At 71.6% G+C, this 113,465-nt stretch carries 109 protein-coding genes (2 of these 109 cut by a window edge); 65 read left to right on the forward strand and 44 right to left on the reverse strand.

Annotated features, from left to right (window positions below; all coding sequences use genetic code 11):
• A protein-coding gene (locus tag ACIBO8_RS08135; protein WP_396114397.1) for a class I SAM-dependent methyltransferase crosses the window boundary here: on the reverse strand, window positions 1-450 show its 5' portion. It extends 366 nt beyond the left edge of the window; 450 of the gene's 816 nt are visible here — the first part of the coding sequence; the start codon lies at window positions 448-450; its stop codon lies off the left edge, out of view.
• A 399-nt stretch (window positions 451-849) separates the two neighbouring features.
• Between ACIBO8_RS08135 and rpsA the strand changes: the two genes are divergently transcribed.
• From rpsA to ACIBO8_RS08160, 5 genes are all read left to right on the forward strand, one after another.
• Window positions 850-2,367 (forward strand): 30S ribosomal protein S1, encoded by a 1,518-nt coding sequence (gene rpsA / locus ACIBO8_RS08140; protein WP_396114398.1) that lies wholly within the window; start codon window positions 850-852, stop codon window positions 2,365-2,367.
• A gap of 771 nt (window positions 2,368-3,138) precedes the next feature.
• Entirely contained in the window at window positions 3,139-4,347 is a 1,209-nt protein-coding gene (gene coaE / locus ACIBO8_RS08145; RefSeq protein ID WP_396114399.1) for a dephospho-CoA kinase, read from the forward strand.
• A gap of 413 nt (window positions 4,348-4,760) precedes the next feature.
• Complete coding sequence (gene uvrB / locus ACIBO8_RS08150; RefSeq protein WP_396114400.1) at window positions 4,761-6,893, forward strand: excinuclease ABC subunit UvrB; 2,133 nt, start codon at window positions 4,761-4,763, stop codon at window positions 6,891-6,893.
• A 52-nt stretch (window positions 6,894-6,945) separates the two neighbouring features.
• On the forward strand, window positions 6,946-7,920 hold the full coding sequence (locus ACIBO8_RS08155; protein ID WP_396114401.1) for a GNAT family N-acetyltransferase: 975 nt from the start codon (window positions 6,946-6,948) through the stop codon (window positions 7,918-7,920).
• A gap of 507 nt (window positions 7,921-8,427) precedes the next feature.
• Window positions 8,428-9,423, forward strand: coding sequence for a TerC family protein (locus ACIBO8_RS08160; protein WP_396114402.1), 996 nt, complete (start codon window positions 8,428-8,430; stop codon window positions 9,421-9,423).
• Here the strand turns inward: ACIBO8_RS08160 and ACIBO8_RS08165 are convergent.
• The 4 genes from ACIBO8_RS08165 to typA form a co-directional block, all read right to left on the reverse strand.
• Window positions 9,409-9,882: an SRPBCC domain-containing protein gene (locus ACIBO8_RS08165; RefSeq protein ID WP_396114403.1), complete on the reverse strand. Its 474-nt coding sequence runs from the start codon at window positions 9,880-9,882 to the stop codon at window positions 9,409-9,411. The two genes, ACIBO8_RS08160 and ACIBO8_RS08165, sit on opposite strands and share 15 nt — an antisense overlap.
• 10 nt (window positions 9,883-9,892) lie before the next feature.
• Entirely contained in the window at window positions 9,893-10,537 is a 645-nt protein-coding gene (locus ACIBO8_RS08170; RefSeq protein WP_396114404.1) for a dihydrofolate reductase family protein, read from the reverse strand.
• The gene (locus ACIBO8_RS08175) at window positions 10,534-10,878 is read right to left on the reverse strand and encodes an ArsR/SmtB family transcription factor (RefSeq protein WP_396114405.1); all 345 of its coding nucleotides are present in this window, start codon (window positions 10,876-10,878) and stop codon (window positions 10,534-10,536) included. Before ACIBO8_RS08175 ends, ACIBO8_RS08170 begins: the two co-directional genes overlap by 4 nt.
• Window positions 10,879-10,964: 86 nt before the next feature.
• Window positions 10,965-12,830, reverse strand: a complete 1,866-nt coding sequence (gene typA / locus ACIBO8_RS08180) for a translational GTPase TypA (protein WP_396114406.1) — start codon at window positions 12,828-12,830, stop codon at window positions 10,965-10,967.
• A gap of 161 nt (window positions 12,831-12,991) precedes the next feature.
• Here typA and ACIBO8_RS08185 point away from each other — a divergent pair, with 161 nt between their 5' ends.
• Window positions 12,992-13,771: a transglycosylase SLT domain-containing protein gene (locus tag ACIBO8_RS08185; RefSeq protein WP_396114407.1), complete on the forward strand. Its 780-nt coding sequence runs from the start codon at window positions 12,992-12,994 to the stop codon at window positions 13,769-13,771.
• 200 nt (window positions 13,772-13,971) lie between these two features.
• Window positions 13,972-14,397 carry a 50S ribosomal protein L11 gene (locus ACIBO8_RS08190; RefSeq protein ID WP_364701391.1) on the forward strand — a complete coding sequence of 142 codons (426 nt, stop codon included), beginning with the start codon at window positions 13,972-13,974 and terminating at the stop codon, window positions 14,395-14,397.
• Between the two features lie 62 nt (window positions 14,398-14,459).
• On the opposite strand, the gene ACIBO8_RS08195 is transcribed toward ACIBO8_RS08190, so the two are convergent.
• Window positions 14,460-15,071, reverse strand: a complete 612-nt coding sequence (locus ACIBO8_RS08195) for an ATP-dependent Clp protease proteolytic subunit (RefSeq protein ID WP_396114408.1) — start codon at window positions 15,069-15,071, stop codon at window positions 14,460-14,462.
• Between the two features lie 129 nt (window positions 15,072-15,200).
• Here ACIBO8_RS08195 and ACIBO8_RS08200 point away from each other — a divergent pair, with 129 nt between their 5' ends.
• Entirely contained in the window at window positions 15,201-15,821 is a 621-nt protein-coding gene (locus tag ACIBO8_RS08200) for a cysteine hydrolase (protein ID WP_396114409.1), read from the forward strand.
• A gap of 6 nt (window positions 15,822-15,827) precedes the next feature.
• Here ACIBO8_RS08200 and ACIBO8_RS08205 read toward each other — a convergent pair whose 3' ends face one another.
• Both ACIBO8_RS08205 and ACIBO8_RS08210 read right to left on the reverse strand, forming a co-directional pair.
• Window positions 15,828-16,478 (reverse strand): MBL fold metallo-hydrolase, encoded by a 651-nt coding sequence (locus ACIBO8_RS08205; protein WP_396114410.1) that lies wholly within the window; start codon window positions 16,476-16,478, stop codon window positions 15,828-15,830.
• Window positions 16,479-16,480: 2 nt separating this feature from the next.
• Window positions 16,481-17,188, reverse strand: coding sequence for a maleylpyruvate isomerase family mycothiol-dependent enzyme (locus ACIBO8_RS08210; protein ID WP_396114411.1), 708 nt, complete (start codon window positions 17,186-17,188; stop codon window positions 16,481-16,483).
• 208 nt (window positions 17,189-17,396) lie between these two features.
• On the opposite strand from ACIBO8_RS08210, the gene rsgA reads away from it, so the two are divergent.
• The 8 genes from rsgA (at window position 17,397) to whiA (ending at window position 30,790) form a co-directional block, all read left to right on the forward strand.
• The gene (gene rsgA, locus ACIBO8_RS08215; protein WP_396114412.1) at window positions 17,397-18,437 is read left to right on the forward strand and encodes a ribosome small subunit-dependent GTPase A; all 1,041 of its coding nucleotides are present in this window, start codon (window positions 17,397-17,399) and stop codon (window positions 18,435-18,437) included.
• A 25-nt stretch (window positions 18,438-18,462) separates the two neighbouring features.
• Window positions 18,463-20,259 (forward strand): hypothetical protein, encoded by a 1,797-nt coding sequence (locus ACIBO8_RS08220; RefSeq protein WP_396114413.1) that lies wholly within the window; start codon window positions 18,463-18,465, stop codon window positions 20,257-20,259.
• 110 nt (window positions 20,260-20,369) lie between these two features.
• Window positions 20,370-23,327 (forward strand): excinuclease ABC subunit UvrA, encoded by a 2,958-nt coding sequence (gene uvrA / locus ACIBO8_RS08225; protein ID WP_396114414.1) that lies wholly within the window; start codon window positions 20,370-20,372, stop codon window positions 23,325-23,327.
• A 202-nt stretch (window positions 23,328-23,529) separates the two neighbouring features.
• Window positions 23,530-24,096, forward strand: coding sequence for a Rieske (2Fe-2S) protein (locus tag ACIBO8_RS08230; RefSeq protein WP_396114415.1), 567 nt, complete (start codon window positions 23,530-23,532; stop codon window positions 24,094-24,096).
• Between the two features lie 765 nt (window positions 24,097-24,861).
• Window positions 24,862-27,207 carry an excinuclease ABC subunit UvrC gene (gene uvrC, locus ACIBO8_RS08235; RefSeq protein ID WP_396114416.1) on the forward strand — a complete coding sequence of 782 codons (2,346 nt, stop codon included), beginning with the start codon at window positions 24,862-24,864 and terminating at the stop codon, window positions 27,205-27,207.
• Window positions 27,208-27,462: 255 nt separating this feature from the next.
• Complete coding sequence (gene rapZ / locus ACIBO8_RS08240) at window positions 27,463-28,359, forward strand: RNase adapter RapZ (RefSeq protein ID WP_364702591.1); 897 nt, start codon at window positions 27,463-27,465, stop codon at window positions 28,357-28,359.
• A gap of 41 nt (window positions 28,360-28,400) precedes the next feature.
• The gene (locus ACIBO8_RS08245) at window positions 28,401-29,711 is read left to right on the forward strand and encodes a 2-phospho-L-lactate transferase CofD family protein (protein ID WP_396114753.1); all 1,311 of its coding nucleotides are present in this window, start codon (window positions 28,401-28,403) and stop codon (window positions 29,709-29,711) included.
• Between the two features lie 98 nt (window positions 29,712-29,809).
• On the forward strand, window positions 29,810-30,790 hold the full coding sequence (whiA, locus tag ACIBO8_RS08250) for a DNA-binding protein WhiA (RefSeq protein WP_130511592.1): 981 nt from the start codon (window positions 29,810-29,812) through the stop codon (window positions 30,788-30,790).
• A gap of 28 nt (window positions 30,791-30,818) precedes the next feature.
• On the opposite strand, the gene ACIBO8_RS08255 is transcribed toward whiA, so the two are convergent.
• Complete coding sequence (locus tag ACIBO8_RS08255; protein WP_396114417.1) at window positions 30,819-32,021, reverse strand: MFS transporter; 1,203 nt, start codon at window positions 32,019-32,021, stop codon at window positions 30,819-30,821.
• A 102-nt stretch (window positions 32,022-32,123) separates the two neighbouring features.
• Window positions 32,124-34,415, reverse strand: coding sequence for a glycoside hydrolase family 3 C-terminal domain-containing protein (locus ACIBO8_RS08260; protein ID WP_396114418.1), 2,292 nt, complete (start codon window positions 34,413-34,415; stop codon window positions 32,124-32,126).
• A gap of 61 nt (window positions 34,416-34,476) precedes the next feature.
• Between ACIBO8_RS08260 and ACIBO8_RS08265 the strand changes: the two genes are divergently transcribed.
• From ACIBO8_RS08265 to ACIBO8_RS08290, 6 genes are all read left to right on the forward strand, one after another.
• Window positions 34,477-35,091 (forward strand): TetR/AcrR family transcriptional regulator, encoded by a 615-nt coding sequence (locus tag ACIBO8_RS08265; RefSeq protein WP_396114419.1) that lies wholly within the window; start codon window positions 34,477-34,479, stop codon window positions 35,089-35,091.
• Window positions 35,092-35,431: 340 nt separating this feature from the next.
• Window positions 35,432-36,427: a type I glyceraldehyde-3-phosphate dehydrogenase gene (gene gap / locus ACIBO8_RS08270; protein WP_396114420.1), complete on the forward strand. Its 996-nt coding sequence runs from the start codon at window positions 35,432-35,434 to the stop codon at window positions 36,425-36,427.
• Between the two features lie 5 nt (window positions 36,428-36,432).
• Complete coding sequence (locus tag ACIBO8_RS08275) at window positions 36,433-37,629, forward strand: phosphoglycerate kinase (protein ID WP_396114421.1); 1,197 nt, start codon at window positions 36,433-36,435, stop codon at window positions 37,627-37,629.
• 2 nt (window positions 37,630-37,631) lie between these two features.
• The gene (tpiA, locus tag ACIBO8_RS08280) at window positions 37,632-38,423 is read left to right on the forward strand and encodes a triose-phosphate isomerase (RefSeq protein WP_396114422.1); all 792 of its coding nucleotides are present in this window, start codon (window positions 37,632-37,634) and stop codon (window positions 38,421-38,423) included.
• 155 nt (window positions 38,424-38,578) lie between these two features.
• Complete coding sequence (gene secG, locus ACIBO8_RS08285; RefSeq protein ID WP_396114423.1) at window positions 38,579-38,836, forward strand: preprotein translocase subunit SecG; 258 nt, start codon at window positions 38,579-38,581, stop codon at window positions 38,834-38,836.
• Between the two features lie 178 nt (window positions 38,837-39,014).
• Window positions 39,015-39,356, forward strand: coding sequence for an RNA polymerase-binding protein RbpA (locus tag ACIBO8_RS08290; RefSeq protein ID WP_396114424.1), 342 nt, complete (start codon window positions 39,015-39,017; stop codon window positions 39,354-39,356).
• Window positions 39,357-39,387: 31 nt separating this feature from the next.
• Here the strand turns inward: ACIBO8_RS08290 and ACIBO8_RS08295 are convergent, their stop codons facing one another.
• Entirely contained in the window at window positions 39,388-40,005 is a 618-nt protein-coding gene (locus ACIBO8_RS08295; protein WP_396114425.1) for a GNAT family N-acetyltransferase, read from the reverse strand.
• A 713-nt stretch (window positions 40,006-40,718) separates the two neighbouring features.
• Between ACIBO8_RS08295 and ACIBO8_RS08300 the strand changes: the two genes are divergently transcribed.
• The 3 genes from ACIBO8_RS08300 to fliQ all read left to right on the forward strand — a co-directional run bounded on the left by ACIBO8_RS08300 (window position 40,719) and on the right by fliQ (window position 42,588).
• Entirely contained in the window at window positions 40,719-41,306 is a 588-nt protein-coding gene (locus ACIBO8_RS08300) for an RNA polymerase sigma factor (protein WP_396114426.1), read from the forward strand.
• A 514-nt stretch (window positions 41,307-41,820) separates the two neighbouring features.
• A complete protein-coding gene (locus ACIBO8_RS08305) occupies window positions 41,821-42,228 on the forward strand; it encodes a VOC family protein (RefSeq protein WP_396114427.1) in 408 nt (135 codons plus the stop codon).
• A 90-nt stretch (window positions 42,229-42,318) separates the two neighbouring features.
• Complete coding sequence (fliQ, locus tag ACIBO8_RS08310; RefSeq protein WP_396114428.1) at window positions 42,319-42,588, forward strand: flagellar biosynthesis protein FliQ; 270 nt, start codon at window positions 42,319-42,321, stop codon at window positions 42,586-42,588.
• Window positions 42,589-42,635: 47 nt separating this feature from the next.
• Here the strand turns inward: fliQ and pgl are convergent, their stop codons facing one another.
• The 5 genes from pgl to tkt form a co-directional block, all read right to left on the reverse strand.
• Window positions 42,636-43,364 (reverse strand): 6-phosphogluconolactonase, encoded by a 729-nt coding sequence (gene pgl, locus ACIBO8_RS08315; protein ID WP_396114429.1) that lies wholly within the window; start codon window positions 43,362-43,364, stop codon window positions 42,636-42,638.
• 84 nt (window positions 43,365-43,448) lie between these two features.
• Window positions 43,449-44,465 carry a glucose-6-phosphate dehydrogenase assembly protein OpcA gene (locus ACIBO8_RS08320; protein WP_396114430.1) on the reverse strand — a complete coding sequence of 339 codons (1,017 nt, stop codon included), beginning with the start codon at window positions 44,463-44,465 and terminating at the stop codon, window positions 43,449-43,451.
• The gene (zwf, locus tag ACIBO8_RS08325; protein WP_396114431.1) at window positions 44,462-45,979 is read right to left on the reverse strand and encodes a glucose-6-phosphate dehydrogenase; all 1,518 of its coding nucleotides are present in this window, start codon (window positions 45,977-45,979) and stop codon (window positions 44,462-44,464) included. Before zwf ends, ACIBO8_RS08320 begins: the two co-directional genes overlap by 4 nt.
• A gap of 198 nt (window positions 45,980-46,177) precedes the next feature.
• Window positions 46,178-47,317, reverse strand: coding sequence for a transaldolase (gene tal, locus ACIBO8_RS08330; RefSeq protein ID WP_396114432.1), 1,140 nt, complete (start codon window positions 47,315-47,317; stop codon window positions 46,178-46,180).
• A gap of 10 nt (window positions 47,318-47,327) precedes the next feature.
• Window positions 47,328-49,382 carry a transketolase gene (tkt, locus tag ACIBO8_RS08335; RefSeq protein WP_396114754.1) on the reverse strand — a complete coding sequence of 685 codons (2,055 nt, stop codon included), beginning with the start codon at window positions 49,380-49,382 and terminating at the stop codon, window positions 47,328-47,330.
• Window positions 49,383-49,744: 362 nt separating this feature from the next.
• Here tkt and ACIBO8_RS08340 point away from each other — a divergent pair, with 362 nt between their 5' ends.
• Both ACIBO8_RS08340 and ACIBO8_RS08345 read left to right on the forward strand, forming a co-directional pair.
• Window positions 49,745-50,707, forward strand: coding sequence for a heme o synthase (locus tag ACIBO8_RS08340; RefSeq protein WP_396114433.1), 963 nt, complete (start codon window positions 49,745-49,747; stop codon window positions 50,705-50,707).
• A 248-nt stretch (window positions 50,708-50,955) separates the two neighbouring features.
• Window positions 50,956-51,252, forward strand: a complete 297-nt coding sequence (locus ACIBO8_RS08345; protein WP_364706342.1) for a hypothetical protein — start codon at window positions 50,956-50,958, stop codon at window positions 51,250-51,252.
• A 468-nt stretch (window positions 51,253-51,720) separates the two neighbouring features.
• Here ACIBO8_RS08345 and ACIBO8_RS08350 read toward each other — a convergent pair whose 3' ends face one another.
• The gene (locus ACIBO8_RS08350) at window positions 51,721-52,665 is read right to left on the reverse strand and encodes a heme A synthase (RefSeq protein WP_396114434.1); all 945 of its coding nucleotides are present in this window, start codon (window positions 52,663-52,665) and stop codon (window positions 51,721-51,723) included.
• A 116-nt stretch (window positions 52,666-52,781) separates the two neighbouring features.
• On the opposite strand from ACIBO8_RS08350, the gene ACIBO8_RS08355 reads away from it, so the two are divergent.
• The 9 genes from ACIBO8_RS08355 (at window position 52,782) to ACIBO8_RS08395 (ending at window position 60,340) form a co-directional block, all read left to right on the forward strand.
• Window positions 52,782-53,603, forward strand: coding sequence for a helix-turn-helix transcriptional regulator (locus tag ACIBO8_RS08355; protein ID WP_396114435.1), 822 nt, complete (start codon window positions 52,782-52,784; stop codon window positions 53,601-53,603).
• The gene (sufB, locus tag ACIBO8_RS08360) at window positions 53,603-55,024 is read left to right on the forward strand and encodes a Fe-S cluster assembly protein SufB (protein ID WP_396114436.1); all 1,422 of its coding nucleotides are present in this window, start codon (window positions 53,603-53,605) and stop codon (window positions 55,022-55,024) included. Before ACIBO8_RS08355 ends, sufB begins: the two co-directional genes overlap by 1 nt.
• Before the next feature lie 48 nt (window positions 55,025-55,072).
• A complete protein-coding gene (sufD, locus tag ACIBO8_RS08365; RefSeq protein ID WP_396114437.1) occupies window positions 55,073-56,206 on the forward strand; it encodes a Fe-S cluster assembly protein SufD in 1,134 nt (377 codons plus the stop codon).
• 3 nt (window positions 56,207-56,209) lie between these two features.
• Window positions 56,210-56,542 (forward strand): non-heme iron oxygenase ferredoxin subunit, encoded by a 333-nt coding sequence (locus tag ACIBO8_RS08370; RefSeq protein WP_396114438.1) that lies wholly within the window; start codon window positions 56,210-56,212, stop codon window positions 56,540-56,542.
• A complete protein-coding gene (gene sufC / locus ACIBO8_RS08375; RefSeq protein ID WP_396114439.1) occupies window positions 56,539-57,303 on the forward strand; it encodes a Fe-S cluster assembly ATPase SufC in 765 nt (254 codons plus the stop codon). The genes ACIBO8_RS08370 and sufC overlap by 4 nt, the downstream gene beginning before the upstream one ends.
• A gap of 27 nt (window positions 57,304-57,330) precedes the next feature.
• Window positions 57,331-58,560 (forward strand): cysteine desulfurase, encoded by a 1,230-nt coding sequence (locus tag ACIBO8_RS08380; protein WP_396114440.1) that lies wholly within the window; start codon window positions 57,331-57,333, stop codon window positions 58,558-58,560.
• On the forward strand, window positions 58,557-59,006 hold the full coding sequence (gene sufU / locus ACIBO8_RS08385; RefSeq protein ID WP_396114755.1) for a Fe-S cluster assembly sulfur transfer protein SufU: 450 nt from the start codon (window positions 58,557-58,559) through the stop codon (window positions 59,004-59,006). Before ACIBO8_RS08380 ends, sufU begins: the two co-directional genes overlap by 4 nt.
• Window positions 59,003-59,488, forward strand: a complete 486-nt coding sequence (locus tag ACIBO8_RS08390; protein ID WP_396114441.1) for a metal-sulfur cluster assembly factor — start codon at window positions 59,003-59,005, stop codon at window positions 59,486-59,488. Before sufU ends, ACIBO8_RS08390 begins: the two co-directional genes overlap by 4 nt.
• A gap of 99 nt (window positions 59,489-59,587) precedes the next feature.
• A complete protein-coding gene (locus ACIBO8_RS08395; protein WP_396114442.1) occupies window positions 59,588-60,340 on the forward strand; it encodes a maleylpyruvate isomerase family mycothiol-dependent enzyme in 753 nt (250 codons plus the stop codon).
• 6 nt (window positions 60,341-60,346) lie between these two features.
• Here ACIBO8_RS08395 and ACIBO8_RS08400 read toward each other — a convergent pair whose 3' ends face one another.
• Window positions 60,347-61,030, reverse strand: a complete 684-nt coding sequence (locus tag ACIBO8_RS08400; protein ID WP_396114443.1) for a DNA alkylation repair protein — start codon at window positions 61,028-61,030, stop codon at window positions 60,347-60,349.
• A gap of 32 nt (window positions 61,031-61,062) precedes the next feature.
• Here ACIBO8_RS08400 and ACIBO8_RS08405 point away from each other — a divergent pair, with 32 nt between their 5' ends.
• Both ACIBO8_RS08405 and ACIBO8_RS08410 read left to right on the forward strand, forming a co-directional pair.
• Entirely contained in the window at window positions 61,063-61,695 is a 633-nt protein-coding gene (locus ACIBO8_RS08405) for an acVLRF1 family peptidyl-tRNA hydrolase (protein ID WP_396114444.1), read from the forward strand.
• A 31-nt stretch (window positions 61,696-61,726) separates the two neighbouring features.
• Window positions 61,727-62,416, forward strand: coding sequence for a histidine phosphatase family protein (locus ACIBO8_RS08410; RefSeq protein ID WP_396114445.1), 690 nt, complete (start codon window positions 61,727-61,729; stop codon window positions 62,414-62,416).
• A gap of 18 nt (window positions 62,417-62,434) precedes the next feature.
• Here ACIBO8_RS08410 and ACIBO8_RS08415 read toward each other — a convergent pair whose 3' ends face one another.
• Window positions 62,435-63,028, reverse strand: coding sequence for a LysE family transporter (locus ACIBO8_RS08415; protein WP_396114446.1), 594 nt, complete (start codon window positions 63,026-63,028; stop codon window positions 62,435-62,437).
• A gap of 160 nt (window positions 63,029-63,188) precedes the next feature.
• Window positions 63,189-64,106, reverse strand: coding sequence for a neutral zinc metallopeptidase (locus ACIBO8_RS08420; protein WP_396114447.1), 918 nt, complete (start codon window positions 64,104-64,106; stop codon window positions 63,189-63,191).
• A 223-nt stretch (window positions 64,107-64,329) separates the two neighbouring features.
• Here ACIBO8_RS08420 and ACIBO8_RS08425 point away from each other — a divergent pair, with 223 nt between their 5' ends.
• The 6 genes from ACIBO8_RS08425 (at window position 64,330) to ACIBO8_RS08450 (ending at window position 71,333) form a co-directional block, all read left to right on the forward strand.
• Window positions 64,330-65,934 carry an ABC-F family ATP-binding cassette domain-containing protein gene (locus ACIBO8_RS08425; RefSeq protein ID WP_396114448.1) on the forward strand — a complete coding sequence of 535 codons (1,605 nt, stop codon included), beginning with the start codon at window positions 64,330-64,332 and terminating at the stop codon, window positions 65,932-65,934.
• Between the two features lie 984 nt (window positions 65,935-66,918).
• Window positions 66,919-67,146: a helix-turn-helix domain-containing protein gene (locus ACIBO8_RS08430; RefSeq protein WP_015620263.1), complete on the forward strand. Its 228-nt coding sequence runs from the start codon at window positions 66,919-66,921 to the stop codon at window positions 67,144-67,146.
• Window positions 67,143-67,928, forward strand: coding sequence for an enoyl-CoA hydratase/isomerase family protein (locus ACIBO8_RS08435; RefSeq protein WP_396114449.1), 786 nt, complete (start codon window positions 67,143-67,145; stop codon window positions 67,926-67,928). Before ACIBO8_RS08430 ends, ACIBO8_RS08435 begins: the two co-directional genes overlap by 4 nt.
• Before the next feature lie 99 nt (window positions 67,929-68,027).
• The gene (locus ACIBO8_RS08440; RefSeq protein ID WP_396114756.1) at window positions 68,028-69,956 is read left to right on the forward strand and encodes an ABC transporter ATP-binding protein; all 1,929 of its coding nucleotides are present in this window, start codon (window positions 68,028-68,030) and stop codon (window positions 69,954-69,956) included.
• A 331-nt stretch (window positions 69,957-70,287) separates the two neighbouring features.
• Entirely contained in the window at window positions 70,288-70,575 is a 288-nt protein-coding gene (locus ACIBO8_RS08445; RefSeq protein ID WP_396114450.1) for a DUF1905 domain-containing protein, read from the forward strand.
• A 23-nt stretch (window positions 70,576-70,598) separates the two neighbouring features.
• Window positions 70,599-71,333: a maleylpyruvate isomerase N-terminal domain-containing protein gene (locus tag ACIBO8_RS08450; RefSeq protein ID WP_396114451.1), complete on the forward strand. Its 735-nt coding sequence runs from the start codon at window positions 70,599-70,601 to the stop codon at window positions 71,331-71,333.
• Between the two features lie 8 nt (window positions 71,334-71,341).
• Here the strand turns inward: ACIBO8_RS08450 and mug are convergent, their stop codons facing one another.
• Window positions 71,342-72,325 (reverse strand): G/U mismatch-specific DNA glycosylase, encoded by a 984-nt coding sequence (gene mug, locus ACIBO8_RS08455; protein WP_396114452.1) that lies wholly within the window; start codon window positions 72,323-72,325, stop codon window positions 71,342-71,344.
• A gap of 233 nt (window positions 72,326-72,558) precedes the next feature.
• Between mug and ACIBO8_RS08460 the strand changes: the two genes are divergently transcribed.
• Window positions 72,559-73,197, forward strand: a complete 639-nt coding sequence (locus tag ACIBO8_RS08460; RefSeq protein ID WP_396114453.1) for a M15 family metallopeptidase — start codon at window positions 72,559-72,561, stop codon at window positions 73,195-73,197.
• A gap of 71 nt (window positions 73,198-73,268) precedes the next feature.
• Window positions 73,269-74,585 (forward strand): UDP-N-acetylmuramoyl-tripeptide--D-alanyl-D-alanine ligase, encoded by a 1,317-nt coding sequence (murF, locus tag ACIBO8_RS08465; protein WP_396114454.1) that lies wholly within the window; start codon window positions 73,269-73,271, stop codon window positions 74,583-74,585.
• Here the strand turns inward: murF and ACIBO8_RS08470 are convergent.
• A complete protein-coding gene (locus tag ACIBO8_RS08470; RefSeq protein ID WP_396114455.1) occupies window positions 74,531-75,286 on the reverse strand; it encodes an SDR family oxidoreductase in 756 nt (251 codons plus the stop codon). The genes murF and ACIBO8_RS08470 overlap by 55 nt on opposite strands.
• A 16-nt stretch (window positions 75,287-75,302) precedes the next feature.
• On the reverse strand, window positions 75,303-76,061 hold the full coding sequence (locus ACIBO8_RS08475; protein ID WP_396114456.1) for a helix-turn-helix domain-containing protein: 759 nt from the start codon (window positions 76,059-76,061) through the stop codon (window positions 75,303-75,305).
• A gap of 120 nt (window positions 76,062-76,181) precedes the next feature.
• Here ACIBO8_RS08475 and ACIBO8_RS08480 point away from each other — a divergent pair, with 120 nt between their 5' ends.
• Window positions 76,182-76,529, forward strand: coding sequence for a nuclear transport factor 2 family protein (locus tag ACIBO8_RS08480; RefSeq protein WP_396114457.1), 348 nt, complete (start codon window positions 76,182-76,184; stop codon window positions 76,527-76,529).
• A gap of 18 nt (window positions 76,530-76,547) precedes the next feature.
• A complete protein-coding gene (locus ACIBO8_RS08485; RefSeq protein WP_396114458.1) occupies window positions 76,548-78,500 on the forward strand; it encodes a hypothetical protein in 1,953 nt (650 codons plus the stop codon).
• Here the strand turns inward: ACIBO8_RS08485 and ACIBO8_RS08490 are convergent.
• The 4 genes from ACIBO8_RS08490 to ACIBO8_RS08505 form a co-directional block, all read right to left on the reverse strand.
• A complete protein-coding gene (locus tag ACIBO8_RS08490; protein WP_396114459.1) occupies window positions 78,453-78,887 on the reverse strand; it encodes a hypothetical protein in 435 nt (144 codons plus the stop codon). The two genes, ACIBO8_RS08485 and ACIBO8_RS08490, sit on opposite strands and share 48 nt — an antisense overlap.
• Complete coding sequence (locus ACIBO8_RS08495; RefSeq protein ID WP_396114460.1) at window positions 78,884-79,699, reverse strand: DUF692 domain-containing protein; 816 nt, start codon at window positions 79,697-79,699, stop codon at window positions 78,884-78,886. Before ACIBO8_RS08495 ends, ACIBO8_RS08490 begins: the two co-directional genes overlap by 4 nt.
• The gene (locus ACIBO8_RS08500; protein ID WP_396114461.1) at window positions 79,696-80,625 is read right to left on the reverse strand and encodes a TIGR04222 domain-containing membrane protein; all 930 of its coding nucleotides are present in this window, start codon (window positions 80,623-80,625) and stop codon (window positions 79,696-79,698) included. Before ACIBO8_RS08500 ends, ACIBO8_RS08495 begins: the two co-directional genes overlap by 4 nt.
• A 61-nt stretch (window positions 80,626-80,686) precedes the next feature.
• Complete coding sequence (locus ACIBO8_RS08505; protein WP_396114462.1) at window positions 80,687-81,262, reverse strand: TetR/AcrR family transcriptional regulator; 576 nt, start codon at window positions 81,260-81,262, stop codon at window positions 80,687-80,689.
• 162 nt (window positions 81,263-81,424) lie between these two features.
• Here ACIBO8_RS08505 and ACIBO8_RS08510 point away from each other — a divergent pair, with 162 nt between their 5' ends.
• Window positions 81,425-82,075, forward strand: coding sequence for an HAD family hydrolase (locus tag ACIBO8_RS08510; RefSeq protein WP_396114463.1), 651 nt, complete (start codon window positions 81,425-81,427; stop codon window positions 82,073-82,075).
• A gap of 149 nt (window positions 82,076-82,224) precedes the next feature.
• On the forward strand, window positions 82,225-83,142 hold the full coding sequence (locus ACIBO8_RS08515) for a serine protein kinase RIO (RefSeq protein WP_396114464.1): 918 nt from the start codon (window positions 82,225-82,227) through the stop codon (window positions 83,140-83,142).
• Window positions 83,143-83,190: 48 nt separating this feature from the next.
• On the opposite strand, the gene ACIBO8_RS08520 is transcribed toward ACIBO8_RS08515, so the two are convergent.
• A complete protein-coding gene (locus ACIBO8_RS08520; RefSeq protein WP_396114465.1) occupies window positions 83,191-83,436 on the reverse strand; it encodes a DUF2630 family protein in 246 nt (81 codons plus the stop codon).
• A gap of 68 nt (window positions 83,437-83,504) precedes the next feature.
• Between ACIBO8_RS08520 and ACIBO8_RS08525 the strand changes: the two genes are divergently transcribed.
• Window positions 83,505-84,701 carry a glycosyltransferase gene (locus tag ACIBO8_RS08525; protein ID WP_396114466.1) on the forward strand — a complete coding sequence of 399 codons (1,197 nt, stop codon included), beginning with the start codon at window positions 83,505-83,507 and terminating at the stop codon, window positions 84,699-84,701.
• Between the two features lie 57 nt (window positions 84,702-84,758).
• Here ACIBO8_RS08525 and ACIBO8_RS08530 read toward each other — a convergent pair whose 3' ends face one another.
• Together ACIBO8_RS08530 and ACIBO8_RS08535 are read right to left on the reverse strand one after the other, a co-directional pair.
• On the reverse strand, window positions 84,759-85,373 hold the full coding sequence (locus ACIBO8_RS08530; RefSeq protein ID WP_396114467.1) for an HD domain-containing protein: 615 nt from the start codon (window positions 85,371-85,373) through the stop codon (window positions 84,759-84,761).
• Window positions 85,374-85,424: 51 nt separating this feature from the next.
• On the reverse strand, window positions 85,425-85,682 hold the full coding sequence (locus ACIBO8_RS08535; protein ID WP_396114468.1) for a hypothetical protein: 258 nt from the start codon (window positions 85,680-85,682) through the stop codon (window positions 85,425-85,427).
• Between the two features lie 166 nt (window positions 85,683-85,848).
• Between ACIBO8_RS08535 and ACIBO8_RS08540 the strand changes: the two genes are divergently transcribed.
• The 4 genes from ACIBO8_RS08540 to ftsX all read left to right on the forward strand — a co-directional run bounded on the left by ACIBO8_RS08540 (window position 85,849) and on the right by ftsX (window position 88,314).
• Window positions 85,849-86,055, forward strand: a complete 207-nt coding sequence (locus ACIBO8_RS08540; protein WP_396114469.1) for a hypothetical protein — start codon at window positions 85,849-85,851, stop codon at window positions 86,053-86,055.
• 107 nt (window positions 86,056-86,162) lie between these two features.
• Window positions 86,163-87,062 (forward strand): hypothetical protein, encoded by a 900-nt coding sequence (locus ACIBO8_RS08545; protein ID WP_396114470.1) that lies wholly within the window; start codon window positions 86,163-86,165, stop codon window positions 87,060-87,062.
• Entirely contained in the window at window positions 87,059-87,451 is a 393-nt protein-coding gene (locus ACIBO8_RS08550) for a GntR family transcriptional regulator (protein WP_396114471.1), read from the forward strand. The genes ACIBO8_RS08545 and ACIBO8_RS08550 overlap by 4 nt, the downstream gene beginning before the upstream one ends.
• Complete coding sequence (gene ftsX / locus ACIBO8_RS08555; protein WP_396114758.1) at window positions 87,451-88,314, forward strand: permease-like cell division protein FtsX; 864 nt, start codon at window positions 87,451-87,453, stop codon at window positions 88,312-88,314. Before ACIBO8_RS08550 ends, ftsX begins: the two co-directional genes overlap by 1 nt.
• Before the next feature lie 63 nt (window positions 88,315-88,377).
• Here the strand turns inward: ftsX and acnA are convergent, their stop codons facing one another.
• Window positions 88,378-91,149 (reverse strand): aconitate hydratase AcnA, encoded by a 2,772-nt coding sequence (gene acnA / locus ACIBO8_RS08560; protein WP_396114472.1) that lies wholly within the window; start codon window positions 91,147-91,149, stop codon window positions 88,378-88,380.
• Window positions 91,150-91,336: 187 nt separating this feature from the next.
• Here acnA and ACIBO8_RS08565 point away from each other — a divergent pair, with 187 nt between their 5' ends.
• From ACIBO8_RS08565 to ACIBO8_RS08575, 3 genes are read left to right on the forward strand one after another with little or no spacing between them, the layout of a single operon-like run.
• Window positions 91,337-91,726, forward strand: coding sequence for a hypothetical protein (locus ACIBO8_RS08565; RefSeq protein ID WP_396114473.1), 390 nt, complete (start codon window positions 91,337-91,339; stop codon window positions 91,724-91,726).
• A gap of 33 nt (window positions 91,727-91,759) precedes the next feature.
• A complete protein-coding gene (gene pulA, locus ACIBO8_RS08570) occupies window positions 91,760-95,047 on the forward strand; it encodes a pullulanase-type alpha-1,6-glucosidase (RefSeq protein ID WP_396114474.1) in 3,288 nt (1,095 codons plus the stop codon).
• A 28-nt stretch (window positions 95,048-95,075) separates the two neighbouring features.
• On the forward strand, window positions 95,076-95,522 hold the full coding sequence (locus tag ACIBO8_RS08575; RefSeq protein WP_396114475.1) for a DUF6174 domain-containing protein: 447 nt from the start codon (window positions 95,076-95,078) through the stop codon (window positions 95,520-95,522).
• A gap of 66 nt (window positions 95,523-95,588) precedes the next feature.
• Here ACIBO8_RS08575 and ACIBO8_RS08580 read toward each other — a convergent pair whose 3' ends face one another.
• Together ACIBO8_RS08580 and ACIBO8_RS08585 are read right to left on the reverse strand one after the other, a co-directional pair.
• Window positions 95,589-98,084, reverse strand: a complete 2,496-nt coding sequence (locus ACIBO8_RS08580) for a S8 family serine peptidase (protein WP_396114476.1) — start codon at window positions 98,082-98,084, stop codon at window positions 95,589-95,591.
• 331 nt (window positions 98,085-98,415) lie between these two features.
• The gene (locus ACIBO8_RS08585) at window positions 98,416-98,736 is read right to left on the reverse strand and encodes a hypothetical protein (protein ID WP_396114477.1); all 321 of its coding nucleotides are present in this window, start codon (window positions 98,734-98,736) and stop codon (window positions 98,416-98,418) included.
• 65 nt (window positions 98,737-98,801) lie between these two features.
• On the opposite strand from ACIBO8_RS08585, the gene ACIBO8_RS08590 reads away from it, so the two are divergent.
• Window positions 98,802-99,062, forward strand: a complete 261-nt coding sequence (locus ACIBO8_RS08590) for a TRIC cation channel family protein (protein WP_396114478.1) — start codon at window positions 98,802-98,804, stop codon at window positions 99,060-99,062.
• 6 nt (window positions 99,063-99,068) lie between these two features.
• Here the strand turns inward: ACIBO8_RS08590 and ACIBO8_RS08595 are convergent, their stop codons facing one another.
• Window positions 99,069-100,535, reverse strand: a complete 1,467-nt coding sequence (locus tag ACIBO8_RS08595) for an aminopeptidase P family protein (RefSeq protein ID WP_396114759.1) — start codon at window positions 100,533-100,535, stop codon at window positions 99,069-99,071.
• 90 nt (window positions 100,536-100,625) lie between these two features.
• Complete coding sequence (locus tag ACIBO8_RS08600) at window positions 100,626-101,300, reverse strand: superoxide dismutase (protein ID WP_396114479.1); 675 nt, start codon at window positions 101,298-101,300, stop codon at window positions 100,626-100,628.
• Window positions 101,301-101,418: 118 nt separating this feature from the next.
• Between ACIBO8_RS08600 and ACIBO8_RS08605 the strand changes: the two genes are divergently transcribed.
• Window positions 101,419-102,357, forward strand: a complete 939-nt coding sequence (locus tag ACIBO8_RS08605) for a carbohydrate kinase (protein ID WP_396114480.1) — start codon at window positions 101,419-101,421, stop codon at window positions 102,355-102,357.
• A gap of 3 nt (window positions 102,358-102,360) precedes the next feature.
• Here ACIBO8_RS08605 and ACIBO8_RS08610 read toward each other — a convergent pair whose 3' ends face one another.
• Genes ACIBO8_RS08610 through ACIBO8_RS08625 form a run of 4 tightly spaced genes read right to left on the reverse strand, consistent with a single transcriptional unit; the run spans window position 102,361 to window position 104,983 of the window.
• Entirely contained in the window at window positions 102,361-102,756 is a 396-nt protein-coding gene (locus tag ACIBO8_RS08610) for a thioesterase family protein (protein WP_396114481.1), read from the reverse strand.
• 4 nt (window positions 102,757-102,760) lie between these two features.
• Window positions 102,761-104,164, reverse strand: a complete 1,404-nt coding sequence (locus ACIBO8_RS08615) for a PH domain-containing protein (RefSeq protein WP_396114760.1) — start codon at window positions 104,162-104,164, stop codon at window positions 102,761-102,763.
• A gap of 50 nt (window positions 104,165-104,214) precedes the next feature.
• Window positions 104,215-104,766, reverse strand: coding sequence for a PH domain-containing protein (locus ACIBO8_RS08620; protein WP_396114482.1), 552 nt, complete (start codon window positions 104,764-104,766; stop codon window positions 104,215-104,217).
• A gap of 10 nt (window positions 104,767-104,776) precedes the next feature.
• On the reverse strand, window positions 104,777-104,983 hold the full coding sequence (locus ACIBO8_RS08625) for a hypothetical protein (RefSeq protein ID WP_396114483.1): 207 nt from the start codon (window positions 104,981-104,983) through the stop codon (window positions 104,777-104,779).
• A gap of 305 nt (window positions 104,984-105,288) precedes the next feature.
• Here ACIBO8_RS08625 and ACIBO8_RS08630 point away from each other — a divergent pair, with 305 nt between their 5' ends.
• From ACIBO8_RS08630 to ACIBO8_RS08640, 3 genes are read left to right on the forward strand one after another with little or no spacing between them, the layout of a single operon-like run.
• On the forward strand, window positions 105,289-106,500 hold the full coding sequence (locus ACIBO8_RS08630) for an AAA family ATPase (RefSeq protein WP_396114484.1): 1,212 nt from the start codon (window positions 105,289-105,291) through the stop codon (window positions 106,498-106,500).
• 10 nt (window positions 106,501-106,510) lie between these two features.
• Window positions 106,511-107,527, forward strand: coding sequence for a DUF58 domain-containing protein (locus ACIBO8_RS08635; RefSeq protein WP_396114485.1), 1,017 nt, complete (start codon window positions 106,511-106,513; stop codon window positions 107,525-107,527).
• Window positions 107,524-108,474: a VWA domain-containing protein gene (locus ACIBO8_RS08640; protein ID WP_396114486.1), complete on the forward strand. Its 951-nt coding sequence runs from the start codon at window positions 107,524-107,526 to the stop codon at window positions 108,472-108,474. The genes ACIBO8_RS08635 and ACIBO8_RS08640 overlap by 4 nt, the downstream gene beginning before the upstream one ends.
• A 79-nt stretch (window positions 108,475-108,553) precedes the next feature.
• Here ACIBO8_RS08640 and ACIBO8_RS08645 read toward each other — a convergent pair whose 3' ends face one another.
• Entirely contained in the window at window positions 108,554-108,952 is a 399-nt protein-coding gene (locus tag ACIBO8_RS08645) for a hypothetical protein (protein ID WP_396114487.1), read from the reverse strand.
• Window positions 108,953-109,232: 280 nt separating this feature from the next.
• Here ACIBO8_RS08645 and nhaA point away from each other — a divergent pair, with 280 nt between their 5' ends.
• Complete coding sequence (nhaA, locus tag ACIBO8_RS08650) at window positions 109,233-110,498, forward strand: Na+/H+ antiporter NhaA (RefSeq protein WP_396114488.1); 1,266 nt, start codon at window positions 109,233-109,235, stop codon at window positions 110,496-110,498.
• Window positions 110,499-110,502: 4 nt separating this feature from the next.
• Here nhaA and ACIBO8_RS08655 read toward each other — a convergent pair whose 3' ends face one another.
• From ACIBO8_RS08655 to ACIBO8_RS08665, 3 genes are all read right to left on the reverse strand, one after another.
• Window positions 110,503-110,790: an STAS domain-containing protein gene (locus ACIBO8_RS08655; protein WP_396114489.1), complete on the reverse strand. Its 288-nt coding sequence runs from the start codon at window positions 110,788-110,790 to the stop codon at window positions 110,503-110,505.
• Complete coding sequence (locus tag ACIBO8_RS08660) at window positions 110,787-111,215, reverse strand: ATP-binding protein (protein WP_396114490.1); 429 nt, start codon at window positions 111,213-111,215, stop codon at window positions 110,787-110,789. Before ACIBO8_RS08660 ends, ACIBO8_RS08655 begins: the two co-directional genes overlap by 4 nt.
• 116 nt (window positions 111,216-111,331) lie before the next feature.
• Window positions 111,332-111,889: an NADPH-dependent F420 reductase gene (locus ACIBO8_RS08665; protein WP_396114491.1), complete on the reverse strand. Its 558-nt coding sequence runs from the start codon at window positions 111,887-111,889 to the stop codon at window positions 111,332-111,334.
• Between the two features lie 97 nt (window positions 111,890-111,986).
• Here ACIBO8_RS08665 and ACIBO8_RS08670 point away from each other — a divergent pair, with 97 nt between their 5' ends.
• Window positions 111,987-113,297, forward strand: coding sequence for a neutral zinc metallopeptidase (locus ACIBO8_RS08670; protein ID WP_396114492.1), 1,311 nt, complete (start codon window positions 111,987-111,989; stop codon window positions 113,295-113,297).
• A gap of 10 nt (window positions 113,298-113,307) precedes the next feature.
• Here the strand turns inward: ACIBO8_RS08670 and ACIBO8_RS08675 are convergent, their stop codons facing one another.
• Window positions 113,308-113,465, reverse strand: partial view of a neprosin family prolyl endopeptidase gene (locus ACIBO8_RS08675; protein ID WP_396114493.1) — the final stretch only. The gene runs 922 nt beyond the window's last position; the window shows 158 of its 1,080 coding nt (coding positions 923-1,080); its start codon lies off the right edge, out of view; the stop codon is at window positions 113,308-113,310.

The raw sequence follows: 113,465 nt of genomic DNA on the forward strand, positions 1-113,465 counted from the left end.
GTCGGCGACGAACGGGATGGCGCCGAACGCCGTGCAGACCACGTCGAACGCCGAGGTCGCGAAGGGCAGTGCGAGGGCGTCCGCCTGCACGAGCGGTACCCGTACCCCCGAACGGTCCGCAGCCTCCTGCGCATGGCGCAGCATGCCTCCGCTCAGATCCATCGCGACCACCTCGGCGCCCTGGCCGTCGAGCCAGCGCGCCGCCGAGGCCGCACCGCAGCCGAGCTCGAGCACGCGTTTGCCGCGCACGTCGCCCAGCAGGCGCGCGTCGGCCTCGCGCAGACCCTCCGGGCACCAGACGAAATCCACGTCGCCGAGGAAGGCTCCGTGTTCCTCCTGGTAGTCGTCCGCGTCCAGATCCCACCAGTGCCGGCTGGCCACGCGGCTCTCGGCGTCGGTCACCGCCCGGCGCAGCGTCGCGGCCTGGGTGGTGGGTTGTCCTTCGGTCACCGGGTCACCGTACGGGGGGAGTACGACACTTCCGGGGGCGGGAGCCGGGCTCCGTCCGTACCGTTGAGAGGCGGGACGGACGACGCTCCCAGGCGTAGAAATGGCACAAAACGGGCTTGATGGTGGGTTTCCCGAGAACAATGTGCCTCGGTCCGCAGGAGGGCTTGCAACCTGTGGTAATGCGCACGGTAAGCTAGTCGATGCGCTCGCGGATCGTGTGCCTCGGCAGGGAGCAGGTTCCGCAAGTCGTCGGTCCCAGCATGATCCTGCTCGCTTGATCGCCCTCGCTTGATCGCCAAGCTCCAGCGTCGTGATCACCGGTTGTTCGTGCTGTGCCCGGCGGCAGTTCCGCGGCGCGCAGAGACACCACGAAACCATCCGTTCGGAGCAACAGTCCACATGACGAGCAGCATCGAGGCCACCTCGAGCGCCAACAAGGTCACGGTCGACGATCTCGGCTCGGAGGAAGCTTTCCTCGCAGCCATCGACGAGACCATCAAGTACTTCAACGACGGCGACATTGTCGAAGGCACCGTCGTCAAGGTCGATCGGGACGAGGTCCTGCTCGACATCGGCTACAAGACCGAGGGCGTGATCCCCTCGCGTGAGTTGTCGATCAAGCATGACGTGGACCCCGCGGAAGTGGTGTCGGTCGGTGACCACATCGAAGCCCTCGTCCTCACCAAGGAGGACAAGGAAGGCCGCCTGATCCTCTCGAAGAAGCGCGCGCAGTACGAGCGCGCCTGGGGCACGATCGAGAAGATCAAGGAGGACGACGGCGTCGTGCGCGGCTCCGTCATCGAGGTCGTCAAGGGCGGCCTCATCCTCGACATCGGTCTCCGCGGCTTCCTGCCGGCCTCGCTGGTCGAGATGCGCCGCGTGCGCGACCTCCAGCCGTACGTCGGCCGGGAGCTCGAGGCGAAGATCATCGAGCTGGACAAGAACCGCAACAACGTGGTCCTGTCCCGCCGTGCCTGGCTCGAGCAGACCCAGTCCGAGGTCCGCACCGAGTTCCTCAACAAGCTCCAGAAGGGCCAGGTCCGCAAGGGCGTCGTGTCCTCGATCGTCAACTTCGGTGCCTTCGTGGACCTGGGTGGCGTGGACGGCCTGGTGCACGTCTCGGAGCTCTCCTGGAAGCACATCGACCACCCGTCCGAGGTCGTCGAGGTGGGCCAGGAGGTCGAGGTCGAGGTGCTCGACGTCGACCTGGACCGCGAGCGCGTCTCCCTGTCGCTGAAGGCGACCCAGGAGGACCCGTGGCGCCAGTTCGCCCGGACCCACGCGATCAACCAGATCGTGCCGGGCAAGGTCACCAAGCTGGTTCCGTTCGGCGCCTTCGTCCGCGTGGACGACGGCATCGAGGGCCTGGTGCACATCTCCGAGCTGGCCGAGCGGCACGTCGAGCTGCCCGAGCAGGTCGTCCAGGTCGGTTCGGACGTCATGGTCAAGGTCATCGACATCGACCTCGAGCGTCGCCGGATCTCGCTCTCGCTGAAGCAGGCGAACGAGAACTTCGTGGAGGGCGAGGAGCACTTCGACCCCACCCTCTACGGCATGGCGGCCACCTACGACAACGAGGGCAACTACATCTACCCGGAGGGCTTCGACCCGGAGACGGGCGAGTGGCTCGAGGGCTTCGACAAGCAGCGCGAGGCGTGGGAGAAGCAGTACGCCGACGCCCGCGAGCGCTGGGAGGCCCACACCAAGCAGGTGCAGGCGTCCCGCGAGGCCGACGCCGAGGCCGCGCTCAACCCGGCCCCGGCCGGCGGCGTGACCACCTCGTCGTCGTCCACCTCCACCTCCACCTCCACGAGCACGTCGGCCCCGGCGCGCGCCGGGGAGGAACCGGCCGGCACCCTGGCCACCGACGAGGCCCTCGCTGCTCTGCGCGAGAAGCTCGCCGGCGGCAAGAGCTGACCACGGCACCACAGCTCGCCGGTCCCCGGACCGGCGAGCCGTAGTCCGGCTTCGAGAAACCCCGCTCCTCCGGCTCCGGTCGGAAGGGCGGGGTTTTTCATGTACGGCGTCACGGGCCCCGGGAAACAGCGGCGGAAAGGGATCAGGTTCGGCGCACCCGCCGGGCCCGCGCCCTCAGGCCATGGATCAGGTTCGGTGCCGGCGCCCGGCCAGCGCCGCCACGTCATGCCGGACGTGCCGCTGGCCGAATTTCCGCATAGCCGCGGTGGGGTGGATCTGTTCGGTGCAGGTGCTGAGCACGCGCCACCAGGTCTATGAAACGGGGCCGAGATCGAGCTCCGTCTGCCCGCTGCGCCGTCAGGCCCTGGGCCTTGGTAGCCCGTTTTCGTTTTCGCCGGCCTCCGCGCCGGGTTGTCCGTGGGTCCGGCGTGGGTTGGGCTTTGTGGCCTTGTTCTTGGGCGGTTTCGCGGGGTGGTCCGTGGGTCCGGCGTGGGTTGGGCTTTGTGGCCTTGTTCTTGGGCGGTCTCGCGGGGTGGTCCATGGGCCCGGCGTGGGCTCGGCTTCCTCGCCTCGTTCCGTCGGCCGTCGGACTGGGCTGTCTAAAGGCCAAGAGTGGTGGGCTGGGCTTCGCGGCTCGTTTCGTCGGCGGGCGCGACTGGCTGTCCACAGGCTTGGGTCAGTGGGGTTGACCGGTCGGGCGGGGCGCCGGGTTGTCCACAGGCCGGCGGGGTCGCACTGACAGGATCCAACCGCGCCCGGGATACTGGGCCGATGCTCAGGGTGGGGTTGACCGGCGGGATCGGCGCCGGCAAAAGTGCTGTCTCGCAGCGGCTGCAGCAGCTCGGTGCGGTGATCATCGACTCCGACCGGCTGGCCCGGGAGGTCGTCGCCGCCGGCACCGAAGGGCTGGCGGAGGTCGTCGCCGCCCTTGGCCCCGACGTGCTCGGTGCCGACGGTGAGCTCGACCGGCCCGCTCTCGGCGCTCGCGTCTTCGGCGACGAGGCCGCCCGCCGCCGGCTGGAAGGCATCATCCACCCCCGGGTGCGCGCCCGCACGATCGAGCTCGCCACCGCCGCGCCGCCCGACGCGATCGTGGTGAACGACGTCCCGCTGCTCGTCGAGGTGGGGCTCGTGCCCACCTTCCACCTCGTGATCGTCGTCGACGCGGCCCCCGAGGTCCGGATCGCCCGGCTCGTCGCGACGCGGGGCATGACCGAGGCGCAGGCCACCGCCCGGATCGCCGCCCAGGCCTCCGACGCCGACCGGCGCGCCGCGGCCGACGTGATCATCGACAACAACGGTGGGCTCGACGAGCTGACAAGCCAGGTGACGGCGTTGTGGCGGGAGCGGCTCCTGCCGTACGAGAAGAACCTGAGACTCCGCCGGTCCGCGCCCGCCGGGACCGCCCTGCGGCTCGTACCCCCGGGTCCGACCTGGCCGCGGCAGGCGGCCCGCCTGATCGCCCGGATCAACCATGCGCTGCGTCCGGCACTCGGCCACGAGGCGGAGCTCTGGCACATCGGCTCCACGGCCGTTCCGGACCTTCCGGCCAAGGATGTGATCGACCTGATGCTGGCGGTCCCCACCCTCCAGCACGCCGACAAACTCACCGATGCGCTGGCCGACGCGGGTCTGCCGCCGCGGGAGGGGGAGTGGTTCGACAACGCACGGGGCCTACCCGGCCAGACGTGGCCGAAGCGGCTGCACGGGAGCGCTGATCCGGGCAGGTCGGTCAACCTTCACGTCCGCGTGGCCGGCTCACCCGGCTGGCGCTTCGCACTGCTGATGAGGGACCACTTGCGCGCGGTCCCCGAGGCGCGGGAGGAGTACGCGGCGATGAAGGAGCGGTGGGCGGCCGCACATGCGGACGTCGAAAGCTACGCCACGGCGAAGGAGCCTTGGTTCGATGCGGAGGCGGCCGCGGCGGAGGCGTGGGCGGAGGAGACGGCGTGGCAGCCGCCGGCCCGTGACGGGGGCTGAGGGAGATGGCATGGCGCCCGCGCCGGCTTGGGACGGGGCTGAGGGAGATGGCATGGCGCCCGCGCCGGCTTGGGACGGGGCTGAGGGAGATGGCATGGCGCCCGCGCCGGCTTGGGACGAGGCCTGAGGGAGACGGTGAGGGGCGCTCGCGGCGGCCGGTCGACGCTGTCGCGTGACCTCTCGAGATGCGCTCTCCGGCAGCGTGCCGGGGCTGCAGTCTCCGTCCCGGCCGTGGCGCCTCGTGGTGGGCGCCGGGTCGTCCGGGCGGCCGCCGCGAGCGGCCTACCCGACCAGGGTAGAGGTGCCCGCGAACGCCGGACAATGCCTGGTGACGGACAGATTGTGCACCCTGCGAACACCGGCTCGACGCAGCCCGCCGGAACTTGTCATACCCTCGACGTACGGTTGTCCCCATGGCGCTCGACATCCCACGACTCGACGGCACCTTCAAGGTCGTCAGCGAATTCCAGCCGGCCGGTGACCAGCCCACGGCCATCGCCGAGCTGGAGCGCCGGGTGCGCCGCGGCGACCGCAGCACCGTTCTTCTCGGCGCCACCGGCACCGGTAAGAGCGCGACCACCGCGTGGCTCATCGAGAAGCTGCAGCGGCCGGCGCTCGTGCTCGCCCCCAACAAGACCCTCTGCGCGCAGCTCGCCAAGGAGTTCCGCGAGCTGATGCCGCACAACGCCGTCGAATACTTCGTCAGCTACTACGACTACTACCAGCCTGAGGCGTATATCGCTCAGACCGACACCTACATCGAGAAGGACTCGTCGGTCAACGAGGAGGTCGAGCGGCTGCGCCACTCCGCGACGATGTCGCTGCTGACCCGCCGGGACGTGGTCGTGGTGGCCACCGTCTCCGCGATCTACGGCCTGGGCACGCCGCAGGAATACCTCGACCGCGCGGTGAAGGTGAAGGTCGGCGAGGAGCTCGACCGCGACAAGCTGCTCCGCCGCCTTGTCGACATCCAGTATTCGCGTAACGACATGGCGTTCCAGCGGGGCACCTTCCGGGTCCGGGGCGACACCCTCGAGATCATTCCGGCGTACGAGGAACTGGCCGTCCGGATCGAGCTCTTCGGTGACGAGATCGAGAAGCTCTACTACCTGCACCCGCTAACGGGCGAGATCGTGCGCGAGGTGGACCAGCTGGTGATCTTCCCGGCGACCCACTACGCGGCCGGCCCGGAGCGCATGGAGCGCGCCATCCGCGACATCGAGGCGGAGCTGGCCGAGCGCCTCGCGGAGCTCGAACGGCAGGGCAAGCTGCTGGAGGCCCAGCGCCTGCGCATGCGTACGACCTATGACATCGAGATGATGCGCCAGGTCGGGTTCTGCAACGGCATCGAGAACTATTCGATGCACATGGACGGCCGGTCGTACGGCGACCCGGCGTACACGCTGCTCGACTACTTCCCCGACGACTTCATCACCGTCATCGACGAGTCGCACGTGACGATCCCGCAGATCGGCGGCATGTACGAGGGCGACGCCTCGCGCAAGCGCATCCTCATCGAGCACGGCTTCCGGCTGCCCAGCGCCGCCGACAACCGGCCGCTGCGCTTCGACGAGTTCCTCGAGCGCGTCGGCCAGATGGTGTTCCTGTCCGCCACCCCCGGCCCGTGGGAGCTCCAGCAGTCCGGCGGCGAGTACGTCGAACAGGTCATCCGCCCCACCGGCCTGGTGGACCCCCAGGTCGTGGTCAAGCCGACCAAGGGCCAGATCGACGACCTGATGCACGAGATCAAGGAACGCACCGAACGCGACGAACGGGTCCTCGTCACCACCCTCACCAAGAAGATGGCCGAGGACCTCACCGACTACCTCCTCGAGAACGGCATCCGGGTCCGCTACCTGCACTCCGAGGTCGACACGCTGCGGCGCGTCGAGCTCCTCAAGGAGCTGCGTAAGGGCGACTACGACGTCCTCGTGGGCATCAACCTGCTCCGCGAGGGTCTCGACCTGCCCGAGGTATCGCTGGTCGCAATCCTGGACGCGGACAAGGAGGGCTTCCTCCGCAGCGGCCGCTCCCTCATCCAGACGATCGGCCGCGCGGCCCGCAACGTCTCCGGCGAGGTCCACATGTACGCCGACAAGATGACCCCCTCGATGCGCGACGCCATCGAGGAGACGGACCGCCGCCGCGCCAAGCAGATCGCCCACAACGAGGCCAACGGCATCAGCCCCGAGCCCCTCCGCAAGAAGATCCACGACATCCTCGACGACATCTACCGCGAGGCGGAGGACACCGACACGGCCATCGGCGGCCACGGCCCCGGCGGTCACGTGGTCGGCGGCGCGGGCCGGCAGATGTCCCGCGGCAAGGGCCCGGTCCCTGAGACCCGCTCGAAGGCCCGCGGCTCGTCGGCCCCGGCCCGCGAGGGCATGGCCCGAGCCGAGCTGGCCCAGCTGATCCAAGACCTGAACGACCAGATGCTGGGGGCGGCCCGCGAACTGCAGTTCGAGCTGGCCGCCCGCATCCGCGACGAGGTGGCGGAGCTCAAGAAGGAACTACGAGGAATGGACGTCGCCGGAGTGAAGTAGCGAGCACGGCCGCCCCCAGCGGCGGTGAGCGGTTCTCACTACGCTGTCGCACGTGTCGCTGGATGGCGTTGCGTGGACCGTCGCGCCCCTTGGTGTGGCGGAGGAGTTGACCGGGCTCGCCCGGCGGTGCCTCGATGCCGATGGCGGGCTGCCGCTGTCCGCTGATCCCGGCTTCCTGCGGCGTCGCTGGACCGGGGACGCAGTGGTGAACCTGCAGGCGCGCACGACGGACGGCAGGCTCGTCGCCGCCGGGGCGGTCCGGCCTGCGGCACCTGCCCGGCGTGCGGCGTTCGAGTCCGGGTCGGCAGCCGAGCCTGGTCCGGCGGCGGTCGGCGCACCCACCTCGCCGCAGCCTTACGTCGGTGGAAGCGGTGCCACGTTCGTGGGCTTGGTCGACCCGGCATTTCGGTCGTGCGGGCTGGGCGCGCGGCTCCTGGATCGGGGGCTGGCCGAGGGAGAGCGGCTGGGCGGGACCGTCACCGTGGAAACCGAGTCGCTGACCAATGCGGCCCTCGAATTGTTCGCCGGCCGCGGACTGCGCCAGGTCTTCGCCGAGGATGTGCTGCGGTTCGATCTGGGGGCTCGGCGCGTACCCGAGGTGGGTTGGCCGGACGGCACCACCGTGAGCGAATGGTCGGACGCTGATGCGCAGCGGTTTTTCCGGGTCTATGACGCGGCTTTCCGGGAGCGGCCCGGCTTCCCGGGGTGGACCGCGGGGGAGTGGATCGCGGACCTCGTCGACGACGACGATTTCCGGCCGGAATGGTCGTTGCTCGCTTCGCTGCCGGGTGCAGGGGACGCGGGGTTCGTGACGGCGGCAGTCGGGTGGATCGTCCAAGTCGGTGTCGTGCCGGCCGCTCGGGGGCGAAGGCTGGGCGCAGCGCTGGTCACGGAGGCCTTGCGGCGGATGCGTTCGGGCGGGGCCGCGGAGGCGTGGCTCGACGTCAACGTCGACAACCCTGCGGGGACGCTGTACCGGCGCCTGGGCTTTGAGGATCGTGGACGACGGGCCCGGTTCCAGTCCTGATGACCCGGCGAGATTCAACCGGCCGTCGCCACCGGGCGGTCAGGTCGTCCCCGCGATCGAGGGCGTCCCATACCGCTCTCGTGTCCGCCCGGTGGTGGAGCAGTGAGCTAGCCTCCTAGGACGACCTACACGGTGTGAGCAAGCAGCACGCGCACGCCCGCCGCGGCCCGTGTGAGCCACAATGCCGAGCGCGCGGCCGCAGACCTGCCGCCTAGCTGCCTCTGACGCCCTTTCAGGAAGCTACGTCACCATTCCGGGAGAGACTGGACACGATTGTCCGGGGTCGTGTGTCGCACCGGCGCCGGATGGGAGACAATGGCTCGCGTAGGAGGGGAGTATTCCTCTGCGCCGGTCTCGTCAACACGGTCAGCCCCGCGAGGGGTGTGCCCGGGGCCGGTGGTCTTCGCCCGCCGGGTGGAGGCGGAAGAGACCTCCGACAGTCGCACGTCACCGCTTTCGGACCCCCATTCCGGTGCGGTGATGAACCGTGTCTGCCGGAGGTCCTCGTTGATCGTCTCCACGTGGGTTTGGCTCGTTACCCTGGGCGCCCTTGTCGTCATGCTCGCCGTCGATCTGCTGATCGTCGGGCGTCGGCCGCACGAGCCGTCGATGCGGGAGGCCGGGGGGTGGGTCGCCTTCTACATCGCGCTGGCTCTGGCGTTCGGGGTGGGGTTGTGGGTCGCCGCCGGGGGAACGCCTGCGGGGGAGTTCTTCACGGGTTGGCTCACCGAGTATTCGTTGAGTGTCGACAACCTCTTCGTGTTCATGATCATCATGGCGCGGTTCAATGTGCCCCGGCAGTTCCAGCAGAAGGTGCTGCTGATCGGGATCGTGCTCGCGCTGGTCATGCGGGGGGCGTTCATCGCCGCGGGGGCCGCTCTGATCCAGCAGTTCTCGTGGGTGTTCTACATCTTCGGGGTGTTCCTCGTGTACACCGCGGTGACGTTGCTGAAGAACGGTGAGAGCGACGAGGACGACTTCAAGGAGAACATCCTCATCCGGTGGGCCAAGCGGGTGTTCCCGCTGTCCAGTTCCTTCGACAGCGGCCGGATGACGGTGGTCACCGACACCGGGCGGCGGCTGTTCACGCCCCTGCTCATCGTCATGATCGCGATCGGGACCACCGACCTGATCTTCGCGCTGGACTCCATTCCGGCGATCTTCGGGATCACCAAGGAGCCGTACCTGGTGTTCACCGCCAACGTTTTCGCGCTGATGGGGTTGCGGCAGCTCTACTTCCTGCTCGGCGGGTTGCTGGAGCGCCTGATCTACCTCAACATCGGGCTGGCTTTCGTGCTTGCGTTCATCGGGGTGAAGCTGTTCCTCGAGGCGCTGCACACCAATTCGCTGGCGTTCATCAACCATGGCCACGGCGTGCACTGGGCGCCGGAGATTCCGATCTGGCTCTCGCTTCTCGTCATCCTCGGCACCCTGGGTGTCGCCACGGTCGCGAGTCTCGCCAAGTCGTCCCGCGACCAGAAGAAGGAATTACTGAAGGCCTGACGCCAGGTACTTGCCCAGAGCCTCGAGCAGGCCCCGCGTGCCTTGCTCGCGGTTCGGGCCGTCGGCCCAGAACTGGTCGAAGAAGACGCCGTGCTCGACGTGCGTGAACCGGGTGCCCTCGTCGATCGGCTCGAACTCCAGCGACGCCACCGACGTCGACATGTGGGTCCCGTCGATCCACATGTCGTACGTCGTGACGATGCGGATGTGCTCGACGATGTCGGTGTACGTGGCCTCGTACCGCGAGACCGGCCCTCGGTGGAACTTGCCCTCGGCGACGTCGCGTCCGCCGACGCGGAAGTCGAACGCCCACTCGCGGGGTTCGATGGCGTCGCCGGCACCCCACCAGGCGAGTTTCTGGTCCTCGTCGGCGAACGCGTCCCATACGCGCTCGACGGGAGCGGGGTAGTCGCGGGTCAGGGTGAACCCGGCGCGGGCGAGTCGGCGTTCGATCGTCATCCGGGGAGTCCTATCGCGTGAAGGTGACATGGGTCGTGCCGCTCTCGGCCACTTCGGTCGTCACCTTGTGGCTGAGGTCGAGGCCGCGCAGGTCGTCCCACAGCCGGATGCCGCGGCCGAGCAGAACCGGGGCGATCATGACGTGCAGGTGGTCGACCAGGCCGGCGCGCAGGAAGGCGCGCGCGGTGCTGACCCCGCCGCCGACGCGGACGTCCAGGCCGCCGGCCGCCTCGGTCGCCTCGGCGAGCACGTCCTCGATGGCGGTATTGCGGAAGTGGAATGTCGTGCCGCCCGGCATCGGGATCGACGGGCGCGGCGCGGTGTGTGTGAGGACGTAGACCGGGGTGCCGAACGGCGGCTGGTCGCCCCACCAGCCCTTCCAGTCCGGGTCGTCCGGGAAGGTGTGCAGGCCGAACATGGCCGCGCCCATGATCTCGGCGCCGATGCCCTCGAAGTGCGCGGCGGCGTACGAGTCGTCGACGCCGGTCGTGCCTTTGCCGCTGGTGTCGCCGAAGACGCGCTCGTGGAACGTGCGGGTCGCGGTGTAGGCCGCCGTGAGGCGTCCCCAGTCCTCACCCATCGGGCTCTGCGGGGACTGGCCGGCCGAGGTGTAGCCGTCCAGCGAGGCGAACAGGTCGATGCGAACGCGGGTCATGTCGGGTTTCCTTCTCCTCTGGTGCGGGTCAGGTGGATGCCGAGCCGGTCGGCTTGGCGTTCCGCCGGGGTTCGTTGCTCGTCGAGCCACAGGTGCAGGACGTCGAGGGCGCCCGGTCGCAGGCTCACGGTGCGGACGCGTCCGTGCTTCTCCGACGTCACCAGCCCCGCGTTCTCGAGGACGCGCAGGTGCTGCATGAGCGACGGCAGCGCCATCGAGAACGGTGCCGCGAGATCCGACACGACGGCCGGGGACCGGGCCAGTCGTTCCACGACGGCTCGGCGCGTCGGATCCGCGAGAGCGCGGAGCACGGCGTCGAGCTCGTCGTGATACTTAGGCACGCACCTAACTATTGCGGAAGAGCAGGGAGAGGTCAACAAAAAACGCGGGTACGGTGCCGAGCACCGTACCCGCGCTTCTGTGGCCTTTACTGCTGGTGCTTGCGCCGAGCCGCAGCCCGGCCACGGGTCTGCTGGTCGAGCACCACCTTGCGGATGCGTACGGCCGCCGGGGTGACCTCGACGCACTCGTCCTCGCGGCAGAACTCGAGGGCCTGCTCCAGCGACAGCTTGCGCGGCGGGATCAGCTTCTCCGTCTCGTCGGCGGTCGACGAGCGCATGTTGGTGAGCTTCTTCTCCTTGGTGATGTTGACGTCCATGTCGTCCTGGCGGCTGTTCTCGCCGACGATCATTCCCTCGTACACCTCGGTGGTGGGCTCCACGAAGAGCTGGCCGCGCTCCTGCAGGTTGGTCATGGCGAACGCGGTGACCACGCCGGCGCGGTCCGCCACCAGCGAGCCGTTCTGGCGCGTGCGCAGCTCGCCGAACCACGGCTCGTAGTCCTCGAACAGGTGGTGCATGATGCCGGTGCCGCGGGTCTCCGTCAGGAATTCCGTACGGAATCCGATGAGGCCGCGGGCGGGCACCAGCCATTCCATGCGCAACCAGCCAGTGCCGTGGTTGATCAGCTCTTCCATCCGGCCCTTGCGGGTGGACAGCAGCTGGGTGATCGCGCCCATGTACTCGTCGGGGGCGTCGATGGTCAGCCGCTCGACCGGCTCGTGCAGCTTGCCGTCGATCGTCTTGGTGACGACCTGCGGCTTGCCGACGGTCAGCTCGTAGGACTCCCGCCGCATCTGCTCGACCAGGATCGCGAGGGCCAGCTCGCCACGGCCCTGGACCTCCCAGGCGTCCGGGCGCTCGGTGGGGAGGACCCGCAGCGACACGTTGCCGACCAGCTCCTTGTCGAGCCGGTCCTTGACCATGCGGGCCGTCACCTTGCCGCCCTTGACCTTGCCGACCAGCGGCGACGTGTTGGTGCCGATGACCATCGAGATGGCCGGCTCGTCGACCTGGATCAGCGGCAGCGGCTGCGGGTTCTCCGCGTCGGCCAGCGTCTCACCGATCATGATGTCGGCGATGCCGGCGACCGCCATGATGTCGCCCGGGCCGGCGCTCTCGGCGGGCTTGCGCTCCAGGCCCTCGGTGATCAGCAGTTCGGAGATCCGTACGTTGCTGATCGTGCCGTCGGTCTTGCACCAGGCGACGGTCTGGCCCTTGCGGATGGTGCCCTCGTGCACGCGGCAGAGCGCGAGACGCCCGAGGAACGGCGAGGCGTCGAGGTTGACGACGTGCGCCTGCAGCGGCGCGCCCTCGGTGTAGGTCGGCGCCGGGATGGTGTCGAGGATCGTGCTGAACAGGACCTCGAGGTCGGTGCTGTCCTCCGGGACGGTGCCGTCCTTGGGCTGGGTCAGCGAGGCGATGCCGTCGCGGGCGCAGGCGTACACGATCGGGAACTCGATCTGGTGCTCGTCGGCGTCGAGGTCGAGGAAGAGCTCGTACGTCTCGTCGACGACCTCCTTGATCCGGGCGTCCGGCCGGTCCACCTTGTTGATCACCAGGATGATCGGCAGCTTGGCGTGCAGCGCCTTGCGGAGCACGAAGCGGGTCTGCGGGAGCGGGCCCTCGGAGGCGTCGACGAGCAGCACGACGCCGTCGACCATGGTGAGGCCGCGCTCGACCTCGCCGCCGAAGTCGGCGTGGCCAGGGGTGTCGATGATGTTGATGGTGACGGGCTCGCCGTCGGCGGGGCGGTAGCTGATCGCCGTGTTCTTGGCGAGGATGGTGATGCCCTTCTCCCGCTCCAGGTCCATGGAGTCCATGACGCGGTCGGCCATCTCGCCCCGCGCGTGGGACTGGCTCCCCTGGCGCAGCATGGCGTCGACCAGGGTGGTTTTGCCATGGTCGACGTGGGCGATGATGGCGACGTTGCGTAGGTCGGTGCGGGTCTGCATACCCCCATTGTCCTTGGTCTCGGTTGCCGTCGGGCCCCGGGGCTCACTCTGCGGAGCCGGATGTGCCTGTCATCCCGTACGCCCGATTTGCCGGGCTGCGCCACCTTGTCCGCGCTGTTAGCGTTCGGGATCCGGACGGGGCGAGGCGAAGGATTTCATCTATGAAACGGCTGGCCGGTGCGCTGGTGGCGCTGATCGTGGCGGCCGGCTGCGGTCTCGGCGGGGGCGGCGGGTCGGATCCGGAGCGGATCACGGCGGCTCCGCTGTCCGTGGCGCCGTCGGACGAGGTGACCGAGGCGCCGGTTGCGGAGGAGACGACCCCGCCGACGAAGGCCCCGGCGAGGCCGAAGCCCAGGCCCAAGAAGGCCCGGCCGACGAAGACCGCGGATCCGAACAACTTCCAGATGCCCGCCTGTGCCACCAGGGAGGGCAAGGCGGTCTCGAAGGCGAAGGCCAAGGCGGCGCTGACGGCCGCGGCGGGCCGGACGTACTGGCCCGGGACGGCGCCGCAGCTGAAGGTGCCGAAGCGGCTCGTGCTGACCACCGCGTGGCACGAGAGCGGGTGGACCTCCAACTACGTCAACTGCGACGGCGGGCGCGGGCTGATGCAGGTGATGCCCGACACGGAGGCGTTCATCAACCAGCGGTTCGAGAAGTCGTACGACAGCCACGACTACCGCGAGAACGCGACTCTCGGCGCCAACTACCTCGCGTGGCTGACCTATGCGTTCGGTCACGCGTACTTCCACGACAACTACGACCTGAGCGCCGGGAAGTGCCGGAGCCACAGCAGCATGTGCCTGCTGAACATGGTCATCTCCGGCTACAACGCCGGTCGCGGTGCGGTCGATGACATGTACGCGGACAAGAAGCTGCCCAACCCCGCGTACGTCGACAGCGTCCGCTCGCTGATGAAGTCGTGCTACTGCGACAGGTACTGAGCCGGTCGGCGGGATCCCCGGGGGCCGAGATACACTGGCTGGTGGAACCCGAGACTGTGCCCCCGCATGCGCGTTTTGACCCATGAACGAGCGCGGTAGTAAAGTCTCGGGGTTGTCGTGCGTAGATGATGCTGGCGAGCTCCTGACTTAGGCCCGTACCGGCCTTGGAACCGCAGCACACACTAAGGAGCTTTTGCGCAATGCCGCCCAAGAAGAAGACCCATGAGGTGACCCTCGCGCTTGAGGCGGGTAACGCCGCGATGGTGGACCTCGGCAAGATGCTCGGCCCCACCGGCGCCAACATGCGTGCCGTCAAGGTCGAGTACGACGAGGCGACCGCGAAGAACCGTGGCGAGATCATCCCCGTCATCGTCAGCGTCTTCGAGGACCGGAGCCACCAGCTCACCTACAAGACGCCGCCGACGAGCTTCCTGATCCGCAAGGCTCTGGGCATCCAGTCGGGCGCGTCCAACCCGCTGACCCAGACGGTGGGCACGCTGAGCGGCGACCAGATCAAGTCGATCGCCGAGCGCAAGCTTCCCGACCTGAACGCCAACGACCTCGATGCGGCCATCAAGGTCGTCGCCGGCACGGCGCGGTCGATGGGTGTCAAGGTCGCCGAGTAAGACGGTCACCGGCACTTCCCGCGGCGCGGTTCCCCTTGGCGGGGGAGCCGCGCCGCGGCGTTTCACGACTTGCCGGCGATCACCTCGTCGATGAGCCCGTAATCCTTCGCCTCCTCGGCGCTGAGGCTGCGCCCCGCCGACAGGTCGTCCTCGAGGCGGCTGCGGGTCTGGCCCGTCGCCTCGACCAGCCGCAGGATCAACTCCTCCAGCTCGCGCAGGTGCTGGCCGGCCGCCGCGGCCACCGCGTCGGCGGTGCCGGTGACTCCGGCCGCGCGCGGTTCCACCAGCCTGAAGCGGGCGTGCCGGTAGGCCGATCTCTTCTCCGCGGCGGCGAGGACGGCGAGCACCGCACCGCCCGCGTCCGACGTGACCACGGCGTGCACCGGAGCCGTCATCGCGTCGATCACGTCGGTGACCGTGTGAGCGGCGTTGAGGTCGCCGCCGTCGCAGGCCACATGCACCTGGATCGGCTGTGGGCCGGCCGCGTCGAGGGTGAGCAGAGCGGCCGCGACGCCGGTGGCGGCCTGGCCGGTCAGCGGTCCGCGGATCATCACGATCCGCTGGTCGAAGAGGCGCTCCTCGAGCCAGGCGGGAACGGTGCCGGCGGTGTGCCAGGGCTCGGGCGAAGGTGCCGGCGGGTTGGGCTGCCAGCGCAGCTGCGGGCGCAGATCCATCGGGGCCTCCGGAGCGCTCGAGGGGTGATCCGACCCTACGTCCGGGTTGTGCCCGTCCCGGCGCCTTTCCGCCCAGGGCTGACCCGCCTAGGGTGATTGTGACCCAGTGCACAACTCCAGGGAGTGGGCATGTCGGACACGCTGCACCTCGATCCCGCCACGACGGCGATCGTGCTCATCGAGTACCAGAACGAGTTCACCTCGGAGGGCGGCGTCCTGCACGGTGCGGTCGCGCCCGTGATGGAGAAGACCGGCATGCTCCCCAAGACGGTCGCGCTCGTCGAGGCCGCCCGGGCCGCCGGGGTAACGATCATGCACGCGCCGATCACCTTCGCCCCCGGTTACGGCGAGCTGTCGCGCCACCCGTACGGAATCCTCAAGGGCGTGGTCGACGGCAACGCGTTCGTCAAGGGGACCTGGGGCGCGGCGATCGTCGACGAGCTGACCCCCGCGGAGGGCGACATCCTCATCGAGGGCAAGCGGGGCCTGGACACCTTCGCCAGCACGAACCTCGGCTTCATCCTGCGCAGCCGCGGCATCGAGACGGTCATCCTCGCCGGCTTCCTGACGAACTGCTGCGTCGAGTCGACGATGCGCAGCGCCTACGAGAACGGCTACCGCGTCATCACCCTCACCGACTGCGTGGCGGCGACCTCGGCGGAGGAGCACGACAACGCGATCGCGTACGACTACCCGATGTTCTCGATGCCGATGGAGTCCCGGCAGGTCAACGCCGCACTGCGGGAGTGAGGGGCGCTACCAGCCGCGGGCCCGCCACTCGGCGAGGTGCGGGCGTTCGGCGCCGAGCGTCGAGTCGTTGCCGTGCCCGGGGTAGAACCACGTGTCGTCCGGCAGCCGGTCGAAGAGCTTGTGCTCCACGTCGTCGATGAGGGACGTGAAGTTCTGCTCGCCGCGGGTGCCGCCGACGCCGCCCGGGAAGAGGCTGTCGCCGGTGAACAGGTGGGCGATGCCGCCGGGCTCCCGGTAGAGCAGCACGATCGAGCCGGGCGTGTGCCCGACGACGTGGATCACCTCGAGGGTGCAGTCGCCGACCGCGATGGTGTCGCCGTCGCGGACGGTGTCGGTCACCACCGGGATCTCCTCGGCGTCGTCCGCGCCGGCGATCGAGCGGGCGCCGGTCGCGCCGACCACCTCGGCGAGCGCGCCGTGGTGGTCGTAGTGGCGGTGGGTCGTCACGACCGCGGCGAGACCCGCGTCGCCGATCAGCTTCAGCAGCGTCTGCGCCTCGTTGGCGGCGTCGATGAGCACCTGCGTGCCGTCCGAGGCGCAGCGCAGCAGGTAGGCGTTGTTGTCCATCGGGCCGACCGAGACCTTCGTGATCGTCAGGCCGTTCAGCTCGCGGACGGCCGGGGCGGATCCCGGGCTCACGTTTCCGGTGTACGTCATCGTCACTTCCACCTCGGGGGAGTGGGCAGGGTCCCGTCCGGGGACACGGTGAGGTCGGAGCCGTCCGCGCGGCCGGCGAGCCAGGCGGCGATCGAGCGGGTCGGGCCACCGACGGCCGGCGAGGCGTCGGTCACCGCGCCCATCGTCAGCGGGTGCTCGAGGCCGTGCGGGCGCAGCACCAGCCCCGCTGCGTCCTTCTCGGCGCCGCCGACGATCTCGCGCAGGAGGCGCAGGGCGAAACCGTCGGACCAGTCCTCGGGCGTGTAGCCGCGGCCCACGTCGACGTGGTGCACCTCGACCTCGCGCAGGCGGGCCCACGGCAGGTACGCCGCGGACCGCCCGGTCGAGGGCACGTGGAACGCCCACGCCTCCGCGGGCATCGCCGCGCCGGCGTCCGCGAACCGCTCGTGGGACTCGCGCAGGTCGGCGATCTGCTCGGCGAGCGGCCGGCGGCGGCCCGCCTCGATGCCCTCCTCGCGCGCGGTCGGCGTCGGGTACTGCGGCGTCTCCACACCGGTGCGGGCCCAGGTCAGCAGGTTGACGAACGAGTCGGCATTGCGCGCGACGTGGGTCAGCACGTGACCGATCGTCCATCCCGGCAGCAGCGACGGCGCCGACTCGGCGCCGGGTTCCAGGCCCTCGGCGGTGCGGATGAGGCGTTCGGTCGCCTGGTCGACATCGGTCATCAGTACGAGCGGATCGATCGTCACCCACCCAACCTAGTCGGTGCCCCGGGCGGGAGCCGATCGGAAACTCGCTTTCGGAGGTCGTGACACCGACCGTACCGTCGGTGCCAGACGCGTTCGCAGACCCGCGGAGGAGGTGGGCACCGTGCTTTTCGTTCGCGCGTCCCGGCTTCGTACGGGAGTGCGCGCCTGACACCGTCGGCGCCGCTCCCCACACCACAAAGGGTTTCCCATGTCCGACCTGCCCGCACTGGGCTGGGACGCGACGCTCGCGTCCGCCTACCGTCCCTTCGATCGCACCGACGCCCTCGCCGGCCGGGTGTTGCGCGCCGACCGCGGCGTCTGCACCGTGCTGACCGCCGAGGGTGTCCATCGCGCCAGTCTCGCCGGCGGCCTGCTGCTCGGCGCCGCCGCCGACCCCGCCAACCTGCCGTGCGCCGGCGACTGGGTGGTGCTGCGGCGCTGGCCCGACCGCCGCATGACGGTCGAGATCGTCCTGCCACGCCGCACCGCCCTGATCCGGCGTACCGCGGACAAGGACTCCAGCGGCCAGGTCCTGGCCGCCAACATGGACACCGTCGCGGTGGTCGAGCCGATGCACCCGGCGCCCGACGACGCGCGCGTCGAACGGCTGCTCGCCCTCGCCTGGGAATCCGGCGCCCAGCCGATCATCGTGCTCTCCAAGAGCGACACCGCGCGGGACCCGCAGGCGGTCGCGCGCCAGCTCGGCGAGCTGGCCCCGGGGGTACGGGTGCTGCCGGTCAGCGTGCGCCGCGGCTGGGGGCTGGACGAGCTGCGCGAACTCGTCACGCCGGGGCGGACACTGGCCCTGCTGGGGCGATCGGGGGCGGGCAAGTCCACCCTCGTCAACGCGCTGGCGGGAACGGACGTCATGCCTGTGCAGGCGATCCGCGGCGCGGACGGCAAGGGACGTCACACCACGGCGTACCGAAGTCTGGTCCTGGTTCCCGGGGGTGGCGCCGTCCTGGACACGCCGGGCATTCGCGGGGTGGGCCTGCTGGAGACGGCCGCGGGCCTGGACCGGGCCTTCGCCGACGTCGTGGACCTGGCCGCCGGTTGCCGCTTCGGTGATTGTCGTCACGACGGCGAGCCCGGGTGCGCGGTCGAGGCCGCACTGGCCGACGGCACGCTGCTGCCCCGCCGGCTGGAGAGCTGGCGGAAACTGCACCGCGAGGTCGCCGTCGAGAGCGGCCGGCGGGCCGAGCGGCTCGCCGGGACGGCCGGTCCGGGGCGGCGCAGGCCACGGCGCTGACCGGCCGCTCTGGCAGAATGCACCGGTGCCCGCGGTAGAAGAGGTCGTCGCCGACCAGCCCGATCTCGCCTCCTCCGAGGCGCCGGTGGCTCGCGCGCGCCGCTTCGCTGCGTGGGCGCTGCTGAGCTACCTCGCGTTGGGCGTGCTCGTGCTTCTTCAGCTCTGGCGCGACCCTTCGGGCCGGGTGCTCTCCGCCAACGACGACGACCACGGGTTCTTCCTGGCCATGCTCGCGCACGGCGAGCGCGTGGTCTTCCACGGCGACAACCCGTTCTTCACCGGCCGGATGAACGTGCCCGACGGCATGAACACCATGGCCAACACCTCGGTGCTGGCGCTGACCGTGCCGTTCGCGCCGGTGACACATTTCCTCGGCGCCGGCGTCTCGATGGTCCTGCTGCTCACCCTGGGCCTGGCCGGGACGGCTGCGGCCTGGTGGTGGGTGCTCTCCCGGCATTGGGTACGCAGCCCGCTCGCGGCCTGGATCGGCGGCCTCTGGTGCGGCTTCGCGCCCGCGCTGGTGTCGCACGCCAACGGGCACATCAACTTCGTCTCCCAGTTCGCCGTGCCGTTCATCGTCTGGCAGGTGCTGCGGCTGCGCGAGCCCGGCCGGGTGCTGCGCGGCGGGGTGGTTCTGGGCCTGCTGATCGTCCTGCAGGTCTTCCTCAACGAGGAGGTCCTGCTCTTCACCGCGCTGACGCTCCTCGCGTTCGTGGTGGCGTACGCGTGCTTCGCGTGGCGGGCGAGCGTCGAGGCCGCGCGGCGGTTCCTGCTCGGGCTGGGGGTGGCGGGCGGCACGGCGCTGGTGCTGCTCGCGTACCCGCTGTGGTGCCAGTTCGCCGGGCCGCAGAGCTACAGCGGCCAGCCGTTCGAGCCCGGCAGGTTCGTCACCGATCTGCTGTCGCTGGGCGCGTACGCCCGCCAGTCGCTGGCCGGCAACGGGGTCGTGGCACGGGCGCTGAGCGTCAGCCCGACCGAGGAGAACACGTTCTGGGGCGTACCGATGCTGGTGATGCTGGTCGTCGCCGGCCGGATGCTGTGGCGCAACGTCGCGGCACGAGCCGCGATGGTCGCCGGGCTGGTGTTGCTGATCATGTCCATGGGTCCCGAGCTGCGGGTCGGCGGGCACGACACCGGGGTGCCGCTGCCGTTCGCCCTGATCGCGCACATCCCGATCATCGACCTGGTCAGCGTGACGCGGTTCGCGATGGTGCCGACCGCGGTCATCGGGGTGCTGCTCGCGCTGGCGGCGGACCGTGCCGGGCTGCTCCCGTCGCGCCGCCGGACGGCGTTCTGGGTGGGGCTGGCCGTGGCGCTCGTGCCCGTGCTTCCCAAGCCGTTGCCGATCGTGGGTGCGCCGGTCACCCCGCCGTTCATCGCGCAGCACATGTACCGGCAGTACGTGCCCGAGGGCCGCACGCTGGTGACCGTGCCGCTGCCGGAGGTGACGACCGGGCGTACCGGAATGCGGTGGTTCGCCCTCTCCGGCCTGGACTACGAGATCCCGCGGGGCTACTTCATGGTCCCCGCGAACCCGCCGGCGGACCGCACAGGCTCCTGGAACGCGGCCCCGCGGCCCATCGTCGACCTGCTGCGCCTCGCGGAGGCGTACGGTCGGAGGCCGGTGGTCACGGACGCCGACCGGCGCGCGGCGATCGCCGACCTCACGTACTGGCGGGCCGCGGTGGTGGTGCTCGTTCCGGACACCCCGAACCGTGACCTGCTGCAGTCCCTCCTCACCGACCTGCTCGGCGCCGCCCCGCAGCAGGTCGGAGGCGTCCAGCTGTGGGACGTACGGGGTCTGGTTCACCCGGCAGGGTGACGGGAATTCCCGATCACTCCGGGACGCTGTACCTCGGCGGCCCCGAAAATGTCGTACCCCGCGGCTAGGGTGGCGGCGCCAATTGTCTTGACGTTACGGAGTGGCTGGCTGTGGCCGACCGACTGATCATCCGCGGCGCGCGGGAGCACAACCTGCGCGACGTCAACCTCGACCTGCCCCGCGACGCCATGATCGTGTTCACCGGGCTGAGCGGCTCGGGCAAGTCCAGCCTCGCCTTCGACACCATCTTCGCCGAGGGGCAGCGGCGTTACGTGGAGTCGCTGTCGTCGTACGCGCGGCAGTTCCTCGGCCAGATGGACAAGCCGGACGTCGACTTCATCGAGGGTCTGTCGCCGGCCGTCTCCATCGACCAGAAGTCGACCTCGCGCAACCCGCGCTCGACCGTAGGCACCATCACCGAGGTCTACGACTACCTGCGGCTGCTCTTCGCGCGTACGGGCATCCCGCACTGCCCGGTCTGCGGCGAGCGGATCAGCAAGCAGAGCCCCCAGCAGATCGTCGACCGCGTCCTCGCGATGCCCGAGGGCACCCGGTTCATGGTGCTGGCCCCGGTCGTGCGCGGCCGCAAGGGCGAGTACGTCGACCTCTTCGCCGAGCTGCAGTCCAAGGGCTACGCCCGCGCCCGCGTCGACGGCGTGGTCCATCCGCTGTCCGAGCCGCCGAAGCTGAAGAAGCAGGAGAAGCACACCATCGAGGTGGTGGTCGACCGGCTCAGCGTCAAGGCGAGCAGCAAGCAGCGGCTGACCGACTCGGTGGAGTCCGCGCTCGGCCTGGCCGGCGGCGTGGTCCTGCTCGACTTCGTCGACCTGGCCGAGGACGACCCGGCCCGCGAGCGCCGCTTCTCCGAGCACCTCGCCTGCCCCAACGACCACCCGCTCGCGATCGAGGACCTCGAGCCGCGGGTCTTCTCCTTCAACGCGCCGTACGGCGCCTGCCCGGAGTGCACCGGCCTGGGCACCAAGAAAGAGGTCGACCCCGAGCTGATCATCCCGGACGAGGAGCGCAGCATCCGCGAGGGCGCGATCCAGCCCTGGTCCGGCGGCTCGACCCTGGAGTATTTCCTGCGCCTGCTCGAGGCGCTGGCCAAGGCCGAGGGGTTCAGCGTCGACACCCCGTGGCGGGCGCTGCCCAGTCGCGCGCAGAAGACGATCCTCTACGGCTCCGAGGACCAGGTCCACGTCCGCTACCGCAACAAGTACGGCCGTGAGCGCTCCTACTACACCGGCTTCGAGGGCGTGGTGCAGTGGATCGAGCGCCGGCACAACGACACCGAGAGCGACTGGTCGCGCGACAAGTACGAGGGCTACATGCGCGACATCCCGTGCCCGACGTGCGGCGGCACGCGGCTCAAGCCCGAGGTGCTGGCGGTCACGATCGCCGGCAAGAGCATCGCCGAGGTCTGCAACCTGTCGGTGGGCGAGTGCGCCGAGCTGCTGGCGACCATCGAGCTCGACGACCGGCAGAAGATGATCGCGGAGCGGGTGCTCAAGGAGATCAACGCCCGGCTGCGCTTCCTGGTCGACGTGGGCCTCGACTACCTCTCGCTCGACCGCGGCGCCGGCACCCTCTCCGGCGGCGAGGCGCAGCGCATCCGGCTCGCCACCCAGATCGGTTCCGGCCTGGTCGGCGTGCTGTACGTGCTCGACGAGCCGTCGATCGGCCTGCACCAGCGGGACAACCACCGGCTCATCGAGACGCTGGTGCGCCTGAAGAACCTCGGCAACACGCTGATCGTGGTCGAGCACGACGAGGACACCATCCGTACGGCGGACTGGATCGTCGACATCGGCCCCGGCGCGGGCGAGCACGGCGGGCAGATCGTGCACAGCGGGTCGGTGAAGGGGCTGCTGGCCAACAAGCAGTCGCCGACGGGGGCGTACCTCTCGGGTCGCAAGAAGATCCCCACGCCGGCCACCCGGCGCCCGCAGACGCCGGGCCGGGAGCTGGTCGTGCAGGGCGCGCGCGAGCACAACCTGCGCAACCTCACCGTCAGCTTCCCGCTGGGGCAGTTCATCGCCGTCACCGGGGTCAGCGGCTCGGGCAAGTCGACGTTGGTCAACGACATCCTCTACACCGTGCTCGCCAACCAGATCAACGGTGCCCGGATGGTGCCCGGCCGGCACACGCGCGTCACCGGCCTCGAGCACGTCGACAAGGTCGTCGGCGTCGATCAGTCGCCGATCGGGCGCACCCCGCGCTCCAATCCGGCGACGTACACCGGCGTCTTCGACAACGTCCGCAAGCTCTTCGCCGAGACCACCGAGGCGAAGGTCCGCGGGTACGGCCCCGGCCGGTTCTCGTTCAACGTCAAGGGCGGCCGCTGCGAGAACTGCTCCGGCGACGGCACGATCAAGATCGAGATGAACTTCCTGCCCGACGTGTACGTGCCGTGCGAGGTCTGCAAGGGCGCGCGCTACAACCGGGAGACCCTCGAGGTCCACTACAAGGGCAAGACGATCTCCGAGGTACTGGAGATGCCGATCGAGGAGGCCGCGGAGTTCTTCCAGGCCATCCCGGCCATCTACCGCCACCTCAAGACGCTGGTCGACGTCGGCCTCGGTTACGTACGGCTCGGGCAGCCGGCCCCGACCCTGTCCGGTGGCGAGGCGCAGCGCGTCAAGCTCGCCTCCGAGCTGCAGAAGCGCTCGACCGGCCGGACCGTCTACGTGCTCGACGAGCCGACCACCGGCCTGCACTTCGAGGACATCCGCAAGCTGCTCCTGGTGCTCAACGGGCTGGTCGACAAGGGCAACACGGTGATCACCATCGAGCACAACCTGGACGTCATCAAGACCGCGGACTGGCTGATCGACATGGGTCCCGAGGGCGGCAACAAGGGCGGCCTGATGCTGGCCGCCGGCACCCCGGAAGAGGTCGCCGAGGTTCCCGGCAGCCACACCGGCCACTTCCTGCGCCCGATGCTGGGGCTGACCGGCGAGCCGGCCGGGGCGGACGCCGCCGTCGAGCGCGCTGCCAAGGCCAACGGCACCGGCAAGCCCGCCGCCAAGCCACGAGCCACGCGGTCGCGGGCCAAGGCAGCCGTCTGAAGACACAGGTAACTTCCAGCTACGGCGCTTCTGCTGCGGAAACAGCGGGAGCGCCGCATTAGCCTCTGGATAATTCGGGCGTTCCGGACCCATAATTTCCCGATGCTCATGAACCACTTCGGTGGGGCACGCGTATCTACATCCGACGCCGCGTGACGCAAGCGCGCGGGACCAGGGGTTCTTGGAAGGGTTTGGCGAACAGATGACTGACGTGCAGACGAGTCCGGACGCCGGGACCACGGGCACCGACGGGAAGGCCGCCGCCACCGGCACGGTCACCTCGCGGCGCGTCGTGCTCGTGGGGGCCGGCGCGCTCGGCGCCGGGTGCCTCCTCGCCGCTTGCGGTACCAACACCGCCGGCACCGGCACCGCCACCGGCGCCAACGGCGGCGACTTCAGCAACAACCCCGCCCCCGCGGGCAGCAAGGGCGCCGACGCGCTCGGCGGCGGCTCGAACTCCGGCAACTCCGGCGACTCCTCCGGCGGCGGCGAGACCCTCGTGGCGGTCGCCGACGTCCCCGAGGGCGGCGGCATCATCAAGGGCGACTACGTCATCACCCAGCCCGAGAAGGGCACGTACAAGGCGTTCAGCAAGGTGTGCACGCACCAGGGCTGCCCGGTGAACAAGGTCGACGGCGGCAACATCCTCTGCCCGTGTCACGGCAGCTCGTTCTCGATCACCGACGGCACCCCGACGGGCGGCCCGGCGACCAAGGCGCTGCCGGAGAAGAAGGTCAAGGTGGACGGCGACAACATCGTCGCCGCGTGAGGTCGTGGGGCCGGCCCGTGGTGGCCGCCGCGGCTTGGTGACGCGGCGGTCATGCCCTGCCGACACGACCGGCCCCCTCACGTGCTCGGCCGGTGGGTTTCGGAACGCTCCTTCCGGGACCGCTGTCCGGGCCCGCCCGGCCGCCGTCCGGACCGGTTCCCGGTCCGGCCTTCGGGCCGCTTTCCAGCCCGCTGTCCCGGGCCCTCTTCCGGGCTCCCGGGCCGGCCCGCCGGCCACTTCCCAGCCCGTCGGCCACTTCCCCGGGCCGCGTTGCGGGCCCTGCTATCGGGCGGTGTTTCGGGTTCACCTTCGGGCCATTTTCCGGACGCCGCTCTCGGGCGGCGTTCCGGGGCCGTGTCCAGGGCCTCGCTCTCGGGCCGCGTTGCGGGCCCTGCTCTTCGGCGGCGTTGCGGGGCCGCCTTCGGGCCGCGTTCCGGGCCCGCTCTCGGGCGGCGTTGCGGGCGCGCCTTCGGGCCGCGTTCCGGGCCCGCTCTCGGGCGGCGTTGCGGGGCCGCCTTCGGGCCGCGTTCCGGGCCCGCTCCCGGGCGGCGTTGCGGGGCCGCCTTCCGGCCGCGTTCCGGGCCCGCTCCCGGGCGGCGTTGCGGGCCCGCCTTCCGGGCGGCGTTGCGGGCCCGCCTTCCGGGCGGCGTTGCGGGCCCGCCTTCCGGCCGCCGTTGATGTCCCGGCCGGAGACCCGACGCCGTGGCGGCGGCAACGGGCCTCCGGTCGGGTAATTCTGTCAGGGGTCCGGATTAGTGTTGAGCCGTGCCTGACCCGTCCAGCTACCGGCCGGCGCCCGGGACCATTCCCGACGCTCCCGGTGTCTACCGCTTCCGTGACCCCACCGGCCGTGTCATCTACGTCGGCAAGGCGAAGAGCCTGCGCAACCGGCTGAACTCCTACTTCGCCGACACGTGGAGCCTGCACGCGCGCACCCAGCAGATGGTCACCACCGCGGCCGCCGTCGACTGGGTCACCGTCAGCAGCGAGGTCGAGGCGCTGCAGCTGGAGTTCTCCTGGATCAAGGAGTTCGACCCGCGGTTCAACGTCAAGTACCGCGACGACAAGTCGTACCCGTTCCTCGCCGTGACCCTCAACGAGGAGTTCCCCCGGCTGCAGGTCATGCGCGGCGCCAAGCGCAAGGGGGTGCGGTACTTCGGGCCGTACAGTCATGCCTGGGCGATCCGGGAAACCCTCGACCTGCTGCTCCGGGTGTTCCCGGCGCGCACGTGCTCGGCCGGCGTCTTCAAGCGGGCCGGTCAGATCGGCCGCCCGTGCCTGCTCGGCTACATCGGCAAGTGCTCGGCGCCCTGCGTCGGCTCCGTCACCGCCGACGAGCACCGCACCATCGTCGACGACTTCTGCGACTTCATGGCCGGGCGCACCGACACCTTCGTCAAGCGGCTCGAGCGCGACATGCTCGACGCCTCCGAGCAGCTCGAGTTCGAGAAGGCGGCGCGGCTGCGCGACGACATCGCGGCGCTGCGCAAGGCGATGGAGAAGCAGACCGTCGTGCTCGGCGACGGCACCGACGCCGACGTCGTCGCGTTCGCCGAGGACCCGCTCGAAGCCGCGGTCCAGGTCTTCCACGTCCGCGACGGCCGCGTCCGCGGCCAGCGTGGCTGGGTCGTCGAGAAGGTCGAGGACCTGACGACCGGAGACCTCGTGCACCACTTCTGCAGCCAGGTGTACGGCGACGAGCACGGCGAGAGCGACGTCCCCCGCGAACTCCTCGTGCCGGCCCTGCCACCGGATGCCGCCGCGCTCGAACACTGGCTCTCCGAGCACCGGGGCAGCCGCGTGACTCTGCGCGTACCGCAGCGGGGCGACAAACGTGCGCTCCTCGAAACCGTGGCGCGCAACGCGGGCGAGTCCCTTGCCCGCCACAAGCTGCGCCGCGCCGGGGACCTCACGACGCGCAGCAAGGCCCTCGACGAGATCGCCGAGGCGCTGGGCATGGACACCGCCCCGCTGCGCATCGAATGCTTCGACGTCTCCCAGATCCAGGGCACCGACGTGGTGGCCAGCATGGTCGTCTTCGAGGACGGCCTGCCCCGCAAGAGCGAATACCGCCGGTTCGCGGTGCGCGGCAACCCGGACGGCAGCGGCACGGACGATCTGGCCGCGATGAGCGAGGTGATGCGGCGGCGGTTCGCGCGGTATCGCGCCCAGGCGGCCGAGGACGCTGCCGTGGCCGATGCCGCTACGTCGGCCGCGAGGCTGGCCTCGGCCGGGGTCACCGGCGGCCCGCCGATCTCGTCCTCGGCCCATGAGGAGCCCGGGCCCTCCACTGAGGTGTCAACGCCTGCTTCCGCCGCGTCACCCCTCCCCGCGGCGAGTCCTGCGGGGAGTCTTGCCGGGTCGGAGCTGTCCGGGCTGGACGGCGATTTCGCCGCCGATCCCTCCACCGGTGCACCTGCCGAGGACTCGGCGCCGGCCACGAACGATCTGCCGGGCATCGACCCGCTGACCGGGCGCCCGCGCCGGTTCGCGTACCCGCCGCAGCTGGTCGTGGTGGACGGCGGCCAGCCGCAGGTCAACGCGGTCGCCGCGGTCCTGTCCGACCTGGGCATCACCGACGTGGCGCTGTGCGGCCTGGCGAAGCGGCTCGAGGAGGTGTGGCTGCCCGGCGAGGATTTCCCGGTGATCCTGCCGCGCACCTCCGAAGCCCTGTATCTGCTCCAGCGGGTGCGGGACGAGGCCCACCGGTTCGCCATCACCTTCCACCGCCAGCGGCGCTCGAAGCGCATGACCGCGTCCGCCCTGGACAACATCCCCGGCCTGGGGGAGACGCGACGCAAGGCGCTGCTGCGGCACTTCGGGTCCTTGAAGCGGCTGGGGCAGGCGAGTCCGGAAGAGATCACCGAGGTGCCCGGGATCGGCCGCCGGACCGCCGAGGCTGTCCTGGCCGCGCTCGGCGGGACCGCCATGAAGGACACCGCGGAGGAGGACTCCGCCGGCAAGGGCGGTTCGGGCGCCGACGTTGCTGCCGGCGGAGTGCCCGTACCGGCGGGCGGAGCCGGCAGGACGAAGGCGGGCGCGAACCGGTCCCGGGTGGCGCGGCCCATGCCACGCCCGGCGGACGGAGACAACGACGAGACGGGTGCCTGACCATCTCCCCGCGCTTTCCACGCGCAGTGTCGTGGTGACCCGGTGTGAGCTGCGGAAAGGGTGGAATACGACCGGCCCGGCGCGCTGTTGGCCGGAACGGGGTGAATCCGGGCTGCTCGTGAGCTCCCGGGCAGCCGGATCGGGTAGCGGACATGGTGTCCGGCGGATTCCTGTCGCCCTGTCGGCCTAGGATGCAGTGTCCGCCCGGACGGGTGGGGCGGCTGTGCGGTGCAGGAGGAGTGCGTGACCGAGTCGATGCCGGAGTTCGCTCCGGAGCCGTCTCCCGACGAGGCCGGTACCGACCTCGTGGTGGTTACCGGGGTGTCCGGTGGCGGCCGCAGCACGGTTGCCCGCGCCCTGGAGAACGTCGGCTTCTACGTCGTCGACAATCTGCCGCAGGCCTTGATGCTGGACATGGCGCAGCTGGCGTTCGAGGCCGGGGGTGCCGCGCGGCGTACGGCGATGGTGCTCGACGTGCGCAGCCGGGCCTTCTCCACCGACCTGGCCGGCGCGGTCCGCGCGCTCAAGGAGCGCGGCTTCTCGCCGCGCGTGGTCTTCGTCGACGCCGACGACGAGGTGCTCATCCGGCGCTTCGAATCGGTACGCCGCTCGCACCCGCTGCAGGGTGACGGCCGCCTGGCCGACGGGATCGCCGCCGAGCGGAAGCTGCTCGAGGAGGCGCGCGAGCAGGCGGACGTGATCATCGACACCAGCCACCTCAACGTCAACCAGCTCCGGCGCCGCGTCGAGGAGCTGTTCGGCGGGGAGGACGCGCGCAAGCTGCGGATCACCGTGCTGTCCTTCGGCTTCAAGTACGGCCTGCCGCCGGACGCCGACTACGTGATGGACGCCCGGTTCCTGCCCAACCCGTTCTGGGTCCCGGAGCTGCGCGACCACACCGGGCTCGAGGAGGGCGTCAGCACGTACGTCCTGGGCCAGGAGGGCGCGAGCGACTTCGTGGGGACGTACGCGAACCTCATCGCGGCGACCGCGCCGGGCTTCGAGCGGGAGGGCAAGCGTTACCTCACCGTGGCGGTCGGGTGCACCGGCGGCAAGCACCGCAGCGTGGCCATCGCCGAGGAGCTGACCACCCGCCTGCGCGACATCCGCCTCTCCGCCCACTCGTCGCACCGCGACCTGGGCCGGGAGTGACCGCGGAGGCCGCCGGACCGTCCCGGGACGCGAGCCGGCCCATCAAGGTCGTGGCCTTCGGCGGCGGCCACGGGCTGGCCGCCTCGCTGAGGGCGCTCCGGCGCTGCACGCCCGACCTGGACCTCGACATCACCGCCGTGGTCACCGTCGGCGACAACGGCGGGTCGAGCGGCCGCCTGCGCGCCGAGCGGGACGCCCAGCTGCCGCCCGGCGACCTGCGGATGGCGCTGGCGGCGCTGGCCGACGACGAGCCCGATCACCAGCTCATGGTCCGCCTCATGCAGCACCGGTTCGCCCCGGTCGGCAACCCCGACCGCCGCGGGACGGGAACGGGCGCCGCGCCGGCCCCGGCGAGTGCAGCGGCCGTGGACGGCACGGCGATCGCGGAAGCTGCGGCCGCGTCGGAAGGCGAGGCGGCCGTGGAAGGCACGCCACCGTCAGAAGGCGCAGCCTCGCCGACCGCAGCGGCCTGGGAGGGCGTTGCGCGCTCAGACAGCGCGGCGGGCTCAGAAAACGTGACGGCCGCGGGAAGCGCGGCGCCCTCGGAAGGCCCAGCGACGCAAGCCAGCGCTGCGAAGCCGGACAGCGCCGCGGAAGCGAGCACCTCCAAGCCCGGCTGGGGCAACGTCGACCGCCGGATCGCCTCCCTCGGCGGCAAGCACGACCCGCTGGCCGGGCACGCCGTCGGCAACCTTCTCCTGCTCGGCCTCATGGAGCTCATGAGCGACCCGGTCGAGGCCCTCGAACATGCCGGCCGGATGGTCGGTGCCCGGGGCCGGGTGCTGCCCATGGCCTGCCACGCCGTCGGGATCGAGGCCGATGTCCGGGGCGCGGATCCCGGCCGGCCCGCCGAGGTGATCACGGTACGGGGCCAGCACGCGGTCGCCGTCACGAGCGGGCATGTCGAGGCCGTACGGATCGTGCCGTCGTCGCCGCCCGCGTGCCCGGCCGCGCTGGAGGCGATCGGGGCCGCCGACTGGCTGATCTTCGGGCCCGGGAGCTGGTACACGAGTGTGCTGCCGCATCTGATGGTGCCGGAGCTGGCGGCCGCGATCGTGGACAGCCCCGCTCGGCGGCTGGTCACGTTGAATCTGGCCGCCGACAACGAGACGCTCGGGCTGTCCGTCGCCGATCATCTGGCCGCCCTGCACTGGTACCTGCCCGAGCTGCACATCGACATCGTGCTCGCCGACGCCAGGTGGGTCGGCGAGCCGGATCCGGTGCACCGGGCCGCCCGGGCTCTCGGTGCCCGCCTGGTCCTTGCCCCTTTGGCCGTTGCGGACGGCAGTCCCAAGCATGATCCTGAGTCGTTGGGCACTGCGTTGGTGCCGGTCCTAGGCTCCGATCGTTAAGCAACTGGCCGGGGGCCGGCACGACAGGCACCCGGCGATGGCCGGCACGACACAGACCGCGGAACAAGAGCGCGAAAACAGCATGAGGTGACTTCGAGATGGCGATGACGGCAGCGGTCAAGGACGAGCTGAGCCGGGTGGACGTACCCAAGCCCTGCTGCCGCCGTGCGGAGATGGCCGCCCTGCTGCGCTTCGCCGGCGGGCTGCACATCGTCTCCGGGCGGGTGGTCGTCGAGGCCGAGCTGGACACCGGCGCGGTCGCGCGGCGGCTGCGGCGGGAGATCGCCGACGTGTACGGCTACCCGAGCGAGGTCCACGTGCTCGCCTCCGGTGGACTGCGCAAGGGCAGCCACTACATCGTCCGGATCGTCAAGGACGGCGAGGCGCTCGCGCGGCAGACCGGCCTGCTCGACGTCCGCGGCCGTCCGGTGCGTGGCCTGCCCCCGCACGTCGTCTCCGCGAACGTCTGCTGCGCGGTGGCCGCCTGGCGTGGTGCGTTCATGGCGCACGGCTCGCTGACGGAACCCGGCCGATCCAGCGCGCTGGAGATCACCTGTCCCGGCCCGGAGGCGGCCCTGGCGCTGCGCGGCGCCGCCCGCCGCATCGGCATCACGGCCAAGGAACGCGAGGTGCGCGGCGTCGACCGCGTCGTGATCAAGGACGGGGACGCGATCGCCGCGCTGCTCACCCGCATCGGGGCGCACGCGAGCGTGCTCGCCTGGGAGGAGCGGCGGGTACGCCGTGAGGTCCGCGCTACCGCCAACCGCCTGGCCAACTTCGACGACGCCAACCTGCGGCGCTCGGCCCGCGCCGCCGTGGCCGCCGCGGCCCGCGTGACCCGCGCGCTGGAGATCCTGGCCGACGAGGCGCCGAACCACCTGACCTCGGCGGGTCGTCTCCGGCTGGAACACCGGCAGGCCAGCCTCGAGGAGCTGGGCGCCCTCGCCGACCCGCCGCTGACCAAGGACGCCATCGCCGGCCGTATAAGGCGTCTGCTCGCCCTCGCCGACAAGCGCGCCCGCGACCTGGGCATCCCCGACACCGAAGCAGCCGTCACCCCGGAGATGATGGCCTGCTGACCAGGCCGGCCGGCCGGTGCGCGGAAAGCTAAGCCGGGGACGGGCGGTCGAGCAGCACTCGGCCGAGGAACAGGGTGCCGGCTCCGGCGATCACCACGCTCAGCAGCCCCACCCTCAGGCTGCTGTGGTCGGCCACCAGGCCGACCACCGGCGGGGAGGCGAGGAAGCCGACCCGCAGCACCCAGCTCACGATCGTCAGCCCCGCACCCGGCGGCAGGCCCGGCAGCTCATCGGCCGTGTGCATCGCCGCCGGTACCAGCGTGGCCGTGCCGAGCCCGGCCAGCGCGAACCCCGCCAGGGCGCTCCCCACCGACGGGAAGGCGAGCGCGAAGCCCATCCCCGCCGCGGCGAGCGCGCCGCCGGTGCGGGTCACGGTGCGCTGGCCGAAGCGGTCCACCGCGCGGTCGCCCAGGAGTCGTCCCGCGGTCATCGCGACCTGGAGTGCTACGAAGGCGAGACCGGCGGTGGCGGCTGTCGCGCCGACGTCCTCGGTGAGGAACAACGCGCCCCATGACGCGCCGGCGTCCTCCACGAGGGAGCCGAAGATGGCGAGGAGGCCGAGCGCCGCCAGCATCCGGACGGCCGTGCTGCGGACCGCACGGTGGCCGGCTCCGGCGGTGGGCCGGTCGGTGTGGTCCGGGCCCGGCAGCATGAATCGGTACGCGACCAGCGCGACCCCGCTGAACACCGCGCCGGAGATCCCCAGATGCACCGGGAGCGGGATGCCCAGCCCGGCCGCCGCCGAACCCATGAGGCCGCCGAGGACCGCGCCGATGCTCCAGACGCCGTGGAACGAGTTGACGATCGAGCGCCCGTAGAGCCGTTGGACGCGCAGGCCGTGGGCGTTCTGGGCGACGTCGACGACGGCGTCCGCCGCGCCCGCCAGGAACAGGGCCGCCGCCAGCGTCCACCAGGACGGGGCGAGCGCGACGAGCAGGAAGCCGAGCGCGACGACGGAGATGCCGTACGCGCCCGCCCGGGACGAACGGATCAGCCGGATCACGGCCGAGGCGAAGAGGTCGCCGGTGAGCGCGCCCAGCGGGCCCGCCGCCAGGGCCGTGCCGAGCAGGGCGTTGCTGAGGTTCAGCCCGTCCTTGAGCTCGGGGTAGCGGGGTACGACGTTGGCGAACAGGGCGCCGTTGGTGAGGAACAGGGCGGCGACGGCCGCCCGGGCGCGGCGGAGACGGAGGCCGGGCCCGGCGGGCGCGTCGGGCGTGGCGGTGACGGACACGGGATCCCATAGGAGAGAAGGGCCGGGCGGAACCGGACGGCCGGGGCCGCGGGAGACAAGGGCCGGCCCGGGGCGAACCCCGGGCCGTCCGGTGGAGGCGGGTCAGGAGAAGCGGGCAACCGCCTCCAGCACCTGCGGTTCCGTCACCGGGAAGCCGGGGAAACGGGACAGTCGCTGCAGCGGGATGGCCCGCATCATCTGGCCGTTCTTCGGATCGAACAGCATCGCCTGGAACATGCCCTCGCCCAGCTGGTCGCGCAGCCAGCCGCCCGCCCGCGGGTGGGCCAGCCAGGCGTCGACCGTGGACTCGGGGGTCAGCGGCGTCAGCACATCGTCGCCGGCCAGCTCGACGGTGGTCTCGAGGCGGATGTCGCGGGAGGACGCGCCCACCCGGATGCCGAATGCCCCGCCCTCGACCGTCCAGCGGCGCAGGGCCGGGTGCCAGTAGGCGAACGCCCGGCGGCCGAGCCGTACGGTGACCCGCTCGCTCGCGCCCGGTTCCAGGGTGACCCGGGCGAAGCCGCGCAGCTCCTGGTCGGGCCGGTAGACGGAGGCCTGCGGATCGGTCACGTAGACCTGGACGATCTCCGTGCCGGGGCGGGTCCCGGTGTTGGTGACCGTGAGGGTGACCTCGACCTGGTCGCCGTCCGTGGCCGTCGCCAGGTCGTCGTAGCCGAACGTGGTGTAGGACAGGCCGTGGCCGAAGGGGTACGCGACCGGCAGGCGGTGCGCGTCGTACCAGCGGTAGCCGATGAGCAGGCCCTCGCCGTACCGGACGTGGCCGTGCTCGCCGGGGAAGGCACCGACCGTCGGGTTGTCCTCGTAGCGGACCGGGATCGTCTCGGCGAGCTTGCCCGCCGGGTTCGCCACGCCGAGCAGCAGGTCCGCGGTCGCCGCGCCACCGGCCTGGCCCAGCAGCCAGCCCTCGAGCACGGCCGCGGCCCGGTCCTGCCACGGTGCCACGGTCACGACCGAGCCGTTGGAGAGCACCACGACGACCCGCGGGTTGGCGTCGGCGACGGCGTGCAGCAGGTCGACCTGGTGGGCCGGCAGATCCATGTGGTCGCGGTCGTAGCCTTCCGATTCGTACGCCGGCGGCAGGCCGAGGAACAGCACCGCCACGTCGGCGCGGGAGGCGATCCGGACGGCCTCCTCGACCAGGGCCGGGTCCGCGGTGTCGGAGTCGATGCCGAAGCCGGGGGCGAACAGCACCTCGCGTTCGCCGGCCCGGAGCGCGTCCAGCGCGCTGTCGACCCGGGTCGGGTTGACCTGCGAGGAGCCGGCACCCTGGAATCGCGGCGTACGGGCGAACTCGCCGATGACGGCGATGGGGCCGCCGCTGCGGGCCAGCGGCAGGATGTCGTTCTCGTTCTTGAGCAGCACCGCACTCGCGGCCGCCGCCTCGCGGGCCAGGGCGTGGTGGGCGTCCGCGTCGAAGGTCTGGCCCGGACCGAGCGCCGGCAGCGCCCGGTTCAGCAGCTCGAGTACGCGGGTCACCGCGCGGTCGACGTCCTTCTCGCTGAGCGTGCCGGCCTGCACGGCGTCCAGGATCACGCGGGTGCCGGCGCCGCCGGATGAGGGCATCTCGAGGTCGAGGCCCGCGGCCACGCCGGCGTCCCGGCGGTTGACCGCGCCCCAGTCGGACACGACCAGGCCGGTGTAGCCCCACTCGTCGCGCAGCACGTCGGTGAGCAGCCAGGGGTCCTCGCTCGCGTACGTGCCGTTGATCCGGTTGTACGAGCACATGACCGTCCACGGCTGCGAGCCGGTGACGACCCGCTCGAAGGCGGCCAGGTAGATCTCGCGCAGGGTCCGCTCGTCCACGTCGGCGGAGACCGTCATCCGGTCGGTCTCCTGGTTGTTCGCCGCGAAGTGCTTGAGCGACGTGCCCACGCCCTGGCTCTGGACGCCGTCCACCAGCGCCGCGCCCAGCTCGCCGGCCAGCAGCGGGTCCTCGGAGAAGTACTCGAAGTTGCGGCCGCACAGCGGCGAGCGCTTCATGTTGATGCCGGGGCCGAGCAGGACCGCGACCTCCTCGGCGCGGCACTCGCGGCCGAGCGCCTCGCCGATGCGGGTGAGCAGATCGGTGTCCCAGGTGGACGCCAGGCCCGCGGCGGGCGGGAAGCAGGTCGCCGGGACGCTGTCGTTGAGTCCGACGTGGTCGGAGTCGCCGGCCTGCTTGCGCAGACCGTGCGGGCCGTCGGTGACCATCACGGAGGGGATGCCCAGACGGTCGATCCCTTGGGTACGCCAGAAGTCGGCGCCGTCGAGCAGGGCCGCCTTCTCCTCGAGCGTCAGGCAGCCTTCAGTCCCTTCGTGGGCGGTGGCGGGGTGGTGGGACGGGGCGCTGAGCAGGGCTGGGATGTCCAGGGGGGTGCCGGCGTGGGGAGTCATGCAGAGAAGGGTAACAATGAAAACCTCCACGTGGAAGTTTTCGTTTCTCTAGGATGGTGCGATGGCGGAGGCCGAGATCGGTGCCGGGACGACCCGGCGCGGCGCGTACGAGAAGGGCGTGCGGCGGCGGCGCGAGATCCTCGACCGGGCCATCGAGGTCTTCGCCGAGCGGGGCGCCCAGGGAACCTCGCTGCGCGCCATCGGTGAGGCGATCGGGGTGTCACACGCGGCGCTCAAGCATTACTTCGCGTCGCGGGAGGAACTGCTCGTCGAGGTCTACCGGGCCGCCGAGGAGCGCTCGATCGTGGCGGACCCGGCGCCCGCGGGCAGTTCCGTCGTCGGGCTCATGACGCATGCGGCCCGCCGCAACCACGGCGTTCCCGGGCTCGTGCAGCTCTACTCGACGCTGGTGGCGAGCGCGCTGGAGGGCGGCCACGAGGACGCCCGCGCCTTCTTCTCCGGCCGCTTCGAGGGCCTGCGCCGCCTGCTCGCCGCGCTGGTACGTGACGAGCAGCACGCCGGCCGCATCCGCGCGGACATCGATCCGGAGGCGGTCGCGGCGCTCGTCATCGCGGCCTCCGACGGCCTGCAGACGCAGTGGCTGCTGGACCCCGCGGTGGACATCGAGAAGTCGTTGGAGCTGCTCGAGGGCCTGCTGGAGCGACCCGCGACGTAAGCCCGGCGGGGGAGTGCGGCCCGGGTCCGGACGGCCTGTGCGCCTGGGGGCGCCGGATGGTGTTGAGTTTGTGAACGGGTGTGGGCGTACTCGAAAAATGTCCACCTGAAGTAACGATAAGGTCGCGGCCCCGACGCGAGGGCGACCGACGTTCTCGGCTAGGGTCTTGGGTGACGGCGACGGTGCCGGCAGCTACGGCCGAACGCGCCGGGACGCCGCGATTCAGGAGACGCGGCGTCGCACGGCAGCGCGGCCCAGTCACAGCCGGCCCGAGCAATGGTCGGCACGCACACCTCCGCCGGTCGCAGAACCCGGCGGACCGAAACGAGGAGATCGACCTGTGACCATCCGGGTTGGCATCAACGGCTTCGGCCGTATCGGCCGAAACTTCTTCCGGGCGGTGCTCGCCTCCGGCGCGGACATCGAGATCGTCGGCGTCAACGACCTGACCGACAACGCCACCCTCGCCCACCTGCTGAAGTACGACAGCATCCTGGGCCGGCTGCCGCACGAGGTGAAGGCCACCGCGGACGAGATCACCGTGGCCGGCAAGACCTTCAAGGCCTACGCCGAGCGCGACCCGCAGAACCTGCCGTGGGGCGACCTGGGCGCCGACGTCGTCATCGAGTCGACCGGCTTCTTCACCGACGCCGCCAAGGCCAAGGCGCACGTGGAGAAGGGCGCGAAGAAGGTCATCATCTCGGCGCCGGCCAAGAACGAGGACATCACGATCGTGATGGGCGTCAACGACAACCTGTACGACGCCGCGCAGCACACCGTCATCTCGAACGCGTCGTGCACGACCAACTGCCTCGCGCCGATGGCCAAGGTGCTGAACGACACGATCGGCATCGAGCGTGGCCTGATGACCACGATCCACGCGTACACGCAGGACCAGAACCTGCAGGACGGCCCGCACAAGGACCTGCGCCGCGCCCGCGCCGCCGCCCTCAACGTGGTGCCCACCTCGACCGGTGCCGCCAAGGCCGTCAGCCTGGTGCTGCCGGAGCTCAAGGGCAAGCTGGACGGCTTCGCGATGCGCGTGCCGATCCCGACCGGCTCGGCGACCGACCTGACCTTCCAGGCCGGCAAGGAGACCTCGGTGGACGAGGTCAACGCCGCGATCAAGGCGGCCGCGGACGGCCCGCTCAAGGGCATCCTCACCTACACCGAGGACCCGATCGTGTCGGCCGACATCGTCACCGACCCGGCGTCCTGCATCTTCGACGCCGGCCTCACCAAGGTCATCGGCAACCAGGTCAAGGTCGTCGGCTGGTACGACAACGAGTGGGGCTACTCGAACCGCCTCGTCGACCTGGTCAAGCTGGTCGGCTGAGCTTCGTGAAGGCTCTCGACGACCTGCTCGGCGAGGGTGTCTCGGGTCGGCGCGTGCTCGTGCGCGCCGACCTGAACGTCCCGTTCGACAAGAATGACCCCAAGGTCATCAGCGACGACGGCCGCATCCGCGCGGTGCTGCCGACGCTGGTGGCGCTGCGTGACGCCGGCGCCCGCGTGATCGTGTGCTCGCACCTCGGCCGTCCCAAGGGCGCGCCGGACCCCAAGTACACGCTCGCGCCGGTGGCCGAGCGCCTCGGTGAGCTGCTCGGCAACCCGGTGGTGTTCGCTGCGGACACCGTGGGCTCGTCGGCCTCGGAAGCCGTGGACGCGCTGCAGGACGGCCAGGTGCTGCTCCTGGAGAACCTGCGCTTCAACGAGGGCGAGACCTCGAAGGACGACGCCGTGCGCGGCGCGTTCGCCGACCAGCTCGCCGCGTTCGCGGAGTACTACGTCGACGACGCGTTCGGCGCCGTGCACCGCAAGCACGCCTCGGTGTACGACGTCCCGGCCCGGTTGCCGCACTACGCCGGTGGGCTGGTGCTGCGCGAGGTCGAGGTGCTTCGGCGCGTGACCGAAACCCCCGAGCAGCCGTACGTGGTGGTGCTCGGCGGCTCGAAGGTCTCCGACAAGCTCGCGGTGATCCAGGCGCTGCTGCCCAAGGTCGACAAGCTGCTCGTCGGCGGCGGCATGTGCTTCACCTTCCTCAAGGCCCAGGGGCACGAGGTCGGCAAGTCGCTGCTCGAGTCGGAGATGATCGACACCTGCGCCTCGCTGCTTTCGCAGGCAGACGGACGGATCGTCCTGCCTGTGGACGTCGTGGCGGCGTCTGAGTTCTCGGCCGACGCTTCGCACGACGTGGTGGGCGTTTCGGACATTCCGGCCGACCGACTGGGGCTGGACATCGGCCCCGAGTCGGTGGCGCTGTTCGCCGAGGCGATCGGGTCGGCGAAGACGGTGTTCTGGAACGGGCCGATGGGCGTGTTCGAGCTGGCGCCGTTCGCGGCGGGCACCCGGGGCGTGGCCGAGGCGATCACGAAGATCGACGGCTTCTCGGTGGTCGGTGGCGGCGACTCGGCCGCGGCCGTGCGCACGCTGGGCATCGACGAGTCCGGCTTCGGGCACATCTCGACCGGCGGCGGCGCGTCGCTGGAATACCTCGAGGGCAAGACCCTGCCGGGTCTTTCCGCGCTGGAGAGCTGAGCATGGCGGACGTGACCCGCCGGCCCATCATGGCCGGCAACTGGAAGATGAACCTCAACCACTTCGAGGCCATCCTCCTGGTGCAGAAGCTGGCCGCGAGCCTCACCGAGCAGCAGCTCACCGACGTCGAGGCGGTCGTGCTGCCCCCGTTCACCGACCTGCGCAGCGTGCAGACGGCGATCGAGGGCGACAAGGTGAAGATCGGGTACGGCGCGCAGGACCTCTCGCCGCACAAGGGCGGGGCGTACACCGGGGACATCTCCGGCGCGATGCTGGCCAAGCTCGGCTGCTCGTACGTGGTGGTCGGCCACTCGGAGCGCCGCGAGTACCACGGCGAGGACGACGCCCTGGTCAACGCGAAGGTGAAGGCGGCGCTCGCCAACGAGCTCAGCCCGATCCTCTGCGTCGGCGAGGGGCTGGAGATCCGCGAGGCGGCCGGGCAGGTGGCACACTGCTGCACCCAGCTCGACGGCGCCCTCGAGGGGCTCAAGGACGCGGACGTCAAGAAGATCGTCATCGCGTACGAGCCGGTGTGGGCGATCGGCACCGGCAAGACCGCGACGCCCGAGGACGCGCAGGAGGTGTGCGGTGCCATCCGGGCACGGCTCGCCGAGAAGTACGGCGCCGAGACGGCCGACGCGGTGCGCATCCAGTACGGCGGCTCCGTGAAGGCGGCCAACATCGCCGCGATCATGGCGCAGCCGGACGTCGACGGCGCGCTGATCGGCGGCGCGAGCCTGGACGCCGAGGAGTTCGCCTCCATCGTCCGGTTCCGCGAGCACGTCCAGCGCTGATTCTCCGGCTGAAACCGGCCGTCCCAGCCACATGGTCCGGTTTCCGGGCCGGCGAGAAGTGATCGGATGAAACCGGCCGCCCCAGGGCGGCCGGTTGCCGATGCGACCGCTATTGTGGGGGCGCTGCTGCGCCCTTCGAGAGGAATGACCCCACCATGCCGATCGCGTTCGCCTACACGTTGATCGTGTTGCTGGTTCTCACCAGCATCCTGCTGACCCTGCTGATCCTGCTGCACCGCGGCAAGGGCGGCGGCATGTCGAGCATGTTCGGCGGCGGCGTCACCTCCAGCCTGGCCGGCTCCTCGGTCGCCGAGAAGAACCTGGACCGCTACACGGTCCTGGTCGGCATCGTGTGGTTCGCCTGCATCGTCGGTCTCGGTCTCTGGCTGAAGACCACCCAGGGCGGATCCTGAAACAGATTGTTCACGGGCGCTTTCTCAGCGTTCGTCAGCAACTCTTCTCCAGGCGCTCCGGGAGTCGTAGACTCTGCCGCGCGGTCCGGTCCGTCCGGGCCGCGCGGTTGTTTATTGCACCGCTCACCACCGCCGCATTCTCCGGCGATGACGCCCCTGAAAGACAGGAGTCACATCCGTGTCCAGTGGCAGTGCGATCCGTGGTAGTCGCATCGGGTCCAGCCCGATGCGCCCCGACGAGCGCAGCGAGCCCGCACCCCGGCGGGAGGTGACGTACTGGTGCGCGGCCGGCCACGAGATGGAGGTCCGCTTCGCCGCCGACGTCGCCCCGCCGGAAACCTGGGACTGCACCCGATGCGGCCAGCCGGCCGGCCTCGACCGGGCCAACCCGCCGGGCCGCATGCGGGTCGAGCCCTACAAGTCTCATCTCGCGTACGTCAAGGAGCGGCGCTCGGACGCGGACGGCGAGGCGATCCTGGCCGAGGCGCTCGCCAAGGTCCGCCAGCGGCGCGGCGAGTAGTCCGCGTCGCGCCGGGCGGCCTCGGGCGACGCTACAGCGGCGTCGTCTCCCGGCCCAGATAGATCACGGGGCCCGCGTCGCGCACGGTCAGCTCGACGAAGCCGAGCCGGTCGTAGAAGATCCGCGCGGCCGTGTTCCGCTCGGCCATGCCGAGGTGCACCCGCGGCACCCCGGCCGCGCGGAGCCCGTCCAGGAACGCCGAGATCAGCCCCCGGCCCCAGCCCTTGCCCTGCCACTCCGGCAGCAGGTCGATGTGCAGGTGTGCCGGGTAGTCCGCCAGCTCCGGCACGACCATGCGCTCCGGGCGGAAGTGCAGCGCCAGCATGCCGTCCTCGGCTGTCTGCGGCGGCCCGGCCGGCTCGCGGTAGCGCCCCGCCGTCACCGGCAGCCACTCCTCGCGATAGCGCCGGGCGAAACGTTCGGTGTCGGCGGTGCCCAGCACGTATCCGACCGCCGTGCCGGTGCCGTCGTCGAGCACGTGAGCGTGTTCCGGCTCGAGGATCACGTACGGCGCGGCGAAGATGTCCCCCATGAGCCGGTCCGACGAATACTGGCCGCGCGCGTCACCACCAGCATCGGCGGTTCGGACGCAGATGTCATAGACGGCGTCGAGGTCCCCGGAACGGTACGAACGGATCGAAGGCTGCACGTCCAGAAGTCTAGGTAGCGGGCGGATGTGACCGGCGTCACTATCGCGGCGCCAACCTTTCCCGCCGTCGCGCGTCCCTCCCTGCGAGAGCCCGTTCCCGACCTCGCAGGAGTGCAGCCGATGCGCCTCACCGCCCGTGCCGCCACATTGACCGTCGCCGCGACCGCCGTCGTCGTCCTGGGCGGGGGATACGCCGCTACCGCGTTCGCCGACTCGGGCAAGCCGGCACCGATGCCTTCGCCCGGGAACGGCGACAATGCGACGCCGGGCACGGTGCCGGGCCGTCCGCACCGGCCCACCGCCGGCCCGATGCCGAGCCCGACGGACCCGGCCGGCCCGGTGCCGAGCCCGGCGGACCCGGCCGGACCCATGCCGAGCCCGGCGGACCCGGCCGGACCCATGCCGAGCCCGGCGGACCCGGCCGGACCCATGCCGAGCCCGGCGGACCCGGCCGGACCCATGCCGAGCCCGACGGACCCGGCCGGCCCGATGCCGAGCCCCACGGGCCCCGCCGGACCCATGCCGAGCCCCACGCGGTCTGCCGCGCCCGTTCCGAGCCCGACGCGGACCGGCGGACCCGCTCCCAGTCCCACGCGGACCGGCGGACCCGCTCCGAGCCCCACGCGGACGGGCGGCCCCACGCCGAGCCCGACGCGGAGCGGCGGTCCGGTACCGTCACCCACCCGGACCACCCACTGAGCCAGGCGTCGCCCATGATCCTCACGCTTCCGATCTCGCAGCCCCTGCTGCGGTGGCTGCGTGCGGCCGTCTCGGGGTCCGCATCGCCGGTCCGCGAGCCGGGGACGCCGGACCGGCCCCCGGCGATCAACGAGCTGTACCACGCCCGCCGGCTGCACCTCGTGCGGCTGGCGGTGCTCATGGTCGACGACCTGGGCACGGCCGAGGACATCGTCCAGGACGTCTTCGCGGCCCTCTACCGGCGGCACGGTGCCGAACTGCGGTCCGTCGCCGACCCGGACGCGTACCTGACGTCGGGCGTCATGAACGCGGCCCGCTCGGCGTTGCGACGGCGGCGCACGGCGCGGGCCTACGTGCCTCCTCCGCCCGGAACCGCGCCGGCCGCCGAGGACCAGATGCTGCTGGGGGAGGGGGACCGGGAGGTGCTCGCGGCGCTGGGGGAACTGACGGTACGCCAGCGCCAGGTGATGGTGTTGCGCTACTGGTCGGAGCTGTCGGAGCAGGAGATCGCGGAGGTGCTGCACGTGTCCCGCGGCACGGTGAAGTCGACGGCCCACCGGGCGCTGGCCCTGCTCCGCGGCCTGCTGGGGGAGCGGCGGTGAGCGCCGTCGAGGGGCGGCTGCGGGCCGCGCTGGCGGCCCGGGCGCTGGCGGTGACCTCCGGTGATCTCCAACCGGCCCTGCCTCCGACCGCGATGCCGGCCCGGCGGCGGTTCACGGCAAGTCGGTGGCGGCTGGGGCTGCTGCTGATCGGAGTGGCTAGTGCGCTCGTTGTCGCGGGATTCGTCGTCTGGATGCCTCGGGCCGAGCCCGGCGTGCCGAATGCGCCGGCCGCGACCGTGCCGGCGTCGCCGGAGACCCCCACGAGACCGGTCGGGCCGGAGCCCTCACCGACCCGGTCAGAGCTGTACGCCCCGAAGGGCACTCCCTCGACCACGGGCCCGCAGGAACAGGGACCGGGGCCCGCGCCGACGCCCACGGACTCGCAGGGCCCGGGAGCGGGGCCTCCGCCGACGCCGACGGGCTCGCAGGGGTCGGGAGCGGGGCCTCTGCCGACACCACCGCCGGAATTCGGGTGATGGTTCGTGGCGGGCGGCGTACCTGTCAGGATGGGCCCGTGAACTGGACCCTCGAAGTGGTGATCGTCCCGGTCTCGGACATCGACCGGGCCAAGGAGTTCTACGCCGACAAGCTCGGCTTCCATCTCGACCACGACATCGTCATGGGCGAGGACGCCCGGATCGTGCAGCTGACGCCCCCGGGCTCCGGTTGCTCGATCGTCATCGGCAAGGGTGCGGTGCCCGACATGCCCCCGGGCTCGCTGAAGGGGCTGCAGCTCGTCGTCCCGGACATCAACCGGGCCCACGCGGAGCTGGTGGAGCGCGGCGTCGCGGTCAGCGACGTGCAGAAGCTGGGTGAGAACCCGGCACCGACGCCGGATCCCCTCGACAACGTCGGCTTCCTCTTCTTCAGCGACCCCGACGGCAACGGCTGGGCGGTGCAGCAGATCTCGTCCCGGGCCTGACTTGAGGATTCCGGGGGCGTGAACCGAACGGCAACCGTCGTACGCCCGTTGTGCACTCCCCGGTCCTGCCGCGGGCCCGAAGAGGATGGCATGACGGACACGCAGATCGTTGAGCTGGGACTGCAGGCCATGACCATCGCGGCGAAGATGTGCGCGCCGACGCTGCTGACGGCGCTGCTGATCGGGTTCGCGATCTCGTTGTTCCAGTCGGTGACGCAGATCCAGGAGGCGACGCTGTCGTTCGTGCCCAAGGCGGTGGCGGTGGGCGCGGCGATCCTGTTCTCCGGCAACTGGATGCTGCACGAGATGATCACGTACACCACGCAGCTGTTCGAGAAGATCCCGACGCTGCTGGGCTGATCTGCTCCGATCGTGTGCGAAGGCCGTCCCTCGGTGAGGGGCGGCCTTCAGCGTTTGGCGGCCGCGGCGGTGTCCAGCAGCCAGACCGTCTTGGCGGCGCCGGTGGCCCGGGCCGCCGGCAGGGAGGTGTCGCCGCCGAGGGCCGCGCCGACCGCCTCGGCCTTGTCCGGTCCGGCCGCGACCAGCCAGACCTCCGCGGCCGAGCGGATGGCCGACATGGTGAGCGAGATGCGGGTGGGCGGCGGCTTCGGGCTGTCGTGCACGGCGGTGGCCGTACCCTCGGCGGTGGCGTCGGGATGTCCGGGGAACAGCGAGGCCACGTGCCCGTCCTCGCCGACGCCGAGCATCAGCACGTCGAAGTGGGGGAGCGCGTCGCCGCCGGAGGCCAGCTCGTCCCGGTAGCGGGCGGCCGCGGCCGCGGCGTCCTCACCGTCCGCACCGTCCGAGGCGGGCATCGGGTGCACGCGGGCCGGGTCCAGGCCCAGCGCGTCCAGCAGCGCCTCGCGCGCCTGCGTCTCGTTGCGCTCCGGGTCGCCGGCCGGGAGGAACCGCTCGTCGCCCCACCAGAGGTCGACCCGGGACCAGTCGACGGCCGCGGTCGCCGGCAGATCCCGGACCGCGCGCAGCACCTTCGCGGCGACCCGGCCGCCGGTCAGCACCACGTCCGCCCGGCCCCGGACGGCCTGGGCCTCGATGATCGTGGTGACCAGCCGGGCCGCCACCGCCGACGCCAGGACGTCGGCGTCCGGAACCACCACCACAACGGTCTCGCTCATCGGACTCCTGCCACGAAAAATCTGTGCCGGAAAAACCAGGGGCCGCCCGCCGGACGGCGGAGCGGCCCCCATGATCTCAGTTGGTCAGGCCGCGGAGCCGCCCGGGCCCGCCATGGCACCGGTCTCGACACCCGCGCGGGCGGCCTGGGCGGGGTCCTTCCACACGTGGACGCGCATGGCCGGCTTCTCATCGAGCTTCGGGATGCCGGCCATCGCGCCGAGCGCCTCGCCGTAGATCTGGTCGGGGTCGAGGCGGCGCAGCTCCTCGGCCAGTTCGTCGCCGACCGGCCGCTTGGGCAGCGGCATGTAGCGCGGCTCCTGCCCGGTGCGGCTGAACAGGGCCGTGCCCTCCTCACGGGTGACCGAGACGCAGTCGCCGTTGGCGCACTCGAGCTGGACCGAGTGCATCCGCGGCGAGCGGTCGGTGAGCTCCCACCGGGGCTCGATGCCGAGCCGCGACTTGAGCCAGCCGCACATCAGCGCGGCGGTCGGGTCCTTGTCCGGCGCGACGACCGTGGCACCTGTGACCTGCTCCTCCGTCGTGTCGAACGCGCCCGCCACGAGGGTGCGCCACAGGGTGATGCGCGTCCACGTCAGGTCGGTGTCGCCGGGGGCGTAGTCGATGGCTCGCTGCTTGAGCGCGGCGACCGGGTCGGGGGCGAGCTTGCTGTCGGTGATCCGCCGGTCGGCGACGACGCCCAGGAAGTCGTTCGCGATGACGTCCGGCGGCTCGCCGTGCCACCACGTCACCACCGGCACGTCCGGGGCCAGCAGCGGCATGACCACCGACTCCGCGTGCAGCGCCAGGCGGCCGTACATGCGCATCACGACCGCCTCGGCCGGGCCCAGCCGGCCGCCCACGACGATCTCGGCGTCCAGGCGGCTGCGGCCTTCCAGGTCCGAGCGGACCACGATGAGCAGGCGGCAGGGGTGCGCGGCCGCCGCGATGGTCGCCGCGGCCTCGGCCTCGCGGACCTTCTTCTCCTCCACCACGGCGACCAGCGTCAGGGCCAGCCCGGAGGCCACCCCGCCCGCGCTGCGCCGCTCGGCCGCGAGCGCCTTGACGACCTCGTTGCCGGTGGTGTCCCACAAGCCGATCATGCACGCCTCCAGGAACGGCCCTCACGGGCCAGCATCTCGTCCGAAGCCCGCGGGCCCCACTCGCCGGCCCGGTACGGCTCCGGCTCGGTGCCCGCCCACGCCTCCTCGAGGGGGTCGATGACCCGCCAGCTCTGCTCGACCTCCGCGGCGTCCGGGAACAGCGTCCGGTCGCCCACGAGCACGTCGAGCACGAGCCGCTCGTACGCCTCCGGGCTGGATTCCGTGAACGCCTCGCCGTACTGGAAGTCCATGGCGATGTCCCGGACCTCCATGGTGGTGCCGGGGACCTTGGAACCGAACTTGAGCACCACGCCTTCGTCCGGCTGCACGCGGATGACGAGCTGGTTGTGGCCCAGCATTTCCACGTCGGCCGGGTCGAACGGCAGGTGCGGGGCGCGCTTGAAGAGGATGGCGATCTCGGTGACCCGGCGCGGCATCCGCTTGCCCACGCGGACGAAGAACGGCACGCCCGCCCAGCGCCGGTTCTGGATGCCGAGGCGGACGGCTACATAGGTCTCCGTCTTGGAGTCCTCGGGTACGCCCTTCTCCTCCCGGTAGCCCACCGCGCGCTCGCCGGCCACCCAACCCTGCAGGTACTGCCCGCGCACCGACCCGGCGCCGATGTCCTTGGGCAGGCTGATCGCCTTGAGCACCTTGAGCTTCTCGGCGCGGATCTCGTTGGGGTCGAAGCTGGTCGGCTCCTCCATGCCCACGAGCGCGAGCAGCTGCAGCAGGTGGTTCTGGAGCACGTCGCGTGCGGCGCCGGCGGAGTCGTAGAACGCGGCCCGGGTGCCGATGCCGACGTCCTCGGCCATCGTGATCTGCACCGAGTCGACGTACTTGGAGTTCCACACCGGCTCGAAGAGGCTGTTGGCGAAGCGCAGCGCCAGGATGTTCTGGACCGTCTCCTTGCCCAGGTAGTGGTCGATGCGGAAGACGTCCTCGGGGGTGAAGACCTCGTCGACCAGCTTGTTGAGCGCCATGGCGGTCTTCAGGTCGTTGCCGAACGGCTTCTCGACGACGACCCGGCGCCAGCCGCCGGACTTGGCGTTGTCGGCCATCCCGGTGCGGTTCAGCTGGTTGAGCACGAGCGGGAACGCCGCCGGCGGGATGGAGAAGTAGAAGGCGGCGTTGCCGGCGATGCCGTTGCGCTCGCGCAGCTCGTCCAACGTGCTCGCCAGGTGGTCGAACGCGGCGTCGTCGTCGAAGGACCCGGGGACGAACTGGAACTGGCTGGCCAGCCGCTGCCAGACGTCCTCACGCCACGGCGTCCGGGCGCCCTTCTTCGCCGCCTCGTACGCCAGCGACGAGAAGTCACCGTCGCCCCAGTCGCGCCGGGCGAAGCCGAGGACGACGAAGCCGGGCGGCAGCAGACCCCGGTTGGCGAGGTCGTAGACGGCCGGGATCAGTTTCTTTCGCGACAGGTCACCGGTGACGCCGAAGATCACCAGAGCGCACGGCTCCGGGATCCTGGGGAGCCGTCGGTCCTGTGCGGTGCGCAGCGGATTACCCACGTCTCCCATCCTGCCAGCTTTTCGCCCGTCCGCAGGGTTACCAGGAAGGGTCGGGCCGCAACATGTGCGACGGCACCGCCCACCGTGTACGGCGCATGATCAGCAGAAAAGAGCCCGGGCACGGAACGCCCGTGTCGGAGGCGTCCGTGCCCGGATCCGTTTCCAGTGGTGAAGATCTCTACCCGAGCGGGCCGGCGGTCACTTCGCGGCGTCGCTCGGGTTGCTGTTGCCCTCGGCCGCGGCGGCCAGGGACTTCTTGACGTCCTCGAGCAGCTCGGCCCAGCTGGCCTCGAACTTCTCGACGCCCTCGTCCTCGAGGACCTTGAAGACGTCCGGCAGGTCGACACCGGCGGCGGCGACGTCGTCCATCACCTTCCGGGCGTTCGCGTACGAGCCGGTGACCGTGTCGCCCCGGGTCTCGCCGTGGTCCGCGTACGCCTTGATGACCGACTCCGGCATGGTGTTGACCGTGCCGGGGGCGATCAGCTCCTCGACGTAGATGGTGTCCTTGTAGTCGGGGTTCTTCGTGCCCGTGGACGCCCACAGCGGCCGCTGCGGCAGCGCGCCCGCGTCGGCCAGCGCCTTCCAGCGGTCCGAGGAGAACACCTCCTCGTACGCCTGGTAGGCCAGCTGCGCGTTGGCGATGGCGGCCTTGCCCCGCAGCGCCTTCGCCTCGTCGCTGCCGATCTTGTCGAGCCGCTTGTCGATCTCGGTGTCCACCCGGGACACGAAGAACGAGGCGACCGACCCGATCTTGCTGAGGTCGTGGCCGTTCGCCTTGGCCTGCTCCATGCCGGCCAGGAACGCGTCCATGACGGCCCGGTAGCGCTCCAGCGAGAAGATCAGCGTGACGTTGACGCTGATGCCCTCGGCGAGCGTGGCGGTGATCGCCGGCAGGCCCGCCTCGGTCGCCGGGATCTTGATGAAGAGGTTCGGGCGGTCGACGAGCCACCACAGCGTCTTCGCCTCGGAGGCCGTCTTCGCGGTCTCGTGCGCGCTGCGCGGGTCGACCTCGATGGACACCCGGCCGTCCACGCCGTTCGACGCGTCGTACGCCGGCCGCATGACGTCACACGCCCAGCGCACGTCGTACGACGTGAGCAGCCGCACCGCCTCCTCGACGGTGACCTGCTGCGCGGCCAGGTCCTTGAGCTGCGCGTCGTACGCGTCGGCGTCGGCGAGCGCCTTGGCGAAGATGGTCGGGTTCGTGGTCACGCCGACCACGTGCTGCTCCTGGCGCATCTTGTCGAGCGAGCCGCTCTGCAGGCGTACGCGGGAGAGGTCGTCCAGCCACACCGCCACGCCCTGGGCGGACAGTTCTGCCAGTCTGTCGGTCATCGCTACTCCCTCAGTTTCCGGTCGTGTGACCGGTGATTTCGCCGACCTTGGCGAGGGCGGCGTTGGCCTTGGCCACCACGTTGTCCGCGGTGAAGCCGAACTGCTCGAACAGGATCTTCGCCGGGGCGCTGGCGCCGTAGTGCTCGATGCTGACCGCCTCGCCGGCCTCGCCGAGCAGCCGGTCCCAGCTCATCCGGATGCCGGCCTCGACCGTGACGCGCGCCTTGACGCCCCGCGGAAGGACCAGCTGCTGGTACGCGGTGTCCTGCTCGAAGAACCACTCCTGGCACGGCATCGACACGACCCGGGTGGGGGTGCCCTCCGCCTCGAGGCGCTCCTGCGCGGTGAGGCAGTACTGCACCTCGGAGCCGGTGCCGATGAGGATCACCTTGGGCTCGCCGTTCGACGCCTCGGAGAGGATGTAGCCGCCCTTGAGGACGCCCTCGGCCGACGCGTACTTGCTGCGGTCGATGGTCGGCAGGTTCTGCCGGGACAGTGCGAGGGCGGTCGGGCGGTCGATGTGCTCCAGCGCGCCGCGCCAGGCCCAGGCCGTCTCGTTGGCGTCGGCCGGGCGGACCACGTCGAGGCCGACGATGGCGCGCAGGGCGGACAGCGTCTCGATCGGCTGGTGCGTCGGGCCGTCCTCGCCGAGGCCGATCGAGTCGTGCGTCCACACGTAGATCACAGGAAGCTTCATCAGCGCGGACAACCGGACCGCGCCGCGCATGTAGTCGCTGAAGACCAGGAACGTGCCGCCGTACGGGCGGGTGCCGCCGTGCGCCGCGATGCCGTTGAGGATCGAGCCCATCCCGTGCTCGCGGATGCCGAAGTGCAGGGTGCGGCCGTACTCGTGGCCCGGGAACGCCTTGGTCGCGTACTCGCTCGGGATGAACGAGGGCTCGCCCTTCATCGTGGTGTTGTTGCTCTCGGCCAGGTCGGCCGAGCCGCCCCACAGCTCGGGCAGCACCGGTGCGAGGGCGTCGAGCACCTTGCCGGACGCGGCGCGGGTGGCCAGGCCCTTGGCGTCGGCCGGGAACTCGGGCAGGGCCTCGGTCCAGCCGTCCGGCAGCGCGCGGGTGGCCAGCCGGTCGAACAGCTTCTTGCCGTCGGCGTTGGCGGCGGCCCAGGCCGCGAAGGCCTTGTCCCACTCGGCGTGCGCCTCGCGGCCCCGGACCGCTGCCTGGCGGGCGTGCTCGAGGACGTCGTCGGCGACGGCGAACGTCTCGTTGGGATCGAAGCCGAGGATCTCCTTGGTGGCCGCGACCTCCTCGGCGCCCAGCGCGGAGCCGTGGATCTTGCCGGTGTTCTGCTTGTTCGGCGCCGGCCAGCCGATGATCGTCCGGAGCACGATGAACGACGGCTGGTCCGTGACCTCCTTGGCGGCCTGGATCGCCGCGTACAGGGCCTCGACGTCCTCGTTGTAGTCGCCCTTGTCCGGGTCGCCCTTGCGCCAGTCGACGGTCTGGACGTGCCAGCCGTACGCCGCGTAGCGCGCGCCCACGTCCTCGTTCTTGGCGATGCGGGTGTCGTCCTCGATGGAGATCTCGTTGTCGTCGTAGATCACCGTGAGGTTGCCGAGCTTCTGCACGGCCGCGACGGCGCTCGACTCGTGGCTGACGCCCTCCTCGATGTCCCCGTCGGAGCACATGGCATACACGTGGTGGTCGAAGACCGAGGCGCCGTCGGCGGCGTCCGGGTCGAACAGGCCGCGTTCGCGGCGCGCCGCCATCGCCATGCCGACCGCGTTGCCGATGCCCTGGCCGAGCGGGCCGGTGGTGACCTCGACGCCGGGTGTGTGGCCGTACTCGGGGTGACCCGGAGTGAGCGAACCCCACTGACGCAGCGCAGCCAGGTCATCCAGGGCCAGGCCGTAGCCGGAGAGGTAGAGCTGGATGTAGAGGGTGAGGCTGGAGTGGCCACAGGAGAGCACGAACCGGTCGCGGCCGGCCCAGTGCGGGTCCGTGGGGTCGTGCCGCATGACCCGGTTGAACAGCAGGTAGGCGGCCGGCGCGAGGCTCATCGCCGTGCCGGGGTGGCCGTTACCGGATTTCTCGACCGCGTCCATGGCCAGCACCCGGACGGTGTCGACCGCTCGCCGGTCGAGGTCGGACCAGTTCAAATCGTCTTTGGCAGCCACGTCGGTCGTTCTCCTCGGGCATGGTGTGGGAACCCTTTTGAGTTGACCCTATCCAGTCGCCGTAAACCCCCGCCCCGGGAACGCCGCAGGCCCATACGCTGAGAGCGGACACGGGGGGCGTGGCCTGTGACGCCCTGCACCCCCGCCGGGTCGACCGAGCGGCGCCCCGGGCTGCGCGTAGGCTGTCCCAACGTGCCAGCCTGGTCCCCACCGGTTCGGCGCCGAACTCGCCCTCGTCGAGCTTCACTTCGTCGAGCTACGCCCTCGCCGATGCCGGAAGGTGGCTGTCCGTGAGCATGATCACCGAGCGTCCCGCCCAGGGGCGGTCGCCGGGCCTCCGGGAGGCGACGCCGCGGGCGGCGGCCGCTGCGGGTGCCCGTCGCGACGTCCGCGCCGTGCTGAGGGCGTACGTCTCGCTGACCAAGCCGCAGATCGTCGAGCTCCTGCTGGTGACCACCATCCCGGCGATGATGTTCGCGGCCGGCGGCTGGCCGGACCTGGGCCTGATGGCGGTCGTGCTGGTCGGCGGCTCGCTGGCGGCGGGCGCGGCCAGCGCCCTCAACTGCTACATCGACCGCGACATCGACCAGCTGATGCGTCGCACCAAGCGCCGCCCGCTGCCGTCGCACAGCCTCACCCCGCGCTCGGTGCTGGTGTTCGGGCTGGCCCTGGCCGTCGTCTCGCTCGTGCTGATGGCGGCCTTCACCAACTGGCTGGCAACCGCCCTGACCGCCGCGGCGATCGTCTACTACGACGTCGTCTACACCTTGTGGCTCAAGCGCCGCACCCCGCAGAACACGTTCTGGGGCGGCATCTGCGGCGCGGCCCCCGTGCTGATCGCGTGGGCGGCGGTCACCGGCACGGTGGCCCCGATCGGCTGGGCGCTTTTTGCGGTTGTGTTCTTTTGGCAGATGCCGCACTTCTACCCGCTCGCGATCAAGTACAAGGACGACTACGCACGCGCCGGCATCCCGATGCTGCCCGTCGTCCGCTCCGCGCGCCGGGTCAACACCGAGATCCTCGTCTTCACCGGGCTGACCGTGGTGGCCTCCCTGGCGGCCTGGCCGCTGGGCATGGGCCCGATCTACGGCGTCACGGCCGTCATCACGGGAGCGCTGTTCCTCACGGAGGCGGTCCGGATGGTGGGCCGGTCGCGCCGCGGTGAGCCGCTCAAGGCGATGCGGCTGTTCCACTGGTCCATCACCTATCTGACGATTCTCTTCATCGCCGTCGCCATCGACGCACTCATCTGACGTACAGCACGCACACAGAGTGCGATCGCATTGAGTGACGCCATTGCGCTGCGTCGCACACAATGCCCGTTTCCGTGCCCTCTCCGGTGACGCTCGGTCACTCGATCGATGGAATACCTAGCAGGGTATAAAACGGACGCTATCGGGTCATACCAATGCCGCGAACCGCTAAACCTGCAGGTAATTGGCATCACAAAAACGGCCCGTAGTTACTTGCTCCCGGCGAAAGTCTGCCTAGGCTTCCCCCCATGGCAGAAGGTTCCGATACGACACTGACCGCGGACATCCGGTCGTTCGCCGTCGGCCACGGCGGCGCGAAGGCGGTCATCGAGTACGTCGGCAAGCGTGGCGCCCGCATCGTCCTGGTGGGCGAGGACGGCGAGTGGACGGACCAGTTCGCCGCCGCCGGCACGGACGTGGCCCGCAAGGCCTGTGAGACCGCGGGCGTCGAAGTGGAGAACGAGTGGGAGCGCGAGCTCATGGAGCAGATGCGGCCCAGCAACGACCTCTGGCGGTCCATGTCCCGCCGCAGCATGGCGCGATAACCCCCAATCTTCGTGCGGCCCGGGCGGCGTCCGGGCCGCCTCTCTTTGCCCGGCCGTCAAGGCAGGAGCACAAGCTCGATGTCGTGCCTGGGTGGGTGGTGCGGACCGTCGCTCCCGTCGAGGCCGGGCCCGCGGCGCCAGTCGCCTGGCGGCTCCTGAACGGCCCCGCGCACCCTTCATTCCGCGGGAGTGGCTGAGCCCCGACACCCCGCCGGACAGAATGCCGACGTGAAGGCGGACGAGGTCACAGCCCGGATGCGGCTGATCGCCCTGGACTCCGCGGAAGGGCGGACGACCGGCTCTGACCGGCTCAACCGGCTCGGGATGCAGGCCCTGCGCGCCGGGGCCTCGAGTCGCCCTCGCTGCCGCTGCTGGCCCGGCTGAGCCGGGCGGAGGACCGGATCAGGGGCGAAGGCGCGGCTGTTGCCGGCTGTGGAACCGGGGCCACCCGTCTGACGGCTCGTCCCGTCAGGCGACGGAGGTCGGGACCGGGTTGTCGGCCCGGGGCAGCCCGGCCGTGGAGGCGTCGCCGGGCGCGGACCCGGCGGGCCGGTCGCGGAGGCGCCACAGGACGTTCAGCGTGGCGACCCAGACCAGGCAGGCGCCGAGCATGTGGGCCGCCACCAGGATCACCGGCAGGTGGGTGAAGTACTGGACGAAGCCGATCAGCCCCTGGGACAGCTCCACGGCGACGAACAGCGCCGCCGCGCGGATCGCCGGGGCCGGCGCGTGCACCGCCCGCAGCGCGAACCACAGCGCCACCGAGAGGCCGATCAGGAGGAAGACCAGGTCAGCGTGGGCCTGGGAGATGGTCGCCGGGTCGAGGCCGTTGCGCTTGGCGTTCTCGTCGCCCGCGTGCGGCCCGCTGCCCGTCACGATCACCCCCACCATGATCACCGCCGAGCTGACCAGGGCGGTCAGGGCGGCGAGGTGGCGCAGCGGGCGGGCGACCAGCCGCCGGACCGGGGCGTCGCCCTCCCGGGTGCGCTGCCAGAGGGCCCACGTAACGGCTATCAGCGCCATCGAGAGCAGGAAGTGCAGACCCACCACCCAGGGGTTGAGGTCGGTGAGCACCGTGATGCCCCCGATCACCCCCTGGCCCGGGATGCCGAGGCCGGCCGCGAGCGACAGCAGGACCAGCGAGCGGCGGCGCGGCTTCTGCAGCAGCGCCGCGATGAAGGTGGCCAGGGCGATCAGGCCGAGGGCGATGCCGAGCAGCCGGTTGCCGAACTCGATGACGCCGTGGACGCCCATCGCGCGCGTCGTCGTGTAGGACGCGTCCGTGCAGCGGGGCCAGGTGGGGCAGCCGAGGCCCGAGCCGGTGAGCCGGACCGCGGCGCCCGTCACGACCAGGCCGACGTTGGCGACCAGGGACGCGAGTGCCAGGCGGTTCAGCAGGGTGCTCTTGCTCACCTCCGGCATCGTACGCCCGAATTCGATCGTGCTTCCGAGGCCGGTGGGGACGCGGTGTCCTGGATCACCGGACGGCTGGTTTGCAGGGGCGCGACGAAATACGTAACGTTGCCGTAGTGAAAAACGGAGTGCTGTCGCGGAGCAGTCAGGTGGCCGGTGCGGCCGCCGGTTCCCGCGCACCCTCCGGACCCCGCAAGCCCCCCGCGGACGGTAAGGCCGCGGACGGGCGTACCCGTGACCGGGTTGCGCAATTGCTCCTGGAGCGGGGCGCCGCCACCGCGGCCGAACTCGGCGCGCAGCTCGGGCTGAGCCCCGCCGCAATCCGCAAGCACCTCGACGCGATGCTCGCCGACAACCTCGTCGAGGCGCGCGAGACGCCGCAGCGCGGACCGCGCGGCCGGGGGCGTCCGGCCAAGGCCTTCGTGCTCACCGCCGAGGCCCGGGAGGGCTTCCCGCACTTCTACGACGGCATCGCCACCGCCGCGCTGCGCTGGATCGCCGAGCACGGCGGCCCCGAGGCTGTCGAGGCCTTCGCCAACTCCCAGGTGACCGGGCTCGAGGAGCGGTGCCGGTCGGCGATGCTCGAGGCCGGCGACGATCCGATCGCCAGGGCGGAGGCGCTCGCCGAGGCGCTGACCGCCGAGGGCTACGCTGCCAACGCGACCACGATCGCGTCCGGCGGGCAGCTGTGCCAGCACCACTGCCCGGTGGCTCACGTGGCCGCCGAGTTCCCCCAGCTGTGCGACGCCGAGACCGCGGTCATCTCGCGGCTCATCGGCACCCACGTGCAGCGCCTCGCCACCATCGCGCACGGCGACGGGGTGTGCACCACGCACATCCCCGCCCCGCAGTGCCCGTCCGACCGCCCCACCCGACCACCCATAAAACGGACTGAAGACTTCTCCGCTGCAGCAACCACCACGGTTAGGAACGGATAATGACCGACCAGATCGTCACTCAGGAAGAGCACCTGGCCGCTCTTGGCAAGTACGAGTACGGCTGGGCCGACGCCGACGTGGCCGGCGCTGCCGCGCAGCGTGGCCTGTCCGAGGCCGTGGTGCGCGACATCTCCGCGAAGAAGAACGAGCCGCAGTGGATGCTCGACCTGCGGCTCAAGGGCCTGCGCCTGTTCGACCGCAAGCCCATGCCGAACTGGGGCGCCGACCTCACCGGCATCGACTTCCAGAACATCAAGTACTTCGTGCGCTCCACCGAGAAGCAGGCCCAGAGCTGGGAGGACCTGCCCGAGGACATCAAGGCGACGTACGACAAGCTGGGCATCCCCGAGGCGGAGAAGCAGCGCCTCGTGGCCGGCGTCGCGGCGCAGTACGAGTCCGAGGTCGTCTACCACAAGATCCGTGAGGACCTCGAGGAGCAGGGCGTCGTCTTCCTCGACACCGACACGGCCCTCAAGGAGCACGAGGACATCTTCAAGGAGTACTTCGGCACGGTGATCCCGGTCGGCGACAACAAGTTCGCCGCGCTGAACACCTCCGTGTGGTCCGGCGGCTCGTTCATCTACGTGCCGAAGGGCGTGCAGGTGGAGATCCCGCTGCAGGCGTACTTCCGGATCAACACCGAGAACATGGGCCAGTTCGAGCGGACGCTGATCATCGTCGACGAGGGTGCGTACGTGCACTACGTCGAGGGCTGCACCGCGCCGATCTACTCGTCCGACTCGCTGCACAGCGCGGTCGTCGAGATCATCGTCAAGAAGAACGCCCGCTGCCGGTACACGACCATCCAGAACTGGTCGAACAACGTGTACAACCTGGTCACCAAGCGCGCCACCTGCGAAGAGGGCGCGACCATGGAGTGGATCGACGGCAACATCGGCTCCAAGGTGACGATGAAGTACCCGGCCGTCTACATGACCGGCCCGCACGCCAAGGGCGAGGTGCTGAGCGTCGCGATGGCCGGCGAGGGCCAGCACCAGGACGCCGGCGCCAAGATGGTGCACGCGGCGCCGTACACGTCGTCGACGATCGTCAGCAAGTCGATCGCGCGCGGCGGCGGCCGTACGTCGTACCGGGGCCTGGTGCAGGTCATGGACGGCTCGCACCACAGCGCCAGCACGGTCAAGTGCGACGCGCTGCTCGTCGACACGATCTCGCGCTCGGACACGTACCCGTACGTCGACATCCGCGAGGACGACGTCAACATGGGCCACGAGGCGACCGTCTCCAAGGTCAGCGAGGACCAGCTCTTCTACCTGATGAGCCGGGGCCTGACCGAGGACGAGGCCATGGCGATGATCGTGCGCGGCTTCATCGAGCCCATCGCCAAGGAGCTCCCGATGGAGTACGCCCTCGAGCTCAACCGCCTCATCGAGCTCCAGATGGAAGGGGCCGTCGGCTGACCGCCGCGCCCACTCCTGGCCTTTGCAACGACTGAGAACAAGGACGAGATGACTACCGAGGCCATGGCCCCGCCGAGCACCAAGTCGCAGGTGCTGCGTTCCTTCGACGTCACCGACTTCCCGGCCGTCAACGGCCTGGAGGAGGAGTGGCGCTTCACCCCGATCAAGCGGCTCGGCGCCCTGATCACGGCGACCTCGCTCTCCGGTGCGGCGCCCGGGTATGCCCCGGGCGACCTGCCGGCGGGCGTCTCGGTGGCCCAGGTCGACGCGGGCAAGGTCGACCCCGTGCTCACCCCGTTCGACCGGATCAGCGCCCTGGCGTACGGGTCGGCCGCGGCGGTCACGCTGATCGACGTCGCACCGGAGACGGTCACCGACACCCCGGCCGTCATCCGGGTCGTGGGGCAGGGCGGCGAGGCCGCGGCGGCGCGGACGTACGTCCGGGTCGGCAACTTCGCCAAGGTCACCATCGTGCTGGAGCAGACCGGCACGGCGACCCTCGCGGACAACATCGAGGTCGTCCTGGGCGACAGCGCCCAGCTGACCTTCGTCACGATCGCCGAGTGGGACGCCGGCTCGGTGCAGGCGCAGCACGTCAAGTTCAAGGTCGGCAAGGACGCCCGGGCCCAGCACGTGCAGGTCGCCCTCGGCGGCGACCTGGTCCGGCAGTTCACGTCGGTCGACTACGCGGGCCGCGGCGGCGACGCCGAGCTCTGGGGCCTGTACTTCGCCGACGCCGGCCAGCACCTCGAGCACCGTCAGCTGGTCGACCACAGCGTGCCGGACTGCCGCAGCTACGTCGGCTACCGCGGGGCGCTGCAGGGTGCGTCCGCGCACACCGTCTGGGTCGGTGACGTGCTCATCCGGGCTGCGGCGACCGGCACGGAGACGTACGAGATCAACCGCAACCTGGTGCTGACCGACGGGGCCCGGGCCGACTCGGTGCCCAACCTCGAGATCGAGACCGGCGAGGTCGCCGGGGCGGGCCACGCCAGCGCGACCGGCCGCTTCGACGACGAGCAGCTGTTCTACCTGATGGCCCGCGGCATCCCCGAGTTCGAGGCCCGCAAGCTGGTCGTCCGCGGCTTCTTCGCCGAGCTGGTCAACAAGATCCCGGTCGAGGAGCTGCGCGAGCGGCTGGGCGACGCGATCGAGGCCCGGCTGGCGAAGGCGGGGGCCTGAGCCATGGCGTTCGAGCTTGTCGGGCCGGCCGCCGACGTGGCGAAGGGCGCGGCGATCTCCGTCGAGGTGGACGGCGTCGACGTCGCGGTCGTGCACGCGGACGACGACAACTTCTACGCCGTACGCGACGAGTGCAGCCACGCGTCCGTCGCCCTCTCCGAGGGCGAGGTCGAGGGCTGCACCCTGGAGTGCTGGCTGCACGGCTCGCGCTTCGACCTGCGTACCGGTGCACCCTCCGGCCTGCCCGCCACCGAGCCGGTGGCGACCTTCCCCGTCGAGATCCGCGACGGCGACATCTACGTTTCGACGACACCGAGTAATGGAGTAATGCCGTGAGCACCCTGGAGATCCGCGACCTGCAGGTGTCGGTCAAGCTGCCCGAGGGCGAGCTGAAGCCGATCCTGGCCGGGGTCGACCTCACCGTCCGAGCGGGCGAGACCCACGCCATCATGGGCCCCAACGGCTCCGGCAAGTCCACCCTGGCGTACTCCATCGCGGGCCACCCCAAGTACGAGATCACCGGCGGCACGGTCACCCTCGACGGCGAGGACGTGCTGGCGATGAGCGTCGACGAGCGCGCCCGCGCCGGCCTCTTCCTGGCGATGCAGTACCCGGTCGAGGTCCCCGGTGTCTCGGTGGCCAACTTCCTGCGTACGGCCAAGACCGCGATCGACGGCGAGGCGCCGAAGCTGCGGACCTGGGCCGGCGAGCTGCGCGGCGCCATGGAGAAGCTGCAGATGGACCCGGCGTTCGCGCAGCGCAACGTCAACGAGGGCTTCTCCGGCGGTGAGAAGAAGCGGCACGAGATCATGCAGCTCGAGTTGCTGAAGCCGAAGATCGCGATCCTCGACGAGACCGACTCCGGCCTCGACATCGACGCGCTGCGCATCGTCAGCGAGGGCGTCAACCGGGTCCGCGAGACCGGCGAGACCGGCCTGCTGCTGATCACCCACTACACCCGCATCCTGCGCTACATCAAGCCGGACTTCGTGCACGTCTTCGTGGCCGGCAAGATCGTTCAGGAGGGTGGCCCCGAGCTCGCCGAGCAGCTCGAGGCCGAGGGCTACGAGCGGTACGTGGCCGGCGCCCGCGCCTGATCCACGCTCGCCGACGAGGAGACCGAGATGACCTTCGACGTGGCCCGGGTTCGAGCCGACTTCCCGATCCTGGGCCGGGAGATCAACGGGCACCCGTTGGTCTACCTGGACAGCGCCAACACCTCGCAGAAGCCGCGCCAGGTGATCGACGCCATGCGCGACCACCAGGAACGGCACAACGGCAACGTGTCGCGCTCGGTGCACACTCTGGGCACCGAGTCCACGACCGCCTACGAGGAGGCGCGCGCGAAGGTCGGCGCGTTCATCGGGGCGCCCTCGCCGGACGAGGTGGTCTTCACCAAGAACTCCACCGAGGCGATCAACCTGGTCGCCTGGACGGCGGGGGACTTCCTCGGGCTGGGCCCGGGTGACGAGATCGTCGTCTCCGAGATGGAGCACCACTCCAACCTGGTGCCGTGGCAGCTGCTGTGCCAGCGCACCGGCGCCACGCTGCGCTGGTTCGGCGTCACCGACGAGGGCCGCCTCGACGAGTCCTCGCTCGCGGAGCTCGTCAACGAGCGGACCAAGCTCGTGTCCGTCGTGCACATGTCGAACATCCTCGGCACGATCAACGACCCGTCGCGCATCGTCGCCCGTGCGCACGAGGTCGGCGCCCTGGTCATGCTCGACTGCTCCCAGTCGGTGCCGCACTTCCCCGTGAACGTGACGGATCTCGGCGCGGACTTCATCGCGTTCACCGGCCACAAGATGCTCGGCCCGACCGGCATCGGCGTCCTGTGGGGCCGCATGTCGCTGCTCGAGTCGATGCCACCGTTCCTCGCGGGCGGTTCCACCATCGAGACGGTCACCCTGGGCGGCACGACGTTCGCGCCGCCGCCCGCGCGCTTCGAGGGCGGCACCCCGCCGATCACCCAGGCCATCGGGCTGGGCGCGGCCGTGGACTACCTCACCGCGCTCGGCATGGAGAACGTCCACCGGCACGAGCAGGAGATCACCGCGTACGCGTTGAAGGCCCTGACCGACGTTCCCGGCGTGCGCATCTTCGGCCCCGCCACGCCGGAAGGCCGCGGCGGCACGGTGTCGTTCGAGGTGGACGGGGTACATCCCCACGACGTCGGACAGATCCTCGACAGCCTCGGCGTCGAGGTGCGCGTGGGCCACCACTGCGCGCGCCCGGTGTGCACGCGGTTCGGGGTGCCCGCGATGACCCGCGCCTCGTTCTACCTGTACACGACGACCGACGAGATCGACGCTCTCGCGCGCGGTCTGGAGCAGGTGCGGAAGGTGTTCGCCTGATGATCGACCAGCTCTACCAGGACATCATCCTGGACCACTACAAGCACCCGCACGGACGCGGCCTGCGAGACCCGTACCAGGGCGAGGCGCACCACGTGAACCCCACCTGCGGCGACGAGATCACCATCCGGGTGACCAGCGACCTCTCGGACATCTCGTACGACGGCATGGGCTGCTCGATCAGCCAGGCGTCGGCGTCGGTCCTGCACGAGCTCCTCCGCGGCCGCCCGGCCTCCGAGGCCTTCGCGATCCACGAGGCGTTCCTCGAACTGATGCAGGGCCGTGGCCAGGTGGAGCCGGACGAGGACGTCCTCGGCGACGGCATCGCGTTCGCCGGTGTGGCGAAGTACCCGGCCCGGGTGAAGTGCGCACTCCTACCCTGGATGGCATTCAAGGACGCGGCCGCGCGTGCGGGTGTGGGAATTACCCCGGAGGTGAAGGCATGACGGACAGAACCGTGGAACAGATCGCCTCGGACGCGGCGGACACCGCCGGGCCGGACGACGCTACGTCCTCGACCTCGACGGCCCACGCCGGCCCGGATGCCCCGGCGGCCCCTGCCGACGCGGCTGCCGGGGTCGCTGCCGGCGCCGCCGGGGGTGCGAAGGCCAGCGTCGCCGACATCGAGGAGGCGATGAAGGACGTCGTCGACCCCGAGCTGGGCATCAACGTAGTCGACCTCGGCCTCGTCTACGACACGCACGTCGACGACGACAACGTGGCGACGCTCGACATGACGCTGACGTCGGCAGCCTGCCCGCTGACGGACGTGATCGAGGACCAGACCCGCCAGGCGCTGACCACCGGCCCGGGCGGCGGCCTCGTGAAGGACTTCCGCATCAACTGGGTGTGGCTCCCGCCGTGGGGCCCCGACAAGATCACGGACGAGGGCCGCGAGCAGCTCCGCGCGCTCGGCTTCAACGTCTGACCGTACGGGTCACCGCAGAGCCGCCAGGTCGTTCCATCGCCTGGCGGCTTTCGCATGCGTCCACCCGATTCTGTCGGGGGTGGGTGGTAGACAACGGGCATGACTCGGATTCCGCCGTATCGGGACCTGCTGGAGCTGATCGACGAACGGGCGACCGCCTTCCGGGCGGCCGTCGCCGCGGCCGATCCCGGGGCGAAGGTCCCGGGCTGCCCGGCGTGGACGGTGCACGACCTCGTCGCCCACCTCGGCGCCGTTCACCGCTTCTGGGCGGTGACCGTCGCGGCCGGGCCGGCCGAGGCGCCGCCGGCCGAGGAGGCGATCGGTGACCGCACCCCGCACGGTGACCTGCTCGACTGGTCCGCGGAGTCGACCCGCCTGCTGCTCGACGCGCTGCGCGCCGCCCCGCCGGACGGGGAGTGCTGGACGTGGTGGGGCGCCTCCGACGCGCCGATGACCGCTGGCGCGGTGGCGCGTCACCAGGTGCAGGAGGCGGCCGTGCACACGTACGACGCCCAGGAGGCAAGCGGCAGCGCGGAGCCCGTGCCGGCCGCGATCGCCGTGGACGCCGTCGAGGAGTTCCTCGTGGTGGGCCTGGGCAGCCTCGGGCCGTGGCCGCACCGGCCGGCCCGGCTCGCGCTGTCCGCGGTGGAGGGGCCGACCTGGCTGCTCGACCTGACCCCGGCCGGCGCGCAGGCCGATCCCGCGCCGAGCGGCGAACCCGTCGCCACGATCCGCGCGTCGGCCAGCGACCTGCTGCTGTTCCTCTTCCGCCGGGTCGGCGCCGAGCAGGTGACCGTCACGGGGGACCGCACGGTGGTGGACGAGCTGCTCACCTGGGCGCCGGGCGGCTGAGCGCGGTCAGAGGTGCTTGCGCGCCTCTCGCAGCGACAGGGGGGAGAGGAGGTCGCGGTGGCGGGACAGGTAGTCGCGCACCGCGTCGGGGTCCGTGCGGGCGTAGTGCCGCAGCGCCCACCCGATGGCCTTGCGCACGAAGAAGTCGCGGTGACCCGCCTGCCGCGTGCAGTATCCGAACAGCCGTTCCGTGTCCGTCGCCGGCCCGTAGTGCAACTGGTGCAGGATCGCCGTACGCACGAGCCAGAGGTCGTCGTCCGCCACCCAGGCGTCCATCTCCGCCGTGAGCCTCCGATGGCGGGCGACGAGCCCGCCGACGAACCGGGTCGCCAGCGCGTCCACCGTGTCCCACCAGGGCCTCGTGGTGATCAGGGTGCGTGCCGTCGCGAGGAAGTCCGGCCCGGGCACCGCCACGTGCTTGCGCAGCCAGTCGCACGCGAAGTACTGATATTCGCGCTCCGGCAGGTCCCAGCACGCCAGCGCCACCGTCCTCAGCTCGTCCTCGCTGGGGGCGGGCAGGCCGTCCACCACGGTGCGGGCCAGGGCCCGCTGGGTCGCGGCGGTGAAACCGAGGAACGGGAACTGGTCGCGCATGTAGGCGGCGGCCTGCACGGCGCGTTCCGGCTCCCGGGCGGCGCTGAAGGTGCGTACGAGCCTCTCGAGGAGCTCGTCGGGGAGCGGTCGGGTCATGAGCCGGATCATGCCACCGTAGGGTGAGCGGCATGAGCGCTCGACCCGCGGCCGGTGGAGGACGGTGGGTGGACGTGCCGCCGGAGCGCCTGGACCGCTGGGTGGAGAACTTCGCGTCCCGCCACGGTGGTCACACTGCCCAGGGCCTGGTGCTGACGGGTACGGACGGCGCGACGGCCGAGTTGTTCCCGCCGCCCGGTGCCCCGCCGGTGCACGACCTCGACGCCCTGCGGGAGCAGGCGGGACAGCCGCGCCGGATCGGGTTGCTGCTGGCTCGCAAGGGCGCCGTGGCGGCCGGTGTGGCCCACGGCGCGACGCTGCTCACCTCGAAGGTCGACACGCACTACGTCCAGGGCCGCACGGCGGCGGGCGGGTGGTCCCAGCAGCGGTTCGCCCGGCGCCGCGACAACCAGGCCAGGGCCGCGGCCGCGGACGGCTCGGCCATCGCGGAACGCCTGCTGCTCCCTGAGGTCCGCACGCTGAGGACCCTGGTCACCGGCGGCGACCGTACCGCGGTGGACGCGATCCTCGCCGCCCCGAGCCTGGCCCCGCTGCTGCGGATACGGCATGAGCGCTTCCTCGACGTGCCCGAGCCGCGCCGGGCGGTCCTCGAGGAGGCCGTGGCCCAGGCCCGCGCCGTTCGGATCCTGGTTCGCGACCCGTGAGCTCTGCGCGTACGGGATAAGGTCCTTGATCGTGAATGTGGTTTCGCAGCTGATCCTGGTCCGGCACGGGCAGAGCGCCTCCAACGTGGCGTTTCCCGAGGCGGACGCGGCGGGACGGCTGGAGTCCGGGCTCACCGGCCGCGACGCCGATGTGGCGCTGACCGACGTCGGTACGGAGCAGGCGCAGGCCCTGGGCCGCTGGCTGGCCACGCGTCCGGCGGACGAGGTGCCCGAGGTGGTGATCACCTCGCCGTACCTGCGCGCCCGCGAGACGTGGCGGATCGCCGCGGAGACATCCGGCCTGGACCTGCCCGCTCCCCGCACCGACGACCGGCTGGTCGACCGGCTCCTCGGCGACCTGGAGATGCTCACCAGGGCCGCGATCGCGCAGCGGTACCCGGACGAGCCCGGCCGCCTGGAAGCGGCCGGGGAGTACCGGTACCGTCCGCCGAACGGCGAGACCTTCGAGGACGTCGCCAAACGGGTGTCGTCCTTCCTGGACGACCTGAACCGCGACCATGCCGGCAAGCGGGTGATCGTGGTCGCGCACGACTCCGTGGTGCTGATGACGCGGGCCGTGATCGAAGGCCTGGACTGGGACGACGTGGCCGCGGTGGCCCGTGCCGGCGCGGTCCGCAACGCCTCGATCACCCGCTTCGGCGGTTCCTCGGGCGAGCTGGTCCTCGACGGGTACAACCTCGTGGACCACCTCGGGGTCTGAGGTTCCACACCCGCTTCGTCACACCACCAGGCCGACGGCCAGGACGGCGATCACGGCGCTCGAGATCAGTGCGGTCACGACCCGGGCTCGCGGGCCGGTCAGGAAGCGGCCCACCAGGGAGCCGCTGCCCGCGATGAGCAGCTGCCAGCTCGCCGAGGCGAGGAAGGCCCCGACGACGAACCACGTGCCGCCGCCCGTACCCCCGCGGCCCAGCACGAGCGCCGCGAAGTAGACGACCGTCGCCGGGTTGAGCAGGGTCAGGCCGAGGATGCCCAGGTAGGCGCCCGCGGGTGTGGTCCGGTCCGTCTCGCGGACGGCCGCCGGCCTGCGCAACGCCGACCAGGCGGTGTGCGCCGCGAGGACGAGCAGGACGCCCGCCGCGGCCCAGCGCAGGGGAGTGGCGACCGGCGCGATGGCTCCCGCCAGGGCCGCGCCGCCGAGCACGGCGACCAGGGCGTAGATGCCGTCCGCCGTGGCGGCTCCGAGGCCGGCGGCGGCGCCCACCCGCAGCGACGTGCGGGCGCTGAGCCCGGCGATGAGCACGGCGATCGCGCCGACGGGCACGGCGACGCCGTAGCCGGCGACCACGCCGGCCAGGAACGCGGCCGTCATGACACGGGTACGGGGACCGCCGGGCCGCCGGGGACACGCTGCTGTCGCGCGTCCCGGACGGGAGCGGCGGCAGCGGTCGTCTTCGGCAGGCTCAGTACGGTCACCCGGCCATGGTGGGGCGCACCGCCACGGCCGGGCAACTCGATATCGTGGCTCGGGGTCAGGAGACCGCGCCGGCGGCGAACGTGTCGCAGTTCTTGGGCGAGCCGCTCTCGTAGCCCTGGCTGAACCAGTGCTGCCGCTGGGCGCTGGTGCCGTGGGTGAACTCGGCCGGGTTGATCGAGCCGCCGCTGCGCTGCTGCAGGGTGTCGTCACCGATCTTGCTGGCGGTGTCCAGGCCCTCCTGGATGTCCTGCTGGGTGATGCTCTTGAAGATCTTCTGGCCGCCGGCGTCGTCGGTGCCGGTGGCGTTCTTCGCCCACACGCCCGCGTAGCAGTCCGCCTGCAGCTCCAGCTTCACCGAGAGCTTGTTCGCGTCGCCCGGGTTGCGTTCCTGCTCGCGGCGCATCGACGCCTCGGTGCCGGCGAGGTCCTGGATGTGGTGCCCGTACTCGTGGGCCAGCACGTACGGCTGGGCGAACTCACCCGGCGCGCCGAGCTGGTCGGCCAGGAGGCGGTAGAACGTCAGATCGATGTAGACCCGGTCGTCGGCGGGGCAGTAGAACGGGCCGGTGCCGGAGTCCGCGGCGCCGCAACCGGTACGCACGTTGTTCGCGAAGAACACGGTCTTCGAAGGCTTGTACGGGTCACCGAAGTTCTGCGGGAAGGCGTCGGCCCAGTAGTCCTGGATCGAGTTCACGAAGAGCGCGTTGCGGCAGTCGAGCTGCTTGACGGCGTCCGACTGCGAGCACTCCTGCTGCAGCGAGGTGTTGTCGCCGGTCTGCGGTGACCCGCCGCCCCCACTCAGCCCGTTGATGCCGAAGTAGCCGCCCACCAGGGCGATGAGCACCGTGACGACGATGCCGGTCAGGCCGCCGCCCCCGATGGGCAGGCCGCCGAAGCCGCCACCGCCGCCACCGCCGGAACGCTGGTCGTCGATCTGGCTCGTGTCGATCCTGGCGTTCTCGTTGAGTTCCATCTTCGTCCTTCCGGGCACGGGGCCCGCGCGCTCGGCACGTGTGCAGGGGCGTGTACCCGATGATCTTGCCCGCTAATCGGGTGGGAGGCCGCTCGGGGCGCCCGGTACAATTGCCCGGTGCTGCTCTGCGAAGGCTGACCTGCCCCGCGCCGACCGTGTGATATACCGGCCGGCGCCTCCGTGTGCCTGAGCCAGCCCTTCCCCGAGAGCGAGACGCTTCCTCATGATTACCGCCACCGGACTCGAACTTCGCGCCGGCGCCCGGATCCTGCTGTCCCCGACCACCCTGCGGGTCCAGCCGGGCGACCGGATCGGCCTCGTCGGCCGCAACGGCGCCGGCAAGACCACGTCGCTCAAGGTCCTGGCCGGCGAGGGTCAGCCGTACGCGGGGGAGGTCACCCGTACGAGTGAAGTGGGCTATCTGCCCCAGGACCCCCGCACCGGCGACCTGAACGTCACCGCGCGCGACCGCGTGCTGTCGGCCCGCGGGCTCGACAGCATCCTCGCCGAGATGCAGAAGCTGGAGGTCGAGCTCGAGGAGAGCACCGACGAGAAGCTCATCCGGCGTTACGGGCAGCTCGAGGACCAGTTCGCCAGCCTGGGCGGGTACGCCGCCGAGGCCGAGGCCGCCCGGATCTGCGCCAACCTCGGCCTGCCCGACCGTGCCCTGGCCCAGACCATCGGCACCCTCTCCGGGGGTCAGCGCCGCCGCATCGAGCTCGCCCGGATCCTGTTCGCCAACTCCGGCCAGAACGGTAAGGGCATCCTGCTGCTCGACGAGCCCACCAACCACCTCGACGCCGACTCCATCACCTGGCTGCGCGGCTACATGGCCCAGCACAAGGGCGGCCTGGTGGTGATCAGCCACGACGTGTCGCTGCTCGAGGCGGCCGTCAACAAGGTCTGGTACCTCGACGCCAACCGGTCCGTCATCGACGTCTACAACGTGGGCTGGAAGACGTACCTGGAACAGCGCGAGACCGACGAACGCCGCCGGCGCCGTGAACGCGCCAACGCGGAGAAGAAGGCGGGCGCCCTGATGGCGCAGGCCGACAAGATGCGCGCCAAGGCCACCAAGACGGTCGCCGCGCAGAACATGGCCCGCCGCGCCGAGAAGCTGCTCGGCGGCCTCGAGGAGGCACGCGTCTCCGACAAGGTCGCCAAGGTGCGGTTCCCCAGTCCCGCCCCGTGCGGCAAGACGCCGCTGACGGCGGTCGGCCTGTCGAAGTCCTACGGCTCGCTGGAGATCTTCGCCGACGTGGACGTGGCGGTCGACCGGGGCTCCCGGGTGGCGATCCTGGGCCTCAACGGCGCCGGCAAGACCACGCTGCTGCGCATCCTCGGCGGCCTGCTCGACTCCGACACCGGCGAGGTACGCCCCGGGCACGGCCTGCGGCTCGGCTACTACGCCCAGGAGCACGAAACCCTGGACGTGGACCGCACCATCCTGGAGCACATGCGCAGCGCCGCCGCCGAGCAGACCGACACGGAGCTGCGAAAGATCCTCGGCGCGTTCCTCTTCTCGGGCGACGACGTGGACAAGCCGGCGGGCGTGCTCTCGGGCGGCGAGAAGACGCGGCTGGCCCTGGCCACGCTGGTCTGCTCGGGCGCGAACGTGCTGCTGCTCGACGAACCCACGAACAACCTCGACCCGGTCAGCCGCGAGCAGGTCCTGGACGCGATCGCCAACTACCCGGGGGCGATCGTGCTGGTCACGCATGATGCGGGGGCGGTGCAGGCGCTGAAGCCGGACCGGGCGATCCTGCTGCCGGACGGTGACGAGGACGCGTGGAGCGACGATCTGCTGGAGCTCGTCGAGCTGGCGTGATCGGCGGCGGTCTCGCCGGCCCCTCCCTTGCGTCGGGTCTTTCTTGGCCGGCCCGTCTCGTCCGGCCCTTCACGGCCGGTCTCCTCCTTGCCGGCCCCCTCCTGGCCGGCCCCCTCCTGGCCGGCCCCCTTCACGGCCGGCCCCCTCCTGGCCGGCCCCCTCGTGGCCGGGTCGCTCGTGGCCGGGTCGCTCGTGGCCGGGTCGCTCGTGGGCGGCCCTCTTGGGTGGGCCCTGTCTCTTCCGGCTACCTTCTCGTCTGGCCCCTCTCGTTCGGCCCCTCGTCCGGGCCTGAGCCCTCCGCCCAGATCGGCGCTGACTGCCCGAGCCTCGTTTCCCCTTGTCCCCGGCTCTTGCCCGGCTTGCCTTGGTCGGGCTTGGGCGGCCCGGTTTGCCTTGGTCGGGCTTGGGCGGCCCGGTTTGCCTTGGTCGGGCTTGGGCGGCCCGGCTTGCCTCGGCCGACGTTGGGCGGCCCGGCTTGCCGGCCGTGGCGGGGTGCGGAGGCCGGATTGATCGGGGATCATGGGCATCGTCAGTTGTCAACTGGTGCCCACACAGACAGTGCGACATCGTCCGGGCGCCGAGCGGTGCTCCGGCCCCTCTATGCCCCTCCCGGCCGGTCGAGCGTCCCCGTTCTGACCCCGGATCACGCCCCAGGGTGAACGAGCGTTAGACGCTGCGTGACATCGTTGTCCGCCCCGGGGGCCGATGATGTTTACGCAGGTCAACTCGCCTTGATCGACCTGGGGGCGCCGCGGCCGGCTTCACGGGTAACCGCCCGGCAAAGGGTCGCGGAGGCCCTTCCGGGGTGCCCGGCGGGGCCCGTACCCCATCTGTCTGACATTGATGTCCGTGGTGACCGTCAAGTTCCTGACACTGATAAATGGGCACGCTCGGCGAGCCGAGATACCTAGCGCATGATCGTTGGAGGCGGTCTAATAGGTGGGACCGTATCGAACCGCACAGTCTGGGACGTGAGGATTCAACATGGCAGCCACGGGCACAGCCACCAGCACTGAGAAGGGTCGTCGAATCGTCGGAAGCGAGCGCCAGACGCTCGCCAAGGACCTGGTGAAGCGCTACACCTCGGGCGAGAGCATTCGCGCGCTCGCCGCATCCACCGGACGGTCGTACGGATTCGTGCACCGCGTGCTCACCGAGTCGGGCGTGCAGCTGCGTCAGCGGGGCGGCGCCCGTCGTCGTAAGAAGGCGTGACGACCAGCGCAGCCTTCGAATCCGAGGCCGGTGTTCGGTATGAGCAGGACGGGCCGGTCGCGACGGTGACGTTGGACCGGCCCGATGTGCTCAATGCGCAGACGCCGTCCATGTGGCTCGAGCTCGCCGACATTTCCCGGAAAATGCCCGGCGACGTGCGAGTCGTCATTGTCCGAGGCGCGGGACGCGCTTTTTCCGCCGGACTCGACTTGTCGGTCGCGCGTGGCGAGGGCGATTCTTCGTTGCCTGTCCTGGCGCGCTTGTCACCCGAAGAGTGCGCGGATCGGATTGCCGGCTTCCAGGAAGCCTTCACATGGTTACGGCGGCCGTCGCTGGTCACCATCGCGGCCGTGCAGGGTCACGCCATCGGCGCCGGATTCCAGCTCGCACTCAACTGCGACATGCGCGTGCTCGCCGACGACGCCCGGTTCTCCATGGCGGAGGTGACTCTCGGCCTGGTTCCCGACCTCGGCGGCACCAAACGGCTCACCGAGCTGGTGGGGCCCTCCCGGGCGCTGGAGATCTGCGTCACCGGCCGGCGCATCGCCGCGGACGAGGCGGACCGGATCGGTCTGGCCACCGCCGTCGTGCCGCGCGCCGACCTGGACGGCGCGGTCGCCGACCTCGCCGCAGCGGTCCTGGCCGCGGACCGGGGTGCGGTGGCCGAGATCAAGGCGCTGGTGGCGGGGGCGACGGGCCGCTCCTACGAGGAGCAGGACCGAGCCGAGCGGGAGGCGCAGACACGACGTCTGCGCGACCTGGCGCAGCAGCAGCTCGAGTAAGGACCGCGGCGGAACAAGCCGGTTACCTCTCAGGTTGTCATACCCAGCAGGCACACTAGGCCTGCTGTCGCGACGACCCGGAGGTGACGCGTGGGACCCATGTCCGGCGGATCGAGCTGGACCATGCTCCGCTCGATCCAGAATTCCGAGCGGGTCACCCAGCATCGGCTCAGCCGTGGCACGACCCGGCGCATCTTGCGGTTCGCCCGGCCGTACCGGAGCGACATCACCGTCTTCCTGGTCACCGTCGTGCTCGCCGCGGGTATCGGCGTCGCCACCCCGGTGCTGGCGGGCCACGTCGTCAACGCGATCACCACCGGGGGATCCGGGGCGGCGTCCGCGGTCATCCGGCTGGCGCTCACCATCGCCGCCCTCGCGGTGGTCGACGCGTTCCTGTCGCTCGCCCAGCGGTGGTATTCGGCCCGTATCGGCGAGGGCATCATCCTCGACCTGCGCACCCGCGTGTACGACCACGTGCAGCGGATGCCGTTGCAGTTCTTCACCCGTACCCAGACCGGCGCTCTTGTCAGCCGCCTCAACAACGACGTCACCGGGGCGCAGCGCGCCTTCACCTCCACGCTGTCCGGCGTGGTCAGCAACGTGATCCAGCTCGTGCTCACCGCCGCCGTGATGTTCAGCCTGTCCTGGCAGATCACCGTGCTGTCGCTGGTGCTGCTGCCGCTCTTCATCATTCCGGCGCGCCGGGTCGGCAAGCGCCTCGCCGAGATCACCCGCGAGTCGTACAACCTCGACGCCAAGATGAACGCGACGATGACCGAGCGCTTCAACGTCTCCGGCGCGCTGCTCGTCAAGCTCTTCGGCCGGCCGGAAGCCGAGGCCGCCCGGTTCGGCGAGCGCGCCCAGCGCGTCCGCGACATCGGCGTGCAGCAGGCCATGTATTCGCGCACGTTCTTCGTCGCCATGCTGCTGGTCGCCTCGCTCGCCCAGGCCCTCACGTACGGGCTGGGAGGCTGGCTCGCCGTCACGGGCAGCGTCACCGCCGGCACCGTGGTCACGATGGCGCTGCTGCTCACCCGCCTCTACGGCCCGCTCACCGCACTCAGCAACGTACGGGTCGACGTGATGAGCGCGCTCGTCTCCTTCGACCGGGTCTTCGAGGTGCTCGACCTCAAGCCCGGCATCGAGGAGAAGCCCGACGCGGTCGCCATCCCGCCCGGCTCCGGCCGGCTCGAGTTCCGCGACGTGCACTTCCGCTATCCCAGCGCCGACGAGGTCTCGCTCGCGACGCTGGAGGACGTCGCGGCCCTCGACCGTACGGAGAACGCCCCCGTCCTGCGCGGCGTCGACTTCACGGTCGAGCCCGGCCAGATGGTGGCGCTCGTCGGTCCGTCCGGCGCCGGAAAGTCCACCACCTCCATGCTGGTCTCCCGGGTCTACGACGTCACCGAGGGCTCCGTACGCGTGGGTGGCGTCGACGTGCGAGACGCCACCCTGGACTCGCTACGCGACACGATCGGCGTGGTCACCCAGGACTCCCACCTCTTCCACGAGACCATCGCGGAGAACCTGCGCTACGCCCGCCCCGGCGCCACCGAGGAGCAGATGTGGGAGGCGCTGCGCGGCGCCCAGGTCGCCGACCTCGTCCGCTCCCTCCCCGACGGCCTGGACACGGTGGTGGGCGAGCGCGGCTACCGCTTCTCGGGCGGCGAGAAACAACGCATCGCGATCGCCCGCCTCCTGCTCAAACACCCCTCGATCGTCATCCTCGACGAGGCGACGGCCCACCTCGACAGCGAATCCGAGGCGGCGGTCCAGCGAGCTTTGTCCGCGGCGCTCTCCGGGCGTACGGCGCTGGTCATCGCCCACCGCCTCTCCACCGTCCGCGACGCGGACCAGATCCTGGTCCTCGACGAGGGCCGCGTCGTGGAACGCGGCCGCCACAACGACCTGGTCGCCGCCGGAGGCCTGTACGCAGAGCTGTACCGAACCCAATTCGCCGACAGCACCCCCCTGGCGCCGGACGTGGAGCCGGTCATCATCCAGGTGCCGAGCCCCATCGAACCCTGACAGGCCCCCGGCGCGGGCCGTCTCGGCCGGCGCGGCCCGGTGTCGGGCGGTGCGGGCGTGCTGGTGCGTCCCGAGGCCTTGCGCTTGCGCCGAGGTCTCGTGCGACGGTTTCGGTTGGCGCGTGGGCGCGCTCCAAGCGAGGGCGTCGGCTTGGCGCGAGGGCCTGGGCCGGGAGTCCCGGTAAGGCCCTGGGCCGGAAATCCCGTGAGGGCCCAAGCCGGGTGTCCCGCGAAGGCGTACACCGAGTTCCGTGTGCGGGCACGGCCTGGCCTGGGGGAGCGTTCCGCGCTCGAGCCATGGACAACGTGAGCAGGGTTCCTATCCTGGCTCCATGAACCTGGAGTTCAGCGGCGAGATGTGGTTCTGGAAGGGCCCCGCACCCTGGCACTTCGTCACCGTGCCCGACGATGAGTGCCGCGAGTTGGAGTCCACCGCTTCGTTCGTCAGCTACGGGTGGGGGATGATCCCGGTCAGTGCGCACATCGGCGCTACGGGGTGGACGACGTCGTTGTGGCCCAAGGATGGGCGGTACATCGTGCCGGTCAAGGCCGGGGTGCGTCGCGCGGAAGGGCTTGCGGTCGGGGACACCGTCACGGTACGGCTGAACGTCGACATCTGACCGCTGAAGTCCGGGAGGGCGCTGTGCGGGACGAGTACGAGGCCACGGTCGCCGGCGTCGCGCAGACCTGGAACGCGTGGGCCGCGCTGGGCGATGATCTCGACACCGACGGCTGGGCGACCCCGACGCGGTGTCCCGGCTGGGATGTGGCGGCGCTGTTCGCGCACGTCTCGATGTTTCCCCGGGCTTTCGCCGAAGCAGCGCCCGGGGAAGCGAACACCGGCGAGGCGAACACCGGCGAGGCGAACACCGGCGAGGCGAACACCGGCGAGGCGAACACCGGCCGAGCGAAGACCGGCGAGGCGAAGACCGGCGAGGCGAAGACCGGAGAGGTGCTGACCGCGGTCGACATTCTCCGGCGGTTCAACGAGCCGGGCGGCGTCGCGTACGCGATGGCCGGCATGAACGCCGACTGGGCGGTCAGCGAGGCGGTCTCCTGTGCCCCCGCCGACCTGGTGGCGCGATTTGCCGTCACCGGGCGGCAGGCCGTCGAGCGACTGCGCGCTGCCGGTCCCGCCACGGTGGTGCCGTGGCCCGCCGCCGGACCGACCACTCTCGCCGAGGGCTTGCGGATCGTGCTCATGGAGTCGGTGGTGCATCTGCTGGACGCGTTCCGCGCGCTGGGGCGGCCGCTGGAGGTTCCGGGGCCGGCGCTTCGGGAGACGGCCCTCCTTCTCGCGGAGATGGCACCGCCGGTGGAGTTCATCGAGGCTGCGACCGGGCGGTCGGACCGGTCGCCCCTCCCCGTGCTGCGCTGAGACGAAACTCAGCTCGACGAGGCCGTGAGCGGGGACCTGTCGCCCACGAGCCACAGATGACCGAACGGGTCGACGAAGCCGCCCTGCCGGTGAATGCCCCACGGCGCCTCGTGGTCGCTGATCTCGTCGACGCTGCCGTCGGCTCCGGCCGCCACGGCGCGCGCGATGAAGGCGTCCGGGTCCTCCACGAACACCTCGATCCGTACGGTCCGGGTGCCGGCGTCGGTGGGGGTGGCCCAGCCGTTGTTCTCGGGTTCGCCGAGGAAGAAGGGTGCGCCGCCGACCGACAACCCGACCACACCGCCGACGTCCCACAGGGTGGTGGCACCCAGTGCCCGGGCGTACCACCGCGCGGCTTCGGCCGCGTCGGGAACCGCAAGCATCACCGACAGGACTGCGGGTGTCCTGGAGGACGCGGCGCGTCTCAGCCGGGCGAACTCGGCGGTGAGCCGCTCAAGAGTGAAATGTGCGTTCAGGCCGCTGGGGTTCGGCAGGACCCAGACGGGTACGCCGGCGATCCGGTCCGGCTGCGGGCCGATCGTCGCCTTCGGGCGGGCGAAGGCCGTCCGGTACGCCGTCACGCCCAGCACCGCCAGGTAGCGGGGCCGCCACCGGTCCACCAGCGCCGTCAGGATCTCGCCCCCGGCGATCAGCTCGGCGGGGGACAGCTCGTCGGCGCGGGCCGTCGCGCGGGCGACGACGTTGGTGATGCCGAGGCCGGCGCGGGGCAGCTCGTCCTGTTGCGACGGGTGCAGGAGCCGCGGCGTGAAGCCGGAGCGGTGCAGGGCCGGCCAGAAGCGGTTTCCCGGGCGGGCGAAGTGGTGGCCGGTCGCCGCCGAGTACAGGCTGGGGTTGATGCCCGAGAAGAGGACGTGCAGGTCCGGGCCGATCAGGTCGGGGATCGTGCGGCCCGCCGCCGCGGCGATCTCAGCGGGTGTCGGCCGGGGCGCACGGTGGGTGTGTTCGGTGGTGCGGTGCGGCCCGGGGGTCATCCGGCGAGCCTATCCACCGAAGGTCGCAGTTTCGCGGGGCGCACGATCCGCCCGCAAGCCGAGGCGGGCGGTGGACGCCCGCTGCTTGACTCGGGGAGCACGTCAGACACGGCGACGAGAACTGCAGGAGGCAGGGTGAGGGACCCGTACGTGTGGTCCGGAGCACCCGACCGGCGCCCGGCCGCAGAACCGGGGAAGCTGGACGGGCACCGTCCGGAGCTGGAGCCGCCGCGATGATCCTGCTGTCCGACCCGCGGGTCGCCGCCGTGCCCGCCGTGGACGACGGAGACCCCCTCCTCGACCTCCGCGCCGTTCCCGAGCTGCGGCTGGACGGCCGCGTCGCCGATCCCGACGGCGCCTATGCCCGGTTGCGCGCCGAGCTGGTCTCCCGGCTGACCGACGCCCAGCGCAAGCTGCCCGACGGGCTGAGGTTGCTGGTCGTCGAGGGTTACCGGCCGTACGCGGCCCAGCAGGCGATCTTCACCCGCTACCGGGACGAGCTGCGTCGGCTGCATCCGTCCTGGCCGGCGGGGCGGCTGCGGGAGGAGACGAGCAAGTTCGTCTCACCGGTCGAGGTGGCGCCGCACAGCACCGGCGGGGCGGTCGATCTCACCTTGTGCACGGCCGACGGCGTCGAGCTGGACATGGGTACTCCCATCGACGCGACGCCGGTCGAGAGCGACAACGCCTGCTTCACCGAGGCTCGCACCATCCCCGCCGCGGCGCGCGAGAACCGGCGGCTGCTCGTCGACGCCCTGGGGGCCGTAGGGCTGGTGAACTACCCGACCGAGTGGTGGCACTGGTCGTACGGGGACCGGTACTGGGCCCTGATGACCGGGGCTGCTCATGCGCCGTACGGGCCGCTGTCGTGATTCCCCTGACGCTCGCTCAGATCGCTGCGTGCGTACAGGGAACTGTCTGTGACGGTGACCCGGCGACGACCGTGACCGCACCGGTGCGCTACGAGACCTCCCGCGTCGAGCCGGGCGGGATGTTCGCCGCTTTCGCGGGGGAGCGCCGCGACGGGCACGACTTCGCCGCGCAGGTGGTGACCGACGGCGCCGCCGCGGTTCTTGCCGCAAGGCCCGTGGGCGTCCCGGCCGTCGTCGTCGACGACGTGCGCGCGGCCCTGCAGCTGCTCGCCGCCGAGGTCGTCACCCGCCTGCCGCACGTGCACCGCATCGGGGTGACCGGGTCGTCCGGCAAGACCTCGACCAAGGATCTGCTGGGCCAGGTGCTCGGCCGGCTGGGTCCGACCGTGGCGCCGCCGGGCAACCGCAACAACGAGCTCGGCGTGCCGGAGACCGTGCTGCTCACCACCGCGCGGACCCGGTTCCTGGTCACCGAGCTGGGCGCCCGGCATGTCGGCGACATCGCCGCGCTGATGCCGGTCGTGCGCCCGCACACCGGGGTCGTGCTGGGCGTCGGATCCGCCCACATCGGCGAGTTCGGCGGCCGGGAGGCGATCGCGCGGGCCAAGGGCGAGCTGGTGGAGGCGCTGCCGGACACCGGCCTGGCCGTGCTCAACGCCGATGACCCTGTGGTGGCGGCGATGGCCGGGCGTACGGTCGCGCGGGTCGTGACGTTCGGGCGGCATGCTTCGGCCCGGGTCCGCGCCGAGCGGGTCGTGCTCGACGGTGCCGCCCGGGCCCGGTTCGTGCTGTGCGCCCCGGCCGGCACGGCGGAGGTGGCTCTGAGGTTGCACGGCGAGCACTTCGTCACCGCCGCTCTTGCCGCGGCGACGGTGGCCCTGGATCACACCGACGACGTGGCGCTGGTCGCCGATGCGCTGAGTGCGGCGACGCCCCGGTCGGCGGGGCGGATGCGGCTCACCGAGCGACCGGACGGGGTCACGGTGCTGGACGACGCGTACAACGCCAATCCCGAGTCGATGGTCGCCGGGCTGCGGACGCTGGTGGCCATGGCGGCCGGGCGACGGCGGACCGTGGCGGTGCTCGGGCAGATGAACGAGCTGGGCGCCGGGTCGGCGGCCGCGCATGCCGAGGTCGGGCGGGCCGCCGTACGGCTCGGGGTGGACGTCGTCGTGGCGGTCGGCAACCAGGACGCGGCCGGATACGGCGGTGCCCATGTCGCCGATCGCCAGGCCGCGGCCGGTCTGCTGCGGGAACTGCTCGAGCCCGGGGACGTGGTGCTGGTCAAGGCGTCGAACAGCCTGGGTCTGTCCGTGCTGGTGGAGGGAATCGGTCAGAGCGTGCGCAGTGCCCCGCCGTCGACCGGCACCGAGATCCCGGTCAGGTAGCTCGCCGCCGGGGAGAGCAGGAACGCGGCCACCCGGCCGAACTCGTCCGGTGCGCCGAGCCGGCCGAGCGGGACGGACGCCGCCGCCTCGGCCTCCGCCTTCTCCGCGTCTCCCGTGGCGGCGAACAGCTCCCGGTTGCGGTCGGTCATGATGCGGCCGGGCAGCAGGCTGAGCACGCGGACGCCGCGGGGGCCGTACTCGTCGGCCATGTCCTTGGCGACGCCGGCCAGACCCGGTCGCAGGCCGTTGGACAGGCCCAGGCCCGGGATCGGTGTTCGCGACGAGGTGGACAGCACGAGGGCGATCGCGCCGCCGTCCGGGAGGGCCGCGGCGAACGTGCGGGCCGCGCGTACCGATCCCAGGAAGACCGTCTCGAACGCCTCCCGCCACTGCTCGTCGGTCTGCGCCGCGGCCGTGCCGCGGCCCGGCCCGCCCACCGAGATCAGCGCGCCGTCGAAGCGGCCGAACCGCTCGGTCGCGGTGCGGACCAGCAGCTCCGGCGTGCCCGGGTCGGCCAGATCGGCCGCGAGCCCGGCCGCGTTCCGCCCGAGCGCGGACGTGGCGTCGTCCACCGCGGACTGCGAGCGGGAGGAGACGACGACCCTTGCGCCGTCAGCCACGAGGGCCTGCGCGGTGGCGAAGCCGAGGCCCCGGGAGGCTCCGGTGAGGACGTAGACGCGGTCGGCAAGGCCCAGATCCATGCCGTTGATCCTGCCACTACCGCGCCTTCAGGAAGGACGCCGTCTCCTCGTCGGCCGGCAGGAAGGACTCCACGGCGAGCTCCGAGAGCGTGACGTCCAGCGGGGTGCCCAGCACGGACGTCACGCTGAAGAACACCAGCTCGTGGCCGCCGGCATCGAAGCGCAGGGGCACGACCAGGCCGTCCGGCGTGCCCGGGGCCAGGCCGCCGGGCAGTTCCCGCAGCTCGTCGTGCAGGGCGCGCAGCGCCGGGTCGCCGGTCGCGAGGGCCTGGCGGTCGAGGCGGTGCAGGACGTGCGTACGCCACTGGGCCAGATTGCGGATCCGTGGCGCCATGCCGTCGGGGTGCAGCGACAGCCGCAGCACGTTCACGGGCGGCTCCAGCAACGTCGCCGCCGCGCCCTCGACGAGCAGCCCGACCGCGGCGTTGCCGTCCACCATCGTCCAGTGCCGGTCGATCAGCACCGCCGGAAAGGGTTCGTGGCCGGCCAGGACGTCGCGCAGCGACGCCAGCACGGCGGCCAGGTCCGGGCCGTCGAGGTCGTGCTCCGCAAAGGCGGGCGCGAAACCGCCGGCGAGCAGCAGGGCATTCCGGGCCCGCAACGGTACGCCCAGCTCCTCGGCCAGCCGCAGGATCATCTCCCGGGTCGGCCGGGACCGCCCGGTCTCCACGAAGGACAGGTGCCGCGCCGACACCCCGGCCCGGCCGGCGAGCTGGAGCTGGCTCAGCCGCCGGTTCCCCCGCCACTCGCGCAGCAGCACCCCCACGTCACTCATGGCCCGATGGTAGGGAGCCGTCCGCACGGCTCCCATTACCCGCGAGGTAATCGACTCCATTACCGGTGCCGGGGGACGGTGGACGCCGTCAGCAACCGAGCAACCACGGAGGTCAGATCCATGAGCGACTTCGACGCCGTCGTCACCCGTTACCTGCAGGCCTGGAACGAGACGGACCCGGCAGAGCGCCGCGCGACGATCGAGGAGGTCTTCGCGGCGGACGTCCGCTATGTCGACCCGCTCGCCGCGGTGGCGGGCCGCGAGGCGCTGGACGGCCTGATCGGCGCGGTGCAGCAGCGCTTCCCCGGTCTCACGTTCACGCCCGGCGGCACCGCCGACGCCCACCACGACCAGGGCCGGTTCACCTGGCACCTGGGCCCCGACGTCACCGGATTCGACGTCGTCGAGCTCGACGCCGACGGGCGGATCCGTACGGTCCTGGGTTTCCTCGACCGGGTGCCCGCGTAGCCCGGGTAGATTGCCCCGGTGCTCGACGAACTGGACCGGGTGGACTGGGCCGCGCTGACCCACGCGTACGGCCCTGCGCACGACGTCCCGGGGATGCTGCGGGAGGCCGCGCTCGACGACCTCTACGGCAGCATCTTCGCCCGGGGCGAGGTCTACTCCGCGACCGCGGCGGCGGTGCCGTTCCTGGTGTCGCTGGCCGCGGGCGGGCGGGCCGACTTCCTGTGGATGGTGGGCCTGCTGGCCGATCCGGCGCAGACCCGGGGCGAGACGGCGCTGGTGCGCGCGGCGGTCCGGGCCGAACGGGACCGGCTGGTGCCGCTGCTCTCGCACCCGGCCGCCGACATGCGGGCGGCGGCCGCCTATGCGCTGGCCCGGTGCGACATCGACCCCGCGATCCTGCGGGAACGCTGGGACCGGGAGACCGACGCCGGCGTCCGTGCGTCGCTGGTCCCGGGGCTGCGGCTCACGGCCGCGATCACCGACCCTGATCCCGCGGTACGCGCGTCAGCGGCCGTGACCCTGGTCCGCGACGGCATCCCGTTGCCCCGCGACCCGGCGGTCGTCGAGGGCCTGGCCGCCGCCGTGGAGGCGGGCGCCGAGGTGCCGTGGCTGCGGTGGGCGGCCGCCGACTGGCTGGACGTCGTCGTGCCGGCGGTGGCCGATCCGGCGCTGGTGAGCCGCCTGCTCCGGTCGTTGTCGGCGGACACGCGGCGGGCCGCGGTGCGGGCGCTGACGCTGCGGTGCCAGGCGTCCCGGTCGGCGCCGGCTGTGCTCGTACCGTTGCTCGGGCCGTCGTTGCACGACCCGCAGGTGCGCGACGAAGCCGTCACCGCACTGCGCCGCTGCGGGCGGGCGGCCGCCCGGTACGCGGACGACCTGAGCGAGATCGCCGCCGGTTATCCCGCCGTGGCCGCGCAGCCGTCGGCCACCACGGAACGCGAGGCGCTCGAGACGCTGATGATCATCGGTGATCCGCGCTGGGTGGGGCCGGTGGTCCGGGCCGCCCTCACCGGCGTCGCCCGGCCGCCGGGCAGCCTGATGCCGCTGCCGTGCACTCCGGCCGTGCTCGATGCGGTACGGGAACAGCTCGCCGCGAGGCCGGATGCCACGGCGGTGATCGAGGTCCTCTGCGACATCGTGGCCCGGTGGGGGACGGCCGCCGCGGACGCCGTACCCGACCTGCTGGCAGCCCTGCCGTCGGCGCCCGCGGCCGCGACCCGGGCGCTGCTCGCCGCGGGCCATGTCGGCCCGCCGATGATTCCCGGCCTGCGTGCGGCCGCGACCCGGCCCGGCGGTCTGCTCGCCGCCACCGCGTTGTTCCGGCTGACCGGTGACCCGAAGCCCGCCCTGCGTGCCCTGCTGACCGCGCGGCCGCCCATCCCGCCGGAGGTGGTCGGGCTGCTCGGGCCGCTGGCGCAGCCGCTGGTTCCGGAGTTCGAGCTGCTCCTGACCGGGGAGGCGGCCGCCACCCAGCCGCAGTGCGCCGCCCAGCTGCTGGCCGCGCAGATCGTGATCGCGGCCACCGGGGACACGACCGCCGCGCTGCCGACCCTGCACGCCGTGCTGACCGCAGGCGGCCCGCGCGCGGCCCTGGCGACGGCGGTGGTGGCCGAGCTGGCCGGAGAGACGGGCGGGTGGCGCGGGGAGATGCGCGTCTGGGAGCCGGAGCTGCGCGCGCTGCTCGACGATCCGTGGGCCGATGCCGGCGCGGCTGCCGCCCTGTGGCGCCTCGGCATGCCGGCCGGCGAGCTGGTGCCCGTCCTGACGGGCGCGATCGAGCGGGGGCGGCGGATCCCGGCGGCGATCTCGCTGCTGCGCGAGATGGGCGCCGGGGCGGAGCTGGCGGACCTGGCCGGCCGGGACGAGCGCCTCGTCGGCGAAGGCGCGGATCTCGTCAGCACCGACGAGCTGCTCAGGGACCGCCTAACGGCGCAGGACGCGTACCCGGCCGGCGGCCTGCACCGTGATTGAGCCGCCCGCGCGCCGCAGGGCCGGCAACCGGCGCGGTCGCGGCGCGCTCCTGCCGTCGTAGCGCAGGGCGGCCTCGCGCGCGGCCAGCTCGGCCCCGGCCGCGCGCGGCAGGGCGCCGCGCGCGGCGAGGTCGCGGGCGAAGTCCCAGCCGTCGCGCAGGGAACCGTTCGTGGGCCGGGCGGCCGCCCAGGCACTCCACTCCCGCACCCACCGTGGGCCGAGCGCCGCGGCCAGCTCGGGCCACTGCCGGGCCACCTCCCCGGCGCGCTTGCGCAGCAGCGCGACCCGGGCGGTCCCGACCAGCCGGGCGTCGAAACCCTCCGGTACGGGCGCACCGGAGGTCAGCGCCGCCACCAGCGCCGCCTGCCGCTCGGCCAGCGACGTCACGTGATCACCGGATAGCCCGATGCGGCGGCGATCGCGTCCAGCTCCGCCTCCAGCTCGGCCGCGGGCGGGTACGCCCCGTCGCGCTCGAGCATGAGGGCGGGCGGCCGGTGCCGTTCGCAGAGCTCGGCGACCAGATCGAGCACGTCCTGCGGCACGGCGTCGGTGTGGGTGTCGTGGTAGAGGCCGTCGTGCGCCGAGCCGCCGGCCACGTGGCAGTACGCGATCCGCTCGAGCGGCAGCCGGTCGAACAGCGCCGCCGGGTCGGTGCCGCGGTTGCGGGCGTTGGCGTACACGTTGGCCACGTCGAGCAGCAGCAGGGCGTCGGTCCGCTCGAGGATCTCGGTCAGGAACGCGCCCTCGTCGAGCTCGTCGTCGGGCCAGTCGAAGAGGGCGGCGATCGGCTCCAGCGCGAGGGGCACGTCCAGCTCTTCCTGCGTACGCCGGACGTTGGCGACGACCGCGGCGACCGCCTCCCTGCTGCGCGGGATCGGCAGCAGGTGCCCCGCCTCCACCCCGCCCGCCCGGACGAACGCGATGTGTTCGCTGACCAGGGGAGCGCCGAGCCGCTGCGCGACGGCGGCGAGGTGGGTGACCCGGGCGGGCTCGACCGGCTCGGCGCCGCCGAGGGAGAGCTTCACGCCGTGGGGCACCACCGCGACGCCGCGCTCGCGCAGGTCGGTGAGCCCGGTCGGCAGGTCCCCGTGTGCGTGCACCGACTCGGCGACGACCTCGGCGAAGCGCAGGCCGGGGAGCCGTGCGACGAAGCCGGCGATCTCGGGGCGCCAGCCGATGCCCACCCCGTAAGCGGTCATCCGCCGCACCCGCCGCCTCCGCCGCATCCTCCGCCGCCCCCGCAGGAGCTGCCGCTGCTGCACGAGCTCCCGCTGCTGCAGGAGCTCCCGCTGCTGCAGCTGCTGCCGGAGCTGGTCGCCACGCCGGAGGCGTTGATGCGCTGGATCTCCGCCTCCTCGGCGAAGGCCGGATCCATCGTGTAGAGCGACGCCGCCCCGAACAGGGCCACGCCCATCGCCGCGCCCGCCGCGCCGTACGTGGCGTAGGACGGCGACTGCCGCGGCGCCAAATAGTCGTGCCGGCGCCGCAGCTCGGCCATGCCCTTGAGCGCCACGCCGGTCGCCCACCGCGTCGACTGCCACAGCTTGACGGTCACGATGACGGCGAAGACCAGGGCGAATACCAGGAAGACGACCGGCTTGCCGTTCGCGAGGCCAGCGAGCAGCCGGGCGATGCCGAGCAGGACCAGTGCCAGTCCGGCGATCACCCACAGCCGGGCGGTCTGCAGCCGGCCCGCGGTGACCGCCAGGCCGTTGGCCTCGAGGCCCGCGCGGAGCTGGTCGAGCGCCGACCGTACCCACTGGTCGGTGAGCACCTCGCGCGCCCGGATCCGGCGCCCGGCGGCGTTGTAGACGGCGGTGTCCAGCGGGGTGACGCCGCTGGGCATCGGGCCACTCTGCCACAGCGTCTTGTCGGGCGCGCTGCCGACGGCGCCGGCTCCCCGCAGCCCGCCGAGGGAGGCGTAGACCGCGAGCCGGTCGCCGCCGTTCAGGTACGCGAGCTGCTGCGGCCCCAGCGTGTCGACATGGGCGCCGCGCGTGCCGGCGAAGAGGGCGCGGCGGTGCACGGCCGCGACGACGGCCACCGCCACGACCGCGCCGAGATAGATCAGGAGGAAGGTCGGTCCGGGTACGCCCCAGGTGTCGCCTTGTGCTGCGAGAGCCATCGTGACCTCCCGTGATTGCAGGGTTGCTGGCCTCATTGTGCAGACCCGTGCAACGGCTAGATCACGGGCGCCTGACAGCTTCCTCCACGACGTCCAGGACGCGGCTCAGCTCGCCTGCCGGGCGGCCGGTGGCCAGGTGCAGCACCAGGCCGTCGTACGCGAGCTCGAGGAACTGGGTCAGCACGTCGACTTGTACGTCCTCGCGCAGCACCCCGGCGTCGCGCTGCCGCTGGAGGCGGTCCCGGGTGGCCGCCTCGACCGCCGCCGCCCGCTCGGTCCAGCGCTTGGCGAACTCCGGGTCGGTACGCAGCCGCCGGGACACCTCGAGTTGCGTGCCCAGCCAGCCGGCGGTGTCCCCGCTCGCCCCGGCCCGCTCGAGCAGGTCGCGCATCACCTGGACGAGGCCGTTGCGGGCCACTGTCTCGACCATGGCGGCGGCGTCGTCCTCGGCCACCGCGAGGAAGAGCGAGTCCTTGTCGCGAAAATGGTGGAAAATCGCGCCCCGGGACAGGCCCGTGGCCTCCTCGAGGCGGCGCACCGTGGCGCCCTCGTAGCCGTACCGCGCGAAGCACCCGCGGGCCGCCGCGAGGATCTCGTGACGGCGGGCCTCTAGCTGGTCCTGGCTTACCCTGGGCACGGAAACGATGGTGTCACGCCGCCGTGGCCGCTTGCAATCCGTACGTACGGCTTGCCATCGCCGCGGCCGGCCTCCTGATGATGCGAAAACACCCGGACGGACGGCCCTTCGTTAACACACTTGGGCTGTTCGCTCCCGTATTCACTCACGTAGAGTGCGCGGGTGCCTCTCGTCTTCCTCGCCCTGGACGACACCCTGCTCGACCGCAGCGGTGCGTTCAAGTTGTGGGCGAAGGGCTTCCTCGACGAGGTCGCGGCACCACAGGAAGATCTGGACTGGTTACTCTCCGTGGATGCGGACGGGCTCACCTCGCGGTGGGACCTGGCCGACCTGATCCGCGACCGCTACCAGCTCGACGTCCCCTCCATCGATCTGCTGGAGGAACTGCACGAGGGTCCGCTGGCGTACGAGCGCCTCGACCCGCTCGTGGCCTGCGCGCTGCAGATCGCCGGGGACGCCGGCTGGGTGCCCGTCGTGGTCACCAACGGACCCCATGAGCAGCAGGAATCCCGGATCCGGCGTACCGGGCTGGACCGCTACATCGCCGACTGGGTCATCTCGGAGCAGGCCGGGGTGAGCAAGCCGAACCCGCGCATCTTCGCCCTGGCCGCCCAGCGGGTCCGCATGCGCCTGAGCGGCGCCTGGATCGTCGGCGACAGCCCCGAGGCCGACATCGGCGGGGCCGCCGCGATGGGACTACCCAGCGTGTGGCTGCACCGCGGCCGGGAGTGGATCGACAACCGCTTCGCGCCGACGCGGGTCGTGGGCAACGTGATCCAGGGGCTGTCGGCGATCATGGCCACCGGAAAATAGCTTGCACGCCCGGGCGTCCCCCGGGAGAGTGCTCCCGTACGCGGATTCTCGCACCGGAAGAAGAAGGGGGTGGACCACATGGCTGTCGTTGTCATTCGCCGTGCCCAGGTTCAGCAACGTCCTTTCTTCTTCTCCGAGGAGACCCTCCAGTGCGAGAGCACGACTCTTCCGGCCCGGCAACCATGCGCCGCGGCCGCCGCAAGTTCGACGACGACGAACCCGACTTCGTAAAGCGCGGCCGCCTCGAGCCGCAGCTCGCCGAAGACCCCGACCTGCCCCAGACAGGTGACCGCTGGTCGACCTGGGACGGCGCGCTGCACGGCCCGCAGCCCCGCCCCGAGTGGGTCCGCACCGAGTACGGCGCGGTCGACACCGAGCTGGGCATGCTCAAGACCGGCAAGGAAGCCGACGTCTACCTGGTCCGGCGCGCCATCCCGGACTCCGACAAGATCAGCATGCTGGCCGCCAAGCGCTACCGCGACGGCGACCACCGCCTCTTCCACCGCGACGCCGGCTACCTGGAAGGCCGCCGGGTACGCCGCTCCCGGGAGATGCGGGCCATGACCAACCGCACCTCGTTCGGCAAGGAACTCATCGCGGGCCAATGGGCGGCCGCCGAGTTCGGGGCCCTGTCGAGGCTCTGGCAGGTCGGCCAGGAGGGCGGCACCATCTCCGTGCCGTACCCGGTGCAGCTGATCGGCACCGAGCTCATGCTCGAGTTCATCGGCGACTGGGAGACCGGCGAGGCGGCTCCCCGGCTGGCCCAGGTCCGCCCCGACCGCGACGGCCTCGAGGACCTGTGGCGCCAGATGGTGGAGGCGCTCAGCGTGCTCGCCCGGGCCCAGATCGCGCACGGGGACCTGTCGCCGTACAACACGCTGGTCCATGAGGGGCGGCTGGTGCTCATCGACCTGCCGCAGGTGGTCGACGTGATCGCCAACCCGCAGGGCGGCGAATTCATGGCCCGCGACGTGCGGAACGTCGCGGCCTGGTTCGGGTCACGCGGACTCCAGGTGGACACCGAGGAGCTGATCGAGCGGCTGGACTACGAGGCAGGACTGCGCTGATCGGCGGAGCTGCGGCCGCCGGTCTCGCCGGCGGCCGCCCGGCCCGCCTCACTGCAGGTAGTTCTCGACCTCGCCGGTGCTGTGCGCCTGCTCGGCATCCGGGTCGTGCCCGGCGTCCCGGGCGGCCCGGCGCCGGCGCAGCAGGTCCCAGCATTGGTCCAGGGATTCCTCGAGCTCCGCGAGCCGGGCGCGTTCCTCGTCGCCGCTGATCTCGCCCCGGCGCAGCTGTTCGCGGAGCTGGTGCTCCTCGTCGACCAGGCCGTGAATCCGACCCAGCACAGTCTTGTCATCCATCCGCCGAGCCTAACCGTCCGGGACGGGCCGGTCCGTGAACTCACGCCGCCGCGACGCCTACGCTTCGGATGGTGCGGATCCTCATCGTCACCGCCGGCTCGCACGGCGACGTCGCGCCGTTCACGGGCCTGGGCCGGCGCCTCCACGAGGCCGGTCACCACGTCGCGCTGGCCGCCCACGAACGATTCGCCGGCCTCGTTCGCGGCTGCGCACTGGAACACCGTCCGCTCCCCGGCGACCCGGTCGACCTCGTCCGCGCCCGGACGGCCGCCCCGTCCCCCGAGGCCGCACGGTCGGTTTTCGCCGCGTTCCTCGACGACCTCGGCGACGGCGTCGTGCAGGCCGTGGCCGCCGGGACCGATGTGGTGCTCACCGCGTTCGGCCCGGCCCCGCTGAGCCGGCTCGCCGCCGGCGCCTTCGGCATCCCGAGCGTCGGCGTCTACCTCGCGCCGGGCGTACCCACCCGGGAATTCCCACCACCGGGCCGTCCCACCGGTACGCCGGACGAGAACCTCGCCGCGGGCCGCGAGATGCTCGCCCGGACCGGCGCTCTCTACGCCGACGTCCTGGGAAGGCTGCGGGCCCGGCTCGATCTCCCTCCCGGCCCGGCGGACGACGGGGTCGTCTGCCACGGCTACAGCCCCACGGTGGTGCCCCGCCCCGCCGACTGGCCGGAGAATGTGCAGGTGACCGGCTACTGGTGGCCGGCTCGGAAGCCTGGTTGGCGGCCGCCGGACCGGCTCGCCGACTTCCTCGAGACCGGTCCGCCCCCGGTGTTCGTCGGGTTCGGCAGCATGACCCCGGAACGCGAGCGGCTGCAGGAGACCGTCGCGACCGCGGTCCGGCGGTGCGGCGTCCGGGCCGTCGTGCAGTCCGGCTGGGGCGGGCTCGAGCCGGTCGGCGACGACATGCTGCTCGTCGGCGATGTGCCCCACGAGTGGCTGTTCCCGCGTACGGCCGCCGTGGTCCACCATGCCGGGGCGGGGACCACCGGGGCCGGGCTGCGGGCGGGGGTGCCGGCGGTCGCCGTACCCGTGCTCGTCGACCAGCCGTTCTGGGCCGACCGGCTGCACCGCCTCGGCGTGGCACCGCCCCCGGTGCCCATGCAGGACCTCACCGCCGACTCTCTGACCGAGGCTCTGCGTTCCTGCCTGGACGGTGCGGCCTACCGCGACCGTGCCGCCGCGATCGGGCGGCGGATCCGTGAGGAGGACGGCCCGGGGGCGGTGATCTCGCTCGTCGGAAGGCTGGAGCAGCGGGGCTGACCGCCGCTCAGCACCATTCGGCGTCCACGAACCGAGGCGTCGCCGCCGGACGTGCGGTCAGGCGTCTCGGGGGCCGGGTCGATCACGATGCCGCGGGCCGCGACGGAACAGCGGTTCTTTCCTGCTCCGGCCGTCGAGGGAGCCGAGCGCCGCGCACGCCAGGTCGCTCATCTCCGCCGCGATCGCCGATGCCTTCAACTGGTGTGCCATCGGCACATGGAATTCCAGGGTGTCCAGCGAAGCACGTCGGCGGCTCGCTGCCGGCAGCCGTCGCAGGGTGCGCAGGTTGTGCAGGCGGTCCGCGAGCGTCACGAGCATGACCCCCCGGCTCACCCCGTACTCGGAGCGGATGTGCTGAGCGGCCATGTCCTCGACCATTCCGGCGACTTCGCAGCCGAACAGGCGGCGCAGGTGTGACGCCGGGACCGCCGCTGCGTCGTCGTCCATGACGTCGTGCAGCAGCGCCGCGCAGACGGCCGGAGCCGTGCCGCCGTGACCGGCCACGATGGTGGCGACCTCCACGGGATGGCTGATGTAGCGATCGCCGCTGATCCGCCGTTGGCCGCGATGAGCCTGCTCCGCCACCTCATAGGCCTGCCAGATCGTCCGGATGTCGTGGTGGAGGCCTGCATCACTCGCGGTTCGCAAGAGCTTACCGACTGTCGATGTCATGGCCCGAGTGTAGGTCGGGACCGGGACGATGCGCCCTTGTCCGGCAGCCGCTCAGCACCACTCGGCCCGCACCAGCCGGGCCGCCACCGGAGCGTCGCCGCCGGCAGGGCGGTCGCAGGCGGCGACTCCGACGGCCGGGCGGATTCCGAGCAGCACGCCACCGTCGATGAAGTCGTCACGGTCGGAGCAGCTGCGCTCGAACGGGACGAACACGGGCGTGGCGGCCGCGTAGCCGACGAAGGTGCCGGCCGCCGGGGCCGCCTTCGCCATGGCCGCGGTCACCCGGTCCAGGCCCGGGGCGCTGGTCACCGGATACCTGGACCTGACGGCGGCTGGAACCTGCCGGAGCACATCGGCGTCACTGATCGTCTTCTGGGACGTCCAGTTCACGCCGGATTCGAAGGGCACGTTCCGGAGCACTTCCTCCCGCCGTACGTGCCCGCCGCTGACAACGACCCTCCGTGCGACGGTGATCGTGGGGGACTGGTTGACGATGGGCTCGGACAGCTTGATCGCCGCCGGGTCGCACGACTTCGCGCTCGCCGAGGGTGCGACGGGTACCACCCACGACGAGCTCACGACCACGCATCCGGAGGTAGCGGCAAGGAGCAACGCCGACGCCGACGCTGCGGCGTACCGCAACGTGACGACCGACCAGGGCGAGCGCATCCGGCCACGGTAGCCGCGGCGTGTTGCAGCGGTGGTTGCGGCTGAGTAACGCCCACTTGTGTTGACACAAAGGCCGGGGATCTGCTCTTGTATCAACCACCCGATACAAGAGGTGGGCTCGTGTTCATCACATTCGCTGCCGTGTCGGCCGCCCTGCTGGTGCTGGCGGCCGGTGCGCTCCTCATTGTCCGCACGGTCTGGCCCGCGTATCGCGGTGCCGGGGCTGCGCCCGACGGCGGGCCTTCGGCCGGGCGGCGAAGGCCCGGCGAGGTGGCTGCCGTGCGGTGGCGGTGGGCCGGCATCGCGGCCGGTCTGGCCGGCGCGGCCCTGATGGCCAGGGTCGGCTCGCTGGGGCTGGGCTTGCTGCTGGCGGCCCCGGTGTTCGGCTCCGGCGTCCTCGTCGGTGCACTTGTCGGCGAGCTGGCGCGCCCGGCTCCCGGCGGTCCCGTACGGTCGGCCGGGCTCAGGGTTCGCCGTGCGGTCGACTACGTGCCTCGTGTGCTGGGCGCCGTGGTGGTTCTGGCGACGGTGATCCTGGTCGGCCTCACCTGCGTCACCACGGCGGTGGCCGGGCCCGACGACCTGGGTCGAGCGGGCCGGGCTCTGACGTGCGTGTCCGGGCCGGTGTCGAGTTCTTATGCTCCCTGGCCCGGGCGCTACTACACCGTGCCCGGTATGGCCCTCATCGCGCTGGGGTTGATCGCGGCCGCTGTCGCTGTGCGCCGGGTCGTCCGGCGGCCCCAGTCCGCCGCTGATGTGGCCGTCGACGACGCGCAGCGGCGCCGGTCCGCCGAGGTGGTGGTCGCGGCCGCCGGAGTCTCGGTGCTGACGCCGCTGACCGGCTTCGCCCTGACCGCCGGCCTGGCGCTGGACACGCTCGGATATCAGTGCGGCGGGGGCGGGTGGTCGGCCACCGGGCGCGCGCTGACCGGTCTGGCGATCGGCGCCTTCGCCGCCACGGCGTGGTGCGGCGCCTGCCTGCTGGTGCCGGGCCGGGGGCGGGGTCGGCGGCTCGGATGAGTGACCTGCCCACCCTCACGGTGTCGGCATCCGACCCGACACCTCCCTACGAGCAACTGCGCCGCCAGCTGGCGGCGCTCATGGACAGCGGCGCTCTCACCGGTGGCACCCGCCTGCCGCCGGTACGTCAGCTTGCCGGCGATCTCGGTCTCGCGGTGGGCACCGTCGCCCGCGCGTATCGGGAGCTCGAAGCCGCCGGCCTGCTCATCACCCGTCGCGGCGGCGGCACGCGTGTCGCCGATGTTCTGCCCCGTGCCGCGGACGGCACCGCGCTCCGGCGTGCCGCGGAGGAGTACGTGACCCGCGCCCGGCTCGCGGGCGCCGGCGACGACGCCATGGTGGCCGCCCTGCACGAGGCCCTCGGCCGAGGTTACGGAGGATCCCGTTGATACGCCTGAGGTATGTCCTGCACGAGGCGCTGGTAGGCCTGTGGCGCAACGCGACCATGACGATCGCCCTGATCATCACGATGGCGGTGTCGCTGACCATGCTCGGCGCCGGCGTGCTGCTCTATCGGCAGGTCGAGCAGGCCAAGGACTACTACTACGGCCGGATCGAGGTCTCGATCTTCCTCCGGGACGACATCACGGACGCCCAGCGAGCCGCTCTCAGCGCCGCCATCGACCGTAGCCCGCTCGTGGCGAACAAGCGGTACGAGGACAAGCCGGAGGCCTATGCCCGGTTCCAGGAGGCCTGGCGCGAGTCGCCGGACCTGGTGCGCGGGGTCGGGCCGGGCACGCTGCCCGCGTCCTTCCGGGTCAAGCTGAAGGACCCGGAGCGCTACGCGGCGTTCGTCAGCGGGATCGGCGGCCAGCGAGGCATCGACACCATCGTCGACCAGCGCCGGCTGCTGGAGAAGGCGTTCCGGATCTTCACCGGCACCGAGCGGATCGCCCTCGTGATCGCCTCCGTCATGGCCGTCGCCGCGGTGCTGCTCGTGGGCAACACCATCCAGGTCGCGGCGTACAGCAAGCGGCGGGAGGTCGCGGTCATGAAGCTGGTCGGAGCGTCGAACTGGTTCGTGCAGGCGCCGTTCGTCGTCGAGGCGATGGTGGCGGGGGTGGCCGGTGCCGTGGCGGGATTCGCGCTGCTCCTCGCCGGTGAACTCGTCATCCCGCCGGAGTTGACCCGCGCGTTGCCGCCCGTACCGAACGACCGGGTGTGGTTGATGCTGCCCCTGCTGGCGGCCGCCGGCGCCGGGGTGAGCGGATGCACCGCCTGGTTCACCCTCCGGTTCTACGTCCGCGTCTGACGAGGCGCGGCACGCGAACGCCCCGCCGTCCACGGGGGACGACGGGGCGTTGTCGCGTACGCGTCAGCTGTTGAGCATCTTGCGCAGGACGTACTGCAGGATGCCGCCGTGGCGGTAGTAGTCCGCCTCGCCGGGGGTGTCGATGCGCACGTCGGCGTCGAACTCCACGCCGGTGTCCGTGCGGACCTTCACCGTGGACGGGATGCCGCCCTCGTTGAGCTCCGTGACGCCGGTGATGGAGAACGTCTCCGTGCCGGTCAGGCCGAGCGACTCCGCGTCGGTCTTCGGCGGGAACTGCAGCGGGAGCACGCCCATGCCGATGAGGTTGGAGCGGTGGATGCGCTCGTACGACTGGGCGATGACCGCGCGGACGCCCAGGAGCATCGTGCCCTTGGCCGCCCAGTCGCGGGACGAGCCCGAGCCGTACTCCTTGCCGGCCAGGATGACCAGCGGGACGCCGGCCTCCTTGTAAGCCACCGACGCGTCGTAGATGGTGGTCTGGTCGCCGGTCAGGTGGTTGACCGTGAAGCCGCCCTCGACGCCCGGCACCAGCTGGTTGCGCAGCCGGATGTTGGCGAACGTGCCGCGGATCATCACCTCGTGGTTGCCGCGGCGGGAACCGTACGAGTTGAACTCGTGCCGGGGGACGCCGTGCTCCGCCAGGTACTTGCCCGCGGGCGAGTCCGGCTTGATGGAGCTGGCCGGCGAGATGTGGTCGGTGGTGACCGAGTCGCCGAGCTTGGCCAGCACCCGCGCGCCGGTGATGTCGGTGACCGGCGCCGGCGTGGCGGCCATGCCCTCGAAGTACGGGGGCTTGCGCACGTAGGTGGACTCCTGGGCCCACTCGAAGGTCTTACCCTCCGGCGTGGGCAGCGACTGCCACTGCTCGTCGCCGGCGAAGACGTCCGAGTACGCGGAGCTGAAGCCCTCGGCGCCGATCGCGGAGGCGATCACGTCGTCGATCTCCTTGGCGCTCGGCCAGATGTCGGCCAGGAAGACCGGCTTGCCGTCCGAGCCGGTGCCCAGGGGCTCCGTGGTGATGTCGATGTCCATCGAGCCGGCCAGCGCGTACGCCACGACCAGCGGCGGGGACGCCAGGTAGTTCATCTTGATGTCGGGGTTGATCCGGCCCTCGAAGTTGCGGTTGCCGGACAGCACGCTCACCGCGGTGAGGTCGGCCTCGTTGACCGCGGCCGAGATCGCCTCGGGCAGCGGGCCGGAGTTGCCGATGCAGGTGGTGCAGCCGTAACCGACCAGGTTAAAGCCGATCTTGTCCAGGTACGGCGTGAGGCCGGCCCGGTCGTAGTAGTCCATGACGACCTTGGAACCCGGCGCCAGGGTGGTCTTGACCCACGGCTTGCGGGTGAGGCCGCGCTCGACGGCGTTCCTCGCCAGCAGCGCCGCGCCGATCATGACCTGCGGGTTCGAGGTGTTGGTGCAGGACGTGATGGCGGCGATGCCGACGAAGCCGTGGTCCAGCTCGAACTCGGTGCCGTCCTCGCCGACCACGCGGGTGGGCTTCGACGGGCGGCCGTTCGCGCCGGCCGCGGCGCTGAAGAGGTGCGGCTTGTCGGCCTCGTCGTCCACGGCGTTGGCCGGCGGGTCGCTGGCCGGGAACGACTCGGCGCTGGCCTCGTCGGCGTGGCCCTCGGGCTGCACGTAGTTGCTGAGCGCGTCGCGGAACATCGACTTGGCGGCGTTCAGCGGCACGCGGTCCTGCGGGCGCTTCGGGCCGGCGAGCGAGGGCACGATCGTCGAGAGGTCGAGCTCGAGGCGCTCGGAGAAGTCCGGCTCGGCGTTCGGGTCGAGCCAGAGACCCTGGCGCTTCGCGTACGCCTCGACGAGCTTGACCTGCGCCTCGGAGCGGCCGGTGAGCTTGAGGTACTTGATCGTCTCGTCGTCGATCGGGAAGATCGCGGCGGTCGAGCCGTACTCCGGCGACATGTTGCCGATGGTGGCGCGGTTGGCCAGCGGCACGGAGGTGACGCCGGGGCCGTAGAACTCGACGAACTTGCTGACCACGCCGTGCTCGCGGAGCATCTCGGTGATCGTCAGCACCAGGTCGGTCGCGGTGGTGCCGGCCGGCATCTCGCCGGAGAGCTTGAAGCCGACGACGCGCGGGATGAGCATGCTGACCGGCTGGCCGAGCATGGCCGCCTCGGCCTCGATGCCGCCGACGCCCCAGCCGAGCACGCCCAGGCCGTTGACCATCGTCGTGTGGGAGTCGGTGCCGACCACGGTGTCCGGGTAAGCCTGACCGTTGCGCTCCATGATCGTACGGGCCAGGTACTCGATGTTGACCTGGTGCACGATGCCGGTGCCCGGCGGCACGACCTTGAACTCGTTGAACGCGGTCTGGCCCCAGCGCAGGAACTGGTAGCGCTCGCGGTTGCGCTGGTATTCCAGCTCGACGTTGCGGGCGAAGGCGTCCTCGCGGCCGAACAGGTCGGCGATCACCGAGTGGTCGATGACCAGCTCGGCGGGGGCCAGCGGGTTGACCTTGGTCGGGTCGCCGCCGAGGTCGTTGACGGCCTCGCGCATGGTGGCCAGGTCGACGACGCAGGGCACGCCGGTGAAGTCCTGCATGAGGACCCGCGCCGGGGTGAACTGGATCTCCACGCTCGGGTCGGCGGTGGGGTCCCACCCGCCGAGGGCCCGGATGTGGTCGGCCGTGATGTTGGCGCCGTCCTCCGTGCGCAGCAGGTTCTCCAGCAGGATCTTCAGGGAGTAGGGCAGTCGCTCATGGCCCTCCACCTTGTCGATCGTGAAAATCTCGTAGCTCGCGTCATCGACGCGCAGCTCGCTCTTCGCACCAAAGGTGTCGAGGCTGGCCACGTCATCTCCTTCACACCCAGCGACCGTGAGTAGTCCTCATCAGTCTTCCGCACCGGTGACGGCCGCCCGCCGGTTAGGGCTACCTAACTGAGGGTTCACGTCTTCGGTAAACCGTACGTCCGTCTTGTTATTTGCTGCAACCCGCCCCGAGGTTTATCACGGGTGATCATGGGGAACACGGTGTTCCGTGAAGGCGCCCACGGACCTCGACGACCTCACCGACTTCTTCGACCGCTACGGCTCCGCGCTGACCCGGGGCGACGTCGCCGCGGTCGCCGGCTGCTACGCGTTGCCGGGGATGGTGGTGGCCGACTCGTACAGCTTCACGTTCACCTCGCCGGCGGCGGTCGCGCTGTCCTTCCTGGGTGCCGCCCCGGCGTACAGGGAGCAGCAGATCGTGGCGGCGCACGCCCAGCTGCACGACGTCCAGTGGCTCAGCGACGTGCTCGCCATGGTGGCGGTCGAGTGGGAATACCTCGACAGCCTCGGCAACGCGGTTCCCGGCGAGCGCTACCGCTACCTGATCCGGGCCGACGTCGACGGGCCCCGGATCACCACGGTGATCGCGACGCACTGAAAAAGTGACGGACCCCGGTGCCATCATGGCCAGGTGACCACGATCGAGATCGCCCCGCCACACAGCAAGGCCGGACCGGCACTGACCGCGCCGCACCGGCCGCAATGGCTGGTCGTGCACTACCGGCGCGACGACGCGGGCTACGCCGACTGGTCACTGCACGCGTGGGGTGACATCGACCCGGATGCGGTCACCGGCTTCCCGGACGGCCAGCCGTTCGCCGGTGAGGACGCCTACGGGCGCTTCGCCTGGGTGCGGCTCGGCGATGCGGCCCGGCACGTCGGGTTCCTGGTCGTCGACCGGTCGGGCGGCAAGGACGTCACCGAGGACCGGCACGTCGACCCGGCCGTCACCCCGGAGATCTGGCTGCGCCCCGGCGATCCGGAGGTCTATCCCAGCGCCGAGGCGGCCGGCTTCACCGCGCCGCCCGCGGCCGACGACGGCCTCGCCGTCATCCACTACCGCCGTGCGGACGGCGACTACGCCGGGTGGGGTGTGCATGCCTGGGAGGGCACGCCGCAGAAGCCGGTGTGGCAGCAGCCGGTGACACCGTCCTCCTTCGACGCGTTCGGCGCCGTGTTCCAGGTGCCGGTGCGGCACGACGCGGCGGGGCTGCGTTTCGTGATCCATCGCGGCGATCGGAAGGATCTGCCCGACGACCAGCGCCTCGACTTCTCCTGGGGGCGCGAGGTGTGGCTGCTTTCGGGGGAGCCCGCGCCCGTACATCCGGATCTGCGGTCCTTGGGTCCGGAGCTGGACCCGGCACGGGCGCTGGCGGTCTTCGTCGACCGCACCACCGTGGCCCTGCCCGCCCGGCTCGCCGATCTCGCCGAGGGATTCGCCCTGGTGGCGGGCACCACGGGGGGCGTGCGCCGGGACGGCGACGAACTGTCCGGCGAGCGCACGATGCTGCCGCTGACGCCCCGGCCGGGCGGCCTGTTCCAGGCCCAGAGCCGGCGGTTCCCGCACCTGCGCGCCTATCGGGCGTTCGCCGTGCCGGAGCTGGGCGACGCCGCCCTCGGTCATCTGCTGCGCGGGCAGCTCCTCGTGGTCGGCCGTGACCACGCCGGCCATGTCGTCGCGACCACCGCCGTGCAGCTGCCCGGAGTGCTCGACGACCTCTACGCCGACGCCGCCGACGCCGAGCTGGGCGTGATCGTCGACGAGGAGAAGCCGACGCTCGCCGTGTGGGCGCCGACCGCCCGCACGGTGTCGCTGGAGCTGTCGCGCAGCCCCGAGGACGAGCCCAAGATCCTGCCGATGGAACGCGACCCGGTGACCGGCGTCTGGAGCATCGCCGGCAAGCGCAAGTGGTTCGGCCGCTACTACCGCTATCGCGTGGAGGTGTGGCATCCCGCGGCGCAGCGGGTGGTCACCACGAGCGTCACGGATCCGTACGCGGTGTCGCTGTCGGCGGACTCCACCCACAGCCAGATCGTGGATCTCGACGACCCGGCGCTGAAGCCGCCGGGCTGGGACACGGCCGCCCGCCCGGCGCGCGTCGCGCCCGCCCGCATGCAGATCACCGAGGTGCACGTCCGCGACTTCTCGATCTTCGACGACACCGTGCCGGCGGCGCACCGGGGCACCTACCTCGCCTTCACCGACGAGGAGAGCGCGGGCATGCGGCACCTGCGCATGCTGGCCGACGCGGGGCTGACCCACGTGCACCTGCTGCCCGCCTTCGACTTCGCCACCGTCCCCGACCGGCGCGCCGACCAGGCCGTGCCCGCCTGCGACCTGGCGTCGTTCCCGCCGGACTCGCCGGAGCAACAGCGCGCGATCGCCGAGATCGCCGACCGCGACGGCTTCAACTGGGGCTACGACCCGCTGCACTACACCGCGCCCGAGGGCAGCTACTCCACCGATCCCTCCGGCAGCGCGCGCATCCTCGAGTTCCGGCGGATGGTCGCGGCCCTGCACGCCGCCGGGCTGCGCGTGGTGATGGACGTCGTCTACAACCACACGATGGCCGACGGGCTCGCGCCGTTCAGCGTCCTCGACCGCATCGTGCCCGGCTACTACCACCGGCTGCTCGAGGACGGCACGGTCGCCGAGTCCACCTGCTGTTCCAACACCGCGCCCGAGCACGCCATGATGGGCCGCCTCGTCGTCGACTCCGTCGTGACGTGGGCCCGGCACTACAAGGTGGACGGCTTCCGCTTCGACCTCATGGGCCATCACCCGCGGGCCAACATCCTGGAGACGAGGGTCACCCTCGATCACCTCGAGGGCGGTCCGGACATCTATCTGTACGGCGAGGGCTGGAACTTCGGCGAGGTCGCGTACGACGCCCGATTCGCGCAGGCGACTCAGGTGAACCTGGCCGGGACCGGCATCGGCACCTTCAACGACCGGCTGCGCGACGCGGTCCGCGGCGGGGGCTCGTTCGGCGACGACCCGTCCGTGCGCGGCTTCGCCACCGGGCTCGGCTCGGCGACCCCGCTCGCCCTGCACGACCGGATCAAAGTGGGTCTGTCGGGCGCGCTGGTCACGTACAGGTTCGTCACCCACACCGGGGCCGAGCAGAGCGGCGCCCAGATCGACTACAACGGCTCGCCCAGCGGCTACGCGGCCGCGCCGGGGGAGTGCGTCAACTACGTCGACGCCCACGACAACGAGATCCTCTACGACGCGATGGCCTTCAAGCTGCCGGTGGACCTGCCCATGGCCGACCGCGCCCGCATGCAGATCCTCGCGCTGTCGCTGGTCGTGCTCGGTCAGGGCGCCGGGTTCGTGGCGCTGGGCACCGAACGGCTGCGCTCCAAGTCGCTCGACCGCAACTCGTACAACTCGGGCGACTGGTTCAACCAGATCCGCTGGAACGGCGCCGACGGCAACGGCTTCGGCGTGGGCCTGCCCCCGGCCGAGGACAACGAGGACAAATGGCCGTGGGCGCGCCCGCTGCTCGCCGATCCGTCCCTGGTCCCGTCCGCCGAGATCATGGACATGGCCGCGGCCCGGTACGCCGAGCTGCTCAGCATCCGCCGGTCGTCCCCGGTGTTCGGCCTGCCGACGGCCGAGGAGGTGGAACGCCGCCTGACGTTCCCGCTCGGCGGCCCGCACGAGACGCCGGGCGTGATCGTCATGTGCCTCGACGGCACGGGCCTGGACCCCCGCTGGAGCACGGTGGTGACGGTCTTCAACGCCACCGAGTCGCCGGCGAGCGAGCACGTGCCCGAGCTGGCCGGGGTGGAGCTCACGCTGCACCCGGAGCTGGTGGCCTCCGCGGATCCGGTGCTGCGGACGGCCTCGGCCGAGGGCGGGACGCTGACGGTCCCGGCCCGGTCCGTCGCGGTCTTCGTCGCCCCGCTTCCGTGAGCGCGGCGGCATCCGCAAGGATGTGCCGGTGCGACGATCGCCCCTGACCGGTGTCCTCCTGGTGCTCGTGCTGGCCGGCGGCTGCACCTCGTCCCCGGACGACGCGAAGCCGGCACCCTCTGCCGCCGCGTCCCCGCCCGCCTGGACCGAGCCGGCCTCCTACGGCTTCGTGCTCGAACGCCGCTGCGAGGGCCGGCCGTCCCTCGGCGTCTACCGCGTCACCGTCGAGAACGGCAAGGTGACCTCCACCGACCGGGTCGACGGCCGTCCGGCCGGCGGCGAGGAGGACATCGAGGTGCCGACCCTCGGCGGCCTGCTGGAGCTGGCCCGGACCGCGGCCGAGGACGGAGGGCACATGTCCACCAGCGCCGACCCGGCCGACGGACATCCGGTCGCCGTCTCCTTCGACGTCTCGGAGAAGGGCGACAACGCCGAGAACACGTGCTTCCGCATCTCGGACTACAAGGCGAACTGAAGCCGGGCACCACCGCCTCCTCCCGCGGCCCGGGCCGGCCCTGGCGGACCGGCCCGGACCGGTTCGTCAGCGCCGGCCCACCGGGACGCTCGGTGGACGGAACGTCACGCCGCTGCCCTCGGTCACCGGGCTCGTCCCGTTCGAGAACTGCAGACCGTCTGTGCCGTCGGCGTTCTCGATGCCGATCGTGGCGCTGCCTCCGGAGGCCAGGACGCCCTGCAGGCCGCGGTAGTGCGTGGCGATCGTGCCGTCACGGGCGATCTCGACGCTGATCGAGATGCGTTGCGTCGTGTCGGCGTAGAAGCGGACGTTGCGCCACTCGACGACGAAGCGGTCGCCCACCGTGGCGGTGTAGATGCCGGCCTCCTCGTCGACGTAGAGGTCGTCCCAGAACGCCGAGATCACGTTGTTCGGCGGCAGCGGATCCGGGATGGCGACGTTGTTGTACGCCGTGTCCACCCCAGTGTCGAACGCGATCTGGCCGTTGGTCGAGACCCACGCACGGGGTTGGTAACGCCCGTAGAACCAGACCGGGAACGGCAGTGGTACCTCGACGGCCGAGTCGTCCGGGGCGGGCGGGTCGACGCGCTCGGTGCCTTCGACGTAGCCGCCGGTGGTGCGGGTGCAGAAGTACCCGTACGCGTCCCACCGGGTCGCCAGGCGGATGTCCAGTGTCGTGTCGGCGGTGAGGTCGACCGTACGGGTCTGCACGGCGTCGCAGCCGCCGGACGGCGTGACGGTCAGCTCGTACCGGCCCACCGGCGCGGTGAGGTGGAACCTGCCGTACGCATCGGTGCGGGCCGTGGCGGGGGTGCCCGTCAGGGAAACCGTCGCGTCGGCGATCGGTCCCTGGGAGCCGGTGATCGTGCCGGAGACGGTGGCCGTGGGCGCCGCCTCGAGGGCGATGTCGAAGCGGGTCGTGTCGCCGGCCTTCACCTCCACGGTGCCGGAGGCGGTGCGGAAGCCGTATTTGGTGACGGTGATCCGGTAGCTGCCCTCGGGCAGCAGGGCCAGCCGGTACGCGCCGTCGGCACCGGTCGTGCTCTGGCGGTTGACCGGGCCGGAGATCTCCACCGTGGCTCCCGCTGCCGGCGCGCCGTCCGACGTCACGGTGCCGGCGAGGGTGCCCGACGGCTGGCGTGCCCCGGACACCGCCGCGTACGCGTCGAGCCGGCCCTCGCCGTACACGTTGTTGTCGGCCGGTGTCCCGCCGCAGGAGGTGTCGTCGGCGTCCCCGGCGGTGACGTCGAGGACCTGACGCGTGGCGGCGACGTCGCGGCGCAGGGCCGGAACCGCCGACCAGAGCAGCGCCACCGTGCCGGCGGTGTGCGGCGACGCCATCGACGTGCCGCTGTAGCTGGCGTACCCGCCGGGGATGCTGGACACCACGTCGACGCCCGGCGCCGAGATGTTCGGCTTGACCGAGCCGTCCTGCCCGGAGCCGCGGCTGGAGAAGGACGCCACCAGGCCGGCGGAGTCGTACGCGCCGCTGGCGTACGCGGCCGTGTAGTTGCCCGGCGAGCCCGCGGTCGCGCAGCCCGGCCCGGCGTTGCCGTTGGAGAACGCCGGGAAGATGCCGGCGGCCACCCAGGCGTCGACGATCTGCCCGTACCAGGGGTCGAAGCCCCAGCCGCCCCACGAGTTGTTCACCACGTCCGGGGCCAGGTCGGGCCGCGGGTTGTTCCCGGCCCGGTCCGTCGGCGCGACGATCCACTGCCCGGCGGCCAGCAGCGAGGCCGTCGAGCAGCTGTTGGACTCGCACCCCTTGGCGGCGATCCACTTCGCACCGGGCGCGACGCCGTACGCGTGGTCCCCGTCGAGGCCGACCATCGTTCCCGTGGTGTGGCTGCCGTGCCCGGCGTTGTCGCAGGGCACCCCGTCGGTGCACACGCCGGTCGGGTCGAACCAGTTGTAGTCGTGATTCACCGTGCCGTCCGCCGCCCGGCCCCGGTACGCGGCGGCGAGCGCCGGATGGTCCCACTGCACGCCGGTGTCGACGGTGGCGACCACGATGCCCTCGCCGCGGTCGCCGAACTCGTCCCACACCCGGGGCACGCGAATGCGGTCGAGGTTCCATTCGAGGGTCTGGGTGCCGTCGCGTACGCCCGGTAGGGTGGCGGCGGGGGACAGCTTGGGCAGCGGCACCGTCTTGTCGGCGAGCACCCGGCTCACCTCGGGACGGGCGGCCACGGCGGCGGCGAGGTCCGCGTCGCCGGTGACACGGACGGTGTTGGCGATCCAGTACGGCGTGAAGCTCGCCTTGCGGGCCTTGAGCATGGCACGCAGCCCTCTTTGGCTCCGTTCCGCGATCCCCATCGAGGCCGAGTAGACGCGCGCGCTGCGCTCTTTGCCGGCGGCGCGCCGGGCGGGACCGAGGTCGGCCCGGTCGCGCAGCACGGCCCAGAACGTGGTGGTACGGCCGGACGCCAGCTGCGCCCGCAGGTCGGGCGCCAGTTTGCCGCCGGGATCGCTTGGTGCCGCGTGCGCGGGCGCGGCGACGGTGAGCAGTGCCAGGGCAAGTGCCGCAGTGAGCGCGCGTCCCGGCCATCCGTGGACAGACACGATCCTCCCCAATTCCTCGAGCCGGGGTGGTCCCACGGCCGCAGGGCAGTGTCGCGACGCAGCGTTAAGTGACAGTTACCTATACCGCAGACTCGTAAATTCTTCCGTCAGTGAAGAAACTTGCCCAATGTGACCCGGCTCCTTGACTGAGCCGGCCGGGTGGGCCTGGACGGCCGGGCCCGGGACGACGCGCTGGTCCGTGCCAGGGCCGGCCTTCGTGGCGGGCACCGAAACCCTCACGGTCCACCGCTGTCCGATGCCGCAAGATGACGCCATGACCGCCGAGGACCCCGCGGCCCACGACGGCTGCATCAGCTCACCGCGTCTGGGGTCAGGCCGGCGGCTTCGTGTATTCGTAGACGAGGAACAAGATCCAGGCGGCCTGGAGAGACACCAACGCGGCCGGCCCCAGCCAGCGGACCCGGGGCAGGAGGAACCACCAGGCGACGCTCGGTACGGCGAGGCTCGCCACCACGCCGGCGCAGGCGAGCGTGAACCAGAGTTTCCAGGGATGGTCGGAGAAGTAGCCGCCGTCGTACTGCCACGATGCTTCGACGCTGCAGGCGGTGGCCAGGAACTCGCCCACGACCATCAGGATGCTTGCGGTGATCACCCGTACCCAGAGCGGTACGCGGGCAAGGACTGTCGCCACAAACGCAACTTCAGCACGCGGATGTGGACGGCGGGCGCGTTTCGCGAAGCGGGGAGACCGCCGGGGTGTCGATTCATGCTGTGCTGAGCATGCTGGAGCTGCTCGGCCTCTTCGTCTTCGCTGTCTCCGGCGCCCTGACCGCTGTCCAGCGCAGCTTCGACGCCGCCGGCATTCTCATCCTCGTGCAGGCCGCCGTGCCGGGCGTGACCACCGGGGTCGGCGGCGGCCTGCTGCGGGACGTCATCGCCCGGCAGACGCCCGCGTTGGTCAAGGTCGACACCGACCTCTACTCGATCCCCGCGATGGTCGGGGCGGCCGCCGGGTGACGGGCGTCAGCCGGGGAGGCGGGGGCCCGCCTCGCGCTGGGCCGCCAGCCATGCCTCGACCTCGGCGGACGAGCGGGGGAGCCCGGCCGACAGGTTGCGGCAGCCGTCCCCGGTCACCAGGACGTCGTCTTCGATGCGGACGCCGACGCCGCGCAGCTCCTCGGGGACCAGGTCGTCCTCCGGCTGGAAGTAGAGCCCCGGCTCGACGGTGAGGACGTAGCCCTCCTGGAGCTGACCGTCGCGGTAGTTCTGCTTGCGTGCCGCGGAGCAGTCGTGCACGTCGATGCCGAGCATGTGGCCGAAGCCGTGCAGCGTCCAGCGGCGATAGACGGTGGACCGCTCGCTCATCGCCTCGTCCACGCTCACCGGCAGCAGACCCAGGTCGTGCAGGCCCTCGGCGAGCACGCGCATGCATGTCAGGTGGACGTCGTGGAACTTCACGCCGGGCTTGATCGCGTCCATGCCGGCCTGCTGGGAGGCGTGCACGATGTCGTACACCTGACGCTGCAGCGGGGTGAAGCTGCCGGAGACCGGCACCGTGCGGGTCACGTCGGCGGTGTAGAAGGAGCGGGCCTCCACACCCATGTCCATGAGCAGGAGCTCGCCCGGCTTGGTCACGCCGGTGTTCCGCACCCAGTGCAGGATGGTGGCGTGCGCGCCGGCGCCCACGATGCTGCCGTAGCCGACGTCGTTGCCGTCGGTGCGGGCACGCAGCGCGAAGACGCCCTCGAGCAGGCGCTCGGCCACACCGCGGTCGGGGGGGAGGATGCGGGCGACGTCCTCGAAACCGCGCACCGTCGCGTCGATCGCCTCCTGCAGCTGGGCGATCTCCCATTCGTCCTTGACCAGCTTCAGCTCGGAGATCGTGCTCGCCAGGGCGCGGTCGCGGCGGACCTCCGGGTCGGGGTCGTAGGCCAGCACGGCCCGGTCCACGGCCGGGTCCAGCCCCCGCAGCACCCGGGTGCGTGCCGGGGCGCAGTCGGCCAGGGCGCGGCCGAGCTCCGCGTAGGACGCCGTCTCGATGCCGAGCTCGGTGGACTTCTCGCCCAGGGTGTGCCGGCGGCCCACCCACAGCTCGCCGTTGCGGCTGCGGAAGAAGGCGTCGGTGTCCTTGGAGTTGCGGTCGTGCGTGTAGAGCACCGCGTCGTGGCCGGACCCGCTCGGGCGCAGGACCAGCACGCCGTCCGGGTCGCTGTCACCGGTCAGGTAGACGAAGTCGCTGCCCGGCCGGAACGGGTAGTCGGTGTCGTTGGCCCGCACCTTCTCGTTGCCGGTGGGGATGATCAGCGTCTCGCCGGGGAACGCGTCGGAGAGCGCCGCGCGGCGTTTGGCGTAGTTGGGCACCTCGGGGCGGGCGGAGACGTCGAGCGCGTCCTCCCGCCAGCCGCTGCGCATGAAGCTCAGAAACGCCTCCGGGAAGTCGGGGTCGTGCGACTCCGTCTTCGCCGCCGTGCCGTCACCCTGCTCCGCCATAGCTTGCTCCGCCATGGTGCGCCCCTCCCCATCAGCCGCGTTGCCGTCTCTGACGTTACCGCCTCCCGCCGACGAAAACGGCGCCAGGTCTCAGCCGCGCAAGGTCAGGCACGCGACCCTCGGCCCGGCGGTGCCGGCGCTTCCCGCATCGGTACGCGTGAGCTGCGAGTGCACCACCAGCGACCGCGGCGGGCGTACCGGGTCGAACACCCACGCCTGCTCCGAGGCGACGGTGGCGGCGCCCTTGGAGTCGGTGGTGAAGTCGAGCCACACCTCGTTGCGCGGGTTGGCGTACGCCGGGTCGACCGACGGCTTCGACGGGTCGGCCTGGTGCTGGTAGTGCGGGCCGGCGTCGTCGGGCACCGAGGTGCAGGACATGGTGTGCAGGTGGGCCCCGTACGCCCGGCGCGGCACCATTCCCGTGACGGCCAGCCGTACCCGTACCCCTTGAGCGGTTGTCGAGACGGTGACCTGGGCCGTCGCTCCCGGCGGGACCACCGCGCGGTCGTAGGTGATGGCCTGCGTGCCGTCGGGCGGCGGCTGGAAGGTGCCGGAGGCGGTGCCCACCGTGAGCGGAGCCTGGCCGGAGCCGGTCGTCGCGACGGTGCCCGAGGCGTCCGGGTCGGCGATGCCGCTGGACACGATCCACGGCGTGCCGGCCGGGGGCGGCTTGACGCTGGTGTGCGGTGTGCCGGTGTCGCCCGAACCGGCGCAACCGGCGAGTGCCGCCACGGCGACGACGAGGAAGGGCAGGGTCCGACGCATGGGACGGAGTATGTCAAAGATGACTATAACGGGCGAGCATCGGGGAGGTGCTAGCTTTCTCCCGCCGCGGGCGGAAGGCTGACGAGTGACGGCGGCGGCACGTGGAGGGATCGGGACAATGACTTACGCGGTGGTGCTCGGCGAAGCGCTGGTCGATCTTCTGGAGACCGAGCGTGATGGCGAACTGATCTACCGCCAGGCGATCGGCGGCGCGCCGCTCAACGTCGCCGTCGGCGCCACCCGGCTCGGCGCCGACGTCCGGTACGTCGGCTCGCTCGGCAACGACACCCTCGGCGACCGGATCGCGGCCTTCCTGCGCCAGGTCGGGGTCGGCACGATGTCGACGACGCGCGTCCCGGTGCCCACCACTCTCGCGGTCACCACCTTCGAGGGCGCGGAACCGACCTTCCAGTTCTACGGCGAACCCCCGTCGTACTCGCTGGTGCAGCCCGAGGACGTCGACCGCGAGATGGTGGCGGGCGCGTCGGTCCTCTACGCCGGTTCGATCGCGCTGATGCGCGAACCCTTCCAGTCGGCGGCGCGCGCGGCGTGGTCGGTGCCGGGTCCGCTGCGGGTCTTCGATCCCAACGTACGCCCGAAGCTGCTGCCCGACGCCGCGGCGGTGGCCGCCCTGCGCGACCTCGTCGAGGGCTACTTCGCCACGGCCGACCTGGTCAAGCTCAGCTCCGCGGACGCCGAGGTCCTGTGGGAGGGCGCGACGCCGGCGGCGGCCGCCGAGCGCATCCTCAAGCTCGGCGCGCGGGCCGTGGTCGTGACCTGTGGATCGAAGGGCGCCTTCGTGGGGGCGGCGGACGGCACGGCGATGCTGCCCGCACCCTCGGTGGCCGCGGTCGACGCGACCGGCGCCGGGGACTCGGTCATGGGCGCGCTGGTGCGCCGGCTGCTCGCCGACGGGCTGCCCGCGGATCTGGCCGGCTGGCAGCGATACGTGACGTTCGCGCTGGCGGTGGCGGGACTGGTGTGCGAGCGCCACGGCGGTGCGGTGGCGATGCCGACGCAGGAGGAACTGACGGCCCGCTGGGGTGCCCTGCTCTGAAAGTCAGTCCTCGCCCAGCGCCTTGGCGATGAAGCGCTGCCGGTCGAGGACGACCCGCTCCACGCGGACCTCCGCCACGAGCTCCTCGCCGTCGCGGACCACGACGTCGAACACCAGCTTGCGCCCGTCCACCTTGGCGAGCGTCGCCAGCGCGGTGACCCGGCGTCCGACCGGAGTGGGCGCCCGGTGCTCCACCTCGGCCCGGGTGCCGACCGTCGTCACCCCGCCGGGCATCTGCCGCGCCGTGGCGGCGACCGTGGCGGCCTCGGCGAGCGCGAGGACCCGGGGAGTGCCGAGCACGGGAACGTCGCCGGAGCCGACCGACTGGGCGGTGTCGGCATCGGTGACGGTCAACTCCACCCGGGCGCTGAGACCGGGGGCGAACTCCGGAATCTCCATGCGCTCAGCTTAGGGGCCGCCGCCAGTACGCGTCGTCCTGCGCCGCGCCGGGAGCCGCGTGCACCGGCCGGGGCAGGCCGCGTGCCAGCCGGGCGCGGACGGAAAGCTGCTCGGCTAGCCACCACGCCTCGTTCACGTCCCGGTCCTCCGCCACGCCGGACCGGCCCCCGGCCGTGTCCGCATAGACGCTGGCCAGCCGCAGCAACCGCTGGATCGGGCCCTGGACGACCCGTACGCTCTGCAGCCGCGCGTACGGGACCAGCGTCATCTCCCGGGTGAGCAGCCCGGAGCGGGACACGAAGACCTCCGCGGTCAGACCCGCACCCATGGCGCGCAGCGCGAAGGGGTGCAGCCAGCGGGCCCGGCGGGGCGGCGGCACGGTGGCCAGGGCGGCCAGGTCGACGCCGCGCAGCACCTCCCAGACCAGCAGCCGCCCGGCCTCGAAGACGCCGACGGGCAGCAGCCGGTCCGAGCGCCGGGCGTCGCCGTTCTGCGGGCCCGCGTACCCGGCGACGTCCAGGCGCAGGTGCAGCCAGCCCTGGAGGCGCCACAGCAGCGGCCACGTGACACCGACGGACTGCACGCGGTTGAGCGGCACCACCTGGCTGCGCGTCTCCACCAGGCCGAAGCGGACCGCGAGCCGGCCGTCCGGGTCGCGGGCGACGCGGAAGTCCCAGTCCTGCAGCACGCGGCGCACCGGCTGCAGGATGACGCCCGCCATCGCCGTCACCGTGCTGGCGATGCCGACGAAGGTCCACGAGCCCTCGGCGATGAACTGCATGACCACGAACGCGACGCCGACCGGGAGGAAGAACGCCTGCGGAGTGAGCAGCTGGCTGATCAGCAGGTCCCGGTTGCCGACCCGCAGCAGCGGGCGCTCGGTCGCCGGCACGCCGGGTGCGGCCGCCGCCGGGCCGGTGACCTCCGCGCTCGAAGCGCCGGGGCTACGCCCGGCCAGCGCGAGCAGCCGCTCCCGCAGCGCGGCGGCCTCCCGCACGCTGAGGTACGCCAGGGGCGCCTCCGTCTTGCCGCCGCCGACCACCTCCAGGCGGAGCTCGGCCAGGCCGGTGAGCTGGGCCAGCAGGGGCCGGCGCAGTTCGACGGCCTGCAGCCGGTCGAGCGGGATCGCCCGGTTGCGCCGCCACACCAGGCCGTCCTGGATCCGCAGCTCCCGCCCGACGACGTGGTAGCCGGTGTTCAGCCACCCGATCAGGGCGAACACCACGACCGCGGCCGCGAGCACGGCCACCACCAGGACGAACCGTTTCACCCCGACCTGCGACAGCGTCTGCCAGCTGAGCGCGGCGACGATGACCGCGATCGACTTGGCGCCGTGCAGCAGGGGACTGAGCGGATGCAGCCGCCGGCGCGGCCGGCCGGCCGGGGGCTCCTGCGCGGGACCGTGCATGTCGACGGGGCCGGGCGGGGGATCCGGCTGGGGCCGGGCGTCGGCGGTGGTCACAGGCCCTCGGCCCGGTCCTCGCCCAGCGCGGTCAGGCGGTCGCGCAGCCGGGCCGCCTCGTCCGGGGGCAGGCCCGGTATCTTCGCGTCGCTCGCGGCCGAGGCGGTGTGCAACTGGACGGTCGCGAGGCGGAACGCGCGCTCCAGCGGGCCGGCGGTCACGTCGACGAACTGCATCCGGGCGTACGGGACGATGGAGAGCCGGCGGACCAGCAGGCCGTGGCGCACGAGGAGGTCGTTGTCGCGTTCGGCGTACCCCCAGGCCTTGACGGCCCGGACGGTCACGATGGAGCGCCAGATCGCGAAGACCACGATGGCCGCCATGGCAGCGGGCCACGCCCAGTGGGTGGCGAGGATCCAGCCTGCCACGCAGCCGGCCAGCAGGACGACCACCAGAACGGTCCGGCTGATGAGCTCCACAGTGATCAGACTGCGCGATACCGGCCGCCAGGCGACGGTGTCGGGCCACGGCTCCAGCGCACTCACCTCGTCGACCGTCGCCGGGACGGCAGCGGGGGTGAAGCTCGCCGGTGCGCGGGGCTCGGTCACGGAGCAAAGCCTAGGCGGTGGGGTGGAACTCGGTCACCTCGCGCAGGAAACCACGGGCGCCGAGGAACTCGCTCAGAGTCTCCCGGTGCACGTCGCACGCGAGCCAGGTCTTGCGGTACGCCGGCTCGTGCAGCTTCGGGTTGTTCCACCGCAGCGCCCACACGGCGGCCGCACGACAGCCCTTGGCGGAACATTGGGGGTTCAGCTCCTCGACCACTCCGGCAGCCTAGTTCCTCGAGGCACGGCTTCCTCGAGTCACGGCCGGAAGGGAGTTGAGCGCCGGGCGACCACGGGGGAAGTCGCCCGGCGACGAGCTGAATGTTACACGCCTGGTCCGGCCCGCTGTCTATCCACTGAGCGTGCCCGTCCGTGCGGATCGCGCAGAAAGATCGACATGTTCGTACCCTTGCGGTCGGCGCGTAATACGGCTCCGCCCGGCCGCTCCCAGCGTCGTCGTGTAAGTCTTGAGCGTCGGCACCCGAGCCGGCGCGACCGCGAAGTGCAGAAGCTGTTGGAGGACCGGTGGCCGACCCGACCACGCCCGAGGGCACGACCAGCGCGACCCAGGCCGCCGACCCGGTGCCGCCCGCGCAGGACGCGACGCAGCTCGAGCGGGCCATGTTCGAGGTCAAGCGCGTCATCGTGGGGCAGGACCGGATGGTCGAGCGGATGTTCGTCGCGCTGCTCGCCCGAGGGCACTGCCTGCTCGAGGGCGTACCCGGGGTGGCCAAGACGCTCGCGGTCGAGACGCTGGCCCGGGTGGTCGGTGGGACGTTCTCCCGGGTGCAGTTCACCCCGGACCTGGTCCCCGCCGACATCGTCGGCACCCGGATCTACCGGCAGTCCAGCGAGAAGTTCGACGTCGAGCTGGGGCCGGTGTTCGTCAACTTCCTGCTCGCCGACGAGATCAACCGGGCGCCGGCCAAGGTGCAGTCCGCCCTGCTCGAGGTCATGGCCGAGCACCAGGTGTCGATCGGCGGCGAGAGTCACGCGGTGCCCGACCCGTTCCTCGTCATGGCGACGCAGAACCCGATCGAGCAGGAGGGCGTCTACCCGCTGCCGGAGGCCCAGCGCGACCGCTTCCTCATGAAGATCCTCGTCGGTTATCCCACCGACGCGGAGGAACGCGAGATCGTGTACCGGATGGGGATCAGCGCGCCCGAGCCGAAGCAGATCTTCACGCCCGAGGACCTGCTCGCCCTGCAGCGCCGCGCCGACCAGGTGTTCGTCCACAACGCGCTGGTCGACTACACCGTGCGCCTGGTTCTCGCCACCCGCGCCCCGGCCCAGCACGGCATGCCGGACGTGGCGCAGCTGATCCAGTACGGCGCCAGCCCGCGCGCCTCGCTGGGCATCGTGCGCGCCACGCGGGCCCTCGCGCTGCTGCGTGGCCGCGACTACGCGCTGCCCCAGGACGTGCAGGACATCGCGCCGGACATCCTGCGGCACCGGCTCGTGCTCAGCTACGACGCGCTGGCCGACGACATCCCGGCCGACCACATCGTCGCGCGGATCATGGGCAGCGTGCCGATGCCGACCGTGGCCTCGCGCCAGGACGCGGCCGTGGGCAACGGCCACGTCGCGCCGGCGTCCGGGCTTCCGGCGCCCGCGAGCGGCGTGCCGGCCTTCGGCGCGCCGATGCCCACCGGCAACGGCCCTGCGCCGGCCGGTGGTCCCGCGTACGGCGCGCAGCCGCCCCACCCGCAGCAGCCGGCCTGGCCGGGACAGCAGTGACGGTCCGCCCGTGACCACAGCCGAGATTCCGCCACCGGCCGCCGGCACCGGCGCGGCCCGGGCCGAGGCCGTGCTCTCGCGGCTGCAGCTGCTCGTCACCCGCAAGCTCGACGGGCTGCTGCAGGGCGACTACGCCGGCCTGTTGCCGGGCCCGGGCAGCGAGGCGGGGGAGAGCCGGGAATACCGGCCGGGCGACGACGTGCGCCGGATGGACTGGCCGGTCACCGCGCGCACCACGCAGCCGCACGTCCGGCGTACGGTCGCCGACCGCGAGCTGGAGACGTGGATGGCGATCGACCTGTCGGCCAGCCTCGACTTCGGCACGGCCCGCTACCTCAAGCGCGACCTGGTGCTCGCGGCCGCCACGGCGATGGCGCACCTGACCGTGCGCGGCGGCAACCGGATCGGCGCGGTGGTCGGCACCGGAGCGGGCCGGGTGCCGGTGGAGACCGGTGGCGGCTTCCCGTGGCGGCGCCGCCGGCCGCGCCCGGCTGCCGTTCCCGAGGCGCCATCGGTGGTACGCCTGCCGGCGCGCCCCGGTCGCAAGGAGGCGCAGGGGCTGCTGCGGGCGATCGCGCGTACGGAGATCCGCCCCGGCCGCACCGACCTGGGCGAGCTGATCGACATGCTGAACCGGCCGCCGCGCCGCCGGGGTGTCGCCGTGGTCATCTCCGACTTCCTGGCCCCGGCGGAGTCCTGGGCGCGGCCCGTCCGCAAGCTCGGCGTCCGCCACGACGTGCTGGCCATCGAGGTCGTCGACCCGCGCGAGCTGGAGCTGCCGGACGTCGGCGTGCTGACCCTCGCCGATCCGGAGACCGGGGCGCTGCACGAGGTGCAGACGGCCGACGCGGCGCTGCGGGCCCGCTACGCGGAGGCGGCGGGGCAGCAGCGCGGGGAGATCGCCCGGGCACTGCGCGCGGCCGGCGCCGCGCACCTGAGACTGCGTACCGACACCGACTGGCTGCTCGACATCGTTCGCTTCGTGGCGGCCCAACGACACGCTCGCACCCGGGGGACCACCCGATGATCCGTTTCCTGCAGCCTTGGTGGCTGCTCGCCGTGCTCCCCGTCCTGCTGGTGGTGGGCGTCTACGTCTGGCGCCAGTTCCGCAAACGCCAGTACGCGATGAAGTTCACCAACGTCGACCTCCTGCGCTCGCTGGCGCCCAAGGGCCTCGGCTGGCGGCGGCACGCGGCGGCGGCCGCGTTTCTGCTGAGCTTGATCACGCTGGCGTTCGCCATGGCCCGCCCGTCGATCGACCGCGAGCAGCCGCTCGAGCGTGCGACGGTGATGCTCGCCATCGACGTGTCGCTGTCGATGGAAGCCGACGACGTGCAGCCGAACCGCATCGAGGCGGCTCAGGAGGCGGCGAAGGCATTCGTGCAAGAGCTGCCGCCGAGTTACAACCTGGGCCTGGTGAGCTTCGCGAAGTCGGCGAACGTCCTGGTCTCACCGACGAAGGACCGCGCGGCGGTGATCGCGGCGATCGACGGTCTGACGCTGGCCGAGGCGACGGCGACGGGCGAGGCGGTGTTCACGTCTCTGGACGCGATCCGCTCGATCCCCGCGGACGGCGCGGACGGCGCGCCGCCGGCCCGCATCCTGCTGCTGTCCGACGGTTACCGGACGTCGGGCCGCTCAGTGGAGGACGCGGGAGCGGCTGCCGGAGCGGCGAACGTACCGGTGTCCACGATCGCATTCGGCACGGACGCCGGCCTCGCCAACATCGCCGGCGACCTCAAGCCGGTACCGGTCGACCGACTGTCGTTGCAGAAGCTGGCGAAGGCCACGAACGGCCACTTCTACGAGGCTGCATCCCTCGACGAGTTGCGCCAGGTGTACGAAGACATCGGCAGTTCGATCGGGCATCGTGTGCGGAGTCAGGAAATCACCCAGTGGTATGCCGGATGCGCCCTGCTCCTCGGCCTTCTGGCAGCGGCCGCCAGCCTGCTGTGGACCTCGAGGCTGCCTTAGCCCCACCTCCGCCGAGCTGCGTGCCGTGCTGGGTGTGGCGGTCTTCTTCGCGAAGAAGACCGCCACATTGTTCCCGCGCTCAGACGAAAACGAACTTCACGGAGCCGGCCTTGTTGTTCAGCCAGGCGTCGGTACCGGTGAACTTGGTGCCTACCTGCGATCCGATGCCGATGCTCCGGCCGGTGCAGTTGTTGGTGTCGTAGATGAACAGCACGCCGTCGCCGAAGGTGTTGTTGAACGCGAGACTCGCCTTGTTGTCGAAGCCTTCGCGAGCCAGATTCCGGCAACTGGCGACCTGGCTGGTGGTCTGCCGCCAGACCTGGCCGCCCCAGCTGGACGTGTCCGTCAGGCACACGGTGCCCTGATACGGCGTGCAGTCCGATTGGGCCGCCATGGCGGGCGAAGCGATGACGGCGCTGCCGGCGATGCTCGTGGCCGCGACGGCGATCGTCGCAATGACCTTGCTTCGTAGACTCAACTGTCTTCCTTACCGAGGTTGTGCCGGATGCCGTAGCAATAACGGCCACTTCACGCTGAGCGCGCCATTTCACACGATCGAGCGACGGAAGACAACCCTTGACAAAGGAAGCGAATCGTACCTCGGCACGGGCCGGCGCTCGGCGGTGATGAGACTGTGGTGGACGTCGCGACTTGCCGTGATCGCCGCGCCGCTCGGCCGCTGCCGGTAGGGTAGGTGGCGGTGCGCCGGGAAGTCTGGTCGGCAAGTGGACCGACCGACCCCGGAATGCGGAGCATCTGTGACCCCCAACGTTCTCAGCCGCGGCTCATGGCCGGAGGCGCGGCGCATCGCCGACATCCTGCGCAAGGAGACGATCGGCGGCGCGCTGCTCCTGGCCGGCGCCGTGATCGCGCTGGTCTGGGCCAACTCGCCGTGGTCCGGCGGATACCGGGCCCTGCTCGGCCGGACGGTCGGCCCCGCCGCGCTGCACCTGGACCTGTCGCTGGCCACCTGGGCGGCGGACGGCCTGCTGGCCATCTTCTTCTTCGTCGCCGGCCTGGAGCTCAAGCGCGAGTTCGTCGCCGGTGACCTGCGCGACCCGCGGCGGGCGGCGATCCCGGTGCTGGCGGCGGTGGGCGGTGTGGCCGTACCGGCGCTGGTCTACGCCGGCGTGAACCGGGGCGGGGAGCTCGCGGGCTGGGCGATCCCGACGGCCACCGACATCGCGTTCGCCCTCGCGGTCCTCGCGGTCATCGGGCGCTGCCTGCCCTCGGCCCTGCGGACGTTCCTGCTCACCCTCGCGGTCGTCGACGACCTGCTCGCCATCATCATCATCGCGATCTTCTACACCGCCGGGCTGTCGGTGCTGCCGCTGCTCCTCGCGCTGCTGCCGCTGGGCTTGTTCACCGTGCTCGTCCAGCGCCGCGTGCGCTCCTTCTGGCTGCTGCTGCCGTTGGCGTTCGCCACGTGGGCGCTGGTCCACGCGTCGGGCGTGCACGCCACCGTCGCCGGTGTCCTGATGGGTTTCGCGGTGCCGGTGCTGCGCCGGGACCGGGGGGACGGCCCCGGACTCGCCGAGCACTTCGAGCATCGGTTCCGGCCGCTGTCCGCCGGGGTCGCGGTGCCGGTCTTCGCGCTGATGTCGGCCGGCGTGACGGTCGGCGGGACGGACGGGCTGCGTGCGGCGTTGACCGACCCGGTAGCGGTCGGCATCATGCTCGGCCTGGTCCTGGGCAAGCCGGTCGGCATCACGCTCGCCACCTGGCTGACGGCCCGGTTCACCCGGGCCCGGATCGACCCGGGGCTGGCCTGGATCGACGTCGTCGGCCTGGCGGTGCTGGGTGGTATCGGCTTCACCGTCTCGCTGCTGATCGGCGAGCTCGCGTTCGGGGCCGGCAGCGAGCGGGACGAGCACGTGAAGGTGGCCGTGCTGGCCGGTTCCCTGACGGCGGCCCTGCTGGCCACCGTGATACTGCGCCTGCGCAACCGCACCTACCGGCGCATCCACGAGGCGGAGCAGCTGGACGCCGACCGGGACGACATTCCCGACGTCTACCAGGGCTGACGGGTCAGGCCGCCGCCCGGGTCAGCAGGCCGAGCACGCCGGTGATCTCGAGCGACCGGCGGATGACGGTCCGGGCCCCGATGACGTGCAGCGGTATCCCGGCCGAGGCGGCGAGCGCGCGGGCCTCCAGCAGCGCCCCGATGCCGGAGGAGTCGCAGAACGTGACCCCGGCCAGGTCGACGACGATGGCGGCGGGCTGCTCGTCGAGCGCCTCGCGGACCGCCGTGAGCAGCGGCTCCGCGGTGGCGAGATCGAGTTCCGCCGGGGGAACGAGTCGCCGGGTGGTCCTCATCGGTCGTCCTCCCGCGTGCGGCCGGCGCTGCCGGTGAGGGGGTCGGCGAGGCAGGACGGCAGTGCGACCCAGACCTGCTTGCCGCCCTCGTGATCGCGTACGCCCCAGCGGGCGGTCATCGCGTCGATGAGGGCGAGGCCGCGACCGCCGGTGTCGTCGGGCTCGCGCCGGCGCGGCACCACGGAGGAGCCGTCGGCCACGGAGATGATCACCTCGCCGTCGTGGCACTCCACGCGCAGGTCCACGCAGCCGCCGCCGTGGCGTACGGCGTTGGTGACCAGCTCGCTGACGACCACAGCGGCCTTCTCGAGCCAGAGTTCGTCGCGGTAGCCCCAGCCCGCCAGCACGGCCGTGACGGCGTGCCGCGCGCTCCGAGGGGCATTCGTTCCGAGGGGTAGGTCGAAACGGGCGGTCAATGCACTCATGATCGGTAGTCGGTCTTTCTCCCCGCCGCCGGTTACGCGTGCCGTAGGTACCCGGAAGGGCCCGGCGGCCAAACCCGAGCGTCGGCATCATCGCACAATCGGGTCACGGCGAAAACTCAGCCGAGCACCTGCCCCAGGACGGCCGTGGCGTCGTTGATGTCGACCTCGCGCATCCGCAGCGGGCCGGACTCGGTCAGCCACGCCCGGTCGGCGCCCCCGGCGTAGAGCGGCGCCAGCCCGATGTCGCGCACCAGCTGCGCGGCGGTCGTACGGGCGTCGGCGTGGTCCGTGCAGAGGAATTCCGTGAGCAGCGGGTCGTGCCCGCGCCGGATGTCCAGAACCTCCGCCGGCAGCGTGTTGAACGCCTTCACCCAGTGCGCCTCCGGGCACCACTCCGCCAGCTGTTCGAGCCCGCTGCGGGCAGGTGGCCCGCCCCGGGTGCGCGCCGGGTTCGTGGCATCGAGCACCGGCTTGCCGTCCAGGGCATGCCCGACCCGGTCCAGGACGTCGTGCGCGGCCGCCCAGCCCGGCGCGAACAGCACCGCCTCGCCGAACTCCGCGGCGTCGGCGACGGACGCCGCCGGCGAGCTGAGGGCCACCTCGTGGCCGGCTTGCCTCCACCAGAGGGCGAGCGTGTCGCTGATCGCGTCCGCCCCGATCACTCCGATCCGCATACCTGACAGCGTGCGCGCGCAAGACGTGCCGCCGCTGCCGAACCGGCGGAAAAGCCACCGGACATACGCGGACGCCGATCGGGGTAGAACGGGGGGCGTGTACGCGTACCGAGTCAGCAGGGTCCTGGCCGTCCTCGTGCTCGTCGTCGCGGGGTGCGCGGTGGGGTGGAAGTCACCCGACGACGGCGCACCGGCGCCGCGCGGCACCTCCGGTGACGTCGTCACCAAGGCGCTGCGGGACGTCGAGCGCTTCTGGACGGCCACCTATCCCGAGCTGGCTCACGGACGGAACTTCAAGCCCGTGCGCGGCGGGTTCTTCCCGTACACCCGGAATGATCCGCCGCCGGCGTGCGGCGGCGAGGAGGCGGGATACCAGCCCAACGCCTTCTACTGCCCGGCCGGCGACTTCGTCGCCTGGGACGCCGAGACGCTGATCCCGCAGCTCGAGGCCGCGTTCGGGTCCCTGCTCGTCGGCGTCGTCATGGCGCACGAGTACGGCCACGCCGTGCAGAGCCGGCTCGGCGTCACCGAGCAGCCCACCGTCGTGCTCGAACAGCAGGCCGACTGCTTCGCCGGGGCGTGGACGGCCGACGTGCTCGGAGGGCGCTCGACCGCCTTCACCGGGGTCACGCCCGAGCAGCTCGACAACACCGTCGCCGGCCTGCTGCAGCTGCGCGACCAGCCCGGCACGTCGGCGCGGAACCCCCAGGCGCACGGCAACGCGTTCGACCGCATCCGGGCCTTCCAGGACGGGGTCGAGAAGGGGGCGAAGGTCTGCGCCGGCTACCGGGCCGGCAACGTTCCGGTGACGGAGGTGCCGTTCAGCACCGAGGAGGAGGCCGCGAGCGGTGGTGACCTGCCGTACGAGCAGGCGGTGAACTCCCTCGCCCAGGACGCGCAGACGTACTGGGGCAAGGCATACCCGGAGCTGACCGGGCAGCCGTGGCAGACGCTGCGGATCGAGCCGTTCCGCGCCGGTTCGCCGCCGGAGTGCCCGCGGCCCGACGCCTCGGCCGGGGGAGCGGCCTTCTACTGTCCCGGCGCGGACTTCATCGCGTTCGACACCGCCGAGCTGGCGCCGACGCTCTACCAGCGGATCGGCGACAACGCGGTCGGCATGCTGCTCGGTGACCTGTTCGCCCGGGCGGCGCAGTCCCGGCGGGGCGCCTCCACGCAGGACCGGGCGGGGCAGCTGACCGTGGACTGCCTCGCCGGCACCTGGACCTCCGACCTGCTCACCCGCGACCGGGGCGCGGCCCTGCGGCTGTCACCGGGCGACCTCGACGAGGCGGTGGCCGCCCTGCTCGCCTTCGGCCGGGCCGGCGACGACTCGGGGACCAGCGCCTTCGACCGGATCGGCGCCTACCGCGACGGTGTGCTGGAGGGGCTGAAGGGCTGCAGCGGCTGAGTTCCCCGGATCAGCAGTCGCCGTTGCCCGGGCCGCCGTACCGGATGGTGGTCGCGCTGAGCAGCTTCGAGTCGTAGTACTGGCTCGGGTCGGTGCTCACCCGCTCGGCGTTGACGTCGGGACCGTTGGTCATCGAGATCGTGCCGAGGCGCGACGCGGCGCCGTCCG

The sequence above is a fragment of the Actinoplanes sp. NPDC049681 genome, from assembly GCF_044465265.1.
Classification (GTDB): Bacteria; Actinomycetota; Actinomycetes; order Mycobacteriales; family Micromonosporaceae; genus Actinoplanes.

Coding starts and splice junctions, on each gene's coding strand:
- ACIBO8_RS08345 (WP_364706342.1), top strand. CDS start 50,956: ATGGCAGAAGGTTCCGATACGACACTGACCGCGGACATCCGGTCGTTC.
- ACIBO8_RS08495 (WP_396114460.1), bottom strand. CDS start 79,699: ATGACCGCTTACGGGGTGGGCATCGGCTGGCGCCCCGAGATCGCCGGC.
- ACIBO8_RS08605 (WP_396114480.1), top strand. CDS start 101,419: ATGACTTACGCGGTGGTGCTCGGCGAAGCGCTGGTCGATCTTCTGGAG.
- ACIBO8_RS08525 (WP_396114466.1), top strand. CDS start 83,505: ATGGTGCGGATCCTCATCGTCACCGCCGGCTCGCACGGCGACGTCGCG.
- ACIBO8_RS08430 (WP_015620263.1), top strand. CDS start 66,919: ATGGCAGCCACGGGCACAGCCACCAGCACTGAGAAGGGTCGTCGAATC.
- rpsA (WP_396114398.1), top strand. CDS start 850: ATGACGAGCAGCATCGAGGCCACCTCGAGCGCCAACAAGGTCACGGTC.
- ACIBO8_RS08665 (WP_396114491.1), bottom strand. CDS start 111,889: ATGCGGATCGGAGTGATCGGGGCGGACGCGATCAGCGACACGCTCGCC.
- ACIBO8_RS08170 (WP_396114404.1), bottom strand. CDS start 10,537: ATGACCCGCGTTCGCATCGACCTGTTCGCCTCGCTGGACGGCTACACC.
- ACIBO8_RS08415 (WP_396114446.1), bottom strand. CDS start 63,028: ATGACGGCCGCGTTCCTGGCCGGCGTGGTCGCCGGCTACGGCGTCGCC.
- ACIBO8_RS08500 (WP_396114461.1), bottom strand. CDS start 80,625: ATGGCTCTCGCAGCACAAGGCGACACCTGGGGCGTACCCGGACCGACC.
- rapZ (WP_364702591.1), top strand. CDS start 27,463: ATGCCGGAGTTCGCTCCGGAGCCGTCTCCCGACGAGGCCGGTACCGAC.
- ACIBO8_RS08300 (WP_396114426.1), top strand. CDS start 40,719: ATGATCCTCACGCTTCCGATCTCGCAGCCCCTGCTGCGGTGGCTGCGT.
- fliQ (WP_396114428.1), top strand. CDS start 42,319: ATGACGGACACGCAGATCGTTGAGCTGGGACTGCAGGCCATGACCATC.
- ACIBO8_RS08655 (WP_396114489.1), bottom strand. CDS start 110,790: ATGAGGACCACCCGGCGACTCGTTCCCCCGGCGGAACTCGATCTCGCC.
- ACIBO8_RS08595 (WP_396114759.1), bottom strand. CDS start 100,535: ATGGCGGAGCAGGGTGACGGCACGGCGGCGAAGACGGAGTCGCACGAC.
- mug (WP_396114452.1), bottom strand. CDS start 72,325: ATGACCCCCGGGCCGCACCGCACCACCGAACACACCCACCGTGCGCCC.
- ACIBO8_RS08420 (WP_396114447.1), bottom strand. CDS start 64,106: ATGGAACTCAACGAGAACGCCAGGATCGACACGAGCCAGATCGACGAC.
- uvrB (WP_396114400.1), top strand. CDS start 4,761: ATGGCGCTCGACATCCCACGACTCGACGGCACCTTCAAGGTCGTCAGC.
- ACIBO8_RS08640 (WP_396114486.1), top strand. CDS start 107,524: ATGATCCGTTTCCTGCAGCCTTGGTGGCTGCTCGCCGTGCTCCCCGTC.
- ACIBO8_RS08260 (WP_396114418.1), bottom strand. CDS start 34,415: ATGACTCCCCACGCCGGCACCCCCCTGGACATCCCAGCCCTGCTCAGC.
- typA (WP_396114406.1), bottom strand. CDS start 12,830: ATGCAGACCCGCACCGACCTACGCAACGTCGCCATCATCGCCCACGTC.
- ACIBO8_RS08200 (WP_396114409.1), top strand. CDS start 15,201: ATGTCGGACACGCTGCACCTCGATCCCGCCACGACGGCGATCGTGCTC.
- ACIBO8_RS08475 (WP_396114456.1), bottom strand. CDS start 76,061: ATGAGTGACGTGGGGGTGCTGCTGCGCGAGTGGCGGGGGAACCGGCGG.
- coaE (WP_396114399.1), top strand. CDS start 3,139: ATGCTCAGGGTGGGGTTGACCGGCGGGATCGGCGCCGGCAAAAGTGCT.
- sufD (WP_396114437.1), top strand. CDS start 55,073: ATGACTACCGAGGCCATGGCCCCGCCGAGCACCAAGTCGCAGGTGCTG.
- ACIBO8_RS08445 (WP_396114450.1), top strand. CDS start 70,288: ATGAACCTGGAGTTCAGCGGCGAGATGTGGTTCTGGAAGGGCCCCGCA.
- ACIBO8_RS08520 (WP_396114465.1), bottom strand. CDS start 83,436: ATGGATGACAAGACTGTGCTGGGTCGGATTCACGGCCTGGTCGACGAG.
- ACIBO8_RS08230 (WP_396114415.1), top strand. CDS start 23,530: ATGACTGACGTGCAGACGAGTCCGGACGCCGGGACCACGGGCACCGAC.
- ACIBO8_RS08460 (WP_396114453.1), top strand. CDS start 72,559: ATGATCCTGCTGTCCGACCCGCGGGTCGCCGCCGTGCCCGCCGTGGAC.
- ACIBO8_RS08395 (WP_396114442.1), top strand. CDS start 59,588: ATGACTCGGATTCCGCCGTATCGGGACCTGCTGGAGCTGATCGACGAA.
- ACIBO8_RS08165 (WP_396114403.1), bottom strand. CDS start 9,882: ATGACGATCGAACGCCGACTCGCCCGCGCCGGGTTCACCCTGACCCGC.
- ACIBO8_RS08370 (WP_396114438.1), top strand. CDS start 56,210: ATGGCGTTCGAGCTTGTCGGGCCGGCCGCCGACGTGGCGAAGGGCGCG.
- ACIBO8_RS08380 (WP_396114440.1), top strand. CDS start 57,331: ATGACCTTCGACGTGGCCCGGGTTCGAGCCGACTTCCCGATCCTGGGC.
- tkt (WP_396114754.1), bottom strand. CDS start 49,382: ATGGACGCGGTCGAGAAATCCGGTAACGGCCACCCCGGCACGGCGATG.
- ACIBO8_RS08550 (WP_396114471.1), top strand. CDS start 87,059: ATGAGTGACCTGCCCACCCTCACGGTGTCGGCATCCGACCCGACACCT.
- ACIBO8_RS08470 (WP_396114455.1), bottom strand. CDS start 75,286: ATGGATCTGGGCCTTGCCGACCGCGTCTACGTCCTCACCGGAGCCTCC.
- ACIBO8_RS08600 (WP_396114479.1), bottom strand. CDS start 101,300: ATGCGTCGGACCCTGCCCTTCCTCGTCGTCGCCGTGGCGGCACTCGCC.
- ACIBO8_RS08390 (WP_396114441.1), top strand. CDS start 59,003: ATGACGGACAGAACCGTGGAACAGATCGCCTCGGACGCGGCGGACACC.
- ACIBO8_RS08405 (WP_396114444.1), top strand. CDS start 61,063: ATGAGCGCTCGACCCGCGGCCGGTGGAGGACGGTGGGTGGACGTGCCG.
- ACIBO8_RS08480 (WP_396114457.1), top strand. CDS start 76,182: ATGAGCGACTTCGACGCCGTCGTCACCCGTTACCTGCAGGCCTGGAAC.
- whiA (WP_130511592.1), top strand. CDS start 29,810: ATGGCGATGACGGCAGCGGTCAAGGACGAGCTGAGCCGGGTGGACGTA.
- ACIBO8_RS08195 (WP_396114408.1), bottom strand. CDS start 15,071: ATGGATCTGCGCCCGCAGCTGCGCTGGCAGCCCAACCCGCCGGCACCT.
- ACIBO8_RS08185 (WP_396114407.1), top strand. CDS start 12,992: ATGAAACGGCTGGCCGGTGCGCTGGTGGCGCTGATCGTGGCGGCCGGC.
- ACIBO8_RS08190 (WP_364701391.1), top strand. CDS start 13,972: ATGCCGCCCAAGAAGAAGACCCATGAGGTGACCCTCGCGCTTGAGGCG.
- ACIBO8_RS08425 (WP_396114448.1), top strand. CDS start 64,330: ATGATTACCGCCACCGGACTCGAACTTCGCGCCGGCGCCCGGATCCTG.
- secG (WP_396114423.1), top strand. CDS start 38,579: ATGCCGATCGCGTTCGCCTACACGTTGATCGTGTTGCTGGTTCTCACC.
- ACIBO8_RS08615 (WP_396114760.1), bottom strand. CDS start 104,164: ATGCACGGTCCCGCGCAGGAGCCCCCGGCCGGCCGGCCGCGCCGGCGG.
- ACIBO8_RS08400 (WP_396114443.1), bottom strand. CDS start 61,030: ATGACCCGACCGCTCCCCGACGAGCTCCTCGAGAGGCTCGTACGCACC.
- tal (WP_396114432.1), bottom strand. CDS start 47,317: ATGACCGACAGACTGGCAGAACTGTCCGCCCAGGGCGTGGCGGTGTGG.
- ACIBO8_RS08205 (WP_396114410.1), bottom strand. CDS start 16,478: ATGACGTACACCGGAAACGTGAGCCCGGGATCCGCCCCGGCCGTCCGC.
- ACIBO8_RS08610 (WP_396114481.1), bottom strand. CDS start 102,756: ATGGAGATTCCGGAGTTCGCCCCCGGTCTCAGCGCCCGGGTGGAGTTG.
- ACIBO8_RS08320 (WP_396114430.1), bottom strand. CDS start 44,465: ATGATCGGCTTGTGGGACACCACCGGCAACGAGGTCGTCAAGGCGCTC.
- ACIBO8_RS08530 (WP_396114467.1), bottom strand. CDS start 85,373: ATGACATCGACAGTCGGTAAGCTCTTGCGAACCGCGAGTGATGCAGGC.
- tpiA (WP_396114422.1), top strand. CDS start 37,632: ATGGCGGACGTGACCCGCCGGCCCATCATGGCCGGCAACTGGAAGATG.
- ACIBO8_RS08660 (WP_396114490.1), bottom strand. CDS start 111,215: ATGAGTGCATTGACCGCCCGTTTCGACCTACCCCTCGGAACGAATGCC.
- sufB (WP_396114436.1), top strand. CDS start 53,603: ATGACCGACCAGATCGTCACTCAGGAAGAGCACCTGGCCGCTCTTGGC.
- rsgA (WP_396114412.1), top strand. CDS start 17,397: ATGTCCGACCTGCCCGCACTGGGCTGGGACGCGACGCTCGCGTCCGCC.
- pgl (WP_396114429.1), bottom strand. CDS start 43,364: ATGAGCGAGACCGTTGTGGTGGTGGTTCCGGACGCCGACGTCCTGGCG.
- ACIBO8_RS08440 (WP_396114756.1), top strand. CDS start 68,028: ATGTCCGGCGGATCGAGCTGGACCATGCTCCGCTCGATCCAGAATTCC.
- ACIBO8_RS08265 (WP_396114419.1), top strand. CDS start 34,477: ATGGCGGAGGCCGAGATCGGTGCCGGGACGACCCGGCGCGGCGCGTAC.